102 protein-coding genes (1 of these 102 running past the window's edge) are annotated in these 115,343 nt (G+C 45.6%); 57 read left to right on the top strand and 45 right to left on the bottom strand.

The genetic code is table 11. The features are described from left to right. Nucleotides 1-254 carry the 3' portion of a hypothetical protein gene (locus QZW82_RS07910; protein WP_293146800.1) on the top strand. 61 nt of this gene lie to the left of the window's left edge, so 254 of the gene's 315 nt are visible here — the last part of the coding sequence; its start codon lies off the left edge, out of view; it ends in the stop codon at nucleotides 252-254. A gap of 222 nt (nucleotides 255-476) precedes the next feature. Here the strand turns inward: QZW82_RS07910 and menB are convergent, their stop codons facing one another. From menB to QZW82_RS07895, 3 genes are all read right to left on the bottom strand, one after another. Then, nucleotides 477-1,310, bottom strand: coding sequence for a 1,4-dihydroxy-2-naphthoyl-CoA synthase (gene menB / locus QZW82_RS07905; protein WP_293146799.1), 834 nt, complete (start codon nucleotides 1,308-1,310; stop codon nucleotides 477-479). A gap of 311 nt (nucleotides 1,311-1,621) precedes the next feature. Further along, nucleotides 1,622-1,786 carry a hypothetical protein gene (locus tag QZW82_RS07900; protein ID WP_293146798.1) on the bottom strand — a complete coding sequence of 55 codons (165 nt, stop codon included), beginning with the start codon at nucleotides 1,784-1,786 and terminating at the stop codon, nucleotides 1,622-1,624. A 62-nt stretch (nucleotides 1,787-1,848) separates the two neighbouring features. Then, nucleotides 1,849-2,445, bottom strand: coding sequence for a TerB family tellurite resistance protein (locus QZW82_RS07895; RefSeq protein ID WP_293146797.1), 597 nt, complete (start codon nucleotides 2,443-2,445; stop codon nucleotides 1,849-1,851). A gap of 247 nt (nucleotides 2,446-2,692) precedes the next feature. On the opposite strand from QZW82_RS07895, the gene QZW82_RS07890 reads away from it, so the two are divergent. Both QZW82_RS07890 and QZW82_RS07885 read left to right on the top strand, forming a co-directional pair. Beyond that, on the top strand, nucleotides 2,693-3,130 hold the full coding sequence (locus tag QZW82_RS07890) for a nucleoside deaminase (RefSeq protein ID WP_293146874.1): 438 nt from the start codon (nucleotides 2,693-2,695) through the stop codon (nucleotides 3,128-3,130). Nucleotides 3,131-3,537: 407 nt separating this feature from the next. Then, entirely contained in the window at nucleotides 3,538-4,266 is a 729-nt protein-coding gene (locus QZW82_RS07885) for a lysophospholipid acyltransferase family protein (RefSeq protein WP_293146796.1), read from the top strand. On the opposite strand, the gene QZW82_RS07880 is transcribed toward QZW82_RS07885, so the two are convergent. Then, nucleotides 4,263-4,445, bottom strand: coding sequence for a hypothetical protein (locus QZW82_RS07880; protein ID WP_293146795.1), 183 nt, complete (start codon nucleotides 4,443-4,445; stop codon nucleotides 4,263-4,265). The two genes, QZW82_RS07885 and QZW82_RS07880, sit on opposite strands and share 4 nt — an antisense overlap. A gap of 52 nt (nucleotides 4,446-4,497) precedes the next feature. Between QZW82_RS07880 and QZW82_RS07875 the strand changes: the two genes are divergently transcribed. Continuing rightward, nucleotides 4,498-4,866: a hypothetical protein gene (locus tag QZW82_RS07875; protein ID WP_293146794.1), complete on the top strand. Its 369-nt coding sequence runs from the start codon at nucleotides 4,498-4,500 to the stop codon at nucleotides 4,864-4,866. A 159-nt stretch (nucleotides 4,867-5,025) separates the two neighbouring features. On the opposite strand, the gene QZW82_RS07870 is transcribed toward QZW82_RS07875, so the two are convergent. Both QZW82_RS07870 and QZW82_RS07865 read right to left on the bottom strand, forming a co-directional pair. Beyond that, on the bottom strand, nucleotides 5,026-5,790 hold the full coding sequence (locus QZW82_RS07870) for an ABC transporter ATP-binding protein (protein ID WP_293146793.1): 765 nt from the start codon (nucleotides 5,788-5,790) through the stop codon (nucleotides 5,026-5,028). An 830-nt stretch (nucleotides 5,791-6,620) separates the two neighbouring features. After that, the gene (locus tag QZW82_RS07865; protein ID WP_293146792.1) at nucleotides 6,621-9,935 is read right to left on the bottom strand and encodes a HEAT repeat domain-containing protein; all 3,315 of its coding nucleotides are present in this window, start codon (nucleotides 9,933-9,935) and stop codon (nucleotides 6,621-6,623) included. A 676-nt stretch (nucleotides 9,936-10,611) separates the two neighbouring features. On the opposite strand from QZW82_RS07865, the gene gor reads away from it, so the two are divergent. The 8 genes from gor to QZW82_RS07825 all read left to right on the top strand — a co-directional run bounded on the left by gor (nucleotide 10,612) and on the right by QZW82_RS07825 (nucleotide 17,459). Beyond that, nucleotides 10,612-11,955, top strand: coding sequence for a glutathione-disulfide reductase (gene gor, locus QZW82_RS07860; RefSeq protein WP_293146791.1), 1,344 nt, complete (start codon nucleotides 10,612-10,614; stop codon nucleotides 11,953-11,955). A gap of 217 nt (nucleotides 11,956-12,172) precedes the next feature. Next, nucleotides 12,173-12,787 (top strand): sigma-70 family RNA polymerase sigma factor, encoded by a 615-nt coding sequence (locus QZW82_RS07855; RefSeq protein WP_293146872.1) that lies wholly within the window; start codon nucleotides 12,173-12,175, stop codon nucleotides 12,785-12,787. Further along, nucleotides 12,784-13,218: a hypothetical protein gene (locus tag QZW82_RS07850; protein WP_293146790.1), complete on the top strand. Its 435-nt coding sequence runs from the start codon at nucleotides 12,784-12,786 to the stop codon at nucleotides 13,216-13,218. Before QZW82_RS07855 ends, QZW82_RS07850 begins: the two co-directional genes overlap by 4 nt. Before the next feature lie 20 nt (nucleotides 13,219-13,238). Further along, nucleotides 13,239-13,727 carry a Spy/CpxP family protein refolding chaperone gene (locus tag QZW82_RS07845; protein ID WP_293146789.1) on the top strand — a complete coding sequence of 163 codons (489 nt, stop codon included), beginning with the start codon at nucleotides 13,239-13,241 and terminating at the stop codon, nucleotides 13,725-13,727. A 254-nt stretch (nucleotides 13,728-13,981) separates the two neighbouring features. After that, the gene (locus QZW82_RS07840) at nucleotides 13,982-14,671 is read left to right on the top strand and encodes a YqiA/YcfP family alpha/beta fold hydrolase (RefSeq protein WP_293146788.1); all 690 of its coding nucleotides are present in this window, start codon (nucleotides 13,982-13,984) and stop codon (nucleotides 14,669-14,671) included. Between the two features lie 163 nt (nucleotides 14,672-14,834). Next, complete coding sequence (locus QZW82_RS07835; protein ID WP_293146786.1) at nucleotides 14,835-15,542, top strand: ROK family protein; 708 nt, start codon at nucleotides 14,835-14,837, stop codon at nucleotides 15,540-15,542. A gap of 160 nt (nucleotides 15,543-15,702) precedes the next feature. Beyond that, nucleotides 15,703-17,010, top strand: coding sequence for a histidinol-phosphate transaminase (locus QZW82_RS07830; protein ID WP_293146784.1), 1,308 nt, complete (start codon nucleotides 15,703-15,705; stop codon nucleotides 17,008-17,010). Between the two features lie 53 nt (nucleotides 17,011-17,063). Continuing rightward, on the top strand, nucleotides 17,064-17,459 hold the full coding sequence (locus tag QZW82_RS07825; protein ID WP_293146782.1) for a VOC family protein: 396 nt from the start codon (nucleotides 17,064-17,066) through the stop codon (nucleotides 17,457-17,459). A 34-nt stretch (nucleotides 17,460-17,493) separates the two neighbouring features. Here QZW82_RS07825 and QZW82_RS07820 read toward each other — a convergent pair whose 3' ends face one another. Then, on the bottom strand, nucleotides 17,494-18,051 hold the full coding sequence (locus tag QZW82_RS07820; protein WP_293146780.1) for a hypothetical protein: 558 nt from the start codon (nucleotides 18,049-18,051) through the stop codon (nucleotides 17,494-17,496). Nucleotides 18,052-18,108: 57 nt separating this feature from the next. Between QZW82_RS07820 and QZW82_RS07815 the strand changes: the two genes are divergently transcribed. Then, complete coding sequence (locus QZW82_RS07815; RefSeq protein ID WP_293146870.1) at nucleotides 18,109-18,534, top strand: DUF2358 domain-containing protein; 426 nt, start codon at nucleotides 18,109-18,111, stop codon at nucleotides 18,532-18,534. A 554-nt stretch (nucleotides 18,535-19,088) separates the two neighbouring features. On the opposite strand, the gene QZW82_RS07810 is transcribed toward QZW82_RS07815, so the two are convergent. Beyond that, nucleotides 19,089-20,555: an alpha-amylase family glycosyl hydrolase gene (locus QZW82_RS07810; RefSeq protein WP_293146778.1), complete on the bottom strand. Its 1,467-nt coding sequence runs from the start codon at nucleotides 20,553-20,555 to the stop codon at nucleotides 19,089-19,091. Nucleotides 20,556-20,930: 375 nt separating this feature from the next. On the opposite strand from QZW82_RS07810, the gene pabB reads away from it, so the two are divergent. The 5 genes from pabB (at nucleotide 20,931) to QZW82_RS07785 (ending at nucleotide 26,908) form a co-directional block, all read left to right on the top strand. Beyond that, complete coding sequence (gene pabB / locus QZW82_RS07805; protein ID WP_293146776.1) at nucleotides 20,931-23,048, top strand: aminodeoxychorismate synthase component I; 2,118 nt, start codon at nucleotides 20,931-20,933, stop codon at nucleotides 23,046-23,048. Nucleotides 23,049-23,160: 112 nt separating this feature from the next. Continuing rightward, nucleotides 23,161-23,439 carry a chorismate mutase gene (locus QZW82_RS07800; RefSeq protein ID WP_293146775.1) on the top strand — a complete coding sequence of 93 codons (279 nt, stop codon included), beginning with the start codon at nucleotides 23,161-23,163 and terminating at the stop codon, nucleotides 23,437-23,439. A 20-nt stretch (nucleotides 23,440-23,459) separates the two neighbouring features. Continuing rightward, a complete protein-coding gene (locus QZW82_RS07795; protein ID WP_293146773.1) occupies nucleotides 23,460-24,257 on the top strand; it encodes a methyltransferase domain-containing protein in 798 nt (265 codons plus the stop codon). Nucleotides 24,258-24,283: 26 nt separating this feature from the next. Then, the gene (locus QZW82_RS07790) at nucleotides 24,284-25,159 is read left to right on the top strand and encodes a phytanoyl-CoA dioxygenase family protein (protein ID WP_293146772.1); all 876 of its coding nucleotides are present in this window, start codon (nucleotides 24,284-24,286) and stop codon (nucleotides 25,157-25,159) included. A 459-nt stretch (nucleotides 25,160-25,618) separates the two neighbouring features. Further along, nucleotides 25,619-26,908 (top strand): glucose-1-phosphate adenylyltransferase, encoded by a 1,290-nt coding sequence (locus QZW82_RS07785; RefSeq protein WP_293146770.1) that lies wholly within the window; start codon nucleotides 25,619-25,621, stop codon nucleotides 26,906-26,908. Between the two features lie 54 nt (nucleotides 26,909-26,962). On the opposite strand, the gene QZW82_RS07780 is transcribed toward QZW82_RS07785, so the two are convergent. Together QZW82_RS07780 and QZW82_RS07775 are read right to left on the bottom strand one after the other, a co-directional pair. Beyond that, on the bottom strand, nucleotides 26,963-27,238 hold the full coding sequence (locus QZW82_RS07780; RefSeq protein ID WP_293146768.1) for a hypothetical protein: 276 nt from the start codon (nucleotides 27,236-27,238) through the stop codon (nucleotides 26,963-26,965). Between the two features lie 389 nt (nucleotides 27,239-27,627). Continuing rightward, nucleotides 27,628-27,807 carry a hypothetical protein gene (locus QZW82_RS07775; protein ID WP_293146766.1) on the bottom strand — a complete coding sequence of 60 codons (180 nt, stop codon included), beginning with the start codon at nucleotides 27,805-27,807 and terminating at the stop codon, nucleotides 27,628-27,630. 369 nt (nucleotides 27,808-28,176) lie between these two features. On the opposite strand from QZW82_RS07775, the gene QZW82_RS07770 reads away from it, so the two are divergent. After that, complete coding sequence (locus tag QZW82_RS07770; RefSeq protein WP_293146765.1) at nucleotides 28,177-29,193, top strand: J domain-containing protein; 1,017 nt, start codon at nucleotides 28,177-28,179, stop codon at nucleotides 29,191-29,193. A 503-nt stretch (nucleotides 29,194-29,696) separates the two neighbouring features. Here QZW82_RS07770 and QZW82_RS07765 read toward each other — a convergent pair. The 7 genes from QZW82_RS07765 to QZW82_RS07735 all read right to left on the bottom strand — a co-directional run bounded on the left by QZW82_RS07765 (nucleotide 29,697) and on the right by QZW82_RS07735 (nucleotide 35,532). Then, nucleotides 29,697-29,969 carry a DUF1816 domain-containing protein gene (locus tag QZW82_RS07765; RefSeq protein ID WP_293146764.1) on the bottom strand — a complete coding sequence of 91 codons (273 nt, stop codon included), beginning with the start codon at nucleotides 29,967-29,969 and terminating at the stop codon, nucleotides 29,697-29,699. Between the two features lie 794 nt (nucleotides 29,970-30,763). Then, nucleotides 30,764-31,054: a DUF1816 domain-containing protein gene (locus QZW82_RS07760; RefSeq protein ID WP_293146762.1), complete on the bottom strand. Its 291-nt coding sequence runs from the start codon at nucleotides 31,052-31,054 to the stop codon at nucleotides 30,764-30,766. Nucleotides 31,055-31,335: 281 nt separating this feature from the next. Continuing rightward, nucleotides 31,336-31,488, bottom strand: a complete 153-nt coding sequence (locus QZW82_RS07755; protein WP_293146760.1) for a hypothetical protein — start codon at nucleotides 31,486-31,488, stop codon at nucleotides 31,336-31,338. 218 nt (nucleotides 31,489-31,706) lie between these two features. Beyond that, nucleotides 31,707-32,462: a DUF2993 domain-containing protein gene (locus QZW82_RS07750; RefSeq protein ID WP_293146758.1), complete on the bottom strand. Its 756-nt coding sequence runs from the start codon at nucleotides 32,460-32,462 to the stop codon at nucleotides 31,707-31,709. Nucleotides 32,463-32,589: 127 nt separating this feature from the next. Continuing rightward, nucleotides 32,590-33,183 carry a pentapeptide repeat-containing protein gene (locus QZW82_RS07745; RefSeq protein ID WP_293146756.1) on the bottom strand — a complete coding sequence of 198 codons (594 nt, stop codon included), beginning with the start codon at nucleotides 33,181-33,183 and terminating at the stop codon, nucleotides 32,590-32,592. Nucleotides 33,184-33,275: 92 nt separating this feature from the next. Then, nucleotides 33,276-34,688, bottom strand: coding sequence for an HD domain-containing phosphohydrolase (locus tag QZW82_RS07740; RefSeq protein ID WP_293146754.1), 1,413 nt, complete (start codon nucleotides 34,686-34,688; stop codon nucleotides 33,276-33,278). Nucleotides 34,689-35,337: 649 nt separating this feature from the next. After that, a complete protein-coding gene (locus QZW82_RS07735; RefSeq protein ID WP_293146752.1) occupies nucleotides 35,338-35,532 on the bottom strand; it encodes a hypothetical protein in 195 nt (64 codons plus the stop codon). A gap of 135 nt (nucleotides 35,533-35,667) precedes the next feature. Here QZW82_RS07735 and QZW82_RS07730 point away from each other — a divergent pair, with 135 nt between their 5' ends. Beyond that, nucleotides 35,668-38,784, top strand: coding sequence for a glycerol-3-phosphate acyltransferase (locus tag QZW82_RS07730; RefSeq protein WP_293146868.1), 3,117 nt, complete (start codon nucleotides 35,668-35,670; stop codon nucleotides 38,782-38,784). A 258-nt stretch (nucleotides 38,785-39,042) separates the two neighbouring features. On the opposite strand, the gene QZW82_RS07725 is transcribed toward QZW82_RS07730, so the two are convergent. From QZW82_RS07725 to QZW82_RS07705, 5 genes are all read right to left on the bottom strand, one after another. Next, entirely contained in the window at nucleotides 39,043-40,773 is a 1,731-nt protein-coding gene (locus QZW82_RS07725; RefSeq protein ID WP_293146749.1) for a phosphatase PAP2 family protein, read from the bottom strand. A gap of 326 nt (nucleotides 40,774-41,099) precedes the next feature. Continuing rightward, nucleotides 41,100-42,320: an ABC transporter permease gene (locus QZW82_RS07720; protein WP_293146748.1), complete on the bottom strand. Its 1,221-nt coding sequence runs from the start codon at nucleotides 42,318-42,320 to the stop codon at nucleotides 41,100-41,102. 101 nt (nucleotides 42,321-42,421) lie between these two features. Further along, nucleotides 42,422-43,639: an ABC transporter permease gene (locus tag QZW82_RS07715; RefSeq protein WP_293146747.1), complete on the bottom strand. Its 1,218-nt coding sequence runs from the start codon at nucleotides 43,637-43,639 to the stop codon at nucleotides 42,422-42,424. A 249-nt stretch (nucleotides 43,640-43,888) separates the two neighbouring features. Then, entirely contained in the window at nucleotides 43,889-45,757 is a 1,869-nt protein-coding gene (locus tag QZW82_RS07710) for an efflux RND transporter periplasmic adaptor subunit (RefSeq protein ID WP_293146746.1), read from the bottom strand. Nucleotides 45,758-45,918: 161 nt separating this feature from the next. Continuing rightward, a complete protein-coding gene (locus QZW82_RS07705) occupies nucleotides 45,919-46,095 on the bottom strand; it encodes a hypothetical protein (RefSeq protein WP_293146745.1) in 177 nt (58 codons plus the stop codon). A gap of 109 nt (nucleotides 46,096-46,204) precedes the next feature. Between QZW82_RS07705 and QZW82_RS07700 the strand changes: the two genes are divergently transcribed. Further along, nucleotides 46,205-46,615 carry a hypothetical protein gene (locus QZW82_RS07700; RefSeq protein ID WP_293146744.1) on the top strand — a complete coding sequence of 137 codons (411 nt, stop codon included), beginning with the start codon at nucleotides 46,205-46,207 and terminating at the stop codon, nucleotides 46,613-46,615. 86 nt (nucleotides 46,616-46,701) lie between these two features. Here the strand turns inward: QZW82_RS07700 and QZW82_RS07695 are convergent, their stop codons facing one another. The 9 genes from QZW82_RS07695 to QZW82_RS07655 all read right to left on the bottom strand — a co-directional run bounded on the left by QZW82_RS07695 (nucleotide 46,702) and on the right by QZW82_RS07655 (nucleotide 57,829). After that, nucleotides 46,702-47,712, bottom strand: a complete 1,011-nt coding sequence (locus QZW82_RS07695) for an ABC transporter permease (protein WP_293146742.1) — start codon at nucleotides 47,710-47,712, stop codon at nucleotides 46,702-46,704. 293 nt (nucleotides 47,713-48,005) lie between these two features. Beyond that, on the bottom strand, nucleotides 48,006-48,392 hold the full coding sequence (locus QZW82_RS07690) for a transcriptional regulator (protein WP_293146740.1): 387 nt from the start codon (nucleotides 48,390-48,392) through the stop codon (nucleotides 48,006-48,008). Next, on the bottom strand, nucleotides 48,364-48,687 hold the full coding sequence (locus QZW82_RS07685) for a type II toxin-antitoxin system RelE/ParE family toxin (RefSeq protein ID WP_293146866.1): 324 nt from the start codon (nucleotides 48,685-48,687) through the stop codon (nucleotides 48,364-48,366). The genes QZW82_RS07690 and QZW82_RS07685 overlap by 29 nt, the downstream gene beginning before the upstream one ends. 95 nt (nucleotides 48,688-48,782) lie before the next feature. Beyond that, entirely contained in the window at nucleotides 48,783-50,438 is a 1,656-nt protein-coding gene (locus QZW82_RS07680; protein WP_293146738.1) for an ABC transporter substrate-binding protein, read from the bottom strand. Nucleotides 50,439-50,785: 347 nt separating this feature from the next. Continuing rightward, nucleotides 50,786-51,400, bottom strand: coding sequence for a hypothetical protein (locus QZW82_RS07675; protein WP_293146736.1), 615 nt, complete (start codon nucleotides 51,398-51,400; stop codon nucleotides 50,786-50,788). A 397-nt stretch (nucleotides 51,401-51,797) separates the two neighbouring features. Continuing rightward, nucleotides 51,798-52,925 carry a type II secretion system F family protein gene (locus QZW82_RS07670; RefSeq protein WP_293146734.1) on the bottom strand — a complete coding sequence of 376 codons (1,128 nt, stop codon included), beginning with the start codon at nucleotides 52,923-52,925 and terminating at the stop codon, nucleotides 51,798-51,800. A 248-nt stretch (nucleotides 52,926-53,173) separates the two neighbouring features. Beyond that, nucleotides 53,174-54,271, bottom strand: coding sequence for a type IV pilus twitching motility protein PilT (locus QZW82_RS07665; protein ID WP_293146732.1), 1,098 nt, complete (start codon nucleotides 54,269-54,271; stop codon nucleotides 53,174-53,176). Between the two features lie 117 nt (nucleotides 54,272-54,388). Next, nucleotides 54,389-56,398, bottom strand: a complete 2,010-nt coding sequence (locus QZW82_RS07660) for a GspE/PulE family protein (protein WP_293146730.1) — start codon at nucleotides 56,396-56,398, stop codon at nucleotides 54,389-54,391. 102 nt (nucleotides 56,399-56,500) lie between these two features. Beyond that, nucleotides 56,501-57,829 (bottom strand): transposase, encoded by a 1,329-nt coding sequence (locus QZW82_RS07655; protein ID WP_293146728.1) that lies wholly within the window; start codon nucleotides 57,827-57,829, stop codon nucleotides 56,501-56,503. A gap of 308 nt (nucleotides 57,830-58,137) precedes the next feature. On the opposite strand from QZW82_RS07655, the gene grpE reads away from it, so the two are divergent. The 10 genes from grpE to QZW82_RS07605 all read left to right on the top strand — a co-directional run bounded on the left by grpE (nucleotide 58,138) and on the right by QZW82_RS07605 (nucleotide 69,628). Beyond that, nucleotides 58,138-58,929: a nucleotide exchange factor GrpE gene (grpE, locus tag QZW82_RS07650; RefSeq protein WP_293146726.1), complete on the top strand. Its 792-nt coding sequence runs from the start codon at nucleotides 58,138-58,140 to the stop codon at nucleotides 58,927-58,929. A 290-nt stretch (nucleotides 58,930-59,219) separates the two neighbouring features. Next, nucleotides 59,220-61,328 carry a molecular chaperone DnaK gene (gene dnaK, locus QZW82_RS07645; RefSeq protein ID WP_293146724.1) on the top strand — a complete coding sequence of 703 codons (2,109 nt, stop codon included), beginning with the start codon at nucleotides 59,220-59,222 and terminating at the stop codon, nucleotides 61,326-61,328. A gap of 125 nt (nucleotides 61,329-61,453) precedes the next feature. Then, the gene (gene dnaJ / locus QZW82_RS07640) at nucleotides 61,454-62,584 is read left to right on the top strand and encodes a molecular chaperone DnaJ (RefSeq protein ID WP_293146722.1); all 1,131 of its coding nucleotides are present in this window, start codon (nucleotides 61,454-61,456) and stop codon (nucleotides 62,582-62,584) included. Between the two features lie 629 nt (nucleotides 62,585-63,213). Continuing rightward, nucleotides 63,214-63,504: a sulfurtransferase TusA family protein gene (locus tag QZW82_RS07635; protein ID WP_293146720.1), complete on the top strand. Its 291-nt coding sequence runs from the start codon at nucleotides 63,214-63,216 to the stop codon at nucleotides 63,502-63,504. Next, complete coding sequence (gene rsgA, locus QZW82_RS07630; protein ID WP_293146718.1) at nucleotides 63,501-64,751, top strand: ribosome small subunit-dependent GTPase A; 1,251 nt, start codon at nucleotides 63,501-63,503, stop codon at nucleotides 64,749-64,751. The genes QZW82_RS07635 and rsgA overlap by 4 nt, the downstream gene beginning before the upstream one ends. Further along, nucleotides 64,724-64,897: a hypothetical protein gene (locus QZW82_RS07625; protein WP_293146716.1), complete on the top strand. Its 174-nt coding sequence runs from the start codon at nucleotides 64,724-64,726 to the stop codon at nucleotides 64,895-64,897. The genes rsgA and QZW82_RS07625 overlap by 28 nt, the downstream gene beginning before the upstream one ends. Before the next feature lie 100 nt (nucleotides 64,898-64,997). After that, nucleotides 64,998-65,786 carry a MotA/TolQ/ExbB proton channel family protein gene (locus QZW82_RS07620; RefSeq protein WP_293146714.1) on the top strand — a complete coding sequence of 263 codons (789 nt, stop codon included), beginning with the start codon at nucleotides 64,998-65,000 and terminating at the stop codon, nucleotides 65,784-65,786. A 15-nt stretch (nucleotides 65,787-65,801) separates the two neighbouring features. After that, the gene (locus QZW82_RS07615; protein ID WP_293146712.1) at nucleotides 65,802-66,533 is read left to right on the top strand and encodes a biopolymer transporter ExbD; all 732 of its coding nucleotides are present in this window, start codon (nucleotides 65,802-65,804) and stop codon (nucleotides 66,531-66,533) included. A gap of 531 nt (nucleotides 66,534-67,064) precedes the next feature. Beyond that, nucleotides 67,065-67,262, top strand: a complete 198-nt coding sequence (locus QZW82_RS07610) for an NblA/ycf18 family protein (protein WP_293146710.1) — start codon at nucleotides 67,065-67,067, stop codon at nucleotides 67,260-67,262. Between the two features lie 950 nt (nucleotides 67,263-68,212). After that, on the top strand, nucleotides 68,213-69,628 hold the full coding sequence (locus QZW82_RS07605; RefSeq protein ID WP_293146708.1) for a transposase: 1,416 nt from the start codon (nucleotides 68,213-68,215) through the stop codon (nucleotides 69,626-69,628). 29 nt (nucleotides 69,629-69,657) lie between these two features. Here the strand turns inward: QZW82_RS07605 and QZW82_RS07600 are convergent, their stop codons facing one another. From QZW82_RS07600 to QZW82_RS07550, 11 genes are all read right to left on the bottom strand, one after another. Continuing rightward, on the bottom strand, nucleotides 69,658-70,107 hold the full coding sequence (locus tag QZW82_RS07600; protein ID WP_293146706.1) for a hypothetical protein: 450 nt from the start codon (nucleotides 70,105-70,107) through the stop codon (nucleotides 69,658-69,660). An 80-nt stretch (nucleotides 70,108-70,187) separates the two neighbouring features. After that, complete coding sequence (locus tag QZW82_RS07595) at nucleotides 70,188-71,408, bottom strand: anhydro-N-acetylmuramic acid kinase (RefSeq protein ID WP_293146704.1); 1,221 nt, start codon at nucleotides 71,406-71,408, stop codon at nucleotides 70,188-70,190. 70 nt (nucleotides 71,409-71,478) lie between these two features. Further along, nucleotides 71,479-72,210 carry a PP2C family serine/threonine-protein phosphatase gene (locus QZW82_RS07590; protein ID WP_293146702.1) on the bottom strand — a complete coding sequence of 244 codons (732 nt, stop codon included), beginning with the start codon at nucleotides 72,208-72,210 and terminating at the stop codon, nucleotides 71,479-71,481. Nucleotides 72,211-72,580: 370 nt separating this feature from the next. Beyond that, nucleotides 72,581-73,798, bottom strand: coding sequence for an RNA-guided endonuclease TnpB family protein (locus QZW82_RS07585; protein WP_293146700.1), 1,218 nt, complete (start codon nucleotides 73,796-73,798; stop codon nucleotides 72,581-72,583). Between the two features lie 247 nt (nucleotides 73,799-74,045). Next, a complete protein-coding gene (locus QZW82_RS07580; protein WP_293146698.1) occupies nucleotides 74,046-75,812 on the bottom strand; it encodes an AarF/ABC1/UbiB kinase family protein in 1,767 nt (588 codons plus the stop codon). Nucleotides 75,813-75,872: 60 nt separating this feature from the next. Continuing rightward, on the bottom strand, nucleotides 75,873-77,087 hold the full coding sequence (locus QZW82_RS07575; RefSeq protein ID WP_293146696.1) for a transposase: 1,215 nt from the start codon (nucleotides 77,085-77,087) through the stop codon (nucleotides 75,873-75,875). Between the two features lie 212 nt (nucleotides 77,088-77,299). Beyond that, nucleotides 77,300-77,641: a DUF6825 family protein gene (locus QZW82_RS07570; protein ID WP_293146694.1), complete on the bottom strand. Its 342-nt coding sequence runs from the start codon at nucleotides 77,639-77,641 to the stop codon at nucleotides 77,300-77,302. 40 nt (nucleotides 77,642-77,681) lie between these two features. Next, nucleotides 77,682-77,930, bottom strand: coding sequence for a hypothetical protein (locus QZW82_RS07565; protein WP_293146692.1), 249 nt, complete (start codon nucleotides 77,928-77,930; stop codon nucleotides 77,682-77,684). Between the two features lie 225 nt (nucleotides 77,931-78,155). After that, the gene (locus QZW82_RS07560) at nucleotides 78,156-79,727 is read right to left on the bottom strand and encodes a serine/threonine protein kinase (RefSeq protein WP_293146690.1); all 1,572 of its coding nucleotides are present in this window, start codon (nucleotides 79,725-79,727) and stop codon (nucleotides 78,156-78,158) included. Between the two features lie 749 nt (nucleotides 79,728-80,476). Beyond that, complete coding sequence (locus tag QZW82_RS07555; protein ID WP_293146688.1) at nucleotides 80,477-80,932, bottom strand: DUF2127 domain-containing protein; 456 nt, start codon at nucleotides 80,930-80,932, stop codon at nucleotides 80,477-80,479. Nucleotides 80,933-81,239: 307 nt separating this feature from the next. After that, a complete protein-coding gene (locus QZW82_RS07550) occupies nucleotides 81,240-84,116 on the bottom strand; it encodes a CBS domain-containing protein (protein ID WP_293146864.1) in 2,877 nt (958 codons plus the stop codon). A gap of 538 nt (nucleotides 84,117-84,654) precedes the next feature. Between QZW82_RS07550 and psbZ the strand changes: the two genes are divergently transcribed. The 13 genes from psbZ (at nucleotide 84,655) to QZW82_RS07495 (ending at nucleotide 97,030) form a co-directional block, all read left to right on the top strand. Then, nucleotides 84,655-84,846, top strand: coding sequence for a photosystem II reaction center protein PsbZ (gene psbZ / locus QZW82_RS07545; protein ID WP_293146686.1), 192 nt, complete (start codon nucleotides 84,655-84,657; stop codon nucleotides 84,844-84,846). 228 nt (nucleotides 84,847-85,074) lie between these two features. Next, on the top strand, nucleotides 85,075-85,623 hold the full coding sequence (ribH, locus tag QZW82_RS07540) for a 6,7-dimethyl-8-ribityllumazine synthase (protein WP_293146685.1): 549 nt from the start codon (nucleotides 85,075-85,077) through the stop codon (nucleotides 85,621-85,623). Nucleotides 85,624-85,729: 106 nt separating this feature from the next. Next, nucleotides 85,730-85,858, top strand: coding sequence for a hypothetical protein (locus QZW82_RS32215; protein ID WP_366664985.1), 129 nt, complete (start codon nucleotides 85,730-85,732; stop codon nucleotides 85,856-85,858). Continuing rightward, nucleotides 85,842-86,174, top strand: a complete 333-nt coding sequence (locus QZW82_RS32210) for a Uma2 family endonuclease (protein ID WP_366664986.1) — start codon at nucleotides 85,842-85,844, stop codon at nucleotides 86,172-86,174. The genes QZW82_RS32215 and QZW82_RS32210 overlap by 17 nt, the downstream gene beginning before the upstream one ends. A gap of 53 nt (nucleotides 86,175-86,227) precedes the next feature. After that, nucleotides 86,228-86,413, top strand: coding sequence for a hypothetical protein (locus tag QZW82_RS32205; RefSeq protein ID WP_366664984.1), 186 nt, complete (start codon nucleotides 86,228-86,230; stop codon nucleotides 86,411-86,413). A 485-nt stretch (nucleotides 86,414-86,898) separates the two neighbouring features. Further along, a complete protein-coding gene (locus tag QZW82_RS07530; RefSeq protein ID WP_293146684.1) occupies nucleotides 86,899-88,137 on the top strand; it encodes a sedoheptulose 7-phosphate cyclase in 1,239 nt (412 codons plus the stop codon). Between the two features lie 2 nt (nucleotides 88,138-88,139). After that, entirely contained in the window at nucleotides 88,140-88,943 is an 804-nt protein-coding gene (locus QZW82_RS07525) for a class I SAM-dependent methyltransferase (RefSeq protein ID WP_293146682.1), read from the top strand. Between the two features lie 190 nt (nucleotides 88,944-89,133). Beyond that, nucleotides 89,134-90,525 (top strand): ATP-grasp domain-containing protein, encoded by a 1,392-nt coding sequence (locus tag QZW82_RS07520; RefSeq protein ID WP_366664983.1) that lies wholly within the window; start codon nucleotides 89,134-89,136, stop codon nucleotides 90,523-90,525. 2 nt (nucleotides 90,526-90,527) lie between these two features. Further along, nucleotides 90,528-91,553, top strand: coding sequence for an ATP-grasp domain-containing protein (locus QZW82_RS07515; protein WP_293146680.1), 1,026 nt, complete (start codon nucleotides 90,528-90,530; stop codon nucleotides 91,551-91,553). A gap of 355 nt (nucleotides 91,554-91,908) precedes the next feature. After that, the gene (locus QZW82_RS07510) at nucleotides 91,909-92,532 is read left to right on the top strand and encodes a Uma2 family endonuclease (RefSeq protein ID WP_293146678.1); all 624 of its coding nucleotides are present in this window, start codon (nucleotides 91,909-91,911) and stop codon (nucleotides 92,530-92,532) included. A 245-nt stretch (nucleotides 92,533-92,777) separates the two neighbouring features. Then, entirely contained in the window at nucleotides 92,778-93,017 is a 240-nt protein-coding gene (locus QZW82_RS07505) for a hypothetical protein (protein WP_293146676.1), read from the top strand. Nucleotides 93,018-93,185: 168 nt separating this feature from the next. After that, a complete protein-coding gene (gene rimO, locus QZW82_RS07500) occupies nucleotides 93,186-94,508 on the top strand; it encodes a 30S ribosomal protein S12 methylthiotransferase RimO (protein WP_293146674.1) in 1,323 nt (440 codons plus the stop codon). A 1,049-nt stretch (nucleotides 94,509-95,557) separates the two neighbouring features. After that, the gene (locus tag QZW82_RS07495) at nucleotides 95,558-97,030 is read left to right on the top strand and encodes a DEAD/DEAH box helicase (RefSeq protein ID WP_293146672.1); all 1,473 of its coding nucleotides are present in this window, start codon (nucleotides 95,558-95,560) and stop codon (nucleotides 97,028-97,030) included. Between the two features lie 384 nt (nucleotides 97,031-97,414). Here the strand turns inward: QZW82_RS07495 and QZW82_RS07490 are convergent, their stop codons facing one another. Next, nucleotides 97,415-97,975, bottom strand: a complete 561-nt coding sequence (locus QZW82_RS07490; protein WP_293146670.1) for a hypothetical protein — start codon at nucleotides 97,973-97,975, stop codon at nucleotides 97,415-97,417. 319 nt (nucleotides 97,976-98,294) lie between these two features. Between QZW82_RS07490 and QZW82_RS07485 the strand changes: the two genes are divergently transcribed. Both QZW82_RS07485 and QZW82_RS07480 read left to right on the top strand, forming a co-directional pair. Continuing rightward, nucleotides 98,295-99,494 carry a Coenzyme F420 hydrogenase/dehydrogenase, beta subunit C-terminal domain gene (locus QZW82_RS07485; protein ID WP_293146668.1) on the top strand — a complete coding sequence of 400 codons (1,200 nt, stop codon included), beginning with the start codon at nucleotides 98,295-98,297 and terminating at the stop codon, nucleotides 99,492-99,494. Between the two features lie 92 nt (nucleotides 99,495-99,586). Further along, entirely contained in the window at nucleotides 99,587-100,270 is a 684-nt protein-coding gene (locus QZW82_RS07480; RefSeq protein WP_293146666.1) for a leucine-rich repeat domain-containing protein, read from the top strand. Nucleotides 100,271-100,383: 113 nt separating this feature from the next. Here QZW82_RS07480 and QZW82_RS07475 read toward each other — a convergent pair whose 3' ends face one another. Together QZW82_RS07475 and QZW82_RS07470 are read right to left on the bottom strand one after the other, a co-directional pair. Then, nucleotides 100,384-100,755 carry a DUF2237 domain-containing protein gene (locus tag QZW82_RS07475; RefSeq protein ID WP_293146664.1) on the bottom strand — a complete coding sequence of 124 codons (372 nt, stop codon included), beginning with the start codon at nucleotides 100,753-100,755 and terminating at the stop codon, nucleotides 100,384-100,386. Between the two features lie 51 nt (nucleotides 100,756-100,806). Beyond that, a complete protein-coding gene (locus tag QZW82_RS07470; RefSeq protein WP_293146662.1) occupies nucleotides 100,807-101,268 on the bottom strand; it encodes a GNAT family N-acetyltransferase in 462 nt (153 codons plus the stop codon). A gap of 393 nt (nucleotides 101,269-101,661) precedes the next feature. Here QZW82_RS07470 and QZW82_RS07465 point away from each other — a divergent pair, with 393 nt between their 5' ends. From QZW82_RS07465 to QZW82_RS07415, 11 genes are all read left to right on the top strand, one after another. After that, nucleotides 101,662-102,246, top strand: coding sequence for a TetR/AcrR family transcriptional regulator (locus QZW82_RS07465; protein ID WP_293146660.1), 585 nt, complete (start codon nucleotides 101,662-101,664; stop codon nucleotides 102,244-102,246). Between the two features lie 7 nt (nucleotides 102,247-102,253). Beyond that, on the top strand, nucleotides 102,254-103,756 hold the full coding sequence (locus QZW82_RS07460) for an efflux RND transporter periplasmic adaptor subunit (RefSeq protein ID WP_293146658.1): 1,503 nt from the start codon (nucleotides 102,254-102,256) through the stop codon (nucleotides 103,754-103,756). A gap of 14 nt (nucleotides 103,757-103,770) precedes the next feature. Next, nucleotides 103,771-104,403, top strand: a complete 633-nt coding sequence (locus QZW82_RS07455) for a CatB-related O-acetyltransferase (protein ID WP_293146656.1) — start codon at nucleotides 103,771-103,773, stop codon at nucleotides 104,401-104,403. A gap of 46 nt (nucleotides 104,404-104,449) precedes the next feature. Beyond that, nucleotides 104,450-104,785 (top strand): DUF2834 domain-containing protein, encoded by a 336-nt coding sequence (locus tag QZW82_RS07450; protein WP_293146654.1) that lies wholly within the window; start codon nucleotides 104,450-104,452, stop codon nucleotides 104,783-104,785. Nucleotides 104,786-105,230: 445 nt separating this feature from the next. Beyond that, nucleotides 105,231-106,385: an ABC transporter permease DevC gene (gene devC, locus QZW82_RS07445; protein WP_293146652.1), complete on the top strand. Its 1,155-nt coding sequence runs from the start codon at nucleotides 105,231-105,233 to the stop codon at nucleotides 106,383-106,385. A gap of 181 nt (nucleotides 106,386-106,566) precedes the next feature. Beyond that, entirely contained in the window at nucleotides 106,567-107,307 is a 741-nt protein-coding gene (locus QZW82_RS07440) for a DevA family ABC transporter ATP-binding protein (RefSeq protein ID WP_293146650.1), read from the top strand. Between the two features lie 185 nt (nucleotides 107,308-107,492). Further along, the gene (locus QZW82_RS07435; protein ID WP_293146648.1) at nucleotides 107,493-108,089 is read left to right on the top strand and encodes a hypothetical protein; all 597 of its coding nucleotides are present in this window, start codon (nucleotides 107,493-107,495) and stop codon (nucleotides 108,087-108,089) included. A 155-nt stretch (nucleotides 108,090-108,244) separates the two neighbouring features. Then, a complete protein-coding gene (locus tag QZW82_RS07430) occupies nucleotides 108,245-109,393 on the top strand; it encodes a VWA domain-containing protein (RefSeq protein WP_293146646.1) in 1,149 nt (382 codons plus the stop codon). A 14-nt stretch (nucleotides 109,394-109,407) separates the two neighbouring features. Then, entirely contained in the window at nucleotides 109,408-112,659 is a 3,252-nt protein-coding gene (locus QZW82_RS07425; RefSeq protein ID WP_293146644.1) for a tubulin-like doman-containing protein, read from the top strand. Nucleotides 112,660-112,737: 78 nt separating this feature from the next. Continuing rightward, nucleotides 112,738-114,378, top strand: a complete 1,641-nt coding sequence (locus QZW82_RS07420; protein WP_293146642.1) for a hypothetical protein — start codon at nucleotides 112,738-112,740, stop codon at nucleotides 114,376-114,378. Between the two features lie 58 nt (nucleotides 114,379-114,436). Beyond that, complete coding sequence (locus QZW82_RS07415; protein ID WP_293146640.1) at nucleotides 114,437-115,222, top strand: hypothetical protein; 786 nt, start codon at nucleotides 114,437-114,439, stop codon at nucleotides 115,220-115,222. Nucleotides 115,223-115,343: the final 121 nt, after the last annotated feature.

The raw sequence follows: 115,343 nt of genomic DNA, 5'->3' as shown, positions 1-115,343 counted from the left end.
GCCGCCACTATACCCCTGAGGGGAGACGCGGAGGAATTTGCGCTCTGTTGAGCGCGCCGGTGCAAAGTCAGTGGAAAGCTTGTTCTTTGGCGGTTTCGCCTTTTGGGGCATCTTGGGAAAACATCGCAGAAATTGAACTGTGGCAAGAACAGACTGCGACTCCGCATGAGACCGCTGTTACTGTTTCTGAACGTAATGCCTGCCAGTTGACGGGCACAACATTAACCGAAAAATCAGCAGCAGTCTCGGTTTAGTCCGTCCGCAACAGGACAGATTGTATCATTTTCGATTGGCGATTGGGAAATCACTGATAACTATTATGATTTGGATCTGGCAAAGCAGTTTCATTCTTTTTGCGAATTGGTATCGATACTGATACTTTTGGACGATCGACTAAACTCGGTCATTCAACTCACAGCAATCAATAGTATCTGTAACTTGAATGAGGGAATCCCAAAACTCATTTCTCGATCGAGCTACGGCAGCCAAGGATATTGACTAAAATCGGGTTCCCGTTTTTCCAAAAAGGCTTGTTTGCCTTCGGCACCTTCCTGGGTCATATAATACAGCAAAGTGGCATTTCCAGCCAGTTCTTGGAGACCGGCTTGACCGTCACAGTCGGCATTAAAAGCGGATTTTAAACAGCGGATCGCGATCGGACTTTTTTCGAGAATTTCCTCAGCCCACTGCATTCCTTCGAGTTCGAGTTGTTCGACGGGTACGACGCAGTTGACTAAACCCATTTCTAGAGCTTGCTGGGCGCTGTACTGACGACACAAAAACCAAATTTCTCGGGCTTTTTTCTGGCCGACAACTCTGGCGAGATAGCTGGCCCCGAAACCGCCGTCGAAACTGCCGACTTTGGGCCCGGTTTGCCCGAAAATAGCATTGTCAGCAGCGATCGTCAAGTCGCAAATTAAGTGTAAAACGTGACCGCCGCCGATCGCATATCCTGCAACTAAAGCAATCACAACTTTGGGCATCGATCGAATCAACTTCTGCAAGTCGAGCACGTTCAACCGGGGTATGCCACCTTCATCTACATATCCCGCAGAACCTCGCACGCTTTGGTCGCCGCCGGCACAAAAAGCGTATTTGCCGTCTGTATGAGGCCCCGCACCGGTGAACAGGACAACGCCGATTTTTGTGTCTTCACGGGCATCAGTAAAGGCATCGCACAATTCCTGCACGGTTTTGGGACGGAAAGCGTTCCGTTTGTGAGGTCGATTGATGGTAATTTTGGCGGTGCCGCCACTTTTTTGATACAGAATGTCTTCGTAGGTTTTGGCGGTTTGCCATTCAATTTGCATAATCAATCAGTCGATTTTAGATTTTAGATTTTAGATTTTATAGCCTTTCTTAGTAACATCAGATACTCATAGGGCATTGGGCATTGGGCATTGGGCATTGGGCATTGGACTGAAGAACATACCTCACTTATTGGAGAACCGCTATAGATTTTAGATTTACTCGGCAATTGAATTACCTGAGTAGGAACTTTAGTCTCAATTTGGGGGAGCATCCACTCACTCAACAGCGTCGGGGGCTTGTACCCGTTGATTCGGGGTTAAGTTGAGATTAAAGAGGGAGCTGGGGCGATCGAGGCCGGAATAATTCGCTTTTAGATTTTAGACGTATTCGGTTCAATGGGATACAAAGGTCGATCGACTTTTGGGAAAAAAATTAAGCGGGACTCGCGGCCCAAACCGACTTGTTCGCCCAAATAAACTGTAAAGCGCTCTTGTTGCCGGTTAAACAACCCGGTTTTCACTACAAGAGCGCGCAATTCCCCTCTCCCGTGCTAACAGTCTCAAATTTTGAAGCAGCAAATAATTTATATGCGTTGCATTATTTGCGCGTTAACAGAGACAGCAGGTGTTTTGCTGCTTTGGCAAATACCGGATCCCGGGATTCAAATTCGCTGGGAGCTAGTAAAGCTTTAACTTCGGCAAAGTCTTCTTGGTTGAGAGTTCCTTCTTTGGTAAATAAAGTGTCTACGACTGCAATGTGTCTGGAGTCGAGGCCGAGCCGATTGCCGATCGACTGTAAGTACATTTGCTCCCTCAGGTCGATGTGTCCGTCTACCGCTGACATTTCGTAGCCGGAACCGATGAGCAACAGCTTTTCTGATTCTGAGAAGAAAGCTGTCAGAGTTAGCAGTTCTGTGGGGTTGAAGTAAACCTGCTGTTTGGAGATTCCTTTGACAAGGCGCTGAATTAGTTCTATCCGATGGGGGTCGCCACTAGCAAAGGCTTTGAGAGTCTTTTGCAGCCGTTCTTCTTCTTCAACTGCGATCGTCCTGTCGATAATCATCACTCCGCGCAGGATGGAAATCAGAGCAGTTAGAAAGACTACCAAAGGAGTGATATCTTGCTCGCGGAGCTTTTGGCGGCTAATCCGGGACAACAGCTCAACAACTTCAGTGCTAATCAGGGTGGTGTCCATAATTCAAAATTACTCTGGATGGGCTGTAGTGTAACTTTATTTCTCGATCTTAAGTGTTTTCAGCTAGGCAAGTATGCCATGAATTCGGTAAAAAACTTGTTTTCTTAGCGATCGCACTTATTTTCTCCACAGCAACTAGATAAATAAGACTATATAAAGTGTTTTCAGTTACCTAGATATTATCGTGAATTTGCGAACAGAGCCGTTGTCTATTACTGATTCTAATTATGCTATTCACCAACACTGGATGAGTAGGGCTGTGGAATTGGCACGAGCCGCTGGGGATGCGGGCGAAGTGCCAGTAGGTGCTGCAATTGTTGACGGTGCTGGCCAATTGATTGCCGAAGCGCAAAATCGGCGAGAGCGAGACTGCGATCCGACTGCTCATGCTGAAGTCTTGGCGCTGCGGGCGGCGGGCAAGGTTTTGCAAGACTGGCATCTCAATCAATGCACGCTTTACGTGACCCTGGAGCCGTGCCCGATGTGCGCTGGTGCGATCGTACAAGCTCGGCTCGGTTTGCTGGTATACGGAGCAGATGACCCGAAAACTGGCACAATTCGCACGGTGGCCAATCTTCCAGATAGCGCGCCTTCGTGTCATCGCTTACAGGTACTCGGCGGTATTATGGAGTCTGTTTGTCGAGAGCAGTTGCTTGCTTGGTTTGAAGCCCGCCGCCAAAATTAACAGGTAAACTTTTTTACTCTCCCATAGCAAATGTTTAATCGAATTTGACTCTTTAACTGAAATAATAGGAATTGCCCGATCGAGCTTTTTCGGCGGTTGACCCCGTCTAAAAACGGATACTTGCTTGCCGGCACTCGTCGCGGTGCACTCAAGATTTTAGACTTTTGCTCAAACTCCCAGATTCATCTGTGGCATAAATCTCAAATCTAAAATCTAAAATCCCTTGACGGCTGTGCGGTAGTGGTGTCGGCTGGGATCCTGTTTTACCTGCTTACAGATTATCTGTTTTGGGTGCGATCGCTTGCGGAGGCAAAGGCCAATAGCAAAAGTGTCCCCATCGAAAGACTAAAGATTTGCCAAGCAACATATCTTTAGACTCTATATATCGATATAGCAGGGTAATTGCCATGCGTCATACTGCCGCGATCGCCATTGAGTCCAGTAAATCATCTCTAGTGAAGCCAATGCCTGCCAAGGTAGCATCTAATACCTCTCGCGTTTCTCCTTGGTTAACCTCCTTGTTTTATCCGCTAGGTCACTATATTGTCCTACCGTTTTATTTTGGCAAGATTAGGATAACCGGACAGGAACACTTGCCAAAAGACGGGCCTGTAATCTTAGCCCCAACGCATCGTTCCCGGTGGGATGCGCTGATGATGCCCTATTCAACGGGACAGAAGGTGACTCGACGCGATTTGCGGTTTATGGTAACTGCTGATGAAGTCAAAGGAGTGCAAGGTTGGTTTATCAGACATTTGGGAGGCTTTCCTGTCGATATCAAGCATCCAGCAGTTAGCAGTCTTCGTTACGGCGTGGAGTTGCTTCTCGACAAGCAAATGTTGGTGATTTTTCCTGAAGGTGGCATTTTTCAAGATGGTGAAGTTCACCCTCTCAAGGCTGGATTAGCTCGTTTAGCCCTGCAAGCGGAGTTGAGCACCCCTGGCTTGGGGGTGAAGATTGTACCGATGAGTATTCGCTATCGCCCGCGCATTCCTCGATGGCGTTCTGAAGTCAAAATTGCGATCGGTGCTCCGATTTCTGTGGCAGATTATGCTAATGGTGGTAGTGGTAAAAAAGAAGCAAAATTGTTGACGGCCCAACTCGAAATGGCTCTTAAAACTCTTGATGACAGTTAACAGTTGACAGTTGACAGTTGACAGTTGACAGTTGACAGTTGACAGTTGACAGTTGACAGTTGACAGGAAAGCAGTTGATGGTTGGCAGGAAAGCAGTTGATGGTTGACCGAAGGAAGAAGGAAGAGAGAAGAATTAATTGTGATATAATATTTTTTGGTGCTGTTGAGAGTTGCGGCACTTATTTTGCTTGGTTGTGTCTGTATTAAGAGTCAGCATTAATGGATTGTGGTTTGAACTTTAAGCCTGGTCAAATTGTTAGTTTGGAATGTGGAGATGCGTGCCTGCATTCAGAGGTAATTCAAGTAGTTGAAGCACGTCAAATTTGTTGGGTGCGCCCTTTGATGTTGGTTGGATTCGTTTCGGGGAAGGATTTCCCCCAAAGCTGGCCGGAAGAATACACTTTATCGGATTTGCGAGATGGTTCTGATTTGCTGTGGCCGCTGAGTTTGTTTCGGGCGGCGCTGGATACGGAGGTGATTTCGCTGTTGACCCAGTTGCAGTCTCTGGACTCCGATCGCAAGGATAGCACGATCGCCTCTCGGCAACTTAGAGATTTTGTCGATCGAGTTTGGGCAACTTTTCCCACCGCTTTTAATTAGTTAGTTGTTATTGGTTATTAGTTATTAGTTATTGGTAGCACAGGACTAATCCCAAAAAAAGATGTTTGTAGTGAGTACTTTAGTCCGCAGAATATCTCAGGACTAAAGTCCTCACTACAAACCAATTTTATAACGAATAACAACTAACAAAAAATTAATTTAAAATACCGCGTGAGAAAGTTCTGCCGGATCCAGATTATCATGAATAACTTTACCGTCGCGGAACCAGACAACCCGGCGAGTTTGACGCGCTACATCCGGTTCGTGAGTTACCATCACAACAGTCATGCCCGCTTCATTAAATTCTGTGAAAATATCCATTACTTCTTGAGTAGTTTTCGTATCCAATGCACCAGTCGGTTCATCTGCAAGCAACAACACGGGACGGTTAACAATAGCCCTGGCGATGGCTACCCGCTGCTGCTGTCCTCCTGATAGTTGATTTGGTTTGTTTTTCAGGCGACTTTCTAGACCAACTTTGGTTAAAGCTTCCTCTGCGCGTTCGCGTCTTTCTGATGAGGGAATGCCTGCATAAACCATGGGTAACATGACATTTTCTAATGCTGTTAGTTGAGCTAGCAGGTGAAATTGTTGGAAGACAAAACCTAATTTTAAATTGCGAATTCCGGCTAATTCTGATTCGGGCATTTGGGCGACATCTACGCCGTCTAGGTAGTAACTGCCGCTCGTAGGTCGATCGAGACAGCCGATAATATTCATAGCTGTAGATTTGCCTGAACCGGATGCGCCCATAATTGAGCAATACTCTCCTTGCGTTACCGTCAAGCTGATCCCGTTGAGGGCGCGCACTTCTAAGTCGCCGATGCCGTAGACTTTGGTTACGTCTTTGAGACCGAGGATGACGGGTTTTGAGGTGGCTTGCAGGTCGAGGTGTTGGTGGGTCTCGGTTTGTAGTTCAGGCATTTGTTTTTATGTGCGATCGACACAACTTACTACTAACTTAACACTTCTGAACGGTTTTCGGGAAATTAAATAAACAAATTGTGGCTTAAATGCGATCGCAATCGATGTTCAATTCGCGCATTTTGGCCCCTAAACAAGACTTATTCGTGGGGGCGAGAAACCGGGTTTCTACGAGTCTTGTGTTGGGTAACGAGAAATCTCCGAAGAAACCCGGTTTCTGAAATCTGCGACAAGGGCGAGAAACCGGGTTTCTACGAGTCTTGCATTTGGTAACGAGAAATCTCCGAAGAAACCCGGTTTCTGGAATATGCGACGTGGGCGAGAAACCTTCAACGTGGGCGAGAAACCGGGTTTCTACGAGTCTTGCATTTGGTAACGAGAAGTTTCCGAAGAAACCCGGTTTCTGAAATCTGCGACGTGGGCGAGAAACCGGGTTTCTACGAGTCTTGCATTTACTAACGAGAAATCTCCGAAGAAACCCGGTTTCTGAAATCTGCGACAAGGGCGAGAAACCGGGTTTCTACGAGTCTTGCATTTGGTAACGAGAAATCTACAAAGAAACCCGGTTTCTGAAATCTTCAACAAGGGCGAGAAACCGGGTTTCTACGAGTCTTGCATTTGGTAACGAGAAATCTACAAAGAAACCCGGTTTCTGAAATCTGCGACGTGGGCGAGAAACCGGGTTTCTACGAGTCTTGCATTTGGTAACGAGAAGTTTCCGAAGAAACCCGGTTTCTGAAATCTTCGACAACACATAAAAAAAACTTACTTTTTGACGATGTGTTTGCGAGCGACTGCTTTGATGAGCATTTCTCCTTTTTTTGTTTATATCACAGCTTGTCTAGTTTTGCCAATTGTTTCTCGGCAAAGTTGCGGACTTGTTCATCTGGATCGTTGACAAATCGATCGCGAAGTATTTCTAATGTTTTTGGGCGATCGGGATATTGCTCGACCATGATTTCAAGAGCTATTTGTCGGGGATTATTTTGCGAGAAGAAGTAGCGTTCAAAAGGATAGTTAATAGCAGTAGCACACAATAATTCAAATATATCTGGGTCATATTTCCAGCTATATGCTAGTTCTGTAAGCGCTAAAAATCGCACCCTAAAATCATCATCATATTGAGCGCTTTGTTTAAGAATATGTAAGGTTTCTGGGTCATTTTGCCAGCCACGTGCTAATTCTAGGAATGCGGCAATCCGCACATCTGAATCACGATCGTATTGAGCAAGTTGTTTGAGGATAGGTAAGATTTCCAAGTCGTCTTGCCATCCACGCGCTAATTTTTGGAGTGCTATTTCTCGGACATCGGACTCATCGTCATATCGAGCGCGTTGTTTGAGAATAGCTAAGGTTTCTGGAGCATCTTGCCACTCCCGTGCTAATTCTTTCATTGCTGATTCTCGGACATCTGAATTATCATCATATTGAGCTAGTTGTTGGAGGATAGGAAATGTTTCTGAGTGATTTTTCCAATGTCGTACTAATTCCTGGACTGCTGCACTTTGTACACCCCAACTACCACCAGATTGAGCCGCTTGTTTAATAATAGGTAAAGTTTCAGGATCGTCTTTCCATCCATATGCTAATTCTTGAACTGCTAAACGCTTCGCAAAAGAAGCATCATCAGATTGAGCTATTAGTTTGATAATGAGTAAAGTTTCCGCGTCATTTTTCCAACCTCGGACTAATTCTTGAACAGCAGCTTGTCGCACTGCCCAATTTTCATCATCAGATCTAGCCAGTTGTCTGAGCAAATGTAAGATTTCGGAGTTATCTTTCCATCCCCATGCTAATTCTTGGATGGCAGCATATCGCACACCACAATTATCATATTTAGATTGAGCAAGTTGTTTGAGCCAAAGTAAGATTTTAGGATCGTCTTTCCAAGTAAATGCAATCACACTTACTGCTTGAGTATGAATTTCCCTAATAAGTTCAATTTCTTTTCCATTTACACTAAGACCTATGCTATGCTCGTTGCTGGCGTACTTTGTTAACTCTTTTAAACGTTCAAGCAATTGATTATCAATCCCAGCAAGTGCTTTTCTGTCTCTCACCTCGTTCAAACACTTCGCAGCCAAAAATAGACTCTGAAAATATTCAACTTCATAAATCAAAAACTCAATCAATTCTTCCGTAAATCTCTCGGCAATTAATCCCGCAATCAAGCACAACACTTCCTGCCAAGATTCATCATCCCAGTGGTTTCCAAAAACTTCTGTTTTCAACTCCTCCAGCGAAAGTTCTTTCGTTCTCTGAAACCTTTCCACCACCTCCGACGCACAGAAATATTCCAAAAAAGTCCGGTGTACGAATCCGTAAGTATCCGCACCCAAATAACATAAAATAAAGTTGCGGGTTCGCAGTTGGTGAATTATCAATCTTGCCCGCTCAGTCGATCGATCGAAATCTTTCTGTTTCAGATAAGCTGCAATAATATTCTCCAAATCTTCCGCACTAATAATATTGCCAGCCAACCCTTCAGGTGCTGCTTGCATTTTCCAAGCAATTCGCCGCAGCATTTCTTGCTTGTCTTTCGCATCAATGGTTTTTGGATCGAGCCTGCTATCCTCTACTAATGACCTTTCCACATCCCATTGATACAGCAATACCCGCGAAGCTTGATCGTACAATTCGGCCCTGTCTCTGGGCAATTCTTGACTGCGGTTCAAAATCGCCATAATTGTCAGCAATAAAGGATTTCCAGCTAAATCCTTAAGCGTTGATGAATGAGACAAAGCTCTTTTCATCCGATCGCAAATTCGCACTTTTTCCCTAGCATCCGTAAAAGTCAACTCATGCCAGCGGTGCACAAAATCCTGAATCTGTGCGGGATTCAAGTCTTGGATGATAAAGTGATGGAACTGGGCATCTTGCAACCGTTGAGGTTTGTAACCGATAATCCGAGACGTGACAATCACCCGCACGCGCGGATACTCGTTGGTAAACCGATGAATCGCGGTAATTACATCTTCTCGTTTCCCGGAATCGAAAATTTCATCTAATCCGTCGAACATCACCACAGCGTCGCCGGCTTTAAGTTGTTCGTGCAATTGATGCTGATTCAAGTCACAAATAAAACCCGAGTTTTTATGGCAAAATTCCAGGAAATTCTTGCAATGTCCTGATTCCAGGTTGCGAATGTAAATCCGCAATTCTATTAACAGCGGCACCGGCAGAGATGTGACGCTATTTAAAGGCGATCGCGCCCAGGTTAATGCTAAATATTGTAACAGAGTAGATTTGCCCGCACCCGGATCGCCTAAAATCACGATGTAGGGATAATTTGACTTGTCATTGATGACATCTCGCACCGATACGATCGCCTGAGAAAAATAACCGCGTCGATATTTCTCTAGATTCTCAAGTGCGATCGCCTCTAATCGATCGCTATCTTCCAACCGCCGTTGATGTTCTTTGGGAATTTCGTAAGCTTGGGGCAGAAATGACTCGTAAATTAAGCGCACATCTTGGAAAATAAAGATTTGCCAAACTTTCAGCTTTTCGCGATAATCGTAGGTATTGCTATCGACGCTGCTTAAATCCAGATTGCTGTAACGTTCGCACAAAGCCTCTTGATATTGCCTCAAATCAAAATCTGGGATTATCCCAGCAATTTCTTGAGTGTTTTTCTGAATGCTGTCCAGATTTTGAGCATTCAAGATATCCCGCAAGTCTTTTGAGTCAAAGAGAATTTCTTGAACTTCGGCGAGATACTGATTGGCGATGGTTTGCCACTTAAATCTGGCGGGTAAAGCTGCTAAATCTAGTTGAGTCCAGGTTTGTTCGAGAAGTTCTGCATCGAGGGATTCGCGATCGCTCTCAAAGGCTTTACCCAAAATTTCCTTAACTGACTTGTTGCCGATAAACTTTTTAACATCTTTAATATACAGCTTAATCTGTTCTGGGGAAAGTCCGCTGATTTTTAACTGCTGTTGCACTAACTCCAAAAACTTTTTTAGCGCTTTCCCCCCTGCGACTTGTCGCGGATCTTTTTCGCCAAATAAGACGTTTTTTAGGGAATCTTTGAAAAAATCTTTTACTAAATCCTTCGCGCCGTCTACTGCCAAATCTTCTAAGATGGGTTGGACGATAATGCCGACTCCTTGCGTTACTCCCCAGACCACAAGCCAATCAATCATAAAAGTAGCTGGAAAATTAATGTATGTTTATAATATAGCAATTATCAATGATTTGTGAAGCTCAAAAAACTGTACGGGCAATCCCCGTCTTTTCCCCGATAGGTTAGGATAGTATCAGTTTTCTGTCGCTACGATTAGGCCAGATCCTACCTTAGCTTGCCCCCTACTCCCCCTTGAAAAAGGGGGGGACAAGATTCTTCTCAAAGTCCCTCTTCTTAAGGGGGATTTAGGGGGATCGAGACTCAGCTACAACCAGCAATTCCCTCATCAGCAGCCGCCCAAAAATAGTATCGATTTTGTGTCGCTACGATTAGGCCAGATCCCCCCTAGCCCCCCTTGAAAAAGGGGGGGACAAGATTCTTCTCAAAGTTCCCCTTCTTAAGGGGGATTTAGGGGGATCGAGACTTCAGCTACAACCCACAATTCCCTCATCAGTGGCCGCCAAAAAATAGTTATATTTTTATATTTTTTTTACCATTTGCTTGTGCTATACTCTAATAATGGGAGTGTGAGCAATTTTAAGTCTTAATGCACATATTTCCATTATTAAATGATATCATGTAAACTGCAATAAGTAAAGCAATCTCCCTCTAAAAAACGAAATTTTTTTTGAGATATCATTAAAAAAAGTAAAGCGCAAAATGGCTAAAATTAAGACAGGAAACTAGCGACAATTATGACATACGATTACGACTTGTTTGTGATAGGTGCAGGCTCTGGCGGATTGGCAAGTTCTAAGCGGGCAGCATCCTACGGGGCGAAGGTGGCGATCGCCGAAAATGACTTAGTAGGCGGCACCTGCGTCATTCGCGGCTGTGTACCCAAAAAACTCATGGTGTACGCTTCAACATTTTCGCATTTGTACGAAGATGCGATCGGCTACGGTTGGAGCCCTGTAGAAACCAGCTTCAACTGGGAAAAACTCGTCACCACTGTAGATACAGAAGTGCGACGACTCAGCAAACTCCACATCAGCTTCCTCGAAAAAGCCGGAGTTGAATTAATCTCAGGATACGCCAAATTTATCGACCCCCACACTGTCGAAGTTGGTGACAAAAAATACACCGCTGCTAAAATCTTAATTGCTGTCGGCGGCGAAGCTCACAGAATCGATATTCCCGGCATCGAACACGCGATCACTTCCCGCGAAATCTTCTTGTTAAAAGAGCAGCCGAAACGGTTGGCAATTTTGGGCGGCGGCTACATCGGTGTTGAATTTGCTTGCATTATGAACGGCTTGGGAAGTGAGGTGACTCAAATCATCCGGCGCGATCGCATTTTGCACTACTTTGACGAAGAACTTCGCGCCAATGTCCAAGAAGGAATGGTTAAGCACGGCATCAATTTTGTCACAGGAAGCTCGATCGAGTGGATCGAGAAAACTCCTGAAGGCTTAAAGTTAAAATTGTGGGGAGAATCCCAAGAAACCTTGACAGTAGACGCGGTTTTGTGCGCTACCGGACGATCGCCCAATTTGGAAAAACTGGGTTTGGAGAATGCGGGAGTTGAAACCGAGAAAGGTGCGATCGCAGTTACCAAAGACAGCCGCACCAATCAACCGCACATTTTTGCTGTCGGAGATTGCACCAACCGGATCAATTTAACGCCAATTGCGATCGCCGAAGGACGCGCTTTTGCAGATACCGAATTTGGCAACAATCCGAGAGCAATCAGTCACGAAAATGTCGCATCAGCGGTATTTTCCCAGCCGGAAGCTGCTACAGTCGGCTTAACAGAAGAGCAGGCTAGAGCCAAATTTCCCGACTCAATTAAGTGCTACACAGCCAAGTTTAGGCCGATGTTTCACGCTTTGACAGGTGCAGATGAAAAGACTTTTGTCAAGTTAGTTGTTGAAACTAATACTGACAAAGTTTTGGGCGTGCACATGGTTGGGAAAGACGCGGGCGAGATTATTCAAGGAATGGCGATCGCCGTTAATATGGGAGCTACCAAGAAAGATTTCGATTCGACGATCGGCATTCACCCCTCGACTGCTGAAGAGTTTGTGACTCTGCGATAAATCTTAAATCGGGAAACGGCATTGCCGTTTCCCTCCCTCTTCAACCCGCACTAGCGCCGTTATATTTAGGTATGTAGTTGCGCTTCAGCGCTCTTCGCGCTTTGCGCTGAAGCGCAACTACGTACCTTTGCCAAAGAATTTTAAATCCTTTGAACCTTTTTTGAACTTGTCCTGTCTAAACGCTTCAGATAACGAACAGGTGAGGGATACTTCACAGGTGTTAGGTGTGTCAGCCAATGTTTTAATCGATGATTGTTCCGACTCCTACTTAGTCGATCGGTGTTTAAAGGGCGATTCCCTACGGGATAGCTTCGCTTCACGTACTTGCTTTCGTCACCTTTACCAACGCTACCAACACAAAGTCAGGTCAACCCTTTACCAACTCTGCGGTTCATCACTTCTAGACGACTTAACCCAAGAAGTATTTCTGCGAGTCTGGAAAGGATTACCCAAACTCAAACAACAGGAAAACTTTTCAACTTGGCTCTATCGCATTACTTGGAATGTGGCATCTGACCAAAGAAAAGCATTTGCCAAACAGCATTCTTTTGACTCCCAACTCAAAAATCAAGAAACAATGGATAGTGTTATTCCCAATAATAACACATCCGGCTTGATGCAGTTGCACTATCAAGATTTAGTGCAACGAGGACTGGAGCAATTGAGCTTTGAACACCGCACTGTTTTGGTGCTGCACGACTTAGAAGACATCCCGCAAAAAGAAGTAGCCCAAATCCTGGGACTACCAGCGGGAACTGTTAAATCTCGCGTGTTTTATGCCCGAAATGCCATGCGACAATTTTTGCAAAAACAGGGGGTAGACGAACTGTGAACGATGAAAATAGCGACAAAAAATTAGTGAATTTCTTGAAGCAAAATAGCCCAAAAGTTCCGGACGCTGCCCCCGATTTTGAGCAAAGAGTTTTAGCAGCAATAGATAGGAATGACAGGGCGAGAGAGCTAAATCGTCTCGGGTATTCGCGATTTAGAGAGTCTAGTAAAAGCTCAAAATTCCTCCGTTTTCCCAAGTGGGGTTTTCCCGCTGCGATCGTCGCTAGCTTGCTAGTTTTTGGTTCGGGCTATCGCGTCCTAGTTACCGCACAATTACAGGCGGATGAAGCAGCTCACTTGGAAGCATTTCTGGTAAATAATTGGGAGGGTGTATTGAACGATTCTCGCACGGCAACTATGAGCGATCGCCCGCAAACAGATTTATTTGATTTCCCTGTTACTGCTGACACCGAACCCCAACAAATTAACTAATCTTAAAGAGGTAATTTTTCATGTCAATGCGCCAATTTTCTGCTATCGCAGTTTTACTGTTAACTCTCGGTACTACAGCCGCTGCAACAGCAGCTCCCAGCCCCGCTCAACCGGAAACAATTGCCCAAAACCAGCTTCCCAATCGAGTTGGTGGTAAAGAGAACCGGCTGTTTGAGAAACTAAATTTAACCGCCGAGCAAAAGCAGAAAATGCAGGCTGTTCGCGATCGCTACAAAGACCAAGTTTCCCAGCGAATGCAAGCAATCCGCCAAGCCAGACAAGAATTGGAAACGATGATGTCTGGTACGACAGCAAACGTCGGCCAAATGCGCGACAAACACCGCCAAATCATGGGATTGAGGCAGCAGTTAGAAGAGGTACAATTTGAAAGTACATTAGCCATGCGAGAAGTGCTGACACCCGAACAGCGCAGCCAGTTCTCCCAAATGATGCAGCAGCGCAGGGAAGCTGCTAAAACCCGGAGACAAAACAGCCAAAAATCCCAATAATAGATCTCTTGCAAAAATACAACGCACCCCACCCCAACCCTCCCCGAAGTCGCGGGGAGGGGGTAAGATTATTCTTGTTTCCCCCCTTAATAAGGGGGGACTTGCGGGGGGTAAATTTGACGAGAGCAAGAGTTCTAATCTACACTGCTACCGACTGCACACCCTACTAAAAAATAAACTTGTCGGGCGTGCAGTCGCCAGTTCGCTCATTTAAGTTAAAATAATTAGTTGGTAAATCTCATCAAATTTTCTGGATGAATCTACAAAACGATTCTAGTTACATTTATTTACACGGATTTGCTTCAAGTCCAGATTCAACTAAGGCTAAATATTTCCGCGATCGCTTTTTTTCCCTAGGAATTGACCTCAAAACTCCCGATCTCAATTACAATGATTTTTCGCGCCTCACTCTCACGCGCCAATTAGACCAAATAGAAACAGAATTTCTGCAAGTCCAATCCTCCGAATCTGTAGAAAATCTAAAAAATTTAGGGGAAGTTACCATCATTGGGTCTAGTTTTGGCGGGCTGACAGCGGCTTGGCTGGCCCAGCGACAATTATCAATAAAACAAATAGTTTTGTTAGCACCGGCTTTTCAATTTCTCTCCCATTGGCTGCCACAGTTGGGACAGCAACAGTTAGAAAAGTGGCAGTCTGAGAAATATTTGCCAGTTTATCACTACGGCGAACAGCGCTATTTGCCGTTGAATTATGAGTTTGTGACAGATATGGCTCAATACCCTGAAGAAAAATTAATGCGATCTGTTCCGACGTTAATTCTGCACGGCAAGCATGATACGATCGTACCGATTCAAGCTAGCAGAAGTTTTTCAGATAATCGTCCCTGGGTGAAATTAATCGAACTAGAGGACGATCATTCTTTGGGAAATGTCCTAGCGGAAATTTGGGAAGCGATGCAAAAGTTTTGCCAATTCAAAAATTAAAATTTGACAATGCCCAAAAATGGATACAATCTTCCGACTTAAGTCGTGAGAAACAAAAATTTTAGACAACGTTTAAACTCCAAGATTCCTGTGTGGAGTAAATCTAAAATCTCAAGTCTAAAATCTCAAATCTACTCACCAACTTGCTAGTTTCAAAAATCAAATGACTGAACAAGATAAATCGACTCGCACCTTAGCCGTTGACATTGGCGGAAGTGGCATCAAAGTTATGGTTTTGGACGCTGAAGGTGAACCCCAAACGGAACGCAGCCGTTTAGAAACGCCTCAACCCCCGAAGCCGGAACCGATACTGGAAACCATAGCCTCTTTGGCCAGCGGACAAGGCGAATTTGACCGAGTATCCGTCGGTTTTCCCGGCGTCGTATCTCGCGGTATCATCAAAACCGCAGTCAATTTAGATCCATCTTGGATTGATTTTGACCTAGCAACTACCCTCAAAGATCGATTGGGAAAACCTGTGCGAGTGGCTAACGATGCCGACATTCAAGGATTGGGAGCAATTGCTGGAACGGGAGTAGAATTAGTAATTACTCTCGGCACCGGTTTCGGTTCGGGTTTGTTTGTCGATGGTATCTTGGTACCAAATCTAGAATTAGGACATCACCCGTTTCGTAAAGGGGAAACTTACGAACAGCAATTAGGGCGAGCCGCCTTAGATACAGTCGGCCCCAAAAGATGGAACCGCCGTCTGGAAAAAGCCCTCGTCTACCTGCAAAATCTCTTTAACTGCGATCGCCTTTACATCGGCGGCGGCAATACCAAAAAAATTGTTTTTGAGTTACCGCCACAAGTTAAAATAGTACCGAATGTCAGCGGTTTGTTGGGCGGAATTGCTTTGTGGCGCGATTAAAATAGTCATTAGTCATTGGTCATTAGTCATTAGTTTATTAGTTATTGATGACAATCAAGGATTTATACGCTAGACATCATAAACTAATGACTAATTATCCTAATAGTGACCAACCAAATCGTAATTATAAAATCTACAATCTCAGACCAAAAATCATACCATGCTTCCCTTTATCCGCAAAGACTTAGCCGAACTTACCGCATACACTCCTCATCCGGGCGGCGCCTCAGGAGAATCAGCGCACTCGGAAATTGTACTCGATCGCCTAGACACCAACGAATGCCCTTACGATCTGCCAGAGGAATTAAAACAAAAGCTAGCTTGGACTTACCAGCAGTTAATTGAGACAAATCGCTATCCCGACGGAGGCCACGCAGCACTCAAAGAGGCGATCGCCCAATACGTCAACGAATCCCTAAATGCCCCCGGGCTAGGGGCTGAATCTATTCCTTTTCCCCCCCTTAACAAGGGCGGGCTAGGATCTGAATCTATTCCTGTCCCCCCCCTTAACAAGGCGGGACTAGGGGCTGAATCTATTCCTGTCCCCCCCCTTACCAAGGGGGGGCTAGGGGGGGTTCCACAGCCAAAAACTGTCATTACAGCCGACAATATCTCAGTCGGCAACGGTTCCGACGAACTAATTCGATCGCTCTTAATCGCTACTTGCTTGGGCGGCGCAGGCTCAATTTTCGTCGCCAATCCCACCTTTTCGATGTACGGAATTACCGCCACCACCCTGGGGATTCCCGTTGTTAGTGTCGGGCGAAACCCCGAGACTTTTGAAATCGACATCAATGCAGCTCAAAGGGCGATAGACCAAAATCAAAATCCCCCCGTCCGCATCGTCTTTGTCGTCCATCCCAACTCCCCCACAGCCAATGCTTTAACAATCAATGAAATAGAATGGCTGTCAAGTTTGCCCGAAAATATCTTAGTAGTAATTGACGAAGCCTATTTTGAATTCAGCCAAAATACCTTAGCCGACAGATTGCACCAACATCCGAATTGGATAATTTTGCGAACATTTTCCAAAGCATTTCGCCTAGCGTCAATGAGAGTCGGATATGCGATCGCCCATCCCGAACTCACAGCCACCTTAGAAAAAATCCGCCTCCCCTACAACCTTCCCAGTTTCTCGCAAACAGCGGCAGAGTTTGCCCTCGCCCAGCGGCAATTATTGCTAGCAGTAATTCCTGAAATTATCTCAGAAAGAGCCAAATTAATTGCAGCGCTAACTCAGCATCAAAAACTGCAAGTTTGGCCGAGTGCAGCTAACTTCGTTTACCTGCGGGTGACAACTGCTGAGGGCGAATCGCCCGAACACAAACACCAACAAATCATGCAGCAGCTAAAAGCTCAAGGTACTTTAATTCGCCACACAGGCGGAGGTTTGCGAATTACCGTGGGTACTCCCGACGAAAATGTGCGAACTTGCGATCGAATAGGAGAAATTTTTGACAAGTCATAATATTCGGTATCCAGTTTCTGCTTAACACAAAAATAAATTTGGAGGAGATATATATGCTTCAAGGAAAGGTTTTACGGGTTGCTCGTCCAACGGATTGCCTCGATCGAGTTGTTCATTTCTACACAGAGGGTTTAGGGCTGCAAATCCTCGATAGTTTTGAAAACCATGAAGATTTTGACGGAGTAATGGTTGGGATGCCAGGAGAAAGCCACCACTTTGAATTCATCCATCAACGGGGACATATTGTAGGTGGCGCTCCAACTAAAGACAATCTTATCGTCTTTTACCTTCCTAACCAACAAGAATGGCAGCAAGCTGTTGAGCGAATGAAAGCAATGGGATTTGAGCCTGTAAACTCCTACAATCCCTACTGGGACAAAGATGGAGTGACCTTTGAAGACCCAGATGGCTATCGAGTTGTTTTGCAGAATGCCGAGTGGAGCTTGTAGCAGCGCGATCGCAGCATAAGCTATCTACACCAATTTATAACCGATCGTTTCCTTGTCGCGCCGCGCGAATAGTTTGTGGAAATACGCCGACTAAAAGTGCCAAAGCTCGATCGGGAATTTGTGCCACTGTTTCCGAATCAAAATATTGTTCAAACTGAGTTAAAATCATTTGTGCGCGTTCCGCAGCTACAGACTTTGCCGTTAACTGTTCCGTTAACCGCACCCAATGCCGCCTAATTCCGAAAGCTTTCTGTCTTTCTGCGGGAGATAGAGGGCAAACAAAACAAAAATCTCCCACAGGAATCGCCTGCTGCGAATCAGCATCAAAAGCACCTCCAACGGCAGCACCAGGCCCGGCAAACTCCGCATGGAAGCCTTTAATCAAAATTAGACCGTTTCGGCGACGGCTATCTACCATCAACAGCTTGCCGCCGTTGATTTCTGCGAGAATGTCAGATGAGTGGGGGTGTTCAATCAAATCTGTGCCAAGGTTTCGATGTCCCAAGTCCCGATCGGCCCAAAGGCGAGATCGGACAATATAATTAGATGTATCAAGTTTTGGATGCTCTTGCTGTCGATCGAGATTATCCATTTAAACTTACACACAATAGTGTCACAAGGTGGTAGCTTGAGCGCGATCGAATATCAAATGCAGGTAGAACAAACAGTAGACATCCTCAAAGCAGATCTCCCGACGCTTTTTGAGAAAGACATTTCCTACCACATTTATACAAAAGATGTTTTTTTTCAAGACCCAGTTAACAAATTTAAAGGAAAAATCAACTATCGCATTATCTTTTGGACTTTGCGATTTCACGGGCAGCTATTTTTCACCGAGATTTACTTCGACCTGCACGACGTAAGTCAGACAACCCCTGATACTATTGTGGCAACTTGGACTGTTCGCGGGACACTGCGCGTACCCTGGAAAGCTCGGATCTTCTTCAACGGCTATTCTACATACAAGCTGGATCCAGAGGGCTTAATTTACCAACATATCGATACCTGGGACAGAGATCCCGGAGAGATTCTCCAGCAGTTTTTGGGCAAAGGCGAGGATGTCACCCCAGGATAAGCCAAAAAGGTCGATCGCACTCAACCATCCGCACCAGCAATTAGAGTAACCTATAGTTCGTCAAACAATCATCAGCCTTCCGATCAATTTTCTGCTATTTTTAAATACCTAAAATGATCGTCGCCCCAGATTAATTTTCTGCTATTTCCACTCCAGAAAAACATCATGGCTGATATTATCGAGACTGCCACCAATGCCGATTCTTTCAGAACACTCGTGACTGTTATTGAAGCAGCCGATTTGTTAAATTTATTGTAAAGTCCCGGCCCCTACACCGTCTTATACCAATTTTAAACGAAATAACAGTATTCTTGTCCCCCCCCTTGGCAAGGGGGGGCTAGGGGGGGTCTTCGAGTGTTGCACGATTTTAGAAAATTGGTATTACCACCCACTGACGAGCCCTTTACCAAAATTCCTAATCCTATTGCCTCTTGGATGGAAAACATACCCAAACTCAACAAAATTCTTACCTATCACATTCTGTCGGTTTGTAGTGAGGACTTTAGTCCGCAATCAGAGGACTAAAGTCCTCACTACAAACCTATGTTCTTAAACTAATTGTGCGAACCTAAAATTAAGCCCGATCGCGCCGGCAGCATCAATTCTAACTGCCGAGTTTTCCCTTCACCTTTCCAAACAAACTCGCCTTTACCAAACAGCAATTTCTCGTGAGGAGATTTCAAAGTAGCTGCTTCAAAACTAATATTTGCCTCTTCAGTCGCGACATTGACAGCAACAACTATTTCCTCATCCCCCAAAATTCGGGCAAAAACGTAAACCGTTCCCTCAGCAAATAGAATTTGGTAGTCTCCGGTGCGGAGGGCAGCGTATTTATGCCGCAAAGCTATCAACTGCTTGTGGTAATCTAAAACCTCAAGTTCCCAGTTAGCTTCTAAGGGAAAACCGCGGCGGGAATCAGGATCTAGAGCACCGGGCAAACCAACTTCATCGCCGTAGTAAATGCTGGGAGCTCCGGGAAAAGTTAACAGCAGCAAATTAGCCAGTTCTACGCTAGCTTTATCGCCTCCAGCAATTGAGATCAACCGGGCTGTATCGTGACTCGCCAACAAATTAAGTTGAGTTAGCTGTATCGGCCACGGGTACAGTTCCAAAACGTGCTGGATTTTGTCCCCATACTCTTTAGCAAACAGCGGCGGATAGGGATGGTAAGAACGACCTTCAATTTGAGCTAAATCTACTCTGTCGCCCGCTGCAAAAGCAATAGTCGGCGCCGCAAACAGATAATTCATCACTCCGTCAAATTGACTGCCGTCGAGCCATTCTCTCGCATCTTCCCAAACTTCGCCGACAATGTAAGCTTCGGGATTAATTGCTTTGACTCGCTCTCGAAATTCTTGCCAAAATCCGGGAGTTTTAATTTCAAAAGGAACATCTAGCCGCCAGCCATCAATGCCGAATTTAATCCAGTATTCGGCAATTTCCATGATGTATTCTCGTACTTCTGGATTGTCGTGATTGAATTCCGGCAAGGCTCGATTGCCATCCCAACCTGCGTAATTAGCAGGAAAATTACCGTCGTAGGCAGATAGCGGCCAGCCTTCTATTTTAAACCAATCTACCCAAGGAGAATGGGGGCCGTTTTCGAGGATATCGTGGAAGAAGAAAAAGCCGCGGCTGGCGTGGTTGAATACGCCGTCGAGGACGATTTTGATGTTGCGATCGTGGGCGGCGTCTAGAAGCTCTTTAAACGCTGGATTGCCACCCAACATCGGATCGACTTGATAGTAGTCGTGGGTGTGGTAGCGGTGATTGCAGGCAGACTGAAATATCGGGGTGAAATAAATTGCGTTTATGCCTAAGTCTTGCAGGTAGTCTAGCTCTTCCATCACGCCCCACAAGTCGCCGCCTTTGTACCCTTGGAGGGTGGGGATTTCGTGCCATTCTTCCCACATGAAGTTTTGCAGCAGGCGTTTGCGCGGCTGTTTGCTTTTAGCGAAGCGATCGGGGAATATTTGGTAGAATACCGCGTGTTTAACCCAGTCCGGCGTTTGGATTTGCATACAATTTTCCTGTCTTTTACGGCTTAGGCTACATTAGCAGATGTTTCTAGGAGATCTAGCTTTTGGTAGAGAATATACACTCGATCGAGTTTTGTCGATCAAAAAATCGTAAAATATAGCCTTTCTCAGATAGATGATGTATCATGTAACTGACAAAAACGGAGTGAGCAATATAGAACCCAAAAGGTAATGCAGCTCTAATTAAAGGTCGCGCTCGCAGCAGCCGATCGAGTGAAAGCGACGATCGACCCCGACTCAGCCGCAGCAGCCGATCAAGTGAAAGCGACGATCGACCCTGACTCAGCCTCTCGACTCACAACTATTAATGATCGACTCACAACTATAATTGTACCTCCTCTTTTTGAGAAAGGCTAGATGCGAACCTTAATTATTGACAACTATGACTCTTATACCTTTAATCTGTACCAGATGATTGCTGAGGTAAATGGGGAGCTGCCTCTGGTAATTCGTAACGATCGGCTTAACTGGGATGAAGTCAAAGAAATTGCATTCGACAATATTGTAATTTCTCCAGGTCCCGGTCGTCCAGAAAGGTCAGAAGATTTTGGAGTCTGCCGACAGATAATTGAGAAAGTGGATGTGCCCTTGCTGGGAGTTTGTCTGGGGCATCAAGGACTTGGCTACCTACATGGTGGAAAAGTGATTCATGCACCGGAAGTTCGACACGGTAGACTCAGTAAAATTTATCACAATGATTCGGAATTATTCCAAGGCATTCCCAGTCAATTTTCTGTGGTGCGCTATAACTCCCTGTTAGTTGCTGATGAACTACCTGAGTGCCTAGAAAAAATTGCTTGGACTGAAGAAGGACTGGTGATGGGATTGCGTCATCGGCATCTACCTTTTTGGGGGGTGCAGTTTCACCCAGAGTCTATCTGTACAGAATATGGACAAAGATTAATAGAAAACTTTAGAGAGATTACGCTGCAATTTACTGAGAAGTCATCAAGAAGTTCAGTAAAACAGTATTGGACAGGATATGGATCTGTTGCTCCTGCTATAGATGACTCCTACCAAGAAGAGTCTCAGCAGTTTGAATTGTATACGCGGAAGTTGGATATTTGCCCAAATACAGAACAAATATTTGTACAGTTGTTTGAGGATGCACCGAACGCTTTTTGGCTAGATAGCAGCCGTGTGGAACTTGGTCTATCTCGCTTCTCGTTTATGGGTGACGGAAGCGGGGTAAACAGTCTATTGGTGCGATACCATACTCTAACCCAAGAACTTATTATCACACAGTCAGATCGGGTGACCCATCGCAGAGAAAGTATTTTCGAGTATCTCAAACGAGAAATTGACCTCCGAAGTTGCCAAGCTGATGGTTTACCGTTTGATTTTAATTGTGGATTTGTTGGCTATTTTGGCTATGAACTCAAGGCAGAGTCGGGATCGTCATTGGTGCATTCTTCACCATTACCTGATGCAATTTTCTTACTTGCCGATCGCATCATTGCCATCGATCACCAAGAACAGTGTCTTTATTTGCTCCAATTAATCAAAAAAGGACAAACAGAACAGGTAGAAACTTGGTTTGATACTATCCAACAACAACTCGAAACCCTTGCGCCTCTGGCAACCCTTGTACCCCAGGGAAATTCTCAGCCAGTCAAGTTCCGTTTGAGTCGCACTTACCAAAATTACATCCAAGATATCCACCAGTGCTTGGACGAAATTCACGAAGGGGAAACCTATCAAGTTTGCCTGACGAATCAGCTTCACACCGATGCGATCCCCGACCCATTGACGTTCTATCGGACATTACGTAAAATCAATCCTGCTCCTTACTCTGCATTTTTGCGCTTTGGTGAGATAGCGATCGCCTGTTCATCTCCAGAACGGTTTTTGCGGATCGATCGCCAAGGTTGGGTAGAAACTAAGCCCATTAAGGGAACGCTACACCGAGGAGAAACCCCTGAAGCAGATTTTATCCTCCGAGAGCAGCTACGCAACAGCGAAAAAGACCGGGCTGAAAATCTGATGATTGTGGATCTGTTACGCAATGATTTGGGACGAGTCTGTGAAGTGGGTAGCGTTCAGGTACCGAAGTTAATGGATGTGGAAACCTATGCAACAGTACATCAGTTGGTGACAACGATACGCGGGCGGTTACGTTCAAATCTACAAGCGGTGGATTGCGTGCGGGCTTCATTTCCGGGAGGATCGATGACTGGTGCCCCCAAAATCCGCACTATGCAAATTATCGATCGCCTGGAACAAGAGGCGCGGGGAGTTTATTCCGGGGCGATCGGCTTTTTGGGCTTGAATGGTTCAGCCGATTTGAATATTGTGATTCGGACTGCTGTTTTGACACCCGATCGAACCTCGATTGGTATCGGTGGCGGAATTATAGCGCTTTCCGATCCTGAGATGGAGTTTCAGGAAACGCTGCTTAAAGCCAAAGCCTTAATCGACGCTCTGGTTCTGACAATGCACGGAACATCTGAACCAGACACATATCACATTCTGTGATTAGAAACAACAACTACGGATGGTTATGAAAAATTAACTGAGTAAATCAGGGGCTTAAAAAAGGATGGAGATTTGTCTGGTATAGTTTGTGTATTAGAGGTAAAATTCAGCCATGAATCAGCTCGAACAGTTTAGACAAGAAATTGATGCCTTAGATGCTCAGATTATTGAAGTGTTAGGTAAACGATTTGAAGTGTGTAGACAGGTTGCTCATTTCAAAAAAGCAGAGGGGATTCCCATGATGCAACCGGGACGAGTAGAAGAAGTGAAGAAGCGCCGTCAGGAGCTAGGTATAGAACAGGGGATTACCCCTGATTTCATGCTTCATTTGTACAGTTTAATCATTCAAGAAAGCTGTCGGATGGAAGATGAAATTATTGAAAAAAATTGATTCAAGGAGATTAAAATTTTATGGTTCTGGATGCTAGAAATCACGACCCTGCTCAAGAGATTGCCGCCGAGAAAGTTTTGCTCGATCGGTTGGATACATACTACTCAGATATTATCAGTTGGTTTTTTCAAACAATCCTGAAAGATTCAACACCAACCAAAATTCTGGATGTGGGTTGTGGAACAGGTCATCTCTTAGAGGTTTGCGATCGCACATTGAAGGCGATCGTCACCCCATCTTTTTATGGAGTCGATCTCAATCAGTATTTGATTACCAATGCCAGCCAGCGGTTTCCATCCTATCAATTTGAGGCGGCAGATGCGACTCACCTGCCTTATCCAGATGAAACTTTCGATCTCGTTTATGTTGCGGCTGTGCTTGCTCATGTACCAAGGGCGGCAGACATCTTAAAAGAAATGGTGCGAGTCACTAAGATAGGTGGAACGATCGCAGTTTTAGATCAAGATTTTGAAACGGCGGTGCTTTATCCCGGTGACAAGCAACTCACCCGCAGTGTTCTCAATGCTGCCGCCGATTACTGGAGCGATGGTTGGATGGGTCGAAAATTACCCAGTATGTTTAAGCATTTAGGACTGACTGACATCACAGTTGATGCCCGTGTTCGCATCGATCGCGACTTTGACAAACCTTTCTTTGAGCGAATTCGCAACTGGATTGTGGAAGCAGGGTTTCCCTCTGATCGAGCAGAACGATGGTTTTCAGAGCTTTGTCAACAAGCAAGTGTCGATGAGTTCTTATTTACTCGTAACTGGTACGCAGTTGCCGGAATCAAACAGTTCAAGAGTCTCAACGAATAATTCAGTTATGCCCAGATATTAGGTCAATGAATACTATTTACTTTGATTCTAGCGTTAAAGACGATGTAAGACGGCAGCGTCTTTATAATGGTCAACTTTTTGTCTTTTCTGCTTGTCCAAGTGTGATCGCACTCCACCAATTGGTCTGCGATCTGCTCGAAGCAACTTTCGGTTCACCGATACCTTCAGTAATAGAGGACGGTTTGCCAGTTGAGAAATTTTTGGCTGCTGAATCTTCCCTCAAACACCAGATTATGAATCACCCTCAAACCAAGCAACTGGTTCAGTCGCTGCTGCAAGAGTTTGAGTGTGACTTAAGCAAGACTTATTTTGATTTACCACAGTTACGAATCGTACCTGCCCGAGGCTATTTGCCGAACAATGAAGGAATGTTTCACGATCCGCATCGAGATACTTGGTATGCTGCACCTCAGTGCTTAATCAACTGGTGGATACCCATCTCCGAATTTGAATCTGAAAGTGCATTGGCATTCCATCCCTTGTACTGGAAGCAGCCAGTCAACAATGACTCTCGTAGCTTTAATCAAGAACAAGATTATAAAAACAACTTTCGGGAGGCTGAATTTCCGCATCCAGAACAACAGATCGAAATTGAGCCGGAAATTCGGATCGTCTGTCCGGCAGGGGGAGTAATTCTCTTTTCAGGGGCACAGATGCACTCTGCTGTTCCGAATACATCGGGGTCAACGCGCTTCAGTCTTGACTTTAGAACCGTGCATTACGACGACATTCTCACAAACAATGGTGCAGCCAATATCGATTCTTACTCAACAGTTGCCCTATTGACCGATTTCATGCGAGGTACAGACCTGGCCAAGTTTTCTGAAGAGGTGATTGCCAGCGCTTCTAAAAACCTACTCAAACCTACCCCTCTTCTGTGACTATCCGGATTGAAAAAGTAAGAAATAAGCCCAGATTAATCAGAAGAATAAAAGTTTAAATAATTGAAAAATTAATGGGAAAGTTATATTTTCATATATTCCATACGCATTAACTGAAACTATTCCACGATCTACTTTACCTATTTCTGGTACGGTAAATACCGAGCGACTAACTCATCAGATATGTTTGCTCTTCATTCATTGGCAATACCACCAAAAATTACCGTCAATCGATTTGAGATTTGAAAAATTGAAGAATTGAAGAAAGCGAACCCGCGGATGGCGAAACCAGCTTTAGGGGTAGTTTACCTCCCCATAATTTATTCCTGGGTATTTTAACTCATAACTCGATCGCTCAAAACTCAAAACTCAAAACTTCCTCGCTCCCCCCCTTGTCAAGAAGCCCTCACCATCCGACACTGGACTTGGAGAGTTAATCGACCCTAGGGAGAAAGTTCCTTGAAAAAAGTCTTAGCCATCATCCTCGGTGGCGGTGTAGGCACCCGCCTTTACCCCCTAACCAAACTGCGAGCCAAACCCGCAGTTCCCCTCGCAGGTAAATATCGCCTCATCGATATTCCTGTGAGCAACTGCATCAACTCGCAAATAGTCAAAATTTACGTCCTCACCCAATTCAACTCGGCATCCCTCAACCGCCACATCTCTCGCACTTACCAGTTTTCTGGCTTCACCGAGGGATTTGTCGAGGTACTCGCCGCCCAGCAAACTCAGGAAAACCCCAACTGGTTTCAAGGGACAGCGGATGCAGTTCGCCAATATCTTTCGCTGCTAGAACAGTGGGACGTTGACGAATACTTGATTCTGTCAGGCGACCACCTCTACCGCATGGACTACCAGAAGTTTGTCGATAGACACCGCGAAACCAATGCCGATATCACCCTCTCCGTTTTGCCGATGGACGAGAAGCGGGCCTCGGATTTTGGTTTGATGAAAATCGACGACAACGGCCGCATTATTTCTTTCAGCGAAAAGCCAAAAGGCGATGCGCTCAAACAAATGCAGGTGGATACTACTAAACTGGGACTGACACCGCAGCAGGCTCAGGAAAGTCCTTACATTGCTTCGATGGGGATTTACGTCTTCAAAAAAGAAGTTCTGATTAAACTCCTGAAAGAATCTCCCAACCAAACTGATTTTGGTAAAGAGATTATTCCGAATTCTTCAAAAGACCACAACGTTCAAGCTTATTTGTTTGACGATTATTGGGAAGATATCGGAACCATTGAGGCTTTTTATGATGCTAACTTGGCGCTGACAAAACAGCCTAAGCCTCCTTTCAGTTTCTACGATGAAAATGCGCCGATTTATACTCGCCCGCGTTTCTTGCCGCCGACTAAGCTTTTAGATACTCACGTGACGGAATCAATTATTGCTGAAGGCTGCATTCTCAAACAGTGCCGCATTGACCATTCTGTGTTGGGAGTTCGAGCGCGCATTGAAGCTGGATGTACGATTCAAGATAGCCTGCTTATGGGTGCTGACTTCTACGAACCCGACGCGGAACGGCATTCGAGTTTAGACCACGGTGGTGTCGCCCTCGGTATCGGTGCAGATACTACAATTCGCCGCGCGATTGTGGACAAAAATGCCCGCATCGGCCGGAACGTTCAAATCATTAATAAAGACCGAGTGGAAGAAGCCAACCGCGAAAACCAAGGTTTTTACATCCGCAGCGGCATTGTCGTAGTCCTGAAAAACGCCACGATTCCTGATGGAACTATCATTTAGTTATTAGTCATTAGTCATTAGTCGTCAGTCATTAGTTTTTTAAGTTAAAATCAGTTATCTGTCAGCCAGTGACTGATGATAAATAAATAAATTAGTGACAGATAACCAATGACTGATGACTGATGACTGATGACTGATGATTTTTTTTACTTCATTATTAATTGCAACTGTTGGTGCAAGGCTGTCGAAATATTTGGCTTCATTCAAACTCAGGCGCATTAATAAGGAACAGTCTCTGTTACGGTCTGCGGTGATACGCGTATGTTCGATCGCCTGCGTCTGGCGGATTGCTTCTGATTCTTGTATTTGCGCTCGTAGCACGACTGACAAATGCGCTGCCCGTTTCTTAGCATCACACAACTTTCGGAACTATCTTTCCAATCGTCGCAGCAGCCGCAAGGCCAACTTAGCAAATAATTCATGATGTTATCACCCTCGTAACGTTAATAAGTTATTGAGTTACCATCTTATCTTAATTTTTTTTGAAGTGTGTGCTCTAGTTAACAGACAGCAGATATATTTTGTTATATTTTATGACTTAAAGGTATAGATGTGGTGTTAAAATAAAAAAGTATAGCACCAGTAGTGTCAGAAAAAAATATATCCAAAGGCTGTTGAATTAATGTACGCTTGATGGTAGAATTGAGTCAGAATTAAGGTAGCAGATTTGGACGGGAGTTGCTGATGAGAACCTGCTAGGATTTGCATTGAGCGAAAAGCTAAAGAAAGAAAAGTTCGTAGGCGTAAGCTAAGGAAGTAGCCATCGCACCGCGCACGGTAAAAAAAGATCGATCGCCAGTGGCAGTCAACCCAACGGGCGATCGCGCCCACAACCGCAGCAGCTTTCCCGGGTTCGCCTCAGCTATCGCAGCCACACCAAAATCGCGAAGACGTAGCACTCCTCAAAATCTCCAACAGCAGCGGGGTGCGGAAATTGCGATGTCCCGCAAGCAACAACCGAACTCGATCGAGTCCAAAACTTTGATAACCTATAATTTGAAGAAGGAAGAAGGAAGAGGGCCCTTGGACTTCGCGAGCGGGTAAACAGAAGGAAGAAGGAAGAAGGAAAAAGGAAGAAGGAAGAAGGAAGAAGGAAGAAGGAAGAGGTGCAACGCGAGAACGTCCTCACCGTCGGGCGCGGTTGCTATAATTCGCCATCCTGCTAATGTGGGATTTATTCTTTCTAACAAGTAACAACTAACAAGTAACAACTAACAACTAACAAGTAACAACTAACAACTAATAACTAATAAAGAGAGGATTACTTAATGGCTGCAACAGATTTTAAAGACTATTACGCTATTTTGGGACTCAACAAAACCGCCAGCTCTGACGAAATTAAAAAAACTTTTCGCAAACTAGCCCGGAAATATCACCCGGATATGAATCCCGGGAACAAAGAAGCCGAAGCTCGTTTTAAAGAAGTAAACGAAGCTTACGAAGTGCTTTCAGATCCAGAAAAACGCAAAAAATACGACCAATACGGTCAATACTGGAAGCAAGCGGCGGCAACTCCCAGCGGATGGCCGGGCTCAGGCGCTACGAATGTAGACTTTGGTGGCGTTGACTTCAGCCAGTACGGCAGTTTTGACGAATTTATTAATGCCTTGCTGGGGCGCGCAGCTAGCAGTGGAGGTAGTAGTAGCAGCCGCAGCAGCAAGTGGAATTACAGCAGCCAGCGCACCGGCACCGGCGGGCCTACTGGTTTTGGCGGATTTGAAGATTTCGCTGGCTACGATAACCGCAGCGCCGGAGGTACTCGCGACACTGAGGTGACAATTTCGCTGACTCTGGGGGAAGCATTTCGGGGAACTTCCAAGCGAGTCGCTACTGGTGAAGTTTCAATACCTGCGGGAGTGAAAACCGGCAGCAAAATTCGAGTCAAAGGCAAAGGTCAAATTGACCCGTACACGAAGCAGCAGGGAGATTTGTACCTAAAGTTAGAAGTTTTGCCTCACCCTTTCTTTCAGTTTGAGGGAGATAATTTGGTCTGCGAAGTGCCGATAACTCCAGATGAAGCGGTTTTGGGAGCTTCTATTGAAGTGCTCGCGCCTGAAGGTATGATAACTGTAAAATTTCCCGCAGGAATGCGATCGGGTCAGTCTTTGCGGTTGCGCGGGAAGGGATGGCCGAAACCGAAGAAAGACGAACGCACGGATTTGTTGGTCAAAATTGCGATCGTCCCGCCGAAAGAACTGAGTGCTGTAGAACGCGAATGCTACGAAAAAATCAAGGCCGATCGCACTTTTAATCCCCGCAGCACTTTAAACCAGATGGCACTTTAATCTTAATTCTCAGAAGCAACCACTGGTGCGATCGGCTAATACCGTTTAGAAAAAAGGTTGCTACAAGAAATTTGTTGGGTTTGTTTCGTTCACCCAATGTGTAAGGTGCGTCGCTATTAGATTCTAGATGAAATGCCAAAGATTTAAGAATGGCGGCGCACTCTACGAATTGACCCGTGACACCTAACTCTATATTAGACCGTTAGAAAATAGGTTGCTATAAGAAAATTGTTGGGCAGACTGAAAATCCGGGTTGTTTAGTCCACCCAATGTGTAAAGTGCGTCGCTATTAGATTGTAGTTGAAATGCCAGAGATTGAAGAAGGGAGCCACACCCGCTCGATTACGGCGTTGCACGATTTTGAAAAAATGATATAGCAATCCTTGCATCATTTTTATAATTCTTGTAGGGGTTCTTTAAGAGCCAGGTTGCCCCGATAGATAGGGGGTAGGCACGGGGACACTACCCCTACAAATATTGATGAATCATTTAGGATTGCTATATTACTCATCAGTAGCTGTTAGCTGACTGGGTTGGCGACCTTGCTTGATGTTAATGCTAATTTTTTTAGCTCCTTTCTTCTCCAAATCTTTGATGTAGCCGTTGGTACTATTAGAAGCTTCATCCTTGCTTTCGTAAGGGCCAAAGTAATAGGTGCGTTTGGGTGAATCTGTGTCAACTTCTACCCACCACTCGCGACTTCTACTGCCACCAATCGGTTGAGTGAGTATCCAGAAAGCAGCGACGTACATACCGAATATATAAAGTCCAAACATAGTAGGTGTCCCCGCAGTCAAGTAGTTTTTACTGTCCTTAAGTTAGCAGGACGAATAGCTCGATCGACTCATCCTCAGTGCTGATTTAACGGCCGTAATTGTTGAGAGTTCATGCTGGTCAGCATCAGCATTTTGGTGGAGAAAAGGCTGAGTTTTAATGACATCTACCAAAAAATCCGCAAAGCAACAACTAGAATAAAATGATGCTTATTTTTATTGTTGAGGCTTGAGTTATGGCAGCCACGCCCGACGATGAGAAAGTTTTTAATTGCTGAAACCGTTGTGGAAGATTTCGCCTTCCTTCTTCCGATTTATATTTCTCTTTTTGGATAATTGAAAACTCAAACTGAACGGATATCTGTACAGTTTTGTTCGTAGCGCGGACTTGAGTCCGCTCTCTGGCTGCGGACTTAAGTCCGCACTACGAACCGTTTTTGTTATAGTTTTGTTCGTAGCGCCGACTTGAGTCGGCTCTCTGGCTGCGGACTTAAGTCCGCACTACGAACCGTTTTTGTTATAGTTTTGTTCGTAGCGCCGACTTGAGTCGGCTCTCTGGCTGCGGACTTAAGTCCGCACTACGAACCGCAGTTTTGTTCGTAGCGCGGACTTGAGTCCGCTCTCTAGTTGCGGACTTAAGTCCGCACTACAAACCGTTTTTGTTATCGTCATCTATCGGATTTGATAGGACGAACTATTGACGCGCAGAAACCGGGGTTTTTAACCGATACTTCTCACGATAGAGGGAGTATTTAAGTCAAAAAACCCGGTTTCGGCAGTCTGAACTATCAAAATTATTAAGCAGCAATACCCTCTGAGAATTCACTTTCGCAGATGGTGAGATCCGAAGGATGGCATCGTTTGATGCGGATGCTAAGTCTTTTGGCTCCCTCGCTTTCCAAGTCTTCGATGTAGCCTGGAGTATTGCTGGAGGCTTCTTTGTCGGTGTCGAAGGGGCCAAAATAGTAGGTACAGTAGGGGAAATCTGTGATGATTTCTACCCACCATTTCTCCTGGCTGCGGCGGCTGGGCCCGGCAAATACGGACAAGACTGCGAGGTAGAGACCAAATAAATAAAATCCAAGCATTTTTCCTCTTTATGGGTTATTTATTTTTTAATAGGACTTGCGTCGTTGTGACTCTCATTTACCGGGTTCTTCGATCTTCGCGATCGCCCCTCACCAGATAATTTTGTCCCTTAAACCCGGTTTCTGTCTCCAAGATACTCTAACTTTATCAAGACTATTTGGGCGATCGCCTCAACCTGAGTGCTGATTTTGAGGCGAGAGTTAGAATCCCAGGGAATAAGCGACTTTGCACAGGTACTTTATTGCACTTAAATTGAAGCTTGATGGCGCGCTATCAATTCTCACTCAAAAGTATTTAAGTCAGCAATTGCTGACAAATTAAATCCCTTAAAGCTTAGTTCTGGAAATACGCCGGAATACAGAGAGACTTTACCAGAAATAATTGGTTGAAAGCCTCGCTTGTTTGGCGTAGAAATTAAAATCAGACGGTTCATTACTTCCATCCTCGGACTTGAGGGTAGAGGTTGCCCTCAAGCGGTCAACTATCAACTGTCAACTGTCAACTGTCAACTGTCAACTGAATGAAGCTAGCAACACCAGAGCTGAAAAACTGTGGCTAAAATAGCAAAACCCGCCGGGGCGGGTAGTTTTGCTAAGCTATAAAATTTTTCCAGCTAATCTGATTTGTCGGCCAAGCTCAGCACGCTGAGGCTTAGCGCTTTCCTTTGGGAAACTGTTCGATGCCAGCCCAACCGTAAAAAACCAGTTCGTCGTTTTGAACTCGACAGCGATCTACTCGCAGTTGAGTGCCCTCTAAGGCAAATTTGTCTAAGTCTAGCAAGTTATTTACGTGGGCAATTATAGCTTGAGCCAAGTCTACTGCTTGCCCGTCACCGCCGTAAGTAACGCTGACAAATTGGATTTTGCGCCGGTCTTCTACTTGCAATTGAGCTGTAATATCTATTTTGACTGGTTCGCTGTTCTGGCCGATCGTAATGTCGGACTGAAGCCGAATTGATTTGTCTGTTCCGAAGCTGACTTCAGTGTTTTGAAAGTACAGAGATTGCTCTTGGTATTTCAGCTTTTGGAGTTTTTCAACTACAAAAGGTGTATTGAATGAGGTGGTTAAATCCGATCGGCTTAATACTACTCGCATATTTGCCTGGGTAGGCTGCCGCAATTTGACTTGACCTGCAAAAATCGCCCCAAAATCAATGGAGAGTGCTTGCAAGTAGAGTTCCATCACTTCTATGCGGAGGCCGTTATACATCAACATACCTTTGCCAACGAAGTCGAAACCGTCGATGCTTCCCTGCAAGAGTTTGGCCACAGGTTCGACTCGGATGTTGGCTTCTGCCTTTTCAGAACGTTTGAATAAGGCTGCGATCGCAGCTCCTGCTACTTTGCTGACAAGGCGATCGCCACTTTGACCTTGAAAGGATGTACCGCTAAACAAAGCTGCTACCATTTATTCGTTTGCTCATCTACAGTAGCTATTATAACCTCTCATTAAGAAATGTTAAAATAGCTTGTGCTTATTCACTTTATAAGCAGAAGTTGTTTTTTGTCTGCCTTGAAAGTAACATTTTGGAAATTTAAGGACTCAGGGGCGTGCCTTGGAGACAAGCGCGATCGAGCAAAGCTCCATCCCAGACGGTATGTTCGATCGCCGCACAGAGCAAATTAGCCCCCGTCAGGTTAGCACCGCGCAGTACGGCTCCATTCAGGATAGCTTCTTCTAAATCAGCTCCCGACAAGTCTGCGCCGGACAAATTGGCATTGCTCAAATCTGCCTGCTGCAAGATGGCGCGAGCCAAATTAGCACCCCGCAAATCGGCTCCCCGCAAATCGACACCGGTCAAATCCAAATTGCCGATCGAGGCCGCCGTCAAAAAAGCACCCCCAAAACTTGCATCGCGCACCAAAGCATTAGCAAAGGAAGCACCGCGCAAGTCAGCATTCCGAAAATCTGCCCCGCGCAAGTCAGCACCGCTCAAGTCTGCGCCGCGGAGGTTTGCTCGCAGCACCGCCCGCTGCAAGTTAGCACCGGCGAGGTTAGCTCCTGTTAAGTTGGCTTGAGATAAGTCGGCACCGGCGAGATCGGCTCCCGCTAAGTTTGCGCCGGCTAAATCTATGCCGGCCAATATATGAATTTTGCCTTGGCGTATGGCTTCGAGGTCGTTAGTCATTGGTCATTAGTTAAATGAAGGAAGAAGGATGAAGGAAGAAGGATGAAGCTACCAATGCCCTATGCCCCATGCCCTATGCCCTGTTTGGCCGATTACAATGCCGGAGTTGCCGCGATCGTGCGATCGCCCAAATCCTCCAACCAGATATTAGGCAGTTGGGTGGGGCGGGTGGGTAACTCCATCAAACCCATATCTGCGAGTCTGACGACATTCCCGAGAGTTTCCACCAAAGCCGGATCGAACCGAGTGCCCGACAGTTCCCGGCACCTTTCCAAAGCTTCTGTCAAGCTCAAAGCCGGACGATCGCCCCGCGGTTGAGTCAAATCTTGAAAACAAGCGACTAACCCCACAATCCGCGAAGCAATTGGTATATCTTCGCCTCGCAAACCCTCAGGCCTGCCGCTGCCGTCCCAATTTTCGAGTTTGTGCTTGACAATTTCGGCGACTGGTGATAGTTCCGGCATTGCTTGCAGGAGTTGGGAACCGATGAAACTGCGATCGCGCCAGAATGACAGAGTTCCTTCGTCGAATTTATCGGAAGTGCGATCGAATACCTCATTCGGGGCGGAAACTAAGCCGACTCGAAACAGCAATCCCGCCAGCCGCAGCCTTCGCAGTTGCAAAGCCGGCAAATCCAACAATTGACCCAAAGTTTCCGACAAAGCCGCCACCTGCAAAGACGCTGTGGGATTTGAGGTGTCGCGTTCGTCTACGCGCTGGGCCATCCGCAGAAAAGCTTGCAGTTTGTTGGCGTTCAAATTGCGGCTGACGCGCAAAGCTTGACCTTCGAGTTCCCACAAATCGCGGGTTTGGCGGTTAATTGCCACCATTTGCTGCTGAGAACTTTGCAGGTAAGTAACGATGCGGGATACTACGCCGCTAATGTCTGCTAGGGGCGGGCCTTTGGTGGCAAGAATTTCGTGATGAATTTCTAGCAAACTGTCGGCTAGGGAGGAATTATAATGTCGTGTTTGTTCTATAAAAATTTCTGCTGACGCTGACACTAATGATTGGTCAAAAGACCACAAACCGTAGAATTTTCGCTCTGTATCGACTTCTGGCTTGCCCTCTGGCAAGTATTCCTGGGCCGTAAGTTCGCGACAAAGCACCATTGCTTTGTATGTGGGGGCGAGGATGATTAAATTCCATTCTTGAATTATCGGGTCGAGCTCATCGAGTTCTATTAAAGATACATTTTCTAGTTGACCGGTTTTGTGGGTAGCGAAACCGCTGTCGGCTACTGCACCGATGACAACTTGTCGAGAAGCCTTAGCAATATCGAAGTAGCGATCGGCTTCTTGCAAATACCATTTTCCCTGCTGAAACGTCACCAAAACCAGCGGTTTGAGTGCGAGATCGTCCCCGCTGCTGGTTTGCAAGATGTGGTCTTCTAGGGCGTGACACAGGGCTACTAGGGTGTTTTTGAAGTATACCCCGTAGCTAGAAGGCAGTTTTCCGTCGGGAAGTGTAGCTTGTAGTCTGGCGAGAGTTGATTCTGGATTCATTGCAAAAGGCGGTGCCGGCTCTTAACATATTGTAACGTGCGATCGACCTTCTCGAAAATACTTTTGACAAAAATCCGATTTTTTGATGACTTCCGGCTCCACAACCTATAAAAACGGCGATGTAATGGCGATCGATCCGCCTTTTTCAATTGAGATCGAGCCCAACCGCACCGACAGCGATTTCTTGCTCTTCAAAAAAAACGACCTTGCTTATATTAGGACATGAAAATGAATCACTTGAAAATTCAGCTATATTGACTGGCTTGTTTCATTTTTTCACCGAATAGAAGGGGTTTGAAGCCCTTACTCAGGTCGGCAGATTGTGATAAGAGCGGAGTTTAAATCTCCGTTCTTATCACTTCGCTGTCACAGGTCAACTGTCACAGGTCAACTGTTTAAATTGAGTCTTTCATGCCGTAGATCGGCAACGCCGCATTCGCTAATATATTTTTTTTGCTTGTTGTTGTTCTACCAGAGAGGATATCAGAATTTTTATTAATATGTTCTTCATTACAATATAAATACAGGACTTGTGCAAAAAATGGAAAACCCAGCCCTTAAAATTGCAGCGTTCTGGGTGCAACGACAAAGTTTTCTCATTAATTCACAAGTCCTATCTCAGTTTTTCTTCGTCTCAATAAACTTTTTATTATTTACCTTTGGACTCAGAAACATCTGCAATCAAATCATCTTTATCAACTTTTGGAACAAAATCAGGCCGTTCTTTGGATTCCCAACCCGGGGGGCGCTTGGAATTATACCACGCAATGGAGCCGATACTAACCGCAGCGACAAATCCAACACCAAGAACTGCGATCGGAATCATTAGGTTGTTCTCTACCATTTGGTTCAAATCCTTATTTACTGTACTTCTCTAGTATTTTATGTGCTATTGGCGATCGTGCAATATATCCGAAGACTGAAAATTTGAGTGAATTGCAGCCATAATACTTAGAGATTGAAATTAGAAATCCCCTTTATGCCGCTGTTGTCGATCGCACTTCTGTTAACCGCCAGTTTCGCCCTCGGCGCTTTGCCACTTACTCGCTGGGCGGTGCGGCTGCTGGGCGGTAAAGATTTGAGGCGGTTGGGCACGGGGAATGTGGGGGTGTCGGCTGCTTTTATTCACGGGGGGAAGTTGGCGGGAATTGCTGCGGTGTTGGCGGAAATTGCCAGGGGTATTCTACCAGTTTTGGCGGGGAGATTTTGGTTTCCTGATTCACCTGCGATCGCCCTGTTAATTCCTCTGGTTGCGGCCAGATATGCGATCGCCCGAGGTGGAGGTGTGACTAACGCTGTTTGGGGTCTTTTGGTATTTTCGCCTCCGGTGGCTGTCTCATCGGGCATTTGGGGGCTGCTGGTGTGGGGTTTGGCACGGCGGTGGTGGCAAAAGGGCGATCGGGCGAGACTCTTTGCTTCCCGCTGCGGCTGTTTGTGCACGCCCATCTGGGTTTGGGTGTGGCGTCAATCTTTGCCGGAATTCTTAGCAGCAGCAGGATTGGGAGTTTTATTAGCTGCAATTAATCTCAGTCAGGGTGATGATATGGCTTTATCTAAATCGGAACAATTGTTTTCTCTGGATGACTCGTTGGATGCTGCAATCTGCGGCGATAAGGCTACTAGGTTGTCCCAGCTAAAACGAGCTAATTTTAACGTACCTTCGGGTTGGATATTGTTGAATGAATCGGGCATTGGGCATCGGGCATCGGGCATCGGGGATGGAGGAAATGCTGAGGAGTTGTTGAATAAATCGGGCATCGGGCATCGGGCATCGGGCATCGGGGATGGAGGAAATGCTGAGGAATTATTAATTTCTAATGCTTTCATCCAAAATATCAAATCTAAAATCCAAAATCCGATGATTGTACGCTCTTCTGCTGCGGGAGAAGACGGGGATTTTAGTTCCGCCGCCGGACAATATGAAACTATCGGGCCTGTTTCTACTGAAGCAGAATTGCTTGATGCAATTAACCGCTGCCGCCAGTCTTATTGGACTTCCCAAGCAGTCGCTTATCGCAGACAGCGACAACTGCCCGATACCCAAATGGCTGTTTTGATTCAGCCTTATATTGATGGCAAAGTTGCGGGAGTTATGTTCACCCGCAATCCTTTAGATGGCGGTTCCGAGGTAATTGTTGAAGCTTTACCGGGAGGAGCGGAATCGGTTGTCGGCGGGCAATTTACTCCGGTTCATTTAGAAATAGATTTTAGCACTACTGAATCTTTAGAATCAAGTTTAAATAAAATTGAAACGAATTCAATTATAGATAAATCTCTTGTCGCAGAGTTGGTGAAAGTAGCCCAAGCTATCGAAGCTTTTTTTCACGGCATCCCGCAGGATATTGAGTGGAGTTGGGACGGGGAAAAAGTTTGGATTTTGCAAAGCCGTCCGATTACTAATTTGCAGCCGTTTTGGACTCGCACTATTGCCGCTGAAGTGATTCCTGGTGCAATTCGCCCGCTAACTTGGTCGATTAATCGGCCGCTCACTTGCGGGGTTTGGGGAGAGATTTTTCGGGTGGTTTTGGGCGAGAAAGCTGCTCATCTAAATTTCAACGAAACGGCGACTTTGCTGGGTTCTCACGCTTATTTCAATGCGACTTTGTTGGGCGAAATCTTTCGGATGATGGGATTGCCGGAGCAGGGTTTAGAATTTTTGCTCAGAGGGCAGAAGATGGGTAAGCCGCCTTTGGGGAAGATTTTGCCTTCTTTGCCGGGTTTGTGGCGTCTGGTGCGGCGGGAACGGGCGCTGAATGCAGAATTTAAGGGCGATCGTACTTCTATTTTTTTACCAGCAATCGAAAGTCTGGAGAAGTCAGAGAAGGAAGAAGGAAGAAGGAAGAGGGAAGAAGGAAGAGGGAAGAATGAAGAAGGAATATTAATTCCCAATGCCCAATTCCCAATGCCCAATGCCCAATTCCCAATTCCCCATGCCCAATGCCCAATTCCCCATGCCCAATTCCCCATGCCCAATTACCAAGATTTAAGGAAGTTGTTGGATAAATCTGAGCAAATTCAGGAGTGGCTGAAGCCGATTACTTACTACAATATTCTAGGGCCGATCGGGCTGGCAATTCGCAAAGCAATTTTTCGGGTTCCCGATGAATGGCTTGACAATGAAAATGCTCCTGAAATTGCTTCGGTACGAGCTTTGCAGCAGTTGGCTGACAAGTTGCGAGAAGCTGCAATTTCGGAATCTGAGGAAACTATTTCAACTGCACAATTAACACGGGTATTTGCCGAAAGTTCGGGTTTGCAAGCAGAGTTTGCACAGTGGCTGGATAGTTACGGATATTTGAGCGAGGTGGGGACGGATATTGCTGTTGCTACTTGGCGCGAACAACCGGAAGTTTACCAAAAACTGTTAGTGAATATGGCTCTTAAATCTGCTGTAACTAATTCAGCATTCAAGCGTGAATTAAGCTTGACTTTTTGGCAGAAGTGGCGTTTAGATAAGTGTCGGGAAAGAGCGATAGTCAAAAATGAAATTAGCGAAATTTACGCGCGGTTGTTGGCTCATTTGCGCTGGACTTTTTTGGCAATTGAAGCAGGCGGCTTGGCAATGGGTGTATTTGAGGAAGCAGGGGATATCTTTTATTTGGAATTTGCGGAAGTTCAGGGGTGGATTCGTAAAGGTGCGAGTGTTTCGTTTCAGGATACAATTAGGGAAAGACGCGCACAGTTGAAAGCCGATCGCGATCGCCCGATTCCCCCTGTAGTCTACGGCAATCTGCTGCCGAATTCTCAGAAAAGGTCGATCGAACTTGCAGAATCCGCAACTAATATCATGCAGGGAATTCCGGCAAGTATCGGCTGCGTCGAAGGCTTTGTCAAAATTTGCCGCACCGCGAACACAGATTTAGGCGAAAGTGCGATCGCCGTTGTGCCATACACTGATGCAGGTTGGGCACCGCTGCTATTAGGCGCAACAGCAATTATCGCCGAAGTTGGCGGGCAACTATCTCACGGAGCAATTATCGCCCGCGAGTACAAAATTCCCGCAGTCATGAATATTGCTGAAGCGACAACTCGGCTGCGAGACGGTCAAAAAGTCCGAGTTGATGGCTATCTCGGCACCGTAGAATTGCTCGAATAAACAGGTTTGTAGTAAGGACTTTAGTCCTTATTGACTAAAAACTTAAGAGAGGACTGAAGTCCTCACTACAAACCTTCAGAGAGGACTGAAGTCCTTACTACAAACCTTCAGAGAGGACTGAAGTCCTCGCTACAAACCTTCAGAGAGGACTGAAGTCCTCGCTACAAACCTTCAGAGAGGACTGAAGTCCTCACTACAAACCTTCAGAGAGGACTGCTAATTTCTTACTACAAACCTTCAGAGAGGACTGCTAATTTCTTACGCTTTCAAGAAATTCTCGACAACATAGTTGCCCACCTTTCTACCAGAACTCAAACCATCTACGTTAGCAGTCATGAAATGGATGCCTCCGTAAATGCGACTCATCCCCGATTCATCAGCAGCTTGGGCAAAGTTTTCATAAGTTCGCAAACTGTTGACAGTTTTATCTCCCTTATCCGCAAAGCCAAAATCCGAACCGAATACAGCATTCATAACAGGCTCTGCCGCACCGCTAAAGGTACTGTGGCCCGACGTGTACTCGGGGAAAGGCGGAGTCGTTATCAGTGGAGCCCACAGGGGGTCTGCCGTCGTGTTGGGGTTGTTGTCTGTCTCAGCTTGGCGGATAGCTGTCACGGGCCGCCACAAGTTGTACTGGTACTTGGCATCCCAGGAGGTAATCGCTGCATCGGCTTGGGCCATATTCAGCAGCGCGAACAACCGGGCGTTATCCTCCAGAGAGTTACCCGCTAGGGCTGCTGCTTCTTGGGCGATTTGGTTCCAGTGGCCCGGAGGTGTAAAAGTACCGGCGCCGTTGGCCCAGAATTTGGCGATCGCAGTTTGATCTGGCGTGCGCGTTAAGCTGTCACTTTTGCCGATTTCTTTGACTTCGTTAAATTCCGCTGCGTACTTGGCGCTATCCAGGGCGGGCGGGCCCGACGGGCGGAACTGAGAACCGCTAGTCATCGCAAACGGAGTCACATCCGGCCACTGTGGCGCCAGGGCCGCAGCTAGGGCGGGGGGAGTGGACACCCAACTGCCGAGGTCTGTTTTGGCCGTGTACGGCACGACTTTGCTGGCGCCATCTGTACTCCGCAAAGCGATAATTCGATCGGCAACCTGTTGTCCGAGGGCGATACCGTCGTTTTTAGCTTTACCGTCGGGGATTTTGGCTAGAGACGATGCGTATGTTTCATTGAATTTGACTGCTTGGGCTGGATAGAGACTGAGTAAAACGCGGTGGGCGGAGGCTGCGGTGGCGGCTTCTGGTGACGCGCCCGCTGGTGCATCGATGCTGACTTTGTAAGGGGTATATTTTTTGGTGATTGAGTTAACAGAGTCGTAAACGGCTGCCTGAACCATTGCCATGTTGCGGGAGGCCAAAGGAGGCGCGGTGCTGGCTGTCCGCACGGCGTCGAGTAAGGCGCCGTTCCAGTCTGTGACGGCGTTTCCCGATATAAAGGTTGTGAAGTTGCTGCTGCTGATGCTGCTGCTGTTGACTCCTTGCAATACTGCTAAATATTCCCCGGTAAGTTTGTCTTGAATTACGGCGCTGTTGCTGTTGCTGCCCGTCCCTTGCTGGATATTTAAATCGTTAAAAGTCAGGCCGTCTAGCAATCGAATTTTGTCATTTCCGTTGCCGAAATCGGCGATAAAGTCGGCTGTGGCTACAGTTGAACCGCCGCTGCCTTTACTGATGGCAAATATATCGTCGCCTTCGCCGCCGGTCATGCTATCGCTGCCTGCGCCGCCGTAAATGGTGTCGTTGCCGGATTCGCCCGAAATTAGGTCGTTGCCTTTTCCTCCCCAGAGGATGTCATTGTCTGCGCCGCCGAAAATGGTGTCGTTCCCTTGATCGCCGCAGATTTTGTCTTTCCCTGCATCGCCTGCGAGAAGGTCGTCTCCGCTGTTGGCGTAAAGTATGTCGTTGCCATCCAAGCCTTTAAGTGTGTCGCTTTGGGTGGTTCCTTCGAGGTAGTCAAATTTAACACTTGGGGTTAGGGATGCCATGATTATTTATTGGATATTAAGATTAAACTTGCTGAATTTGTATTGTCGGTAGATGCTTGGGTCTGTTTGTTGTTGGTTTAAGCTTAATCAACTTTATGGCTCGACTGTAAACACCCTAACGGAACTTTATTAAATCTTTAAAATATAACTGGTTCTTTATGAAGTTTTGCACAATTGAACTAGGTAATAACACAAGCATTAAAACTGCATTAAAACTATCTTTTTGTTAATTCTTTACAAAATGAGTATAGTTTTTAAAGTTTAGATAAAGATGTTTGTGAAATCATAAAAGCAACAAATTGTATAGTTACGTAAGTAAATATTTATTAAGCACTTCTCAAAGCTGCGATCGGATCGAGTTTGGCCGCCTGACGCGCCGGGATCACGCCGAAGAAGAGACCGACGCCACCGGAGACACTGACAGCAAGGGCGATCGCCACGGGCGAAATTCCAGCTTTTAGAGGAGTAAAATTACCTACAAGCAAGATACCTCCGACTCCTACACAAGTCCCAACGAGCCCTCCGGCGGCAGATAAAATTACAGCTTCGATAATGAATTGAAACAAGATATCGTGTTGGGAAGCCCCGATCGCCTTTCTGAGCCCAATTTCCTGAGTGCGTTCGCTGACGGAAACCAGCATGATGTTCATAATCCCAATGCCGCCGACTAATAGGGAAATGCTAGCAACAGCAGTTAACATCAGAGTCAGGGCCCCGGAAATCGATCCCATTGTCGCCATTAAATCTTTCTGATTTCTGACAGTAAAGTCATCTTCTGTGGTAATCTTGTGCCGCAATCTCAGCAAGTTTTCCACCTGAAATTGAGCGGCATCCATTTTCGACTCATCTTGAATCGAAATAAACAGCGAAGTGACAGCTAAACCGTAGGGAGACTTGCGCCCGACAATGCGGTTGGCCATTGTGGCGATCGGCACAACCGCCGAGTTATCATAATTCGTACCAAAAGATGTCCCTTTTGATGCAAATACTCCAATTACTTTCATGCTGACATTTTTGATTCGCACTTGTTCGCCGAGGGGATTGGTATTGGCAAACAGTTTCTGGGCCAATTCTGAACCGAGAATCACAACTTGATTGTTTTGTTTGACATCGAGTTCGGTCAAAAATCGCCCTTTAGCCATTTCAAAATTTCTAACTGTCAGAAATTCTGGAATTGTGCCAAAAATCAGAGACGAGACATTTTTATTGCTGTAGCGCACAATCTCCGAACTGTTGAGTTCTGCGGAGACACCTTGCACCGACGGGACTTGAGTTGCGATCGCCTTACCATCTTCTACTATCAGCGTTTGGGGTGCATTTCTAATCGAACTTCGGCTAGCATTAGGCACTCCAGGTCTCACAATCAATACATTTGTACCCAGAGATTGAACTTGTCCTGCTACAAATTTTTGCGCGCCTTCTCCAATGCCAATCATCGCAATTACCGAGGCATTTCCGACAATCATCCCAATCATTGTCAAGCTGCTGCGAGTTTTGTTTGCTAGCAGTGTTTGACCGGCCATTTTAACACTTTCAATAAAATTCATAATAGGGGAATAGGGAATTGGTTCGTAGTGAGGACTTTAGTCCTTCAATTGTAAGGACTAAAGTCCTCACTACGAACCAGTGAGTAATGATTAATGACTAATTAAGCGCTTCTGAGTGCAACAATCGGGTCGAGTTTCGCAGCTTGTTTGGCCGGTACAACGCCGAAGAATAAGCCGATACCGCCGGAAACACCAACTGCAAGGGCGATCGCCACTGGAGACACACTAGCTTGCAGAGGAGTAAAAGCAGACACTAACAAAACGCCACCAATACCAAATCCAGTACCGATCGCACCACCAGCAGCCGACAAAATCACAGCCTCAATCATAAACTGAATCAGAATATCCTGAGGAGAAGCACCGATCGCCTTTCGCAGTCCAATTTCCTTAGTACGTTCGGTAACAGAAACCAGCATGATATTCATAATTCCGATGCCGCCCACAAACAGCGAAATCGCCGCCACAAAAGCCAACATCAGAGTCAAAGCACCAGTAATGCTGCCCAAAGTCTTCATTAAATCCTTCTGATTTCGGACAGTAAAATCATCTTCCTTAGTAATATTGTGACGCAAACGCAGCAAATTTTCAATTTGAAATTGCGCCGCACTCATTAACTTCTCATCTTTCACAGAAACCGAAATAAATGTTACCTTAGTACCGTAGGGAGACGAGCGACCGACAATGCGGTTAGCCATCGTTGTTAGCGGCAAATAAACATTCATATCTTGATTGTCACCAAAACTCGAACCCTTAGCCTGCATCACTCCAATCACTTGAAAAGTTGCGTTTTTGATGCGAACATATTGACCGACAGGCTGAGTATTGCCAAACAATTGTTCAGCAGCTTCTGAACCTAAAGCAACTACATTTTCTTGTCTTTCTAAATCTAGCTTGTTTAAAAAACGACCTTGACCAACATCAAAGCTTCTCACCGGCAGAAACTCAGGAGTAGTTCCGACAATCGAAGACGAAACATTTTTATTGCGGAAAGTAACGATTTGACTGTCATTGAGAGTTGGTGCGACTGCTTCGACAGAAGGGACTTGAGAGGCGATCGCCTCTGCATCATCCAAAACCAAAGTTTGAGGAGGAATCACCGGGCGACTTTGGGCATCAGGACTTCCGGGAATGATAAACAGCAAATTTGAACCCAGAGAGTTAACCTGTCCCGCAATATAGGTTTGAGCTCCTTCGCCAATACCAATCATCGAAATTACGGAAGCATTACCGATGATAATTCCTAACATCGTCAAGCTGCTGCGTAACTTGTTGGCTGTCAAAGTTGTGACAGCCATTTTGACGCTTTCAATAATATCCATGAGTCTATTTTAGATTGTAGATTTTGGATTTGCGATTTTTGGTAATTGGGAATCAGTAATTTAAATCCGTTACATCCCAGGACTTATGAAACTGGCACAAAATACAAGTTAACTCTTAGGTATGTAGTTGCGCTTGAGCGCTCTTTCATATATCTGTAAAGAGCGCTCAAGCGCAACAACGTACCTTTATTTAATATGAGAGTTGTGCCCAGGAATAACATCCCGTACATTGCTCGTTCCCAACTTCCTCTACTTCTGATTCTTAATAATATCCTCCAACTTTTTACCAGCAGGAAGTTCAGTAAAAACCCGATCGCCCGCCTTAGCACCCTCTAAAATCTGAATCTTGTTACCAATAGTCGATCCAACCGTCACAGCCTTAAACTTCGGCTGCTGTTTCTCATCGGGAACCAGCACACCCGTTTGCCCTTTATTAGTTACAATCGCCACAGTTGGAACAACCAAAGCATTGCTCAATTTTTGACCGACAAATTTCAAATCAACATTCATCCCAGACTGCAAGAAATCCTTACCAGTGTCAATGGCGACGCGGACTTGAAACAAAGTCACATCCCGTTCTTTCACAGCTTCCGGCGCAATCAATTTAACCTTGCCTTTAAACACTTTATCGGGATAAGCATCAGCCACAATTTCCACCACTTGACCGGGTTTTATTTGACTGATATCTGCTTCTGGCACTTTCGCTAAAACTTCCACATCTCTAGCGAGAGCCACAATCGATGTTGAAGTTGCCGAAGTCGCTTCCGAAGCCGAAGTTGCCGGAGTTACAAAAGCTCCTTGAATCGCGTATCTTTGGGTAATAACTCCTGCAAAAGGAGCGCGAACTTTTGTATCTTCTAACTGCACTTCTTGGAAGCGGACTTGAGCCTGAGCTTCAGCTAAATCAGCTTTAGCCGAAGCTATTTCTTCCGGGCGAGCACCGTTTTCTTGTACGGCTAATTGGCTTTTTGCTTCAGCAACTGCTGCTTCGGCTTTGGCGATTTCTTCTGGACGGTTGCCGTTTTCTGTTTGTGCTAATTTACTTCTAGTTTCAGCAACTTCTGCCTCGGCTTTGGTAATTTCTTCCGATCGCGTGCCGTTTTGCAACTGCTTCAATGCTTGCTGTTCGACTTCCACAGCAGCTTGCAGTTGCTGGATTTGCGACTCCCGACTTTCTTGCAATTGTTGGAGGCGTTTTTGGGCTTCTGTTACCTTAGCTTTGGCAGTGCGATTTTCCTTGATCAGTTCATCGAGTTTATCTTGAGCAAGAGCACCTTCTTGGACTAACGGGCGGTTGCGTTCCACCCGCTGAGCTGTTAATTCGGCTTGAGCTTTACTCGATTCAATTTGCGTTTGTGCTTGGGCAATTTCTTGTTTGACACTGCCAGTTTGAGCGTCTGCTAAACGAGCTTGAGCTTGGGCTAAACGAGCTCGCCCTTGGCTGACTTCTTCCACGCGACTGCCGGCTTTGAGTTGCTGCAAGCGGGCTTGAGTTTGCTCTAAGCGGGCTCTGGCTCCTGCAACTTCTTCGACGCGGCTGCCGGCTTGGAGTTGCGCCAGAGTAGCCTGGGCTTGCTCTAAGCGCGCTTGAGCGCTGGCGATGTCTTCCGATCGATTTCCGGCTTCAATTTTGGCAAGTTTCGCTCGAATGCTGGCTTCGCGGGCCTTGGCTTGAGCGAGTTGAGCTTCCACATCGCGGCTTTCCATGCGGGCGACGATTTGTCCTGCTTCGACGCGATCGCCCTGTTCGACAAATAACTCTGCGATCCGGCCGGAGCCTTTGGGGCTGAGATTCACGCGCTGTACGGGTTGTACCGTCCCGCTCGACGTGATCCGCACCGTCAGGTTTTGTGCTTCCACCGGCACTGTCATCGCTGCGATCGCATCTACTTTCGGCTGCGATCGACTTTTTGATATATATATGGTAGTCGGTACAGCTAGCAACCCGGCTGCAAGCAAACCGAGGGCCCACCGCGGCATCTTCCGCGCGGCTTTTTTCGGGGATTGCTTTTGGGCGGTTTTTTTATCTGCAATTTTAGTCTCTGGGGCCTTGGTGTCTGCAATCTGAGTATCTTCCACCTTGACCTGAGCAGTTTCCTTTTTGGGGCTAACGATCATACCGACTCACCTAATTAAATCTCAGGATTACCTTAAGGGTAAAATTTTTTCTGATGCGCGGCATCGTCTTTCAGACTCATCCGATCGGGTGATTTAAAAAAAGTTCCCCAACCAGCACCTGTAAACAATTATAGCTAATCTTTGCAACTTATTAAATAATGTTAAGTTTTTTCAGTCTCAAGAGGCGAGCTCAAACTTCGATCGCGCTCAACTGACTTTCTGCGGGGGCGGGCTCTGCCGCGTGGGCGATCGGCTTCCAGTAAGTCGTGGGTTGTCTTGTAGGGCGATCGCACAGTGCGCGCCCGGTAACTACACAGTATGAAGACGCTGACTATCATAAATCCATTTGTCGATCGTACCCTGTCCAAGTCCTGAATATCTATGTGCCCTGTGCGCGCAACAGGTTAAAATATTTTGCAAATCCGTTGAAAATGGAAAAGCTTCAACATGAATCGTCCTCAAAGCGTTACAGTTCTGGCAATCTTACAGTTAATTAGTGGCATCTTCAGTCTGCTTGACGGCTTGTTCATCTTACTTTTTGCAGGCGTTTTAGGCGGTCTCGGCGCGGTTGGATTCGGTGCAAAAGTTGGCACTGTCATCGGCGGCTTCATTGCAATTTTTTCGGCGATCGCGATAATTATCGGAATTATTTCCCTAGTCTTAGCATGGGGTTTGCTTCAACTAAAAAAATGGGCTTGGACTGGAACATTAATTATCCATGTCATCGCCGTCGTCGCGCAAATTGCCAAAATGTTGGGTAGTGCAGGTGCAGCAGTCAATTTTCTATCTCTGGGTTTTGCAGCAGCTAGCATTTACTACCTGTTACAGCCGGATGTTAAACAAGCATTTTCTGTTTAATAATCTATACCTGACTCTTTCAGTCCGCGCAGGCGGACTTTGTTTGTGTAGATGCGATTTCAATCGCCGAATCCGATCTATTCTAATTAACGGTACTGAATTCTCGGGTCAAAAAAAGCATAGGAAATATCAACCGCCAGATTGATCAGTACAAAAGTCACAGCCACAAATATTACTCCTCCTTGCACAATTGGGTAATCCCGCGTCAGGATACCGCTGTAAACCCAGGAACCAATTCCCGGCCACGAGAAAATTGTTTCAGTCAAAATTGCCCCGCCCAAAAGCGTGCCGAACTGCAAACCTATAGTTGTGACGATCGGCAAAAACGCATTTTTCAAAGCGTGTCTCAAAACCACCCAAAATTCCGGCAATCCCTTAGCCCGCGCCGTGCGGATGTAATCTTGCGCCAGCACTTCCAGCATCGCAGCACGAGTAATTCGAGCGATAATCGCCAAGGGGATTGTTCCTAAAGTTAAGGCTGGGAGTACGAGATGGGCGATCGCATCTCCCAAAGCCACCAAATCCCACCTCAGCAAAGCATCCAAAACATAAATACCCGTAATTGGCTGAAAACCAAACCCCAAATCAACACTAATTCGCCCGCTAGGAGGCAGCCATTTCAGATAAACAGCAAACAAATAAATCAACATCAATCCCAACCAATAGACTGGTAAAGATACGCCAATCAAAGAACCGCTCATCGTCAGATTATCCAGCCAGCTATTTTTCCGAACAGCAGCCAAAATCCCCGCCGGAATTCCGATTATAAGTGCCACCAACATCGCCGCCACCGACAGTTCCAAAGTAGCAGGCCAGCGACTTCTAATTTCATCAACAATCGGAATACCGCTAATAATACTATTTCCCAAATCGAATCGAATCAAACTACTTAAAAAAGCCAAATACTGCAAAGGTAAAGGCTGATTCAAGCCCAATCTCGCCTTTAATATTTCTACCTGTTCGGGAGTTCCGCGTTCTCCCAAAAGCACAGTCGCCGGATCTCCCGGTATCAAATGCAAAAACGCAAATACCAGCACTGTAATTCCCAAAAGAACGGGTAATATTCCCAGCAAACGTTTAACAATATATTGGAACATCAGTTTATTTTAAATGCGATCTCATTATAAGGAATGAAAATTCAATAATTTCAGCATCTTTACGCCCGCTAGCTTTGCAGGCAAGGATTGAAAGTTCGAGATTGCTTAAGTTATTAAATTGCCATTCCTAAGTTCGTAGTGCGGACTTCAGTCCGCTTTTTGGCTGCGGACTGAAGTCCGCACTACGAACCTTCTTTATCGATCGAAGCAAATTCGGAATCTAACCTTGAATATTCTTGCGTTTCCCTAAAAGCGGTTGCGAATGTGCGATCGCCATAAAAAGCTGCGATCGGCTATAAATTAGCTGGTTCCGGGGCTCGTTCTGATTCCCCAATCTTCGTTGATTCCGAGTCAGCGGGCAACTCACTATTTTCGACAGTAATTGCTAGTTTAAATCCTAACGCTTCGAGCAATTCTACAAAACAGTAAATTTCCGAACCTCCACTTGCTGTCAACATTTTGTCAAGCTTTTCATGATGCTGTTTCGCAGAAGCAGAAAGAGCATTCATCCTAATTCGAGCCTCAATCACCTTTCTAATTGCATTTCTAAACAGTTCCCGTTCAGGTTCTTTTTCTTCCAAGATAGCCTCAATATAACCAGCAGCTTCTTCCGGCTCTTTGAGAGATTCAATTAGGTAATCGCGGTAGCTATCACTCGCAGGCATTTTCACGTTTTTCATAGTCTATCCAGTATTCTATAGCTTTTTGAATGTCTTGTTGTTGGGTACTTTTGTCCCCAGCTATGAGGATTACCACAATTGTCAAATCAAATTGTCCAAAGTAGACGCGGTAGCCTGGGCCATAATTAATTTTGAGTTCAAAAACTCCTTGTCCCACTGACTTAAAATCTCCGAGATTACCTTGCTCAACTCGGTCAAGCCTAGCCTTGATTCTAACTCTAACATTCCGATCGCGGAGAGCATCAAGCCACTCGGTGAATGGTCTTCTACCTTCTGCTGTAGTGTAACGTCGAATTTCACTCTCGTTGTACTTCCATCAGTGTATCACTCTCGATCGGCAATTTCTATAGTAGAGCGATCGGCAGTACATTCAGCATGAAAATCACTTTTTTAAGACTTACTAACTTCCTCAAAAGACTCCGAACCTAAAGGACTCGGAATCCAACCTTGAATATTCTTGCGTTTCCCTAAAAGCGGCTGCGAATGGACGATCGGCAAACGCACCGCCTCCCCATGCAAAATCTCGCTAACTTCCGCATAAATTTTCGCCCGGGCTGCTTTATCCCCACTCGCCCTCCCCTTATCTAAAAGTTCCAAAACCTTCGGATTTTTCCAATTTCCCAAATCCGCAGTCGAACCAGGGCCGAAGTGAGGATAATAAAAATTGTCAGGATCGCCATAATCTCCAGTCCAACCCATCATAAAAGCTTGAAAGCCTGGAGGTTTTAGCCGATCGGCTAAATAAGCAGACCAATCCTTTGTCAGCAACTTTACCCGAATCCCGATCGCGCTTAAATCCGCAGCAAAAGCCTCAGCGATCGGCTTCGGCGTGGGAAAATAGGGACGGCTGACTGGCATATACCACAAATCCAAATCAAAACCGTTTGGATAACCAGCCTTCGCCAGCATTGCTTTAGCTTGCTGCGGGTTAAATTCGTAATCTTTAACTTTGTCCGACGCCGCCCAATTCAGCGCAGGCGGGATAAATTGTGAATCATATTTGCCAAGTTCTCCCCAGAAAGCCTTGACGATGGCTTGCTTGTTGATTGTTTGGGCGATCGCCCGTCTTACCTCTGATTTCGCCAAAGGCGCGTAACCTGGATTTAACGCCAAATAACCCACATTAAAAGAAGGGCGCAAAACAGTTTCCAAATTAGCATCCGCTTGCACCTCTTTCAATTGATCCGGCGTTAAATCCACAGTAAAATCAAGTTGACCAGCCCTCAATTGAGCGAGTCTTGCCGCCGGATCGTCCACAAAACGAATTACCAATTGATTGACTTTCGGCGTTCCAGCTTTCCAATAATTCGGATTTTTTTCTAAGATAATGCGATCGCCCGAGATCCATTCCTTAAACACAAAAGGCCCCGTACCCACCGCCAGCGACCCCGGAGTGCCGTATTTAGCACCCGCTTTCTTCACCGCCGCCGGACTCGCAATCCCAAAATAACCAGACCCAATCGCCGAAGGAAAGGCAGCAAAAGGCCGATTTAACACGAACCTAATCGTAGACTTATCAACAACGGTCACATCCTTGACCAGGGAATCTTTATCGCCCTTAAACCCAGCAAAAAAGTTTTTCCAAATCTGATAAGTTTTGCCAGAATCTCGATACCCGTTAGGATTTTTGGCATCCCACCAGCGATCGACATTAAACTTAACAGCATCCGCATCAAAATCCGTCCCGTCGTGAAACTTCACCCCGGATCGCAACTTAAAAGTCCAAGTTTTGCCATCTGTCGAACTCGACCATTCAGTCGCCAGACTCGGTTCCAATTCCACGGTTCCGGGTTTAAAATCAGTTAAACGATTGTAGATTTGGTCGATCGCAATCACCGAATTACCATCAGTAACATTTCCCGGTTCCAGATTCACCGGCGGCCCGCCCGCACCGTAGACTAAAGCCCCTGGTGGAACAGCCGCAGGAGCGATCGGAGTTGGAGAATTATTAGTAATATTTGCAGGAGTACCACAATTTGATAGAACTACAGCCATCCCAAAAACTAGAGCTAATAAAACTAAACGCCAGGATTTTAACAACCTCATTTCAATAGCTCCTATTTAATAAAATTATATTCCTATCAAGAAAATTCTAATTTCCTCATTCTCTCCCCTCTGCGTTCTCTGCGTCCTCTGTGGTTAACCTCTTAATTCTTATCTTACATAAAATTTAATCAACAAAATATAACACACTGATTACCAATTACCCTTTATCATTACAAAAAAGAATTGGCTTAAAGCCCCAAGCGCGATCGGAAGAAATTAAAATCAGACTATTAATTACTGCAATCCCCGGACTTCCCAGTACAGATGGCTGTCACAGACAACTAAGAGGGCAGGCACGGGGGCACTACCCCTACAATTGTCAACTTAATTATCGATCGCACCACCGCCTACAACTCATAACTCTCCTCACCCATACTCCCCAATTCTGGGCTACCGACAAACTCTTCATCCTCCAATTCCTCAATCCCCGAGTCAAAACTTTCAACAACAAACGGCAACCCCGCCGCCATCAAACCGCGTTGAATGCGATCGCTAGTTTCCTCAAACAAAACAAATAGCGGATGAACAGCCTCAGCCTCATCGCTAAAAATATGTCTGTAGCGGTACGGCATCACCCACTCGTAAGTTTTATCCAACCAAACCTGACACTGCCGCCAGCGGCCCAACAAATCAGAAAAATCTTCACCAGGGCGGTGAATAAAAACCAAAATTTCCACCCCAATTTTAACTTTCCACTCTGGATCGCACATCAAAATCACCAAATCGCAGGGCAAACAAACTGCCTGTCCCGGCGCTATGCAAGTGCCTCCGCTTCCAGCATAGGAAACCCCCTCCCGCAAGCGCGCAATGGGCAATGGAATGGTAATTAAGCTTTCGTTAGCGCGGCGGATACTCGGAATCATCTCCATGTACAGCCGATATTTTTTCAGCAGGGCGATCGCTGCCGAAAATTCGCTGTACTGTGCTAGTAAAGCCTCGTAATGTGACTGTTTTACAGACATTTTAAATTAATTAATTAGTCATTAGTCATTAGTCATTAGTCATTGGTCATTAGTCATTAGTCATGGGGCATGGGGCATGGGGCATGGGGCATAGGGCATAGGGCATAGGGCAAACAGGGCATTGGTCATTAGTCAATTGTCATTGGCAATTTGTAATTGGTAATTTGCAATTGGTTATTCATTAGTTCGCAACAATTGGTCATTGGTTCTTCAAAGATTAGCCAAGACCATATCACTGACTGAACAGTATTAACAACTCAAACAAAGCCAATGACAACTGTCAACTGACAACTGTCAACTGTCAACTGTCAACTGACAACTGTCAACTGTCAACTGTCAACTGTCAACTGTCAACTGACAACTGTCAACTGTCAACTGACAACTGACAACTGACTTTTTACAGCTTCTGAAACACTGAGAACATCGGCAGATACATCGACAGCAAAATCGAACCTACGATACCACCGACCACAACAATCATCAGAGGTTCCAGCATACTGGTAAGTCCCTTGACTGCTTCTTCGACTTCCGTTTCGTAGAAAGCGCCAACTTTCATCAACATTTTGTCAAGTTCCCCAGTCTCCTCGCCAATTGCCATCATTTGAATTGCCAAGGACGGAAAAACAGCTTGTTCTTGCAAAGCAATACTGATCATGCCACCGCTTTGAATTTCCTGTCTCGCATATTCGATCGCATTTGAGATCGCCTGATTCCCCGCCACATCTCGCACAATTTCCAAAGAGTTCAGAATCGGCACACCCGATCGCGTCAGCGAGCCAAAGATGACGCAAAACCTCGCCACCGCCGATTTTTCAATCAAATCTCCAAAAATTGGCAACTTCATCGCAATTCTATCGATTTGGAGGTGACCTACTGGAGTTTTGTAGTACATATCGAAGGCAAATTTTAGCGCTATAATTACCCCAATAACTGTCAGTTGTTGGATCGGAGGCCAAGCCGTACAAAATGCGCTAATCCCCAACATAAACACCGTAAAAGCAGGCAAGTCTGCACCAATATCCTTAAAGATTTTTGCGAAAGTTGGTAGCAAAAAAATCGTCATTGCGAAAAAAATCACAATCGCGATGAAAAACACAGTCTTCGGATAAGACATCGCAGATTTAATTTCAGCCTCCGTCTTGTGATTTTTTTCCATCATCACCGCCAGACGGTCGAGGGTTTCATCTAGCACACCGCCGACCTCTCCCGCCGCCACCATACTGATAAACAGTTGGTCAAAAACATCAGGAAACTTAGCCATCGCCTCTGCCAAGTTTATCCCTTCTTGCACGTCAGCATTCATGCTCCTGAGCGCTCGTTTCAACTTAGCATTAGAGCACTGTTCGTGCAGCACGGAAAGGCATCTCACGATCGCCACCCCGGCATTAAACATAGCCGCAAACTGACGGGCAAAAATCGCCATATCCTTAACAGTAAGACTGCTAAGGTTATACTCAAATTGCTCCTGAATCCTACTGAGATCGAAGCCTGTTTTTGGTTTTGGATTAATAACATTTGTAGCCATAGATTGCCTCTGGAAAATTATTTAAAGTCATTAGTCATTGGCAATCAGTCATTAGTCATTAGTGATTGGTCATTTCTGCGGACTGCTGACCAATAACTGATTGCTTAGCCCCAAAACAGGTACAAGTCCCAACACTTATGAGAGTCGATCCCCAAATTTTAGATTGTAATTCAAGCTCCCAGATTCACTGCGCTGCAATTAAATCTAAAATCTAAAATCTAAAATCTAAAATGGACTGACTGACTCAATTAATGAGCCCCTACCTTGCCTGTACCAACAGGTGCCGGGCCGATCAAGCGTTCGAGTTCATCAGCCTTAGAAGCCTTGGCCATTGCCGATTCCCAAGTGATTTTACCGCCCTTGTAAAGTTCAGCGAGGGCCATTTCCATCGTCCTCATGCCCAATTTTGCCCCCATTTGGATTTGGGAGTAAATCATAGGAGTTTTGCCCTCCCGGATCAAGTTAGCCATAGCTGGAGTATTCACCATGATTTCCATAGCGCAGCAGCGGCCGCCCCCAACTTTCACAACCAAATTTTGGCTGCAAATTCCGACTAAAGAGTTAGACACTTGGGCGCGAACTTGGGGTTGTTGAATGGGCGGGAACACGTCCAAAATCCGATCGATCGTAGCAGCAGCCGAATTAGTGTGCAGCGTTCCCATCACCATGTGACCCGTTTCTGCCGCCGAAATTGCCAGACCGATCGTTTCCAAGTCCCGCATTTCCCCCACCAGAATCACGTCCGGATCTTCGCGCAGGGCTGCTTTCAGCGCATTAGCAAAGCTCTTAGTATCTTCGCCCTTTTGGCGTTGGTGAAACAAACTCTTGACATTCGGAAACACATATTCGATCGGGTCTTCAACCGTCAGAATGTGTTCAGCCCGCGTCCGGTTGACCAGATCCAACAAAGCCGCCATCGTAGTAGTTTTCCCGGAACCTGTCTGTCCCGTTACCAACAGCATACCCCTGGGTCTTTCCGTCAGATCCCGCAAAATCTGCGGCACGCCTAAAGCATCTGCGTTAGGAATCTTAGAAGCCAGAGCCCGCATACAAGCAGCCCAAGCACCCCGCTCACGGTACACATTCACCCGGAACCGAGCCAATCCCTTCACCCCGTAAGCGCAGTCGAGTTCCCACTCCATTTCCAACTGCTTGCGCTGCATATTGTTGAGCATTTGGAAGATCAGGATCTGCACTTCCTCAGCAGACAAAATGTCGCCGTATTGGGACTGAGGAGTTAGTTTTCCGTGGACGCGGAAGAAGATAGGCGCGCCTGCTTGGATGTGTATGTCCGAACCCCCTTGCTCTACCAGGGACTCCAATACGTCTTCAATCATCAGACCCATAGATACCTCTCCTCGATCTAGTTGATAGTTATTGACCAATCTAGCTCAGTTAACAGTTAACAGTTAACAGTTAACAGTCAACAGTCAACAGTCAACAGTCAACAGTTAACTGCTGAATCAATCCAAAAAGCGTGGCGTCAAGCAGTACGGACAATCCAGCATCTCCGGCTTCAATTCCGCCCGACAAGTTTTGCAGGTAAGTCCCTGCTTGCGTTTGGCTTTCAGTTCTGCCTCCAACCCGGAGTCAGTAAAGGTCACCCGCTCGACTTCTTCAAAGGTAGTCGCGCCTTCCCGCACCAACTGCAAGCTGTAAGCCAACAACGTTTTCATCCCTTCTTCTACCGCTGCTTCCTTAAGTTGCTCTGTGGGAGCCCCTTGAGTGATCAGAGTTTGCAGCCGCTCAGTATTTTTCAGGAACTCGTAAACGCCTACCCGTCCTTTGTAGCCTAGGCCGCTGCACTTCCGACAAAGTTGATCGCGTTCTGCGAGTCCTTTCCTTTCCTCTACCGGTATGGTGTTGGCTTTGTTAACAGTCAGATCGATTTCTTGAGAAGCCGACAGACCGTAGCGACCGAGTTCGGCCGCAGTAGGCTGGTAAGGAATGCAGCATTTGTCGCAAACGCGCCGCATCAGACGCTGAGCCAACACGCCCAACAGAGCGGCTGAAACCATGAACGGTTCTACGCCCATTTCGTCCAAACGCGCGATCGCCCCTGCCGCGTCGTTAGTGTGCAGTGTGGTCAGCACTAAGTGTCCCGTCAAAGCAGCTTCCAGAGCAGTTTTCGCCGTTTCTCTGTCCCGCGTTTCCCCCACCAGAATCACGTCAGGGTCTTGCCGCAAAAACGCCCGCAGCAGGTTGGAAAAAGTCAAGTCTTTTTCCCGAATGACTTGACATTGGGTAATTCCCGGCAAAGCATATTCGATCGGGTCTTCCGCCGTACTGATATTAACCCCCGGATCGTTGCGTTCCGCCAGAATCGAGTACAGAGAAGTTGACTTACCCGAACCCGTCGGCCCCGTCACCAAAATCAGTCCGAACGGACGGCTAGCAGTCTCTCGCACCAAAGCCAGAGTTTCTTGATCCGAGATCAACAAACCCAAACCCAACTGAGTGCTGGAACTGTCCAAAATCCGCAGCACGATTTTTTCGCCGTACCGGGAAGGCAAGCTATTCACCCGGAAATCTACCGTGCGTCCCTCAAACACCCGGCGAATACGACCATCTTGAGCTTGTCGGCGTTCGGCAATGTCCAAGTTGGCAATAATCTTGAAACGAGCCGTAATCGATTGCACAACCTGTTTCGGAAACCGGAAATACTCTTGCAGCACCCCATCTTTCCGCATCCGTATCCGCATAAACTCTTCTTGAGGTTCTACGTGGATGTCAGACACCTTTTCCGACAAAGCTTTAGCCAAAATGATGTTGACAGCCTTAATTACCGGAGCCGCCTCAGCATCGTCTATGGTGTTGGCTAAGTCTTCTTGGTCAGAACTCTCCTCTTCTAATGAGAGTTCGCCAAAATCTCCTTCGCCTAACTCCAGTTTTCTCTGCTTTTCGGCTTCTGCTATTTTGGCGGCTACCTTAACTTGGTCGTCTTGATAGGACGAAGTGATGTCCTGGTAGTCGTCTGGCGTAATCACCCGTCGCTGCAAAGCCAATCCGTGAGGCTGTAAAATCCGCCGCAAATCTTCTATGGCGTTGAGGTTGTCGGGATCTACCATTGCCACTAAAACAGCCTGAGGCTCGGTTTCAGTCTTCGCTACTGGTAAAAAGCGACCTTGGTGACAAATGTCGATCGAAATTTTCAACCCATCGAGCATAATTCCGAGTTGCTCGTTCGACATTTCGCTCATCTCCGGGTCATACGCTTCAACCCCGTAGACAATCTTCCGTTCAAACATCTGCTGCTTCTTGTAAAGCCGCAGCAATTCAGGAGGCAACGGCTGCCCGGTAAGTGCTTCTAATACCTCCGTCAACCGCTTACCCGACTTCCGGCTTTCAAGTTGAGCTTGTTTCACTTGGTCGCCGTTGACGTAACCCGACTGAATCATCTTGTTGAGAGCCGGAGGCAAAACGCTGATAGCAACTATCGATGTGCGAGAAGACCCCTGGGATGTGTTAGTCATAAAAAACACTCATGATTGTGGGAAACTCAGTCACAGAGAGTGCTGAGAGGAAAACCAACGCGGGGTTTTAACCCCCGTATCTTTTGCTTGTGGTTGACACTCTCAGAGCTGAAGCCACTGAGATTCTGCGGACAAAGTAGATTTAGGTAATACCCAAAGTCTAACTCTCGCTACGGTCGTCAAAGACCGTCTACCCAGTTGGTTTAAGCTTACACCTAACTTACTGGCTACTTTTCTGAGAATATTGGCAGCACCATTTAAGTCTGCATTCACAATCGAAGCATTAGCTGACCGATACAAGCCACGTTTAATCCGTTTTCCAGATGCTTTCCACCCAGATGGCTTTTCACCATATTTGGGTAGGGAGTCACCATCTAAAAAACTAGCTTTCGATGTATATGCTTCTTCTGTTTCGACAAACCTGATACCGTGCAAATCGCACAGTTCTTTTAACCTATTTTTGAGTTTACCTAAAGGCATTTGAACAAATTTTTGATTGTTCACTTTGCCGAGATTAGTGTGAGACTTAAAACCTTCATTCCACCCAACTATCAGTGTACCAATTCCAGATTTCAGGCAATGGTTAGCAATCAACTTGGCAGCCTTGTTGATACCATCACGCATTTGGTGATTGCGTTTTCGGGTAACACGGTCTAACCAATTATCCCAATAACCTTCTGGCTTTCCTTCTTGTCTAGTTGCTACTTTCTTGTTCCACAATTGATTCATCGCTTTCATTGCACGAGAATCAATCAAAAAAGAATTTCCTAATGTATCGACACAAGCTGCTAAATTATCAGCAGTTCCCAAGTCAATTGATAATGCTTGACAAATGTCCAGATTATGTTGTTGTTTTTCAACCTCGTAGGATATTTCCAGATAAAAAGCACCATTGTTAGGGAGAATCGTAAACTCTTTCACTTTGGAAAAATCCAAATTCGATGGCATAGGTAAAAAGAATTCAGAAACTCCAAACCATCGGCTTACTGTTAAACCCAAGGCAAATCTTAACTGATTGCCAACAAGTTTCGGTCTTAACCCTCCCGAATTTGGATAAGCCACTTTGAACAATTTAGAACCTGTCAGGTATCCCGGTGGCTTGGGCTTGAAATGCAATTGACCTTTGATGTACAAATCTCTTACTTCTTTAAAAGATTTGAAAGCTTCTGTGACTGACATCAATGTTTGCTGCATTGGTGTTGATGGCAACGACTTAGCAACCATTGATTTTGCAACTGACGATTCAAAAGATAAGTCGAATTTTCCCGTCAACAGTTTTCCGGTCTTAAAAAAAGTTTGACGAGCCAAATAAACACCACTGTTGTACAGTTTACCTGATTGTTGGCAGAGATACTCCAACAATGCTTTAACTTCTTTGGTTGGAGACAGTAATACTTGCTGAACTCCCATTGTTTTTTGGGTTTTAGTCACCTCTATTTTCCTGAATATTGGTTGACTTGTCTACTTTCAGTTATCATACTAGATATCTCAAGGTCAATCAACAAAATATTTAAAAAGAAAGAAAGAAAGAAAGAAAGAAAGAAAGAAAGAAAGAAAGAAGACGGGGACTAAAGTCCCTCGTGCCGCTTCCCTAGGAAGGACTAAAGTCTCGCTCGTTTCCCGCATCCCGTATTCTTTTTATGAATCTGATAGTGCCAGACACAGTAAATTATAGTTCTATACATATACCATGTTAAGTGTATCTGCTAGAATTGATAGGGTTCTGTCGCGCAGCTATTATGATTGACGAGGAAAAACAGCAAGATCTAGATCCTAACTCAACTGGGGAAACCCCAGAGGGTTCACCAATGGCAAGCGAAACTCCGTCGGCACCAGCAAACTCGAACGAAGCAGCCGATTGGGAGCTTGAACTTGCTCAAGCTTATCAAAGCGCCGAGGGCGATCGCAAGGGAGCAAACGCATCCGGGGATCCTGTCACCGGCAATTCCACCAACAGCCCGACAGCAGACGCGGCTGAATCATGGAAGAGGGAACTCGCCTCCGTAAGAGATGAAAAAGAGGCTTTAAAAACTCAGTTGCAAGCCACATCGGCTCAACTAGAAGACCTAAAAAATCAAAATCTCCGCCTAGCAGCAGATTTTGAAAACTTCCGCAGGCGCACCCAAAAGGAAAAAGAAGAGTTAGATTTACAGGCAAGGTGTCTCACGATCAAGCCGCTGTTGCCGGTAATCGACAATTTCGAGCGCGCTCGATCGCACATTAAGCCGCAAAACGACGGCGAAATGAACATTCACAAAAGCTACCAAAGCGTTTACAAGCAAATGGTAGATGGTCTCAAGCAAATTGGGGTTTCTCCGATGCGCCCTGAAGGTGAACAGTTTGACCCCAACCTCCATGAAGCTCTCCTCAGCGAGCCCACAGACGAACACGAGGAAGGAACAATCATCCAAGAACTAGAACGCGGCTACATTCTGGGCGATCGTGTCTTGCGCCACGCCAAAGTGAAAGTTGCGGCGCCTGGGATATCTGTGGTAGCCTCAGATGAAAATCCCGATAGTTCGGAAAGTTAATCGGGACAGAAGCTACTGCATTCCTCGAAGTCACTGACCCCCGAAGAGAATTCGGGGGTACGAAGGTGGCAGACTCACCAACTTCTTAATTCAGGACTAAAAGCAGGTCAGCGCTTTCTCAACAAATTCTGAACAATTTTTTAACGAGTCTGCGATCTTGCATTAAAATATCAAGTTTGTTTCCTACAAATCGAGTCAGGTGATGCTTGTTAAAACAAGCTTAGTCGTTTTTTATACCCCAACTTGTAGTTGGAAGTTTCCAAACATCCCACAAAGTTTTATGAGGCGCTATGGGAAAAATTATTGGAATTGACCTCGGCACGACCAACAGTTGCGTAGCTGTATTGGAGGGCGGTAAACCAGTCGTGATCGCCAATTCTGAGGGCGGCCGCACAACTCCGAGCATCGTAGGATTTGGCAAGGCGGGCGATCGCTTAGTCGGTCAACTAGCCAAGCGGCAAGCTGTAACTAATGCTGTAAATACTGTTTACAGCATCAAACGATTTATCGGGCGCAGGTGGGACGACACGGAAGAAGAACGATCCCGCACTCCCTATACCTGCATCAAAGGCAAAGACGACACTGTTAACGTCCAAATTCGGAACAAAGTTCACACCCCCCAAGAAATCTCGGCAATGGTACTCCAAAAGCTCAAGCAAGATGCTGAAGCTTATTTGGGACAAACTGTTACCCAAGCCGTGATTACTGTGCCGGCATACTTTACAGACGCCCAGCGCCAAGCTACTAAAGACGCCGGTACGATCGCAGGTTTAGAAGTCCTGCGGATAGTCAACGAACCGACGGCGGCCGCCCTTTCCTACGGGCTCGACAAGCAAAATATCGAACAGAAAATCTTGGTCTTTGACCTCGGCGGCGGTACTTTCGACGTTTCGATCCTGCAATTGGGAGACGGAATTTTTGAAGTCAACGCCACCGCAGGTAACAACCATCTCGGAGGAGATGACTTTGATGACTGCATAGTTCAGTGGCTGGTAGAAGCTTTCCGAACTCAAGAAGGTAGCGACCTCTCAACAGACAAAATGGCTTTGCAGCGCCTCCGAGAAGCTGCGGAAAAGGCGAAAATTGAACTCTCTCTCTCGCAATCCACATCCATTAATTTGCCGTTCATCTCCTCTGATGCTAAAGGGCCCAAGCATTTGGAAATGGATCTCTCGAAGGCTCAGTTTGAAAAACTGGTGGCTCATTTGGTGCAGGCGACGATCGATCCGGTGACTCAAGCCCTCAAAGACGCAAGTCTTACCCCGAAAAATATAGACAGGATTATTTTAGTCGGAGGCTCAACCCGAATTCCGGCAGTTCAAGAGGCAATTAGTAAGTATTTTGGGGGCGCGTCTCCCGATAAATCGGTGAATCCCGACGAAGCTGTAGCCGTAGGCGCGGCAATTCAAGCCGGGGTGTTGGGCGGTGAAGTCAAAGATTTGCTGTTGCTAGACGTGACGCCACTTTCCCTGGGACTCGAAACCTTGGGCGGTGTGTTTACCAAAGTAATCGATCGCAATACAACCATCCCCACCAGTCGATCGCAAATGTACAGCACGGCTGCTGACGGACAAACCTCCGTAGAAATTCACGTGCTCCAAGGCGAGCGCGCATTGGTAAAAGACAACAAAAGTCTCGGCAAATTCCTCCTCAAAGGCATTCCCGCAGCCCCCCGCGGCGTACCTCAAATCGAAGTTACCTTTGAAATCGATGCCAATGGCATTCTCAAAGTTGCCGCAGAAGACAAGGGAACCGGCAAAGAACAAAGCATCCAAATTTCTAATACAGGAGGCTTGAGCGAAACGGAAGTCGAGCGGATGCGGCAAGAAGCCGAACTTTACGCCGACGAGGACATCAAGCGCGCTCAAGTAGTAGAACTCAAAAATCAAGCCGACACCCTGGTCTATAATTGTGGTGTCACTTTGAAAACCAACGCGCAATTGCTGAGCGACGACCTCAAAGTCGCAGCCGAATCAGCAGCAACAGCTTTGAAGGCCGCGATGGCTAACCCCGACATCACTGTTGAGGAACTCACCGAGCAAATCGAAGCTTTCAAGCAACTGCTATACTCCCTCGGGACAGCAGTCTACGAGCAAGCCCGCAGCGGGGTAGCCCACTCCTCGCCAGAGGTTGAAAGCGAGATGATGTCAGAACTAGAAGAGGTTGCAGCTACCGACGACAGCCTTTTCCTGGCAGAAGAGCTGCTGGTGGCGCCACAACCGGAACCACAACCGGAACCACAACCGGAACCCAAACCGGAACGACAGTCCAAGCGACAGCCGGAACCACCACCGAAACCCAAACCGGAACGACAGTCCAAGCGACAGCCGGAACCACCCCCAGAACTCAAACCGAAGGTTCCCGAACCGGAAGTTGATGAGATGAATCCTTTCCTTTAGAACTGAAAAGCTAAAAATTAAAAATTAAAAATTCTTATTGTTAATTTTTAATTGGTAATTTCAGGAAAGGTCGCCCGTTTCTTTTTCGTACACTTTTTGTTATTTACCTCCAGGCAAGCAGCTTTATGGCCGGTGATTACTATGAAATATTAGGCGTTTCTCGTAGCGCAGACAAAGAAGAAATTAAGCGTGCTTACCGCCGCCTAGCTCGCAAATACCATCCAGATGTCAACAAAGAATCTGGTGCTGAGGAGCGGTTTAAAGAAATTAACCGTGCCTACGAGGTACTCTCAGAACCCGAAACCCGCGCCCGTTTTGACCGTTTCGGCGAAGCAGGCGTAAGCGGTGCGGCGGCGGGGCCTGGTTTCCAAGACTTTGGCGACAGCTTTGCCGATATTTTTGAAAGCTTCTTTCAGGGTTTTCAAGGAGGGGCGGGCGCCCAACAGCAAGGTCGCAGACGCAGCGGCCCCGTGCGCGGAGACGATTTGCGACTGGATTTGCGCCTGGATTTCCGCGAAGCAGTTTTTGGTGGGGAAAAAGAACTCCGCATCAAGCACCTAGAAACCTGCGAAACTTGCACCGGAACTGGCGCCAAGCCGGGAACCAGACCTCAAACCTGTTCGACTTGTACCGGCAGCGGTCAAGTCCGACGCGCTACCCGCACGCCTTTCGGCAGCTTTACTCAAGTTTCTGTTTGCCCCACCTGCAACGGCACCGGGCAAGTTATTGAGGACAAGTGCGAAACTTGTGGCGGCCGCGGTCAGAAAGAAGTGATGAAAAAGCTGAAAATCACTATTCCGGCCGGGGTAGACAACGGTACTCGCTTGCGCGTTTCCAATGAAGGAGATGCTGGCAAGTTGGGCGGCCCACCAGGAGATCTTTACGTGTTTTTGGCTGTGAATGAAGACCCGCTATTTAAGCGGGACGGCATTAATGTTAATTCGGAAGTGAAGATTAGTTACTTGCAAGCAATTTTGGGCTGCCGGTTGGAAGTGGAAACTGTAGATGGGCCGACGGAATTGTTGATTCCTACTGGGACTCAGCCTGATACGGTTCTGACTCTGGAGAAAAAAGGAGTGCCTAAGTTGGGCAATCCAGTCAGTCGCGGCGACCATTTGATTGCGGTGTCTATTGATATTCCGACTAAGGTGACTGCTGAGGAACGGGAGTTGCTGATGCAGCTTGCTAAGCTGAAGGGCGATCGTACTGGTAAAGGTGGCTTGGAAGGATTTTTGGGCAATTTGTTTCAGAAATAAGCAATTTTTTGACACCCATGGGTGTCAAATTTTCCTGTTTGATGATTCCGTGGCAATTTTAAAAATTATCTCTCCAAAAAATGAGCGCAATTGCGCTCATTTTGTACAGGTAGAATAATTGTTGGCATTTTGTTTAATTCTCTGTCAAAAAAGTGAGCGCAATTGCGCTCATTTTGTACAGGTAGAATAATTGTTGGCATTTTGTTTAATTCTCTGTCAAAAAAGTGAGCGCAATTGCGCTCATTTTGTACAGGTAGAATAATTGTTGGGCAATTTGTGGGAATAGTCCTTCACAAAATGAGACCCATGGGTCTCAAGAATCGGTCGTAGAATAATTGTTGGGCAATTTGTGGGAATAGTCCTCGAAAAATGAGACCCATGGGTCTCAAAAATCGGTTGTAGAATAATTGTTCGGCAATTTGTGGGAATAGTCCTCCCAAAAATGAGACCAATTGGTCTCAAAAATCGGTCGTAGAATAATTGTTGGGCAATTTGTGGGAATAGTCCTCCCAAAAATGAGACCAATTGGTCTCAAAAATCGGTTGTAGAATAATTGTTGGGCAATTGGTTCACGATAAAATAAGGCTTTTAGGATTTGAAATGGGAAATTTGAAAAGAAAAGGCAGACTATGAATTCAACATCCAAAATTGAAAATCCCAAATCTCCCGATGCCAAAATCGACCTGCGGGGGACTCCGTGTCCTCTGAATTTTGTCCGCACTAAATTGCGACTGGAACAAATGCCACCGGGTGCTGTTTTGGAAGTGTGGCTGGATGCGGGGGAGCCGATCGAACAAGTGCCTGATAGTCTGAAAATGGAAGGCTATCAAATTCTCGAAACGCAATTTGTTGCGGATGAGTCGGAGTCCGGCTTTTTTGCCATGAAAGTGCAGCGCCCAGAACTCCAGGAAGCAGGATGAGCCTGAATTTGTCCTCCCTCGTCGGTACAGTAGTGGCAGTTCAGGCTAACTTCTACCGAGTCAGGCTAGATCAAGCAGCCGGGATTCACGAGAATATAGCCCTGGCGGATGCTCCCACTCTCCTGTGCACTCGTCGCACTCGACTCAAAAAAATTGGTCAACAGGTGATGGTGGGCGATCGCGTGGTGGTAGACGAACCAGACTGGACTGACCGCCGGGGTGCAATTTCAGAAGTCTTCCCCCGCCGCACAGAACTCAACCGCCCGCCTGTCGCTAATGCCGATCGCATTCTCCTGGTTTTTGCCCTAGCCGAACCCGATTTAGACCCCGCCTCATTAACTCGGTTTTTAGTCAAGGCAGAATCTACAGGTTTAGAGGTGAGTTTGTGCCTGAACAAATGCGATTTGGTAAGGGCCGAGGAGTTGGAACAGTGGCGCGATCGGCTTTCACGTTGGGGCTACGAACCAATGTTTATTAGCGTTCGCAGCGGTTTAGGAGTGCAGGAAGTTGCCACAAATTTTCAAAATAAAGTTTATGTCGAAAAAGTAACTTCCCAGCATTTATCGGACAAAATAGATGGTTCTCTGTTGCCTTCTGAGGAGAACCCCCTACTAGCAAATTCGGCTCATCCGTTAGCTCCGTTAAATTCCGTACAAAATCCCTTGCCGAACTTTCTCCACAGCCACACCCAAGACAAAATAACGATAATTTGTGGGCCTTCTGGCGTCGGCAAGTCCAGCTTGATCAACCAACTGGTTCCCGCCCTCAACCTGCGAGTCAACGCTGTTTCGGGCAAACTCGGCCGCGGGCGCCACACGACTCGCCACGTCGAACTATTTGAACTCCCCGACGGCGGGCTTTTGGCTGATACTCCGGGCTTTAATCAGCCGGCTCTCGAATCCGATCCGTCCGAGTTAGCTCAATATTTCCCAGAAGCTCGTCAGAGGCTGGCTTTGGGTAGCTGCCAGTTTAGCGACTGTTCGCACCGCGATGAGCCTAACTGTGTGGTGCGGGGCGATTGGGAGCGCTACCAGTATTATTTGAATTTTATGGAAGAGGCGATCGTCCGCCAGCAAACTCTGCAAAACTCCAGCAGCGCCGAATCCAGCTTGAAGCAGCAAACCAAGTCCGACGGTACACAGCAGTATGAACCGAAACTGCAAACTAAAAAATATCGTCGCTCTTCCCGCCGCCTGCAACACCAGTCGCTGCAAGATATGTGTCAAGAAGACTTAGAAGAATTCTGAGCAAGTCGCCACCGCCGATCGCCCGCCCCGAGTCTGAAAATATTACCAAGACTTACCCAGGAACCGGATTTGATGGAGTAAGATACTTCTTTGCAGCCCGAGGCCTCGGACTGCAAGACCCGGTTTCTTTAGTGGCGAGTGCGTAAGTCCTGAGTACATTAATCGCTAAAATTAAATGGCCTTAGATTTGTAAAAAAAAGTAGAACAGAAGCAAAAGTTAGCGGGTAATGCAGGAGCAAAAATATTGTGAATATTCAAGAACTGTTTCAAAAAGGCGGCCCAGCGATGTGGCCCCTGTTAGTGTTATCGATTCTCTCTGTAAGCACAATTATCGAGCGTTTGTGGTTCTGGGCGAGTCTCTTGAGCAAAGAGAAGCAGATTGTTAACCGGATTCTCGACGCGGCGCGCAGCGATTGGGGGGCGGCTAGCGAGATTGCCAGACAGGCCAACCGACAGCCGATCGGGCGATTTCTTTCTGCACCCCTGCGCCTGTACAATCCCGAACCAGATTTATTTCGACTCGCCCTCGAAGCAGCCGCCGATGAAGAGTTGGCTTCGATGCGCCGCGGGGACAAAATTTTAGAAGCGACGATCGCTCTCGCCCCTTTGCTGGGCTTGCTGGGAACAGTTTTGGGCTTGATTAACTCCCTCAGTTCCATCCGTCTGGGCGACATCGGTACGGCGGCAACCACTGGCGTGACTTTGGGGATTAGCGAGGCGCTGATCACGACTGCGAGTGGGATGGTAGTAGCAATTTTTACCTTGGCGTTTTATCGGATATTTCAAGCTTTTTTGTTCAACCAAGCCAAAATATTTCGCAAAGCTGGAAATGAAATGGAATTGCTCTACAGACAATATTGGCCGACTGCTAATGCTAAAGGTCGATCGCCCGGTACAGAGCACAACAATTCTTCCTTTGGTTCCGATGGTTTGAACAGGCGTTCTCTCAATTCTCAAGAATCATCGGGAGAACGTCTCAGGGAGCCGAAATTGAAAGGTTCCGATCCGGCTGAAGATTCACCTTCTAATAATTAGAACAAAGAACAACTGATGAAGATTCACTTAGATACTCCTGCTGAAGAGGCTCGGATTGAACTGGTGCCTTTAATTGACGTGATCTTTTGCATTCTGACGTTTTTTTTGGTGGCGGCTTTGCAACTGACTCGCCAGCAAGCGATTAATGTCGATTTGCCGAAGGCGAAGACTGGACAAACGCAGATGCGAGAGATGCTGATTGTCAGCATTGACGATTTCGGGCAAACTTATATCGACCAATTGCCTGTTAATTACCAGCAGCTCGATCGAGTTTTAAAGAGTTTCCACAGCACAAATCCTGCCGGCTTGACGGTGTTGTACGCTCCTCAAAATGCTAAATACGCCAAAGTTGTGGAGGTTTTAGACAAATTGCGAGAGGTAGGGGGCGATAGAGTAGCTCTAGCAACTCTTCCTAGTTCAGCTCCCTCTGCCCAGCCGAATAATCCGTCGCTTCCCAATTCGGGGATTCCTGCGGCACCTTCGGGCAATTACCCTCAACCTCTGCCGTCTCCCGTAGATCCTGGGCAACAGCAGCTCAATCCAAATCGGTTTCAATCTCCTCTCCCGGCTCCGGGGCAGCAGCAGTTCAATCCCAATCAGTTTCAATCTCCTCTTCCAGCACCGGGACAGCAGCCGAGCAACTCTGGGGGAAATCTAGGAATTCCTCCCGTTTCGCCCGCACCCATTGCCCCCAATTCCAGGCCCGGAGCTGCTACTCCACAGCCGAATGTCCCTCCCTCCAATTAGCAGGAACGCTTCTAAGTTCGGAAGCAGTGTGCGGGATTTAACAGGTGTAGCCGATTTAACGAATGGATGTTGAGGGTTGAACTCCGAAGCCAGCAAATGATTTGATAACCGATACAAGGAAGAAGGTAAGGGAGAAGAGAGAAATATAAATTCTCCCACTCTCCCGATCTCCCCTCACCCGCTCTCCCCCTTACTCAGAGAGAATTTCCGCACGAGTTGGTATAAATCGCTGCAATTATTTTGGTTCATACTGAGCCTTTTTTCTTTTGACAAGTAGATAGAGTGGTATAAGTCTGCGGAAGGAACTTTTGCGGACATCCTGCCATCTCTAAGATCGAGTTATTTCTTGGGGAGGATGGTAATTTTGTCAAATTATTGTTACCTTTTGTAATATACTAAAGCGAGATAGGCTTGCGGGACATCCTGAAACCAAGAGCCGATCGCTGAAGCAACTTACAGAAACAACTTACAAATCTGGTTAATCCAGGTTTCACTGTCAAGTCACTTTTACTTACTACAGGAGTCAAAGTCATGAGCCAACCAGCAGAATTGTCTTTGGAGCAGCAATTTAGCCTGTGTTCCTTCAAAACACAGGTAAGTGGCATGAGCCGCGAGCAAGCTCAGGAGTTTTTGGTCAAGCTTTACGAGCAAATGATGTTGCGCGAAACCATGTACCGCCATTTTCTCAAACACCATTGGGGTCTAGAGCCCAATCCAGGCGTTGAGTAGCCTAGAGTCGCAGTCGGCGACCTCCGTCTCTTACTCTCTTCCCTCAGGCGGAAAGGAGTTGGGGGTGATGGGGCGTCACTCGAAGATACAAGGCAAGAATATCCTCAGAACCCGACACTGATATACGGATGAATTTATCAGGTTAGAGGCATTTGGTAGAAACAATTTTTAGCGACCTATCGAGAACTCATCCTCGGGTCTAGACAAACTCCCACTTTATTGTCTTTTGATTCTACTAAAAGTTGGGATCGATTCTCCGTAATAGTCCGATCGACGATCGCAGCACAAAGCAACAAGAATTTATCGCTCCGCCTCTTAAACATTATAAATTTTTCGACAATATCTATATTTCTTATACAATAAATTAAACCCATAAATTCTGAAATTGGGTAGAATAAATTAATAAATCTAATTTCCAGAAATGCAAATTGTTTGATATAGCTTTTCTCAAAAATATGAGGTATGTCTGGCAATTGGTAAGCGATATGTATTACAAGCTTTCTGAGGTTTCTCTCCGGTAAATATGGTCTTCGTGTGTGCACTCTCCCTGATTATCGCAGCATAATTTGATATACCTCATCTTTCTGAGAACCGCTAGATCGCGAGCTTAACACTTCAACTAAAGCTTTTAATCTGCAATAAAGTTAGATTTGCACGGCGCTAGCCCTCTCAAGTTGCAGCGGATGGCTTTGAGCAAGAATTGAGCAAGTCGAACATCAAAAGGCGATCTCCGACAAGCAAAACCTTTAATTTTCTACTCAAGTTCTGGATCGTGCCACTTGTAACTCTAAAAAGAGTTGTAAAAAACATTCGGCAAGCGGAAAACTCTGAGTCTTTAGACCTGAGATGCAAGCAGCACGGGCGGTTTCAACCGCCGTAAATTTTTCTTGAATCTTAATATTTAAAACCAAAAAAAGACGTTAAAATACAAGCTAAGGAGGTGAACCAGATTGCTAACAAATTATGTTTATAAGTTGCGACCCAATCAAACACAGTCATCAAAAATGTCGGCTTGGATAGATATGCTGCGAAGCCAGTATAATTGGTGCTTAAATGACAGAATATGTCAGTACAATCAGCAGTTTATCCAAGGCAATTACAGTGACATTAGAACGAAAGTCGAAGCTTCACCATTGACCTGCTTCGTAAGTAAAAATGGCGCAACCGGAAATCCTTGGAAAGATTCTAAGTCAGACTTTGAAGGTAAAACTAGAAATCCGCGTCGAAATGCTGGTGACATTCAGATTACAGCATTACCTGAGTTAAAAATGGCTAGACCTTGGTACAACGCCATAGATTCAACAGTTTTACAACAGAATGTTAAACGCTTAGATATTGCCTACAAAAACTTCTTTGAGGGTAGGGGATTTCCTAAATTTAAAAACCGCAGCAACTTCACATCTTTTACTTTCGTAATGGGAGTAAAAATTAAGGGTAATAAAATTTACCTACCTAAACTGGGTTGGATGCGGTTTTACAACTCTCGCTCAATCCCAAATGGTTTTACCATCAAGGCTTGCACAGTTAGAAAACGACAGAATGATTGGTATGTTTCCGTGAGAATAGAAGATAAGTCTGTACCTGAATACAGCCCCAAAGCTCTCGGTAACAATCCCAAAGTAATCGGTTGCGACTTAGGACTCACTAAACTGGTTCATCTTTCTGATGGCTACCAAATTGAGAACCCTAGGTTTTCGACCAATAAAAAAGCTAAACGTACTCTAAAAATTAGACAGAGACGGGTTAACCGCAAAACAAAAGGCAGTAAAAACCGCAAAAAAGCAGCTATCAGAGTTAGCAGATTCCATCAAAAGATTGGCAATAAACGCCAAGCGCATCAATGGAAAACTGCGAATAAGATTGTATCTAGAAGCGTTGATGTAATTGCCATAGAAGATTTGAATATCCCTGGGATGATGCGCCGATGCAAGGTAAAAAGTGATGAGAAAACTGGGAGGTTTCTGAAGAACGGGCAATCCAGGAAAAAGGGATTGAATCGTGCTATCTCTGATGCGGGCTGGGGCGATTTGGGATTAAAGATTGAGTATCTAGCTGTGAAGCAAGGAAAAATCGTAATTAAAGTTAATCCCAAACACTCTAGCACTGAATGCAGAAATTGTGGACACATCGATAAATCCAACAGGAATGGAGAGAAATTCATCTGTGTGGAATGTGGATATCACGAACACGCCGATATTGGTGCTGCAAAAACGATTAGAGACCGAGCCTTGAGAATGGTACGCGGGGACTCCGCGAAACCTGGTATTCAACACCTAAACGCCCAAAAAATATTACCACGCTCGCAGAGCAAACGTGGTGAGTTTGGGAACCTGAGCAATCAGGATATTAAGACCGCAATGTCTTAAGAATCTCAGTCGCTTTAGCGCTGAGAGTGTCAATCCGACTGACGTTCCAGAGTTGCCTCCATCGTACTCGTCAAGTAATGACCAGACATGATGCCACTAGATTGGTAGTAGCGATTTTCATCAACGCGGTGGAGGGTATCAAAACCCGTCCGCCGCTGGCGTTCATCTCCGAGTACCCAGTAACGTTGGACGATCGACTGGGGAGCAATCCAACCTTCGCCCTCGACTCGGCCGAGTTCGCTGTGTTGGAGTACAAAAGTATACTGCCGCTCATCGTTGTTGAGGTGTCCTCGGTACTGCAAAATAATCTCTTCGCGATCGCCTCCTGGAAACACGAGCTTCGTCACCATACTGAACCAATCTGTTCGGTTCCAGCTCACTAAAGTTTTGCCTTTTACCGTAATTGGCACGCCATTGCGCTCAATCCAACTTCCTTCGAGCGTCCATTGGCCAGATTCCATTAAAAACGTGTGAGCCACAGTGCTGTTCCTATGCTTTTCCTGCTGGCTACAATGCTGGTGCAACAACGCACAGCCGTTGTCCCTCAGACTCTATGCTATCATGCCCAACTGTGCCAACAAGAGTTAATTTCTCCTAACAGAACCGGCGCGCAAGCACCAGTAACTTGAGGCAGATTGCCGGGAATACCCCGAACCCGCCAGACGGCTAAAACCGCGAAAGCGATCGCCTCTTTAAAATCTACACTCAAGCCTGCCTCAGAAGTAGTCAACACTTGCACTGGATGCAATTGTGCTTGCAATCGGCGTTTTAAGTAGAGATTGTGGCTGCCGCCCCCGCACAATAAAACTCGATCGGGCATCTGCGGCAAAAAAGTTTGGTAACTGTGAACGATCGAAGCAACTGTCAGTTCCGTCAAAGTAGCCAGCACATCAGCAGGACTGAGGTTGTAACCTTGAGCCTCGACCAAACAACGGTTAAAATAGTCTACACCAAATAACTCTCGCCCTGTAGATTTGGGCGGTGCTTGGATGAAAAAATCTTGCTGTAGCCAATTCTCTACTAAAGCTTGACAGGGAGTGCCGCTTGCCGCCCAAGCTCCACCTTCATCACAAGTTTTTGTTCCGTCACAGAAGTGCTGCACTGCCAAGTCTAACAGCGAATTTGCCGGCCCGGTATCCCAACCCAAGATACCCTCGCCCAGAGGAGAAACCGCAGACTTCTGGGCCAATTCTCGATCTTTCGTAGCAGGAAGATAAGTAAAATTGCCAATTCCGCCGAGATTTTGGATGCAGAGATTGCGGTTGGGTTCGGCAAGCAGGCAGGCGTCAACTATTGGGACTAAGGGTGCTCCCTGACCTCCTGCTGCAATGTCTGCCGATCGAAAATTGCTCACAGTCGTAATGCCTGTCAATTGCGCGATGAGCGCGCCCCGCCCGAGTTGCAAGCTGTAACCCATGTCTGAGCCGGGGCTAGGTGCAGCAGAAAAACTGCTCTTTTCCGTATTCCCTGGGGGTCGGTGGTAGACCGTTTGACCGTGAGAGCCGATTAATTCTGCCTTATCATATTCTGTTTGAATTGTCAATGCTGCCTTGGCAAATTCTTGGGCGATCGCATCATCTAATTCAGCGAACTCAGCCATGGACAACGCGGAACCACTGCAAACTGAGAGAATTTGCGATCGCAAAGTAGCAGGATAAGGGAAAGTCTTGCCGGCCACCAACTGCACTTTTAAGTCTGCTTGGGAACCGACCACATCCACTAAAGCAGCATCAATGCCATCTACCGACGTGCCACTCATCAAACCGATAACGCGAACCATTCGATTTTAGATTTTAGATTTTTTGATTGGGGGATTGGGAGATTTTTAGGTGTGCGAGGGCGCGAGGATATTATTTGAGGTCGATCGTCACGATCACCACAGTAATATTGTCCCGTCCCCCTTTATCCTTGGCGGCTTCAATCAAAGCAGTTGCAGCGCCCTCGCAGGCGCGAATCGACTTCAGAGGCGAAGCAATCAAAGGATCGGAAAGTTCCTCAGTCAAGCCGTCGCTGCACAGCAACAAGCGATCCCCGGGCTTTACGTCCACCGGCAGAATATCTATTTCCTGCAAATCATCGCGGCCCAAACACTGGGACAAAACGTGACGCCAAGGATGACTGCGAGCCTGATCCGGAGTCAGGGCCTTTCTTTTGACAGCCTGAGCCACCCAAGTCTGGTCTTCAGTAATCTGATCCAAATGAGATCCGTGCAGCCGATACAAGCGAGAGTCCCCGATATTAGCGCACCAAGGTCTGCCCTCATCCCTAAAGATCAGAACCACAGCCGTAGTACCCATATCAGCACGCTCGGGATGTTCGAGCTGATCGGTCAAAATTGCTTGATTGGCAATTAACAAAGCCTTTTCCAACAACAGGGGAGAATCTTCAGGCCCTTCCCAATGTTCGAGCAAATAAGATTGAATCGCCTGAGTCGCAATCCGACTGGCTTCTTGACCTCCCGCGTGTCCTCCCATGCCGTCGGCTACTATGAAAAATCGCCCGTCAGGGTCTATGTAGTACGAATCCTGATTTACGGAACGAACTAGCCCTGTGTCTGTCTTACCTGCGAAAGAGCGTTTCATAGATTGCTGATGGGACTCATCGAACTTAAAAGCTTGATTTAACGGGTGCAATTTTTGATTACAAAACTTAAAATTCCGAACGGTACTGGAAATTTCTGCCGATCGCTAGTCTTGGAAAAATTGCACTTCATTAGCCTTACATTGTAGATCGTCTGATGCTCATTCCGTCTGAAAAGTTTCGTGAATCAAGCTGCATTCAGCAGCACCTGCCCAAAAAAAACGATTTCTAGCTTCAAAATAAGACATTTGGCTGGGGAGAAATCTATGCAGCAACCGGGGTTTTAGTGTCCCTAGCAAGTAATAGCTGTCAAGTTGAGAAACTTGTTGTCAGCCTGCGAAAACTTAACAGTGAACTACCCCGCCCTACTTCCTACGCGCCCTGAGCGCTTCGGTCGTTGAGGGCGGAGCTTCCAACTTCGACGGGTAGTGCCTTAGAAACGGATGACTTACGCCTTCCAGACTTTGGACTTACCTTCCCTCCCTTGGCAGTAGCGCTAGTTCCTAACGCTAAAATACGGAGTCCTTCATCTCGAATATTGACCGCTGCGTTGACATCCCGGTCATGCTTTGTTTCACAGCTTTGACACTGCCATGACCGCACATTCAACGGCAAATTACCAACTCGATTGAGACAGACTGAGCAAGTCTTTGAGGATGGGAAAAAACGGTCTACTTCGACGTAGCACTTCCCCTCCTCTTTTGCTTTATATTCAAGCATTCGGGTGAATTCACTCCAGCTAGCATCACTGATTGCTTTAGCTAGGTTGTGATTTTTCACCATATTCTTCACTGCCAAATTCTCAACGCAGATGACTTGGTTCTCGTTCACCATTTTGCGTGAGAGCTTATGCAGGAAGTCTTTTCGGGTGTTAGCAATCCGCTCGTGGACTCTCGCCACAATGCGTTTCGCCTTCAGGCGCGTATTTGAGCCTTTAACTTTACGCGATAGCTTTTTTTGCTTGCGCTTCAGGTTCTTGGCCCGCTTTTTCAACACCCTTGGATTGTCAAACTTTGATCCATCTGACGTGATGGCAAAGTGAGTCAAACCCAAATCAATCCCTACCGCCTTCCCGTCACTGGATTTAGCCAGTTCTGGCACCCCGTCATCAAACAGCAATGAGGCAAAATACTTGCCTGATGGTGTCATCGAGACGGTCACGGTTTTGAGTTGACCATCAAGAACGCGGTGAATTTTGGCGGGAATCACACCCAACTTAGGCAGTTTTAAGCCTTCATCGGTAATCTTGACGTTTTGGGGATACTGAATCGATTGCTTGTCGAACTTAGATTTGAAGTTAGGGAATTTTGCCCGACCTTCAAAGAAGTTGATAAAAGCCCTCGACAGGTTCAATGAGACCGATTGAAGCACCTGGCTATAAGCTTGGGCCAACCATTCAAACTCTTTTTTTAGCCCTGGTAGGCGGTCATTCATTCCTTGCTGAGATAAGCCTTTCCCAGTTTCTTTATAGAGCCGATTGGTCTGGGTCAGTGAATTATTCCAAAACCAACGAGCACAGCCAAACGCTTTTGACAGCGCTTTTTTCTGCTCGTCGGATGGATAAATTCTGACCTTGACTGCTTTCATCATTCCAGTATCTTACTACAAAAATAGAAAAGTAGTAAATAAATCTTCTGTTCGTTGCTTTCTCGGTAGTTTGTGGACTCCGCTGCGCTACATCCACCTGCCTTTCATCCCCACCCTTCTTCGTTGCGGAAGACGCTACGCTGTTCCTACACTACGAGAGGATGGGGAATTCCCGGCGAACTCGTTAAATGTTAAGTTTTTGCAGGCGACAAATCGCAAGTCAGAAATTCTCGATCGTCAATTGGCCGCATTATGACATTCTGTCTAATCGATCGATCCGTTTGAACAAACGCAACAGAGCAAACCCAGCACCCGCAGCCAGCAAAGCCACAGCGACAGCGGGCCATACTTGATTGCTGACAAACAAAATTGTCGCCGACAAAGTAAAAGCACTCATCATCAAAGTATAATTAGTGCCCATTTGAACGTTGCTCATGCGGCGCATCAATCGCTCAGCTTCGGAAGAACGGACTCGAATCCGCAAATCTCCCTGTTCGAGTTTATCAATAGTCTCCTCAATCCGGCGGGGCAAACCCAAAGCAGTCGAACTCACCTGAGCCGCCTGACGGCCTAGTTCGTTAAAAATGCTGCTCGTTGCATCCGGCCCATTTCCATTAGTCATAAGCTGCATGGCAAAAGGTTGTGCCACCTCCATAAAGTTAAACTCGGGATCTAAACCCCTGCCCACACCTTCAATCGTCGAAAAAGCTCGCATTACAAAAGTAAAGGTAGCTGGGAAGCGAAAAGGTTGATCGTAGGCTATATCGTAAAGATCGTCGGTAATGGCGCTCACGGACTGCTCTTCAAAAGGCTTGTCCATGAAGTTATCGAGCATATACTGGATGCTGCGGCGCACCGGACTCATATCGCCTGTAGGAACCAAAGCGCCCAAGTTGATCAGAGAATCCATAATCCGCTGTCCATCCTTGGAAGCAATGCCGTAGAGAGTCTCCATCAGTCCTTCGCGGACGTTGGACTGAATTTGACCCATCATGCCGAAATCGTAGAAAATCAGAGATCCGTCAGCACTAACAGCGATATTGCCGGGGTGTGGATCTGCGTGGAAAAAGCCATCGTTGAGCAACTGTCGCAAATAAGCTTTCGCACCTAACTGAGCAATTAATTTGCGATCGATCCCGGCTGCTTCGAGAGCTTCGTAATGGCTGATTTTAATCCCTGGTAGGTATTCCAAAGTCAGCACTCGCGGAGCCGCGTAGCGCCAATAAACTCGCGGCACCCGCACCCAGTCGCAGTTGCTAAAATTGCGGCGAAAAGTATCAGCATTCCGGCCTTCATTGAGATAGTCTATTTCCAGCCACAGAATGCGACAACATTCCTCATAAATCCCCATCCAATCTCGGCCGCGGCCCCACTTAGGATGGTTTTGAAAATAGCGAGCAATTCCCTTGAGAATTTGCAAATCTATTTCAAACAGCTTTCGCAGTCCAGGGCGTTGCACTTTAACTACAACTTCCGGGCCCGAGTGCAGTTGAGCTTTGTGTACCTGACCCAAACTGGCAGCGGCCAGGGGCACAGGATCGAAGCTGCGGTAGAGTTCCTCAACAGTCTTGCCCAAATCTTGCTCGACAATTACCTCTAACTGTTCGTAGCTGAAAGCAGGCACTTTATCTTGCAACTTAGAAAGTTCCTCGACAAACTCTGCGGGGAACAAGTCGGCGCGGGTGGAAAATAATTGTCCAACTTTAATGAAAGTCGGGCCTAAATCCAATAGTGTTTCTCGAACCCAGATAGCTTGAAAGCGGCGTCTGGCAACTTTCTTTTCTTCAGTTACACCTCCCCAGTAGCTCCAGTTTTTGCTGTCGAACCACAGCGAAGCCAGCCAGAGCAAGACAAAGGCCCAAATGTCGAAGAAGCGTCGCTGCCGGGAATATTTTTCGCGATTCCAGCGATAAGCTTTACTTTTGTAGGATTTACCAGCAGTTTTTGGCTCATCGGCGTCGCTAGTACGCTTGGGGGAGCGCTGGCGATTAACAGAGTCATCAAGGAGAGCAGACACTTGGGTTCCCAAATTGCTTATTTTATGTTGTTGCTTTGATTGCAGTTGACACTCTCCGCTCTAAAGAGACGGGGATTCTTTCATCACAGGGAGCCTAGTAGCTTTACCCTCTGAAAGCATCTTGACGGTATGCCCTACCGCTGCAAGCCCACGCTGGACTACTACCTGCGCTGCTGCTACATCTCTATCTGCTTCATATCCACACTCAGGACATTGATGAATTCTTAAGCTCAAAGGCTTCTTTCCTGTATGAGTCTGGCACTGAGGGCAGGTTTGAGATGTACCATTTTTATCTACCTTTAAGAAAAATACATCTTTCTTGAAACAAACATATTCCAGAATAGATAGAAATTGTCCAAATCCCCCATCTAGAGTGTGCTTGCAGAGCATCCCTTTTGCCATTGCTTTGACATTCAAATCTTCAGCAAATATCATTCCTGCTTGATTACAGAGATGATGGGCGGTTTTGAAATGGAAATCCTTCCTACTGTCACTGATATGTTGATGGTATCTTGCTACTTTTTTTTGAGCTTTTTGCCAGTTTTTTGACCCGATTCTTTTGCGACTGACTACTTTTTGCAGCGATTTCAGCTTGCGTTGAGCATCCACAAAGAATTTAGGTCTGGCAACTAGTTCATTATCGGAGGTAGCGAGAAATTTCTCTAAACCTAGATCGATTCCTAGGGCATAGCCATGAGGCATGGTAGTAGGGATACTTACATCTAGAGCTAAAGCTAACATGGCAAAGTATCCAGAGGCTCTTTTAACTATTCTGATTTGCTTGACTACAAAACCATCAGGGATAGGTCTAGAATCTCTGAACTTAACTAAGCCAATACTGGGTAGGTTAATCCTATTCCCGATTACTACAGTTTTATTAGGAGTAGGGAACAGGAAACTTCTCATTCTGCCTTTCTTCTTAAACCTCGGAAAGCCAAAACCTGATTCCCACATAGAAGTAAAGGCTTTCTCTAATTGCTTGAGAACTTGCTGCAATACTTGGGAGTGGACAGTTTTTAGCTCTGAATTACTTTGTCTAGCGGTGGTCAAAGATTTGCACTGCACGGCAAAGTTTGGTCTAGGGCTATCAGCGGGAATAATGTATTCGGATTTTAGGCTACAGGCGTTGATTCCACATGACCTTGAGTTGTACCAGTCTTTCCGCTCTCTAAGAGCATAATTCCACACCTTGCGACAGACTTCTAACCAGTGGTCAAAGGTCTGAGATTGGGATGAAGTGGGTTCTAGTTTGTACTCGTAGGTCATGTTTAGCATATCTCTATGATAGCTTATCTATGGCTAAGATGGTAGATAGAAATGGAATAGTGCAATAATTAAAAAATTAAAGCCGTCCTAGAAGGACGGGGCTTTAGACCCAATTTCTTGGTAAGAAGGAGCGCAGGAGCGCAAAGCAATGCGCTCTTGTAACAATCAGTAGTTGTTGCGATCGTCACTTCGGAGCTATCGTCCGCTGGAATCGCCCTTTGTTAAGGCAAACTGCTGCGGTAGCGCTGCAATTCCGATCGCACGAGAGCGACTTCGGCGCGCAGTTCGTCGATCGTTACTTGCAAGTCTGCGGGATGGATGTCTTGAATGTCAGTAGTAGTGCTGGTGGTTCCAGTACCAGTTCTGGTCTGCATCGCCTCATCGGCAGCTCGATTAGCCCGTTCTACAACTCGATCTGTGAACTGGCGCAGGCGTTCTCTTTGTTCGGCGTCAAATTTGCCGAGTTCGGAGAAAGCGTTGGTTGCTGCGCTTTCTAATTGCTCGTACAGTGCTTCGGCAACTGCTCTGCCTACAAAAAAGGCATGAACTGGGGGTTTACTCATAAAAAATCTCTGTACGCTTCCGCAACAAATTATAACTTGCTTATCCTCGATGGCGCTTGTTCCCCAAGAAAGGAACTTTGCCCGAATCGATCGACCACCCTGGCTTGCACCGAAAAAAACAACTGTTTGCACCGATCGCGATCGCACATAGGGCGCCACCACCGCAACTCACGGCATTTTCAGGTTGGGTCTTACTGAAACCTTTCTCAAGCTTAGTAGGTTTGGCAGAACTAATGGGCGACCTCGCACAACCCAGCCGTCCGGTCTCAATATTAACATAATTTACCACAAAATATCAAATATTTATAAATTTTGGGGTTTCCATTCTGATTAGTTAGGTGATAGAAAATATTCGATAATTTTCGGCAATGGCTATTGATATTTTCTGAGTCGATCGCAGGTTGTGCGAAATTGTCTGTGGTTCGGAATGGCGTTATTCGCTCCACAATCGATGGATATTTAGTCAATCCTCAAACAAAGGATTAGTTCGCCCTTTTAAGCAAAAAAAAGAATACTAATTTGTCACAGGTTCAGGATAAGGCACTGTCGGTTCTGGCACGGGGGGCTGCGAGTAAGGTGCGATCGAAGTATCGGAATTGCTGCCGTTTTGGCTTGGTATTGGCGGATCGATCGATCCTAGGGCCGGTGACGGCACTGTCGGTGCGGATTCTTGCTGTGGGAATGTTTCAGAACTATTGGCAGCAGACGGGGCGGGTGCGGGTACGGGAGGGGAGGATCTGCGGGATTCCGGTGGCAGGGGCGGAACTTCTGGTACAGGTGCGGATGCTGCTTCGGGTGCTGGCTGGGTTTCAGTTTTAGCTTCTGGAATGGGGTACTCAGAGATCTGCGCTTCGGGATCGGGAGTTGGGGATGCTGAAGGTTCAGGATCGGGGGCGGGAGTCTCCGGGCTTGGGGAGGCAGAAGGTTGGGTGCTAGCTGTTGAGTTGTCGATCGGTTCTGGTATGCTGCTGTCTGACGTGGGTTTGGGGCGCTTGTTGAGTTGGAGTGGAACCAGAGGGCTGCTTTCGACAGACGGCTGCCCAAACATCGGCCCTGAAAGATCGCGGGATTTGAGCAAATCTTCCAAAGATGGGAAGGATTGAGTTGTGGATCTGTTGTTGCTGGCATTGATGCTGTTGTAGCGCCAGGCCAAGTCAAAACCCATCCAGCCAGCAATTGCAGCCGTGACGACAAACGCCAGCAAGGTCAACGGCAGGGGGGGAGGTGCTGGCAATCGCAAACTTTGCTTGCCGGTTCTCTGTGCGGGTACTCGCTCTGTTTCTTGCAGCATAGTAAGCCAATTTTCCACTGTCTGGGGGCGTTTCTGGGGGTCTGTTTCGAGTCCCTGAAGGATTGCTCGCTCAATACCGGGGCTGAGGTTGGGCTGAAATTGCCGCAAAGAAGCCAGGGGAATGCGATCGCGCAGGGGTGCTGCTACGGGTGCTACGCCGGAGAGCAAGTAGTAGAGGGTGGCGGCGATCGCGTAAACATCTGTGGCCGGTGTACATTTACCGTCATAGAGGTATTGTTCGATCGGCGCGTATCCTGGGGAAAGCAAGTTAGTGTGAGTTTGCTTCGTCCCGGCGGTAAAGTCGCGAGCAATACCGAAGTCTATCAACATTACTAGATGAGAATCGGCTCGCCGGATCGTATTTTCTGGATTGATGTCTCCGTGTAGCAATCCGCAGTGGTGAACCGTACTTACCGCTGAGGCTATTTGCCGAATGTAGTGCAGGGCCTGGGCTTCTGGTAAAGGTCGATCGGTTTCGACTATTTGGGCGAGAGTTTGGCCTGGAATGTAGTCCATCGCGATAAAAGACTGTCCGGCTTCTTCAAAAAAGTCAATTACCCTGACGATGTTTGAATGCTGGCATCGAGACAGGCGCTGGGCTTCGGCAATAAACTGCTGCTGAAACTGGGCAGAGGCTGGGTGTTGGCGCAGACTTTCGTTGAGAGTTTTCAGTACGACGGTTTGGTTTAATTGGGTGTGGGTAGCTCGGTAAGTGATGCCGAACCCTCCTCTGCCTAAAGTCGCGTTAATTGTGTATTTGCCCTTTTGCAGGACTGTTGCTGGCGCTAAGTTCATCTTTAGTTGATGCCGGTTCCCAAACTATGCTACCGCCTTTGGGTTGTTTAGCTTTCTTTAGGCTGGATGTTCGATCGACGATCGGCGCCCTAGTTATCGGTTTTGCTCTGCCAGGTCATCTTTGCCTCTGGCAGTTATTTTATCTGTAGCCGTTGTCTCAAAACTTAACACAATTTTTTGCCAATAAAAATCCCGCTCTTGTGGAACGGGAAAGCCATCAGGGTGCATCTATATCAATAACTATAACTCATGGGGGGTATAACCCCTCTTTTCTTTATCAAGTCTTTACCACTGGCAGGCTTGTGTAAAGATTTAGGTTTTTATTTGACTTATGGTCGTTATTATGATATAGATTCTCAAAAGAATGAAGTATTGACGAATCAATCCGTCAATCCCCAATCTCAAATCGAAAAATGGAAAATCTCAACTTGTACCCGATCTTGCTGAGAAAGGCTATGGAAGGGGATTCTATTTATACCATTTATCAAAAGTAGTGTACAAAACAAGTGTTTGGCTTGTGCGATCGACTCTGTAGGTAAGATTCGTTGCCGCAAGATTGTCGATTAATTTTAGGGATTGTTGATGTATCCGCACCTTACGAATAATGTTGCAAGAGTTTTGAAAATTCATATTACAAACATGGTTGTTTTGTGAAAGCACAATGGCACAGGTGCGTCGCTACTCGAAAAGTCATTTTTTTTGAGTAATTTTTAATGGCGGTGCACCTTAGGACTCAAGCGTATTGAACTTTAATCTTCCTTACCGTGCTTCGGCAAATGGTGCAGCAAATACCAAAACACCGCTATATTTGCGATAAAAACCACCAGCTTAAGTACGGTAAAACCATGAAATAACTCATATATTTCGGGCGGGATACTGATACCTACCAGCGCTAAAACCAAAATAGTCGCCCACCCTTTTTCGTACCACAAACCAACTGCTTCAAGAGCAGTTAAAGCGGCATAAAGTCCGGCTGCTAGTCCGCTAAATAGTAATGTTTTAGGCTTTACACTTAGAACTTTATCTAGTAAAAGCTCAATTATTTTTAATTTACTTTCTAAGAAGTACGATTCCGAAAAATCCTCCAAGGCTTGATGATTCTTCAGCGCTAAAAGCAAAGCGACGGAAGTTACTGTCAAGAGGGCTGCTACAAAACTTTTGTAAACTACAATTGCGATTAAACCAGGAGGGCGCTGTTTTTTCACGTAAATTCTCAAAATATCAATAATGTGCGACGATCGGCTTGTGAATAAAGAAGGAATAAGTTCGGCAACGAATTCGCTTGCGCGAGATTTAACGGATAGAAGATGGCATTCAACAGTTGACAGTTGACAGTTGACAGTTGACAGTTGGAAAGCGACCTCTAACTATAAGTCCGATGATTGAAACAGTGAATAATTTTGTTTTATTTCCCCCTCGAAGGAGGAGGGTTTAAACCCATTCTTCTTGGTAAAATTTAGCAAGTATTAGCTCATCAATTGACAAAAAATAAGGTGCTGCTGACATAGCAGACTAAGATTGAGGATAACGTTGTGCTAAGAAAGAGAGCGCGCTAGCCCGATCGCCCAAATCGCCATCCAACGCAGCCGCCAACAAATCATCCAACATTACCTTAAACCCAGGCCCGGGCTTGTAACCCAAATCCTTCAAGTCATTGCCGTTTAAAGGCGGCTCAACATTCGCCAACCGGGTGAGGTATTGCCAAATCTGGCGGCGGGCGCTGCGGGGGCTTTGCAGGGCGATCGCAATTAACAGCGGCAACTCATAATTCCTCAACAGAAACACTAATTGACTGGGTAAATTACACTTCAGTAAACCCTTTGCTAATTCCTGATTTCCAGCTTCCAAAACTTCCAGCCGCTTAATACTGTCAGCAGGTAACTGAAGATTTCCCGCCACCTTAACCCGATATTCCGGTGCTAAATAAGCGATCAAAACTTCCAGCCGCATCAGCCAATCAGGAATATTGATAACAGGGAATTGGTAATTGGTAATTGGTAACTGGGAATTGGCAATAGTTGCCTCTTTCAACATCAATCCGTTAAATCCGTTACGAAATCCGTTGCCGAACTTCCTTCCATTCAAACATCGATCGAGCAAACGCAACCGCCGCCATAACTCCCGATCCAACTCCAGAGTAGGATGAATGCAGCGCAAAGCCTGCAAATCTCCCAGCATTTTCAAAGCCACCTTCCAATAATGAGCTTGCAAAATGTACTTCAATTCACTTTTCAGCCGAGTTTCCAAAGCCGGAGCTCTGCCGTTTTCTCCCTGAATTCGGTAATAAATCCCGCTTTCCAAAGCGTGGCGGATGTATCCTTCAGTTTGCGATTCAATTGCAAATCCCAGCCGTACCGCAAACCGCACAGCCCGATAAATCCGCGTCGGATCTTCGATAAAACTGTTAGCGTGCAAAACTCGAATTTGCCGCGATTCTAAATCTAGCAAACCGCCAAAAAAATCCAACAATTCGCCGCTGCTCTTAACACCCAACCGCACAGCCAGCGCATTAATAGTAAAATCCCTGCGGTACAAATCTTGGCGGATCGAACTCGCTTCAACTTCAGGATTTGCAGCCGGATAGGGATAAAATTCAGTACGAGCCGTTGCGATATCCAGCCAGAGGGAGCCGAAAGCAGAGTCTTTGTGCCACAACAGGGCGGCGGTTTGAAATTGACCGTGAACGTCCAAACGCGACTCTGGGTAAAGCTTTTGCAGGGCTGAGGCTAATTCGACTCCGGCACCGGAATCGTTGGTACCGCAGTTGCCATCCACTACCAAATCAATGTCTGTGAGGGCGAGTTTATCGTCCTTTGCTAATAGTAAATCGCGGACTGCTCCACCGACAATATAAAGTTGCCAGCCCCGCTGTTGGGCAATGTTGGCTGCGATCGACAATAATTGCCATAATTCGCTACTAATGCCCGATCGCAACAACTGCTCAACCGACTCAGATACAGGATAATTGGACAATTGAGAATTACTGCCCCTATCGCGCGCTTTTTGCTGGTGCAATTCCCGCAACACGTCAGTGCGAGTCACAATTCCCACCAGTTGGCCGTTTTCCAATACTGGCAAACGCCCGATATCGTATGTCACCATTAAAGCTTCAATTTCTGGCAGCAAGGTATCCGGGGCGATCGTTTTTAGCTGCGGAGTCATGTAACCCTTCACCGGGGCGTGACTGAAACCGTGGTGTAAGGCAATATCAATGTCGCGGCGCGAGATAATGCCTGCCAGCCGTAGCTTGCGGGGCGGGACGCCATCGCCTGCATCCACCACTGACAAACCAGAATGCCCGTAGCGCAGGAGGATACGGTGAGCCTCTCCCACGGAGGTTTCCGGGCGAATGCTCCGGACTGGCGAGGACATTAACTCGCGGGCGGTGGGAGGGTGCGGGATTTGAGCTTTGAGTTCGTCTGCTAATTGATTTAAAGTTAGTAGCGGATCGACATCTCGGGTGGCGAGGGATGCGGCGCGGGCGTGGCCTCCGCCGCCGAAAGGTTTGAACAATTCGCTGAGGTTTGTGCCTTCGATGCGCGATCGACCGATAATAGCTAAGCGGTTGGAAACTGGCGATTGGGCGATGTTGCGGTTGTCGTTTTCGCTAAATTTATAAACATTGCCTAAAAGTAGAGCATCGGTTTCAGTTAAATCCAACAAGCGAGAAGCTAGCGCCGAAAGTCCGGGTACGTAAGATTCAGTCGATAGCAATACCCAAGCTACTGTATAACCGTGCAAGGTTTGCGATCGCAAATTCTCCAACCCTTCTCTCAGCAAATCCTGCAATTGCGGAGACAAACCGGGTTCTACATATTCAGAGATTACCCGCAAACTTGCTCCCTGTTCCATCAACCACGCCAAAGCCATTGCATCTCGCGCGGTGGCCCCCTCGAAGGTGAGGGAACCCGTATCGACGTGGATACCGAGGGCCATGACTGTGGCTTCTGAAGGTAAAAGCTGGGATGTTGTATCGCCGTTTTCTGCTGAATTTTTGAGCTTTTCCCGGAGTTTTTCGACAATTAATGTGGTGGTTGCGCCGACAGCTTCGATTTGGGTAACAGTCGCGGGGATGTCCAAATCGGCTTGCAGGTGGTGGTCAAAAACCGCTATTTCGTTGAGGTGTGGCAAATCCAGCCATTCGGCGGCTTTTCCCAAACGATCGCGCCCCGAAGCATCTACTATACTAATCGATCGAATTTGTTGCGGATTGACCGATCGGCGTTCGATCAGCGGGTACTCGTCGCGGTGCAGCGCCAAAAAATCCCGCACCGTCGGGTGACAGCCCCCAGTCAGCACAATTCTGCTACCGGGGCGCAGCACGCAAAGTCCCACCGCTGCGCCTAAGGCGTCAAAATCTGCTGTTGTGTGGCACAAAACTAAGTCCATAGCCGAAAATCCCGCATCTCTCACCCTCACATTAGCAATTTCTGGGGCTTTGATACCGGGCGATCGCACTATAGTCAATGCTTAAAGCTTAGCCCGAAAGACCGCCAGGAGTTAAAACCCTTGTCGGACAGTTGGACTGATGGTTTGATTTTAAGTTGACACGACTGTGGACTATAACTTAAGCTTTCCAGTTTTCTGTGCAGTAGCGAACAATGATAAAATTGATGCAAATCTCAAGAGCCACTGGCGCCTGTTCGCGCAACGCCCGAATTTGCACAGTCTCTTTCGTATCAATCAACCGACAATTTCTGGATTGCGATCGCAATCGAGTCAGTCGATTTTAAATTTTAGATTTTAGATTTACTCCACAGATCGATCTGGGAGATGCAACTTTGGTCTAAAATCTTGAAATCTCCACGACGTAAGTCGGGGAAGCCAACCCGTTTTTGAGCGGGTCAAAAACTATAATCTGGAATTTTCATCCAGATTACCACAAACTATTTCTAGTCAACGCACGGCTATATCGAAAGGAGAAAAAATGTTATCAATTGTGTTTCAAGTTGTTTTACTGGCTCTGGTACTGCTGTCTTTTGTGATGGTAGTTGGCGTGCCTGTGGCTTATGCCTCTCCCCAAAACTGGAATCAGTCTAAAACCTTGATTTTTGCAGGTTCAGGCCTGTGGTTTTTGCTGGTTATTGCAGTGGCTGTATTAAACTTTTTGGTGGTTTAAGCTCGCCCATCGCTATCGAATAAAGAAGGTAAAAGATAGAAGGCTGAAGGCATCAACCAGAATTTTGAAGGTATTCGGTATTCGGTACCCACTAAAAATTTTTCAACCCGCGCGATCCTGTATGTTTGTGCACTCCAGATTAAAATCAGATGTTTCTGCTTTCTAACTTTTGCCTTCTTGCAAACAAAAATCTAAAATCTAAAACCTAAAATCTAAAATTAGAGCACTATGGCAGTTTTCGAGGGAAATTTTACTAAAACAGAATCTTTGCGATTCGCGATAGTCATCGGTCGTTTTAACGATTTGATTGTCAACAAACTTTTGGAAGGATGCCAAGATTGTTTGAAACGCCACGGAGTTGATATCAATCCTCATGGAAATCAAGTTGATTTTTATTGGGTTCCCGGATGTTTTGAAATTCCTTTGGTTGCCCGCAAAGCTGCTCAGTCTGGCCGCTACGATGCGGTAATCTGTCTGGGTGCGGTAATTCGCGGTCAAACTCCGCATTTCGATTTTGTAGCTGGTGAGGTTTCTAAGGGAATTGCTGCGGCTGCGTTTCAAACAGGAGTACCGGTGATATTTGGGGTGGTGACGACTGACACGATGCAGCAAGCTTTGGAAAGGGCGGGAATTAAGAGCAATTTGGGCTGGAATTATGGGATGAGTGCTTTGGAAATGGGCACTTTGATGCGTCAAGTTAATGGTTTGGGTGGAAGTTCTTACGATCGATTACCGGAGGCTGCTGCTGTTCAAGTGCTCCCGGGCGATCGGGCTTAATACATATCATTATGTCATGCCAACTGGTTCCCCGGCTCTGCCTGGGAATCGAGATCCAGAGGATCCGCCTCGCTCATCGCTTGTAGAATACTAGGTAAGCAAAGCTATGACTACTGTAACTGCAAAACGATTCTCGATCGCAGAATATCACCGTTTAGGAGAACTGGGATTTTTCAGTCCTGATGAGCGAGTTGAATTGATTCGCGGAGAACTTACTTATTATCAAGGCTGCTAAAACTACGTTTCACTCTGTTTGTAACACTCTTTTACTTCAGGAATTAGTCATTTTAATCGCAAGAATTGCTCATCTGCGCGCACAAGAGCCGATTATTTTGTCTACTACAGATAGCGAACCAGAACCTGATGTGGTTATCGCCCGCAATCGCGATGATAATTATTTAGCTTCTCACCCAGAATCGGCGGATATCTTGTTGGTAATTGAGGTTTCTGATTCTACTTTAAAGTACGATCAAAGAACTAAGTTATCTCTCTATGCTGAAGCTGGGATTACTAATTATTGGATATTTAATTTAGGAATGAAAATTCAATAATTTCAGCATCTTTACGCCCGCTAGCTTTGCAGGCAAGGATTGAAAGATCGAGATTGCTTAAGTTATTAAATTGCCATTCCTTAGTCGGTAGTCAACTGGAAATGCACAGCGAACCTTATCAAGAAAGACAAGGGGATTTCAATTATCGATCCAAACGAGTCGCTCTGCAAAATGAGGCTGTTGTAATTCCGGGTTTTCCCGATTTGTCTCTGGATTTGTCTTTGGTGTTTCCAGCCTAAGCTGAATTGACTTTAAAACACTCCCTGAATTTTCAGTATCATTTTATACATTTATTGTCAATCGCGATCGCTCTTCGACTTACTGAGTATTCTATAATACATTAATTTCCTTAAATACTGATTTATCTGTAAATTTTTTAACTAAAAATCGCCCATTATCTAATATTCCTCAACAGTTTTATGAGATTTATCTAAATTTGGTTGCACAAATATGAGAAATTCGTTATGTTAAGTTTTGTGTAAGCATTGAGGCCGTCTCAACTCGATCCTAGGATGGCTTTCAGCATAAATGCTGTACAAACAGTATTTAACGTATTCTTAACAAACAGGTCTGAAAGTAAATTTTCAGGTCAATTGTTAACGTAATATTAAATAATAAATTTGTCCAGTTAATACCTAGGAAGCTTACCAACAAAGGGATTGATAAGTTTGAGGTTCGCCCGGATACTTACCGTTACTTACCAACACGAAAGTGAAAAAAATTTATGGGTGACATTCAAGCTACATTTACAGCCACCGATCGCGCTTTTCACATTGAAGGGTACGAAAAAATTGATTTCAGTCTACTATATGTAGATGGCGCTTTCAAACTCGAAAATCCAGAGATTGCCGATAGCTATCGGCAATTTGGTCGCTGTCTAATGGTTGTAGACCAGACAGTGTATGGTTTGTACGGCAAGCAGATGCACGCTTACTTCCAGTATCACGAGATAGATTTAACAGTCTTTCCAGTGAGTATCAAGGAACCGGATAAGACCTTAACAACTTTTGAAAGCATCATAGATGCCTTCGTTGATTTCGGACTGGTGCGGAAAGAACCTGTATTGGTGGTTGGTGGTGGATTGACTACTGACGTAACAGGTTTTGCCTGCTCCTCCTATCGCCGTCGGACTAACTACATTCGCGTACCAACAACCCTGATTGGGCTGATTGATGCGAGTGTGGCGATCAAGGTAGCTGTGAATCACGGTAAACTGAAAAACCGCCTTGGTGCTTACCACGCTTCGCAGAAAGTAATTTTAGATTTCTCCTTCCTGAAAACTCTGCCGATCGACCAAATACGCAACGGCATGGCAGAGTTAATTAAGATCGCAGTTGTTGGCAACACAGAAATCTTTGAGTTGTTGGAAAACTACGGCGAAGCATTGCTGCACAGCCATTTTGGGTATCTAGATGGCACATCGGAACTGCGAGAAGTGGCACATCGCTTAACGTATAATGCGATTCAGTCAATGCTGGCATTAGAAGTACCAAACCTACATGAGCTAGATTTGGATCGAGTGATTGCCTATGGTCACACCTGGAGCCCGACGTTGGAACTAACACCGGAAATTCCGATGTTCCACGGCCACAGTGTCGCTATCGATATGGCTTTTTCGGCGACGATTGCTCAACAACGGGGCTACATTTCGATCGCCGATCGCGATCGCATCTTAGGATTAATGAGTCGCCTCGGACTAGCAATTGATAGCCCTCATCTCACATCAGAATTGCTCTGGAAAGCCACAACATCCATCGCCCGTACCCGTGACGGCCTTCAACGTGCGGCAGCACCCCGCCCCATTGGTGAATGCTTTTTCATGAACGATTTGACTCGCACTGAGTTGGATGAATCCTTAGCGGTGCATCAAAAAATCTGTCATGGCTATCCGCGCAATGGTGATGGCGAGAATATGTACGTGGTATTGGACAAAGTTGGGACTCTTTCCACAGCCGGGGTATAAAGATGAGACCTGTTACCCCAGTCGGGATTTTAGCAGCTAAACTGGAAAGTCTTGTCCAGCAGGTAGAGTCAATTGATGCGATCGATCGAGCTTTCAAGGCAGAATTACAACAAGCCTACGAATTAGCAAATGGTCTCGATCCTTACCTGAACCTTTGTACCACAGCGGAATCTCCCGCTTTAGCCACCTTAGTCAAGCGCACCCAATCAGAAGATTGGAGTAAGCGATTCTCCGACGGCGAGACAGTGCGCCACTTGGAACAAGAGATGCTTTCGGGCCATGTGGAAGGGCAAATGCTGAAATTTCTCGTCCATCTGACGAAGGCACAGCGCGTGCTGGAAATCGGGATGTTTACTGGTTACTCAGCACTAGCGATGGCTGAAGCCCTTCCTGTTGATGGAGAAGTGGTAGCCTGCGAAGTAGATGCTTATGTAGCTGAATTTGCCCAAAAGTGTTTCAACGAATCGACTGCTGGCCACAAAATCTCAGTGAAGGTGGCACCGGCTTTAGAAACAATGAAACAATTAGCTGCTGCTGGAGAAGTGTTCGATTTGGTGTTTATCGATGCTGATAAAGCTGGATATACAGACTATCTCGATTTACTGCTCACCACAAGTTTGTTGGCACCCAATGGCTTGATTTGTGCGGATAATACTCTGATGCAGGGACAGCCCTATGTATCAGGTACTGCTACTGCTAATGGAATTGCGATCGGCCAATTCAATCAAGCTCTAGTTGACGATCCGCGCGTAGAGCAGGTTTTAGTGCCACTGAGGGATGGGATTACCTTGATTCGGCGCGTTTAGATAAAAGTCGCGATCGATCGTTTTTAGGGGCTATTTTCTAGCCACAGATTAGATCCCCCTTAATAAGGGGGGGACAAGAGCAATTCTCAAAGTCCCCCTTATTAAGGGGGATTTAGGGGGATCTAATCTGTGGCGATAGTCCGTTGATTTAGTATTAGGAAAATTTTTACTGTCATACTAGAAAATTATTATGAAAACAATTTCAGTTGCAGCGATGCCATCTGAACAGAAAATAAATGCGGGAAATCGGCGCTTTCAAATAGCACTTAAAACCCTAGCAACTTTGACTTTATTGCTATTAGTAATGCCTCTGAATCTCGGTTTGACAATTATAGCCTTACTCAGAGCCATACTCACTAAACCGTTCCAGTCGCGATCGCACCTAGCCACTCCCCAAACGATTTTAATCAGTGGCGGCAAGATGACTAAGGCATTACAGCTAGCGCGATCGTTCCACAGGGCCGGTCATCGGGTAATTTTGATAGAAACCGAGAAATACTGGCTCACCGGCCATCGCTACTCTTGGGCAGTCGATCGCTTTTACACAGTACCAAATCCCCAGACAGAGGAATACCCCCAAGCACTCTTGAAAATCGTCCAACAAGAGAAAGTTAATGTCTATGTACCAGTCTGTAGCCCCGTCGCCAGTTACTACGATGCCGCAGTCCAAAGCGTACTTTCTCCCCACTGTATGGTAATGCACGTCGATGTGGAAACGCTGCAACGATTGGATGATAAATATACATTTGCTACCGCTGCGGAAGCCTTGGGGCTGCGAGTTCCCAAGTCCTACCTGATTACCAATCCCCAACAAGTAATCGATTTTGACTTCACTGGTGCACGGCGCAAATACATTATCAAAAGTATTCCCTACGATTCTATTCGCAGGTTAAACTTAACTAAATTACCCTGCGAAACTCCAGCCGAAACAGCCACTTTTGTCAAGTCTTTACCAATTTCTGAGAGTAAACCTTGGATTATGCAAGAGTATATTCCGGGACAAGAGTTTTGTACTCACAGTACCATCCGTAATGGTCACGTTCAATTGCACTGTTGCTGTGAATCATCGGCATTTCAGGTAAACTATGAAAATGTCGATCGCCCGGATATCGAAAATTGGATCCGTCAATTTGTCAAAAGCCTCAATTTGACTGGACAAGTTTCCTTTGATTTCATGCAGGCGGCGGATGATGGAGAGATTTATGCGATCGAATGCAATCCTCGCACCCATTCAGCCATCACGATGTTTTACAACCATCCCGATGTCGCTAAGGCTTATTTAGATCCGAATCCGCTACCAGAAACTGTGCAGCCCTTAGCATCTAGCCGCCCGACTTACTGGATTTACCACGAAATTTGGCGATTGGTGACTAATTTGTCGTCACCAAAGCTAGTTTCTGAGCGGTTACAAATTATTGCCCAAGGTAAAGATGCCATCTTCGATTGGAACGATCCATTACCATTTTTGATGGTGCATCATTGGCAAATTCCCTTGTTATTGTGGGGAAATTTGCAGAAGCCGAAAGAGTGGATTCGGATTGATTTTAATATTGGCAAACTTGTGGAAATAGGAGGAGATTGAGGATGTCAGTATTAAGAGTTTTGCATTTAGTTGGATCGGCAGTCAGTGATTTTTACTGCGATTTGTCGCGACTTTACGCCCAAGATTGTTTGGAGAATACGGCTAATTCAGCACTGTATGAATTTCATATTGCCTATGTTTCTCCCGATCGCACTTGGCGTTTTCCGACATCTCTGGATAAAAGTGCGATCGAGGCGGCTAATCCCATGTCCTTAGCGGGGGCTGTGCAGGTGCTGAGCGACCTCAAAATTGACGTAACGATCCCCCAGATGTTTTGCATTCCAGGCATGACTCAATACCGCAGTTTGTTCGATCTGCTGAGTATTCCCTATGTGGGTAATCCCGCAGAGTTGATGGCGCTGGTGGCGGATAAAGCGAAGGCTAAAGCAGTAGTAGCAGCCGCTGGGGTGAGTGTACCGTTGGGAGAAATTGTCCGTAGGGGCGATCGAACTGCGATCGATTTCCCAGCCGTACTTAAGCCAGTGAATAGTGATAATTCCATTGGAGTGGCTTTCGTGAAAAATGCTGCTGACTATGATGCAGCTTTGCAGACAGCATTAACTCATTCAGATGAAGTGCTAGTAGAAAAATTCATTGAATTGGGTAGAGAAGTTCGCTGTGGAATTATCGTCAAAGCAGGCGAGTTAGTCTGTTTGCCACTGGAAGAGTATGCTCTAGATCCTGATACGAAGCCGATTAGGAGTTATGCTGATAAGCTCAAACAAAATGACGATGGCCACTTGAGCTTGACCTCTAAGAATATTACCAAGTCGTGGATTGTTGACAAGAGCGATCCGATTACGGAGAGAGTTTGGGATATGGCGAGAAAATCCCATATTGCTTTGGGATGTCGAGATTATAGTCTATTTGATTTTCGCATCGATCCGCAGGGAAAACCTTGGTTTTTGGAAGCCGGATTATATTGTTCTTTTGCTCAGAAAAGTGTGCTTTCTGCGATGACGAAAGCATCGGGAACTTCTCTCGATAGTTTTTTTGACAGTATGTTGCAAAATGCTTTGCAGAGATGACTCAGGCTGAGTTTGCGATCGGAGTAGCTAAAACATCACAAAATTTGTGAAATAATGATCGTATCAAGACCTTATAGCGGATCGAGTGAAAGATTAGGTACGTTGTTGGGCTTCAGCCCTCTTAGTTTAAGTGGTTATGTAAGCTGTCAGTCATACCTCATCTTTTTGAGAAAGGCTATATGTGGATACTTTTAGATTCAGTCGATCGGCGCGATCGGTATTTTTAGAGTGTGGGCGTTAAATTTTAGCAAACTCCAGTTATTATGTCAATACTTTTCCGCAAAATGCGGAAAAGTATTGTGTCATCTTCTAGCTTTCCGCATACTAATCACCAGACAACAGAGGAAACCGCAACATGATCCAAACCATATCGAAAACAATCACGTTTGATGAGTTCGTTGCTTGGTATCCAGAAAACTCTGTTCATAAGTACGAACTACACAATGGAGTAATTGTCGAAATGCCTTTAGGAACCGGCGACCATTCGGAAGTTACGGGTTTTATAAACTCAAAACTAGCAGTTGAAATTGACCGTCGTGAATTACCATACTCAATTCCAGGTGACTGTTTACTCAAGCTTTCCCGTGACGAAGCAGGTTATCAGCCAGACGTAATAGTCCTAGACAGAACCGCACTTGCAAATGAACCACGCTGGAAAAAAGAATCCGTCATCACGATGGGCTCTTCGGTGCGATTGGCTGTAGAGGTTGTCAGCACGAACTGGCGGGATGATTATTTTTTCAAGGCCTCTGACTACGAAGAAATGGGGATTCCCGAATACTGGATTGTAGACTATCTCGGTTTGGGTGGTCGCAAGTTTATCGGCAATCCCAAACAGCCCACACTTTCGGTTTATCAATTAGTAGATGGAGAGTATCAGGTCAAACAATTTAGGGGAAGCGAGAGGATTGAGTCGCTGGCTTTTCCAGAATTGAAACTAACAGCAGAGCAGATTTTTCGGGCTGGCTTGCCGAACTAGCTAAAGCTGGTAAGCTGTTCGACATCTAAATTGCATTTTTTGTGCGGGCTTTCTGGCCGACCCCACAAGAACTTTATCAAATTTTGACTGTGCAGTTTAAATACAGAACAGCTTATTCCTATTTATGAATTTAGTTTCTTTAAATCGTTCGGAGTTCAATCCGATGTATCGAGTCGCTTGAGGAAAATTTGTCTTCAATACGAGTTATAATAGTTGGGTAACGTTGAGGTAAGTAAAAAACTAACATGAATCAAACTTCTACAGTTACGATCGCAAATACATCTTATACAATCCTCGCAGAACTCTCCGCAAACTCTGGAAAATCAATCCAAGCAGTTCTCGAACAAGCCATCGAACAATACCGAAGACAACAGTTTCTAGAAACAGCCAACCAAGCTTACATCGCTCTACGCAATAACCCCGAAGCTTGGCAAGAAGAACTTGAAGAACGATCGCTCTGGGATATCACTTTAGTTGACAGTTGACAGCCTTTATTTCTTAGTCCGCGGAGGCGGACTTTGTTTGTATAGTAGCGGTTTCAACCGCCGAATCATCTGAATTCCCCGATCGCATCCACCGACACATTGCAATTTATCAAATTGTGTGATACCATAAAACGTTCTCGAAAATAGCGCAACAGCAAATATTACTGCATGGCAACGAAGCCAACGATCGCATTTACACACCTCGGCTGCGAAAAAAATCGCATTGATACCGAACACATGATTGGCTTGCTGGCCCAAGCAGGCTATGAAGTCGATTCTAATGAAGAATTAGCCGATTATGTCGTCGTCAATACTTGCAGTTTTATCCAAGCTGCGCGAGAAGAATCAGTCCGCACCTTGGTAGAACTAGCCGAAGCTAATAAAAAAGTAGTCATCACTGGCTGCATGGCACAACACTTTCAGCAGCAATTGCTCGACGAATTGCCGGAAGCCGTCGCCATTGTCGGCACCGGCGACTATCATAAAATCGTCGATGTAATGCAAAGGGTCGAAAAGGGCGATCGCGTTTCTCTCGTCTCTGCCGAACCAACTTACATCGCTGATGAAACTACTCCCCGCTACCGCACAACATCGGAAGGTGTTGCTTATCTGCGAATAGCCGAAGGCTGTGACTACCGTTGCGCTTTTTGCATTATCCCGCACTTGCGCGGAAATCAACGATCGCGCACCATAGAATCTATTGTCGCCGAAGCTAAGCAATTAGCCTCCGAAGGGGTAAAGGAAATTATCTTAATTTCTCAAATTACCACCAACTACGGCAAAGATATTTATGGCGAACCGAAACTAGCCGAATTACTCCGGGCTTTGGGTGAAGTAGATGTGCCTTGGATTCGGATGCACTACGCCTATCCTACAGGTTTGACTCCCCAAGTTGTGGCGGCAATCTGCGAAACTCACAACGTTTTGCCATATTTGGATTTACCCCTGCAACATTCCCATCCCGAAATTCTGCGGGCGATGAATCGACCTTTTCAAGCTGGGATCAATGATGCTATAGTCGATCGGCTGAAAGCATCAATTCCCAACGCCGTCATGCGGACAACTTTCATAGTTGGCTTCCCCGGCGAAACCGACGAACACGCAGCACACTTGCTAGAATTTGTCAAGCGCCACGAATTCGATCACGTCGGAGTATTCACATTTTCCGCCGAAGAAGGCACGCCAGCCTACAGTTTGCCAAATCAACTGCCACCAGAAACAATGGAAACTTGGCGCAATGCAGTAATGGCGGCACAACAACCTATATCATTGAAAAAGAATCAAGCATCTGTCGGTCAGGTAGTTGATGTCCTGATAGAACAAGAACAACCAGAGACAGGCGAGTTGATTGGTAGATCCGCCCGATTCTCCCCAGAAGTAGATGGACTCGTCTATGTGACAGGAGAAGCACGGCTGGGATCGATCGTACCTGTGAAAATTACGAGTTCAGATATCTACGACCTCTACGGTCAAGTCGCTTTTGGATTTTAGATTTGGGATTTTAGATTAAAGAATTGATTTGCAGGGCAGTGAATCTGCGAGCTTGAATTTTAAGTCTAAAACTTTGCGATCGACTCTGACGCTCGTGTCGGAAAGCAAGTATCCGTCTGTAGGCGGGTCAAACTCTAAGTGTTGCTGGAATTGTCGCCTCAGACGGTGTGGCGAAAAAAACCGGACACCAGCCAAAACGATTAGCGGATTGTTCAGGAAAAGTAACCATTAGTGCAAGATTGTGCAAAGATATGTAGAAAAGGGGCTGTAAACTTTTTTACCCCCTCTCTGGCAATCGACCCGCCCCGTCGGGGTGCGGTTATCTCTACAGAACGATCGGAGAATTTTAACGAATTTAATGTTTTGTTTCTGAATGTAAAGAGTTATGATGATAACAAGCCAGAAATAAGCGGGGAAAATTTGAGATTGCTTCGCCGTCCGCCCTACACCACAACGGTATCCCGAAAGAGTGTTGAGATGGATAGGCGGTAACGGTAGTCCAAAAACGGATAGAAGCCGCCGACGCCAGGAGTAGAGAGGTTAAAATTTTAGACGCTAGTTCAAGCTGCCAGATTCATCTGTGGAGTAAATCTAAAATCTAAAATCTAAAATCTAAAATCGACTGACGGTCGCTACATTCCCTGTTGAATCCCGCAGGCGACGGATTGCGGGATAGCGCCTGAACCAACAAAACTGTAACTACTATATATGTAGTAAAGTGGGGCTGGTCATCATCCTCACTATAAAATGCCCTAGAGAGAAAGCTTGCAAGTACCTCAAAGGAAGTCCAATGTACTGTTTAAAGAATGTTGGAAGCCGATAACCCCACCGCTGGCGGTTGGTATCGGTGATGTCAGAAAATCAAAGACGGCTGTCGAATCGGTAAATTAGTCACCATCGACGGAGCTGCCCTATACTCGATTGCTATTTGAAAAGGTGCGCGCAGGCGCAGCACCATACAGAACTCACAATGAGTTCCTGCCCTAGAGCAGAAATCCGCATCCGAGTTGGGCAACTTAGAAGGCTAAGACTCGTTATTAGGAGAATTAATGAATTTATTGTTTGAAGGTTTGGGTCTTTCCGAAGAACTCGTTCTCCATCTGGAAACACTCGGCTTTACAGAACCTACTCCCATCCAAGTACAAGCAATTCCGCACCTGCTAGCAGGCCGCGACGTTGTGGGTCAAGCTCAAACTGGAACGGGCAAAACGGCAGCATTCTCGTTGCCCATCTTGGAGCGGATTGATTTAGATGTAACAGCGGTACAAGCATTGGTGCTGACACCGACTCGTGAATTGGCGATGCAGGTAACTGAAGCTATCCGCGATTTGAGCGGTATCAGCAGCGAGGGCCCGGTAAAACTCGGTCGCTCTCTGCAAGTTCTGACAGTGTACGGCGGTCAATCGATCGATCGCCAAATGCAGCGTTTGAAGCGCGGCGTTCACATTGTTGTCGGTACACCCGGACGCATATTGGATATGCTCAGCCGCGGCAGCCTGAAACTCGACAAGGTACAGTGGCTGGTTTTGGATGAAGCTGACGAAATGCTGAGCATGGGCTTTATCCAAGATGTGGAAAGAATCTTGGATGCTGCACCAAAAGACCGTCAAACGGCATTTTTCTCGGCGACGATGGAAGCTTCTATTCGGAAATTGGTAGCGCGGCATTTGCGCAACCCAGTCAACGTCACCGTAGAACAACCAAAAGCAACGCCGAAACGCATCAGCCAAGGCGTGTACATGGTTCCCCGCGGCTGGTCTAAGGCAAAAGCTTTGCAGCCAATCCTAGAAATGGAAGACCCGGAATCGGCGCTGATTTTTGTGCGGACTCGGCAGTCGGCGGCGGAACTTACCAGCCAACTGCAAGCCGCAGGCCACAGTGTTGATGAATATCACGGTAATTTGAACCAAGCACAGCGGGAACGTTTGCTGCATCGGTTCCGCCAATGTCAAGTCCGCTGGGTAGTGGCGACTGATATTGCGGCCCGCGGTTTGGATGTGGATCACTTGACTCACGTAATTAACTACGATTTGCCAGATAGCGTAGAAAGCTACGTTCACCGGATCGGACGCACGGGCCGGGCTGGCCGCGAAGGAACTGCGATCACGCTGATTCAACCAGTGGATCGCCGCAAATTGCGCTTGATTGAACGCCACGTGCGATCGAGCTTGACTGTACGAAACATTCCGACACGGGCTCAAATAGAAGCTCGTCAGTTGGAAAAGATGCAGGGTAAGGTTCGCGAAGCTTTGGCCGGCGAACGGATGGCATCTTTCTTACCTCTGGTGTCTCAGTTGTCTGAGGAATACGACTCCCATGCGATCGCCGCAGCAGCTTTGCAAATGGCCTTCGATCAAAGCCGTCCGGCTTGGATGGGCGCCGATTACGCTCAACAAGAAGATCCCCCTATTGGTGGAGAAAACAGCGTCAAGCCAATCTTGATCAAGAAGCGGGCTAAGACTGGCGCGCCGACTAATTCAGTCGGTTCGAGCGTTCCTGCTCCCGTTCCCCAGAACAGCTAATTAGTAGGGTGCGCGCTGCGCGCCTTATTTTCTAACTGGTAGGGTGCGAAATTCGCACCTTATTTTTTTATGTGTGGAATTAATCCATAGGTACGTAGTTGCGCTTCAGCGCTCTTTCATATATAGCCTTTCTCAAAAAGATGAGGTATGACTCATAGCTTATATAACCAGTTCCACTAAGAGGGCCCAAGCCCAACAACGTCCGCGAATCTTTCTGAGAACCGCTATATATATAAAGAGCGCTCAAGCGCAACTACGTACCTAGACTGCCCGTGATGCTCAATACTTGTTGTGAGCAAACCTGAAAATCCTCGGAAGCTAGAAGGACTGAAGTCCGAACGATCGAACCTCTAGATAAGGATTTTTGGAGGGTTGTGCAATATTTTAGTTGAGTTGCGTGCCGACAATAATCTTTTGCACGCGATCGCCCTTAAGTTCCAAAACCAAATTAGAGGCCTTTTGGTCGTTGCTGTAAGTCAACCGACTCACTCCACCCTGCACCGATTGCGAGCTGTAACCGTAAGTTTTAAGGACTTTTTGACTTTTATCTCCTACCTTAATACTACTCGTTGTTACGTACTTGGGATTCGTAGTAGAAATTAAATAAACTTTGCCATTCCAGGCTGCTACCGTCAATTTCGAGTAGGTTAGCGTGCGAATCTTGCCACCCATAGCCTTGCTACCCGGTTTCGTTTCATCCCGCTGGGGTTTGCCCAACTTGCGTTTAGCCTCTTCTACAGACATCCCCAAACGCACACCGCCAATCCCCAAACGCGAATAATCGATCGCCGCCGGCTTTTGTGTGGCGTTCAACATACTTTCTAGAGCGACAGCAGTTTGATTCATACCCACAACAGGGCGAATTAAAGCAGCAAATCCGAAGCTCGAAATTGCGATATTGAGCATGATGCCAGCAACGGCTGTTGTCACAAACAATCTTACCATTTTTTTATACCTTTATTTTGCAGTTTATTCCTGCAATACCCTGTTATATCCGGATAAATACTAATGATTGCGGGCGAATACAATTCGCTCCTAAACAGCCAAAGTCCGCCTGCGAGGACTAAAGGAGTAAGGATATTCATCCCCAAAAATATAACATAGAGAAATCCGGTTTTAGTAGGGGGCGTACCCCCGTGCTCGTCTTTATTCGGGGTTTCTGAATACCAACACCATTTTACGTTTAATTAGCGCGAATACTTCATCACCGGAATGGGTGTGATATCCTAACAAAAGCCCTTTCTCCATAAAATTTGCAATTTAGATGACCGCCATAGATTCCACTAAACACCAGAAATCTAAAGCCCTGAAACCGGGCAGCCGCCGCCCCGCTAAAGAACTTTGCAGCGAGTGCGGTTTGTGCGATACATATTATATCCATTATGTCAAGGAAGCTTGCGCTTTCTTAACTCAGCATATCGCAGAACTGGAAGAGGAGATTCACGGGCGATCGCGCAATCTCGACAATCCCGACGATTGGTACTTCGGCGTCAGTCAAAATATGATGGCGGCCAAGAAAAAAGAACCAATAGAAGGCGCTCAGTGGACGGGAATTGTCAGCACAATTGCGATCGAAATGCTAGAAAAAGGCATCGTTGAAGGCGTTGTCTGCGTCCAAAATACCAAAGAAGACCGCTTTCAACCGATGCCGATAATTGCGAGAAATCGCGAAGAAATTTTGGCAGCAAAAGTCAACAAGCCAACTCTATCTCCCAACCTTTCAGTGTTGGAACAAATCGAAAAGTCGGGAATGAAGCGGTTGTTAGTTATTGGCGTTGGCTGTCAAATTCAAGCATTGCGAACAGTCGAGAAACAACTCGGTTTAGAAAAGCTCTACGTTCTCGGAACTCCCTGTGTAGATAATGTCAGCCGCGCGGGATTACAAAAATTCCTAGACACGACTAGCCGTTCTCCTGAAACGGTGGTGTCTTACGAGTTTATGCAAGACTTTAACGTTCATTTCAAACACGAAGATGGTTCGGAGGAAAAAGTGCCATTTTTTGGATTGAATACGAAGGAATTGAAAGATGTTTTTGCTCCTTCTTGTTTGAGCTGTTTTGATTATGTGAATTCCTTGGCAGATTTAGTTGTGGGCTACATGGGTGCACCTTTTGGCTGGCAGTGGATTGTGGTACGAAATGATACTGGGCAAGAAATGTTAGATTTGGTAGCGGATCAGCTAAACACTCAGCCGGTGATGTCTCGGGGAAACAGAAAAGAAGCGGTTCAGCAGAGCATTCCGGCTTATGAAAAAGGAGTGACATTGCCGATGTGGGCGGCGAAGTTAATGGGAGTTTTTATTGAGAGAATTGGGCCGAAGGGTTTGGAATATGCTCGGTTTTCAATTGATTCTCATTTCACTCGCAATTATCTGTATGTGAAGCGGAATTATCCCGAAAAATTGGAGGCTCACGTGCCAGAATATGCGAAGCGGATTGTCGGGCAGTATAAGTTGCCAGAGTGATTTGATTAGGAGAGTTTATAATTGATGTTTTGTCGGGACATGGCAATGCGGTGTCCTTGTATGCAGTTGCTGAAAATTAGAGGTACAAGATTATGACACTTACGGTTGCACAAAAACACATGAATTTACCAAAGTCGATCGCACTTGCTTGTTGTGTACTCCTCGCATCATGTGAAAATAAACCTTCGGAGTCAGCCTCCGAGACGAAACCGGGAAACAGTCAAGGAACATTTGCTCAACTGTGTCGCGAGAAAGCTTCTTTGAGTGCTGAAGCCAAAAATACTGTTGAGGTGTTGTTGAAGACAGCAGGAACTACTGAGTGCGAGGTGGCTAATCAAAAACTGTCGAGTATCACCGAACTCGATCTCAAAAACAATAAAATCAGCGATATCACACCCTTGAAATATTTTACTCAACTGACGAGTCTAAACCTTGGGGGTAATAACATCAGTGACATCAAACCGCTGGAATCTTTGACTAATCTGAGTTGGCTCTATCTTGGGTTTAATAAAATCAGCGATATCACGCCTTTGCCATCTTTGACTAAGCTAAATTGGCTATACCTCAACAACAATAAAATCAGCGATGTCAAATCCTTGCAATCTTTGACTAAAGTCAGTGAACTCAATCTCAGCGACAATCAAATTAGTGACATCAACTCCTTAAAATCTTTGACTAAACTGACTGCGCTTTCCCTCAGCGGAAATCCGGCTCCCAAAACTTGCCCTCTCAAGCCAGAGTCTATTTGTAAGTGGGGAGCGCCAACTAAATCATAAAACTTTATAATGACATCGATCGCCTTTAAATACTTCAGTCGCAAATGATGATAAATTTGGTATTTATCGGAAAAGTGCGATCGCCCTTATCGACTAAAAGCGATCGCACATTCCTACAAATCAGCAGCGTGTTCCTTCAACTCGTCCAAAGAAACGTATTCCAAAGTTAAGACATGAGTCGCCGACAAAACCACAAGCGGCGCACATCCAGCATCCATTGCTTCCTTCCAACGAGGGGCACACAAACACCAACAATCCCCTGGTTTCAATCCCGGAAATTTAAAGTCTGGAACCGGGGTACTCAAATCGTTTCCCATTCTTTTGGTGTACTTCAAAAACTCTTCTGTTACTTTTGCACAAACGGTGTGAGCCCCTAAGTCTCCGCCACCCGTATTGCATTTTCCGTCCCGATAATAGCCTGTCATGGGCGATGTGCAGCAAGTTTCTAATTTTGTGCCCAGTACATTTGTCGCTTCCGTAACCATCGCAGCTCCTCCACACAACTCTGCGATCTAATTTTACACAAAAGGTGGTTTTTATATATTTTTTTCCATTGCAAAGTTAATAAATTTTTGTCCTCTCCGCTCTACTTCTTGCTTTCGGATCATCATAAATCCCTGGGTTTCAAAAAAAGGTCTAGCTGTAATGCTGGCTTCGGTAAATAACTTTCTAAGTCCTAATTCTTTGGCTTTTGACTCAATTTGTGTTAAAATTAGCGTCCCAACTCCTTGTCTTTGAAAGTTTTTGTGGCAGTAGAAGCGATCGATATGGCCGTTGATTTCTAATTCTCCAAAACCTGCGATTGTATCGCCCTCTTCTGCTACGAAGGTAAATTTACTGCTTAAACTTTGCATCCATGTTTGAATATCGGTATCTGCTGGCGCCCAAGCATCTACTTGGGCTGTTGTATAATCGCGGATATTTACTTCGTGCACGGTGTCGTAAAATAGTTTGACAATTTTTTCAGTGTCGCCGATTTCGTAGGTTCGTACTTTCATAATAATTAAGAGTTAAAAAAAAGAATGCTACTCTAGATCGGCTCAAAACCACGATCGCAATCTGTCATTTCCCATTCTAAAATCTAAAATCTAAAATCGACTGACTGACGCAGATTGATGGCGGGGTGTTTTGGATTTTAGGCTAAACTCGCCCCGACAAATCGACTCTAAAAATAATTAGACTCCACCCCTTGACAAGCTATGATAGTCTGTGCGACATTAATTATAACAACTGTTCGATATACTTATTTTTTTCCAAGCTCAGCCGTCAAAAGCTTTCTTTGTATTAGTTTATACTATATCGGATGTTCGATATAGGAATATTCGGTCGATCGCCCTTAAATCTCCGATAACCTAGGATCCAGAATCAAAAATCTTAAGATCGATCGACCTATGCCAAAAATAGTTGACCGCGAATTGTACCGCAAAGAATTACTGAACAAAAGTTTTGAGCTTTTTGCCGAAAAAGGCTATTCCTCCGTCACAATGCGAGAAATTGCCTCAGGAATTGGAGTTTCTACAGGAACCCTTTACCACTATTTCCCGAGTAAAGAAAGTTTGTTCGAGCAGTTAATTGTATATTTGAGCTATGAAGATACAAAAGAAGAAGCACTGGCTGAGTTAGGAAATCCACCAACTCTCGGAGAAAAAGTTGAACAACTGATGAATTATCTCAGCGGAATTGAAGATTATATGCTGAAGAATCTGTTAATCACCTTCGAGTTTTGCCACCAAAAGACTCGCAAAGAGATTGATAGCAATCAAGCACTCCAGCTAGCAGGAAAGCGTTATGAAGAGGCACTCATTTGCTACCTGGGGATCTCCGATCCAGCGCTCGCTAAATTTGTCATTTGTTATATTGACGGTTTGGTGGCAAGAAGATTTTATCAAGGCGAAAGGATATCTTTTACAGAACAAGCGAATGTATTAAAAAATATATTACTCGCTTATTTAGAAAAAAAACAACCGCAAATTTAGGAGGAATATGAATTTTCAATCTTTCATCAAGCCTAAAAATAAATTGGTAATGGGATTGGTAGTTGCTGGCGCTGCTATTAGCGTGGGTACAACTTTTTACGGCATTTCTCAGTTTGGATCTTTAGCTAAAAATGCTGAACCTTTACCCGTAGAAACACCTCCGCCCCGAAAAATCACGGCTTTGGGAAGATTGGAACCGCTGGGGGAAGTGATTCGGTTGGGGGTGTCGCAGGCGTTGGATGGCGATCGCGTGGCGAAGCTTTTAGTCAAAGAGGGCGATCGCGTCGAAGCAGGGCAATCGATCGCAATTTTGGATGCGGGCGATCGGCTAAAATCTGCTTTAGACGAAGCCAAAGAAAAAGTCAAAGTTGCTGAAGCCAATTTAGCCAAGGTAAAAGCGGGCGCCAAGTCGGGAGAACTTGCAGCACAATCTGCGACAATTGGCAAGCTAGAAGCCCAATTGCAAGGAAACCGGGAGGCGCAACAAGCAACTGTCGATCGGCTGCAAGCGCAATGGGAAGGAGAAAGGAAAGCACAGCAAGCAACTATCAGCAGAATAACTGCACAATGGCAAGGAGAAAGGAAAGTACAAACAGCCACAATTAGCCGTATAACTGCACAATGGCAAGGAGAAAAAATAGCACAAACTGCCACAATTAACAAGTTAAAAGCCGAGTCTACTAATGCTGAAACCGAATACCTGCGGCACAAAGAACTTGTTACCGAAGGCGCAATTTCTAACTCCGTCATGGACAGCAAACGACTGTCATTAGAAACAAGTCGCCAGGAACTTAAAGAAGCCGAAGCAAATCTCAGTCGCATCAACAGTACGGCCAAACAGCAGCTTAAAGAAGGCGAAGCAAATCTCACCCGAATTAACAGTACAGCAATCCAGCAACTAAACGAAGCCGAAGCAAATCTTGCCCGAATTAACAGTACAGCAATCCAGCAGTTAGTAGAAGCTGAAGCAACACTTAAGCGCATCAAAAACAGTGGCAGTGAAGAACTAAAAGAAGCCCAAGCAACTCTCGACAAGATAGGCGAAGTACGCCCCGTAGATTTGCAAGCAGCCCAAACCGAAATCAACAGCGCCATCGCCCAAGTCAATCGCGCTCAAACCGAATTAAATCAAGCTTACATCCGCACTCCCCATGCCGGAAAAATCCTCAAAATTCACACCCGTGCCGGAGAGAAAATAAGCGATAACGGCATTGCAGACGTGGGAAAAACTCAGCAAATGGTAGTTGTTGCCGAAGTTTACCAAACCGACATCAGCAAAATCAAGGTAGGGCAAAAAGCAGGTGTTACCAGCCAAGCATTTTCAGGAGAATTGCCGGGAACTGTTAAAGAAATCGGGTTAAAAGTCAGCAAGCAAAACGTGTTTAGCAACCAGCCGGGAGAAAACTTAGACAGCCGAGTTGTGGAAGTAAAAATTCACCTGAATCCTGACGCTAGCAAACAAGTTGCGGGATTGACAAATTTGCAGGTACAAGTAGCAATTAAAAATTAAGGAGATTGAGAAACATGAGAGAATTTGGACTAGAACCAAAGCGACCTTATCCGATGGTAGACCAGCGCCGGGTTTGCTTTATCAAAAACTTTGTTAAATCGCCCAATATTATTGTCGGCGATTACTCTTACTACGACGATCCGATTGACCCAGAAAACTTTGAGAAAAATGTACTTTACAATTATGGCAGTGAGAAATTAATTATTGGTAAATTTTGTGCGATCGCCACCAATGTCAAATTCATCATGAACGGTGCAAACCACAAACTCGATGGCATTTCAACTTATCCTTTTCCTATCTTTGGCAACGGTTGGGAAACAGCCATGAATCTATTAATCGAACTGCCAAGCAAAGGCAATACCGTAATTGGCAATGATGTTTGGATCGGCTATGAATCCGTCATTATGCCCGGAGTCAAAATCAGCGACGGTGCAATTATTGCTGCCAAATACGTTGTAGTAAAAGACATTCCCGCTTACACAGTTGTCGGAGGAAATCCCGCAGGTTTAATCAAACAGCGTTTCAGCGATGCTGAAGTTGCACAACTATTACAAATTCGGTGGTGGGATTGGGAAATTGATAAGATTTCGCGCAATATTAACTTAATTATGCAATCCGATATTAAAGCACTCAGTAATACTGAGTAAACTCGCCCATACATGGATTTAAAATTAACAAAGTGGAGGTTTCCCAATGCTTCAAATTGCCTACTTAGTTCTCTGTATTCTAGGAACAGCTTTGCCCTATTCCCAGTTTATCCCGTTTCTATTAGAAAAAGGGTTGAATGTCAACGAGTTCTTTGGACAATTATTTGCGAATCAGATTTCCGGTTTTTTCGGCATGGATGTCATCGTGTCTTCCGTGGTTTTGTGGATTTTTGTTTTTAGCGAAGGTTCGCGTCTGAAAATGAAAAATTTGTGGATTTATATTGCCAGTAATTTACTGGTTGGTGTTTCCCTAGGTTTACCTTTATTCCTCCTAATGCGCCAACGTCAACTTGAACAAGCAGCTTTAAGCGATCGACAATAAATAACTAATCACCAATTCCCAGTTTTCAATTCTCAATGCCAATGCTTCGATTTTGCTCCTATGCCAAAATACGGTTCAGCTAACACTGTTAATTCCCCGGATATCCCCCTAAATTTCCCTTAAGAAGGGGGAGACTTCGTAGCACCTTCTTGTTCCCCCCTTTTTAAGCTACGGTGTACACACAAGTCCGATATCTGTGAACACAAGTCCTAAAACCCTTATCTAGCATGAATCTCATCAATCCCGTTCATTCTCACTAATTTTAAGCTATTGATTCGGCAAAACGAGAAATCAAGGTTCTAGGAAACAGGATTTGTACAATATGGGTCAGCGGTAGACTTGTGTGTACACGGTAGCCTTTTTAAGGGGGGCTAGGGGGATCTGTATTATCTGAACCGTATTGCCCAATTCCCAATTCCCAATTCCCGATTTCCAAACAAAACTTATGTTTCGCAAAACACCCCTTGCTTGGTTGCAAGTAACTAGAGAAAAAACTCGCCTTGCTGTTGCTATCGCAGGAATTGCCTTTGCAGATATTTTGATATTCGTGCAACTGGGATTTCAAGATGCACTCTTCGACTCTGCCGTTAAGCCGCACCAAAGTTTACAGACAGATTTAGTTTTAATCAATCCTCAAGTTGAAACTTTTGCAGCGGTAAAACAGTTCAATAGAGAACGACTTTACCAAGCGAAAGGAGTGGAAGGAGTCAAGTTCGTGACTTCATTATATATTGGTACGGGAGAGTGGCGAAATCCTACAAACCGCACTACTAGAAGGATTTTGATTTTTGGTATAGATCCCGGAAATATCACATTTAATTTGCCCGAGGTCAATCAAAATTTGCATCAGCTTCAAATGTTTAATCGCGTGTTGTTTGACCAAGCTTCTCGACCTGAGTACGGCGAAATTGCCAATATTTTCAACAAAGAATCTACGCTAGAAACTGAATTAAACAAACGCAACATTCAAGTGGGAGGAGTCTTTACTCTCGGTGCTTCCTTTGTCGCCGATGGCAATGTCATTGCTAGCGATTCTACATTCATGAACTTATTTCCCGATCGCAAACCTGACGAAATTGATGTCGGCTTAATCAACCTAAAACCCGGTTCTGATATCAAAAAAGTCCAGTCAATGCTCAAAAATATATTGCCAGATGATGTCAAAGTTTTGACTTTGGCAGAATTTGCGGAAATCGAAAAAGCTTATTGGGGAAATGCTACTCCCATCGGCTTTATTTTCGGATTCGGTACAATTATCGGGTTCATTGTTGGTTTGATTATTGTTTACCAAATTCTTTACTCGGACGTTTCAGATCACTTAGCCGAATACGCGACTTTAAAAGCAATGGGATATAGCGATCGCTATTTGGTCGGAGTCTTGGTTCAAGAAGCTCTGCTATTAGCTGTATTAGGCTTTATGCCGGGAATTGTTTTAGCCAACGGACTATATTCCCTAGCACAATCTGCCACTTTACTGCCAATTGCGATGACAGCAAATCGAGCGACTGTGGTATTGACTTTAACGATTGTAATGTGTACTGGTTCCGGCGCCCTCGCCCTCCGCAAACTCCAATCAGCAGATCCCGCAGACATCTTCTAATCTGCGTTTATCAGCGTCAATCTGCCATCAAACTGATATGTTGCACCATTCTCAAGAACAGGCTTTCCGGCCTGTTCCACAACCTAACTGATGTTTTATTGTGGGGTGGGCTTTGAGCAGCGCCCATAAAAAGCTTTTTGATGCAATATGTCATGTCAAAAAAAACTCTTCTGAAATCATCATGCAAACTCTAAATTCACCCGCCAACCCAATCACCGCAATCGAAGCAGTAATTTCAGTCCAAAACCTCAACCATTACTTCGGTCAAGGCTCTCTCAAAAAACAAGCCTTATTTGACATTAATCTCGATATCAACCCAGGAGAAATAGTAATTATGACGGGGCCATCGGGTTCGGGAAAAACAACTTTGCTGACGATGTTAGGCGGGCTGCGATCGGCTCAAGAAGGCAGTCTGAAAATCTTGGGACAAGAAATACGCGGCGCTGGGAAAAATCAGTTAACCAAACTCAGAAAGCAAATTGGCTATATTTTTCAAGCACATAACTTGATGACATTTTTAACAGCTAAGCAAAACGTGCGAATGTCTTTGGAATTGCACAAAGAAATGCTAAATCAGAATATCGATGCTTTGTCAATAAAAATGTTAGAAGCAGTGGGTTTGGGAGAACGGGCTAATTATTATCCCGAAAATTTGTCGGGAGGGCAAAAACAAAGGGTGGCGATCGCCCGGGCGTTAGTCAGTCACCCTAAAATAGTATTAGCGGATGAACCGACCGCCGCACTTGATAAAAAATCCGGGCGAGATGTCGTAGAAATTATGCAAAGACTAGCAAAAGAACAAAGTTGCACGATTTTGCTAGTCACGCACGACAACCGCATTCTCGATATTGCCGATCGCATTATCTACATGGAAGACGGCCGTTTAGTGACAAATTTAGCCGATCGGGCAATTAGTCATTAGTCAGTAGGGGCGGTGCCCCCGTGCCCGCCCTCTTAGTCGTAGAGTGCGTCGCCACAAAGAATATCTCAAAAAATAAACAATCGATGAGTGACGCACCAAACCAAGAATCATTAGTCATTTGTACAAGATGTGAGTTAAAATTAATGGTGAATACTCCCTATAATAAATAGTACAAAGTAACCGCAATGGTTTACAGCGAATTTAATTTAGAAAGGGTCAAAAAAGACTTTAACCTAACTACTTTGGAAAGGTTAAATATTTTTGCGGACGCACCTGAAGTAGAAAGCAGTCAATGGCTGAAAGATACTTTGCAATACTATCAGCCGATCGTCCGCGGCAGCAACAGTGAGAAAGCGCGATCGGAACTCATCATAGCTCCAATTTTGGTAGAATTGAAAAGACAAAAGAATGAGTCAGTAAATTTATTCTCTGGAGTTGATTTCACCGTTGACGAAGCTAAAGGGTTAAAAGGAATTTGTGATTTTATTGTTACCAAATCCCCAGAAGTTTTTATAATTACTGCCCCAGTAATTACGATTGTCGAAGCCAAAAAAGAAAATATTAATGCAGGTTTGGGGCAGTGCGCTGCTGAAATGGTTGCTGCTAGAATATTTAACGAGCGATCTGGTAATGAAGTTGAGGCAATTTACGGAGTTGTCACAACGGGAAGTATTTGGCAATTCCTGAAACTGCAAGGGCAAGAAATAGAAATAGATTTAAGCGAGTATTATCTCAAAGACGTGAATAAAATTTTAGGCATTTTGGCGATCGGCATAACTTGATCGAGATGATGTAGGTTAATTGGATTTTGTAAACTGTGACACATTTCAATTGTAGATATTATTTTCCCTATTGCCTATTCTCTTGTGTGGAGTGTCACCATATTTATATGCACAACAGGTTATAATACTCTGAATAACTTTAGGGTTGTACTTCCTTGGCTGATTATTGTCCGACAGTTACTCCCGGGCAACCTCTTGCCCCTTTACAAAAAACTGGTCTAGAATTGGTTGCTCTTTTGCACGGAGGTCGCGATGTAGTTTTAGCAATTGATTTGACGGAGAGTGTTGGCCTTAACGATGAAGGTCGCATCCGTTTGCGTCAGATTGTTGAGGATAGTTTGCAACCAGGAGATACGGTTTATATTGTTCCTTTTGCAACAACAGTAAATCCACTGCCGCCCAGTGTCAACCCTCTACTACCAGAAAGCTCTATTAAATTTAATAGCAAAAAGGATATTGACCTAATTTTGCAGCGTATACCTTTTCAGCCAAATCTAAGTCTTCAAAATACCGATATTCAGCAGGCTGAACTTACCATTTATCAAGGTCTTGCGAATCTTAATCAGTGCCGTTTGGGGCAGAATCAACCAATTAAACCTCAGTCTGTAGTTTGGACTACTGATGCCCCACTATCTACTAAGTCGCCAGCGAGTTCGGATGACTGGGTAGAAACACCCGCAGATAGTCCGTTTCGGCAGGGGAACTCTCAAGCAAGTCAACAGCGTCAAGCTTGGTTTCAGGTATTGCCTTTGCGGAAGAGATCGTATACAATTACGACCAAGGATAATAAAGGATACGAATTAAGTGTTGTTGATATTTCTCCTAATGTACAGGAGTTTTGTACACCGGCACCGGGAGGGCGAGAAACTTGTCTAGTTTCTGCTTATTTATTTAATCAGTTATGGTTGCCGCTATCAATTTCGGGAATTGTCCTCGCTGCTGCTATAGCTACTACTATCAAGTTCTGGCGCCTGCAAAGGAAATGGAAGCTGGCTGTAGATTTGAGAGCTACTGCGAAAGAGGATGACCAAGTATGCTATCTGGGAAATAATCAAAGAATTGCGATCGGCGAGTACGAATCAAGCTGCGCTGATTCGATCGATACTCCAGGGCCAGAAGTCAGAGCTTATTTAGTAAGAAAGGGAGAAAAACTTTATTTAGAGCCAACTGGGGAAGCTACTATTTTTTTGAATGCAAAAGAAGTCATTAAGCCGACTTTGATAACTAATACTAGTCGAATTAGGCTCAATTGTCCTATTTCTAACAAGCAAGATTACGAAATTGTAATTCAAGTCAAAAAATAAACAATCAGAGAGATATGACTCAATCTACAAGCAGCGATCGCCAAGTGCGGGGTATAAACAGGACGGTTTGCATTGGTTTAGGCGGTACAGGAAGAGATGTATTAATGCGAATTCGCCGCTTAATCGTAGATCGCTATGGAGATTTAAGTCAGTTGCCGATTGTGAGTTTTGTTCACATCGATACCGACAAGGCCGCAACACAAGTATCGGGTTTGCGAACTGGTAGTACCTATCACGGTGTTGACCTGAGTTTTCGCGACTCTGAAAAAGTAGGCGCGACAATGACATCCGCAGAAGTAACTAACTTTGTGCAGGGATTAGAACGGCGTTCTAACTACGATCGCCAAGGGCCTTACGACCATATAGCCCGTTGGTTTCCGCCCCAATTACTGCGAAATATTAAAGCAGTAGAAGAAGGAGCAAAAGGAATTAGACCTGTAGGCAGATTGGCTTTTTTCCATAACTATCAAAAGATTAAAACAGCGGTAGAAACCGCAGAACGGCGGACGCGAGGACACGAGGCAATTTTACTAAAATCTGGCTTAAGAATTGAACCGGGATTGAATATTTTTGTCGTGGGTTCTCTATGCGGTGGCACTGGTAGCGGAATGTTTTTAGATGTTGCTTATAGTCTCAGACAAGCTTACGGCGATGCAGGAGCTCAAATTGTCGGATATTTGGTGATTAGTCCGCAGTTATACGGCAATACTTCTAATATGAGTGCCAATACTTATGCTGCACTTAAAGAACTGAATTACTATACTACTCCTGGTACTAAATTTGAGGCTTGTTATGATATGCAAAACTTAGTTTTAGTGCAGGAATCGCGACCGCCTTTTGACTATGCTTATTTAGTTTCCAATCAAACTGCGGGCGAGTATTCGATTCTAGAACAGCGCAAATTATGCAATGTTATTGCTCATAAAATAGCACTGGATTTTTCGGGAGAATTAGCGCCTGTAGTTAAGGGGATGCGGGATAATTTCTTGCAGCATTTGATTCAGTGGGATGACCATCCGCGACCGAATATCCAGCGGTATTTAACTTTCGGACTGGCGGCGATTTATTTTCCCCGCGACATTATTGTCCAAATTGCATTAACTCGAATTAGTTTAAAATTGGTAACATTCTGGTTAAATGGAGAGGGACAAAGCCCAGATCCACAGTCGTCACTCGATCAATTTTTAATTCAGTATCGGTGGCATAGCGATTTGGCTAATAAGGATGGTTTTACTCTCAAATTAGCAGCAGCAGTGCAAGAATCCAATAAGACTTTTGCTAGTACGCTCAATACTTGGAGAAATGCCAAGTTAGAGAGAGTAATTAATGATTGCAAAAGTAAGGACGATCGCATCGGAATCAGGCAAACTTTACCGCGAGAGTTTCGCGATCAGTTTCGCAAAACTCAGCCAGGGGAAACTGAGACTACAAGGGGAATTTGGCTGACAAGATTGTTACAAATTCGTCCGACGATTACGGAACAGCTTAAACATGATATCGATGAGTTTTTAGCTGGTTTGTTGACTCCGGGAAATGTGAAATTTTCGATTAAAAGCAGTCGCGATTGGTTAGATGCTTTGCAAACTGATTTGAATCGTTATCAGCTTCAGTTGGAGGAAGAGATTGCTAAATTTGGGGGGACTCGCAAGCTGGAAGATTTGGAGAAAAAATGGCGAGATGCGGAAGAGATTATTGAGGAGATTGAGCAAAAATTTGACTTCCCAATTTTGGGAAGCAAGAATCGGCAAGTGCAAGCTGAAGCTAAAAGAGTTGTGCGGGAAGTCTGCGATTTAATTAAGCACAACTTTGATTTAGTGGTAACTCAGGAAGTGCTGCAAATTGTCGGAGATTTGCAGAAGCACGTTTTAGAACGTTCAACTCAGGTGGCTGGTTTTAACCGCTTGGTAGGCAATCTGAAGAGTGACTATGAGAAGGAGGAAAGCGATTTAAGACAATTGAATTTTGATGAAATGAGCGGCGAGGCAATTTTTGATAATAAAGATATTGATGGATGCTATAAAACCTTGCTACCGGAGCAAGATTTTCGCTCTCAGTTGGTGTTGGTGAGTAAGGAGATTACAAAAGTTTCGGGAGTTGGAGATTCGATTGCTTATTTGATCGATCGCACGGCTCAATTACAAGTACAAAACGAAATTGATTTGACAGTTGACAGGTTATTTGGTTCTCGCAGCACTCAGATTGTTCAATCTGTGATTAAGCGTTTTATCCAAAATTATTCGATTCAGGATCGTTCAACTCGTTTGGGACAAATTAGACAGGAATCTGAGCCACTGCTACGCTTAAACTTGAGCGATCCCTACTTCCGTAATAGTCCTGCGAAAAAAAGTGAGTTAGTAGGTTTTAAGGATACTGACGAGTCGGAAGTTCAGCAGTTTAAACTTACTTTGGGACGGGATTTAGGCATTGGAGAAAGTGTTCTGAAACCTACTCAAGCTGAGGATGAAATTTTAATTGTGACTGAGTATGCGGGGTTTCCTCTGAGACTGATTAGCGGTTTGGAACAGATGCGAAATCCCTACATTCGCGAACTAAATTCTGAGAGTTCTTTTCTACACAATGACTACCGAACTCGGTTTACTGATATTATTCCGCCTGATGCTCTTATTATGGAGGAATTAGAGGATATTTTTTATCCTTGTTTGGCTTTCGATCTGATTGGTAAAAATGCAAATACCCAGCAGTTGGAGTTTTCGTATTATGACGAATTGCGGGACTGTAATTCTAATGCTGGGATTAGTTCAGTCTGGAATCAAGCACTCGAAGAATTGGCGAATCGGCGGGATATGACTGATGCTTTGAAGGGGTTGTTGGACGTAGCGATCGCTCGGATTGATAAAAATCCTAATCTTTGGGAAGATGACTATTTACCGAAGCTACGGAATTTTGTAGATTTGGTAGATAAGTTGCCGGAGAATCATCCTAATTATCCTTACAAAGCTACGGTGGTAGGGGTTCCTGGAACTACTGAAATGCCTGCTAAGGAGGGGATTATCAATCGTTTTCGTAAGAAAATGGCTGAAAGATTTAAAGGTTTACAAATTTCTAAAACTTCGCCTCCGGGAATCGGTGCTTTTCAGGAAGTCATTCAGGCAGAAATAGTTGATGAGCCTACTGATTCTGTTGATAATCGTGCTAAGAGACGGCAAGAATTGGAGCTGTTAAAACAGGATGTGAATGGTGGTATTATTACCGATCAGGAGTATGAAAAGGAGCGGCAAAAGATTTTAAATAAGTATCCGATTTGATGAAATTGTGGCTGGCGGGTTTACCCCGCCTTTTGCAAGACAGGGATCTAGCATTGTTCATTCTGGAGTTGATCGATTATGCCTTACTTTTTTGACTTGTTAAAATCATTGCCAATATACTTGCGTATTCTGACTATACTGCTGGTGATTTTACCTGCTTTATTTGCTGCACTCCAACGAATTAGTCTTTATGGCAATTTAGTGCAAAAGACAAAAGAAGTAAGATTGCTACTGAAGGATAACAAAGCAGGCTCGAAACCGAGAATTGTTGAAGACTTGGAAAGTAGATTTAAAGCTGCTAGTGATTATCTAGAAGAAGTGAATTCAGCCGCTTTGATTGATGGAATTTATGGTGAACAGAAGATTCCATTTTTGGGGATTCCGTTTGTTGGTTACGATTGGATAGATTATTTCTGTCGCATCTTACCTAATCTGTTGCTATCTTTTGGTTTATTAGGTACTTTTTTAGGAATTACGCTGAATTTATCTAATCTGAGTCAAACAATTACTCAACTTCAGGGAAATACAGATATTAATCAGGATTTAGTATTTGCTGAATTGCAGAAGCCGTTGCAAGGGATGGGAATTGCTTTTATTACCAGTCTGATAGCAGTATTTTTTAGTTCTGTTTTGACGGTGGTCAATTTTATCTGGAATACGGGTTTAGCTAAGTCACAGTTAATTAGCTCTTTAGAAGATTATTTGGATAATGTTTATCAGCAAGAAATACAGGGACAAACTCGCCTTGATAAAGTAGTTAAAGGCATGGCCGATACATTTGACAACTTTTTAACTAGATTTGGTCAAACTGTCCGTGAGGGTGTGGAATCTGCTCTAAAAGAAAAGATTGAAGAAATCATTAAAGCTAATCTTAAGGCTGCTAGTTTAGCGGAAGAAGTTTACGGTCGTTTAGCAGAAGCTTCTGGTACAATTGCTAGTGGTGCTAAGGAATTTCAGGAAGCTGCGCGTAGATTTACAGAAGCGACTAACACATTGGAAAATAGCGATTTTCCAGAGAAATTATCAAGGGCTACAGCTAATTTAGCTACCACACAAAGTAATTTCTCTAATTCCGCTTCAAGTTTAGCTGATACTGTTGAATCTCTGGGAACTACCTTGAGTCAAATCCTGGATTTTAGCCAACAGTTAGTAAACGTGACAGAAGAAATCAGCCTGCTAAATCAGAGTTCAGTCCAAGTATTAGGGTTGCATCAAACTAATCAACAGTCACTAAGCCAAATTATTCCACAACTTCAGCAAGGCTCGCAGAGTTTTAAGTCTGCTGTCACAACGCTTGACAAACTACAGAACAGGATTGTAGTTAGAGTAGATAGTTTGGATAAAGTACAAGTTGAGTTGACAAAGTTAGTACAGACTATCAATAATTATACAAATCAGGTCAATCAAGGGATTGACTCTATGACTGGCGGGATTACTAAAACTATTAGCCATCAAACGGAGAATAACAATTTACAATCGCAAGCCATCGTTGCAAGTATTAACTCTTTTGCTGGCAGCATTGCAGAAACGATGAATAATCAAGCTGATAGTAACAGGCAGCAATCGGAAGCGATCGCCGAAAGTATTGAGCGATATGTCCATCACCTCAGTGACATAAAATCTGAGCTGGCTGAGTTGGTAGAGACTTTAAGAGAGAAGATAGAAAGTCCGGTTGTTGATAAACATCTCAGCGATCCAAATTCCTGGGGACAGCTATAAATTCCAGAGAATATGCCGAATGAGTGATTTTTTTAACCACAACTGAGAACTTTAAATTATGCGTCGCCGAGCCCGTCCCGCAGATTCCCATGAAGACCTCAATATCTGGCCAGCCTTCACAGATTTGATGTCTAACGCCTTTATGATTATAAATTTATTCCTGTTACTTGCCTTAGTGAAATCCGTATTCTTAAAATCAACATCAGAAAATACAAGCGACGAACTGGTTAATACTCAAAATAAAATTATCATGCTAGAAAAAAAATATGAAGATTTGCAGGGCGAACAGCGGGAAAAAAATAATCAAATTACAGAATTACAAGGACAAATAGAAAGCCTAAAATCACCACCTTTAATAATCATCAAAGATTCCGACAATTTCCAAGATCGCCCTCTAAAATTCGAGGCAGGAAGAGCCGATTTACCTGAAGGTCTGCGTTTATTTATTGACAATAAGGTAGTCAACCAACTTGAAGATTTTTCCAAGCAATATCCCGGTTATGTTGTAGAAATAATCGGTCATACTGACGGTCAAGAAACAGTAGAGCCTGTTAGCAATTTAGATCAAACCTTAGAAAATGTAGCTAGTGGTAATGAATCTGTCAGTAACTTAAAAGCAGGTTCTAATGCAGATTTAGGATTAATGCGGGCCTTAGCAGTAGTCAAAAATCTCCAAGATTTTCAACAAAAAACTGGTCGGTTACAAGGTTTAAAATTCCGTGCTTATTCAGCAGCACAACTATTCCTAATTTCTGGAGAATACGCCGGAACCAATCGTAGTCCCGATCCCACTAGGAGGCGGATAGAAATTCGTTTCACACCCGCAGCAGTGGAAAAATGTTAGTGTCATGAATTATTCGCGGGGGGTTCCACGGTCATGTTTGGCATGATCTCGCTCTACGACGAGGCAAAAAACTGTGAGACAACTGGTTTCATTGGGAAAGGCTCCAATCTCATCAGATTTG

It is taken from the genome of Microcoleus sp. bin48.metabat.b7b8b9.023, assembly GCF_013299185.1.
Taxonomy (GTDB): Bacteria; Cyanobacteriota; Cyanobacteriia; order Cyanobacteriales; family Microcoleaceae; genus Microcoleus.
Note: the sequence above shows the minus strand (reverse complement) of the source record. Positions and strands in the feature narration are given on the sequence as shown.

What these genes read in the sequence shown, in the direction of transcription:
- menB (WP_293146799.1), bottom strand. Translation starts at nt 1,310, where the DNA reads ATGCAAATTGAATGGCAAACCGCCAAAACCTACGAAGACATTCTGTAT.
- QZW82_RS07895 (WP_293146797.1), bottom strand. Translation starts at nt 2,445, where the DNA reads ATGGACACCACCCTGATTAGCACTGAAGTTGTTGAGCTGTTGTCCCGG.
- QZW82_RS07890 (WP_293146874.1), top strand. Translation starts at nt 2,693, where the DNA reads ATGAGTAGGGCTGTGGAATTGGCACGAGCCGCTGGGGATGCGGGCGAA.
- QZW82_RS07885 (WP_293146796.1), top strand. Translation starts at nt 3,538, where the DNA reads ATGCGTCATACTGCCGCGATCGCCATTGAGTCCAGTAAATCATCTCTA.
- QZW82_RS07870 (WP_293146793.1), bottom strand. Translation starts at nt 5,790, where the DNA reads ATGCCTGAACTACAAACCGAGACCCACCAACACCTCGACCTGCAAGCC.
- QZW82_RS07865 (WP_293146792.1), bottom strand. Translation starts at nt 9,935, where the DNA reads ATGATTGATTGGCTTGTGGTCTGGGGAGTAACGCAAGGAGTCGGCATT.
- gor (WP_293146791.1), top strand. Translation starts at nt 10,612, where the DNA reads ATGACATACGATTACGACTTGTTTGTGATAGGTGCAGGCTCTGGCGGA.
- QZW82_RS07845 (WP_293146789.1), top strand. Translation starts at nt 13,239, where the DNA reads ATGTCAATGCGCCAATTTTCTGCTATCGCAGTTTTACTGTTAACTCTC.
- QZW82_RS07840 (WP_293146788.1), top strand. Translation starts at nt 13,982, where the DNA reads ATGAATCTACAAAACGATTCTAGTTACATTTATTTACACGGATTTGCT.
- QZW82_RS07835 (WP_293146786.1), top strand. Translation starts at nt 14,835, where the DNA reads ATGACTGAACAAGATAAATCGACTCGCACCTTAGCCGTTGACATTGGC.
- QZW82_RS07830 (WP_293146784.1), top strand. Translation starts at nt 15,703, where the DNA reads ATGCTTCCCTTTATCCGCAAAGACTTAGCCGAACTTACCGCATACACT.
- QZW82_RS07825 (WP_293146782.1), top strand. Translation starts at nt 17,064, where the DNA reads ATGCTTCAAGGAAAGGTTTTACGGGTTGCTCGTCCAACGGATTGCCTC.
- QZW82_RS07820 (WP_293146780.1), bottom strand. Translation starts at nt 18,051, where the DNA reads ATGGATAATCTCGATCGACAGCAAGAGCATCCAAAACTTGATACATCT.
- QZW82_RS07815 (WP_293146870.1), top strand. Translation starts at nt 18,109, where the DNA reads ATGCAGGTAGAACAAACAGTAGACATCCTCAAAGCAGATCTCCCGACG.
- QZW82_RS07810 (WP_293146778.1), bottom strand. Translation starts at nt 20,555, where the DNA reads ATGCAAATCCAAACGCCGGACTGGGTTAAACACGCGGTATTCTACCAA.
- pabB (WP_293146776.1), top strand. Translation starts at nt 20,931, where the DNA reads ATGCGAACCTTAATTATTGACAACTATGACTCTTATACCTTTAATCTG.
- QZW82_RS07800 (WP_293146775.1), top strand. Translation starts at nt 23,161, where the DNA reads ATGAATCAGCTCGAACAGTTTAGACAAGAAATTGATGCCTTAGATGCT.
- QZW82_RS07795 (WP_293146773.1), top strand. Translation starts at nt 23,460, where the DNA reads ATGGTTCTGGATGCTAGAAATCACGACCCTGCTCAAGAGATTGCCGCC.
- QZW82_RS07790 (WP_293146772.1), top strand. Translation starts at nt 24,284, where the DNA reads ATGAATACTATTTACTTTGATTCTAGCGTTAAAGACGATGTAAGACGG.
- QZW82_RS07770 (WP_293146765.1), top strand. Translation starts at nt 28,177, where the DNA reads ATGGCTGCAACAGATTTTAAAGACTATTACGCTATTTTGGGACTCAAC.
- QZW82_RS07765 (WP_293146764.1), bottom strand. Translation starts at nt 29,969, where the DNA reads ATGTTTGGACTTTATATATTCGGTATGTACGTCGCTGCTTTCTGGATA.
- QZW82_RS07760 (WP_293146762.1), bottom strand. Translation starts at nt 31,054, where the DNA reads ATGCTTGGATTTTATTTATTTGGTCTCTACCTCGCAGTCTTGTCCGTA.
- QZW82_RS07755 (WP_293146760.1), bottom strand. Translation starts at nt 31,488, where the DNA reads ATGAACCGTCTGATTTTAATTTCTACGCCAAACAAGCGAGGCTTTCAA.
- QZW82_RS07750 (WP_293146758.1), bottom strand. Translation starts at nt 32,462, where the DNA reads ATGGTAGCAGCTTTGTTTAGCGGTACATCCTTTCAAGGTCAAAGTGGC.
- QZW82_RS07745 (WP_293146756.1), bottom strand. Translation starts at nt 33,183, where the DNA reads ATGACTAACGACCTCGAAGCCATACGCCAAGGCAAAATTCATATATTG.
- QZW82_RS07740 (WP_293146754.1), bottom strand. Translation starts at nt 34,688, where the DNA reads ATGAATCCAGAATCAACTCTCGCCAGACTACAAGCTACACTTCCCGAC.
- QZW82_RS07735 (WP_293146752.1), bottom strand. Translation starts at nt 35,532, where the DNA reads ATGGTAGAGAACAACCTAATGATTCCGATCGCAGTTCTTGGTGTTGGA.
- QZW82_RS07730 (WP_293146868.1), top strand. Translation starts at nt 35,668, where the DNA reads ATGCCGCTGTTGTCGATCGCACTTCTGTTAACCGCCAGTTTCGCCCTC.
- QZW82_RS07725 (WP_293146749.1), bottom strand. Translation starts at nt 40,773, where the DNA reads ATGGCATCCCTAACCCCAAGTGTTAAATTTGACTACCTCGAAGGAACC.
- QZW82_RS07720 (WP_293146748.1), bottom strand. Translation starts at nt 42,320, where the DNA reads ATGAATTTTATTGAAAGTGTTAAAATGGCCGGTCAAACACTGCTAGCA.
- QZW82_RS07715 (WP_293146747.1), bottom strand. Translation starts at nt 43,639, where the DNA reads ATGGATATTATTGAAAGCGTCAAAATGGCTGTCACAACTTTGACAGCC.
- QZW82_RS07710 (WP_293146746.1), bottom strand. Translation starts at nt 45,757, where the DNA reads ATGATCGTTAGCCCCAAAAAGGAAACTGCTCAGGTCAAGGTGGAAGAT.
- QZW82_RS07705 (WP_293146745.1), bottom strand. Translation starts at nt 46,095, where the DNA reads ATGATAGTCAGCGTCTTCATACTGTGTAGTTACCGGGCGCGCACTGTG.
- QZW82_RS07700 (WP_293146744.1), top strand. Translation starts at nt 46,205, where the DNA reads ATGAATCGTCCTCAAAGCGTTACAGTTCTGGCAATCTTACAGTTAATT.
- QZW82_RS07695 (WP_293146742.1), bottom strand. Translation starts at nt 47,712, where the DNA reads ATGTTCCAATATATTGTTAAACGTTTGCTGGGAATATTACCCGTTCTT.
- QZW82_RS07690 (WP_293146740.1), bottom strand. Translation starts at nt 48,392, where the DNA reads ATGAAAAACGTGAAAATGCCTGCGAGTGATAGCTACCGCGATTACCTA.
- QZW82_RS07680 (WP_293146738.1), bottom strand. Translation starts at nt 50,438, where the DNA reads ATGAGGTTGTTAAAATCCTGGCGTTTAGTTTTATTAGCTCTAGTTTTT.
- QZW82_RS07675 (WP_293146736.1), bottom strand. Translation starts at nt 51,400, where the DNA reads ATGTCTGTAAAACAGTCACATTACGAGGCTTTACTAGCACAGTACAGC.
- QZW82_RS07670 (WP_293146734.1), bottom strand. Translation starts at nt 52,925, where the DNA reads ATGGCTACAAATGTTATTAATCCAAAACCAAAAACAGGCTTCGATCTC.
- QZW82_RS07665 (WP_293146732.1), bottom strand. Translation starts at nt 54,271, where the DNA reads ATGGGTCTGATGATTGAAGACGTATTGGAGTCCCTGGTAGAGCAAGGG.
- QZW82_RS07660 (WP_293146730.1), bottom strand. Translation starts at nt 56,398, where the DNA reads ATGACTAACACATCCCAGGGGTCTTCTCGCACATCGATAGTTGCTATC.
- grpE (WP_293146726.1), top strand. Translation starts at nt 58,138, where the DNA reads ATGATTGACGAGGAAAAACAGCAAGATCTAGATCCTAACTCAACTGGG.
- dnaK (WP_293146724.1), top strand. Translation starts at nt 59,220, where the DNA reads ATGGGAAAAATTATTGGAATTGACCTCGGCACGACCAACAGTTGCGTA.
- dnaJ (WP_293146722.1), top strand. Translation starts at nt 61,454, where the DNA reads ATGGCCGGTGATTACTATGAAATATTAGGCGTTTCTCGTAGCGCAGAC.
- QZW82_RS07635 (WP_293146720.1), top strand. Translation starts at nt 63,214, where the DNA reads ATGAATTCAACATCCAAAATTGAAAATCCCAAATCTCCCGATGCCAAA.
- rsgA (WP_293146718.1), top strand. Translation starts at nt 63,501, where the DNA reads ATGAGCCTGAATTTGTCCTCCCTCGTCGGTACAGTAGTGGCAGTTCAG.
- QZW82_RS07615 (WP_293146712.1), top strand. Translation starts at nt 65,802, where the DNA reads ATGAAGATTCACTTAGATACTCCTGCTGAAGAGGCTCGGATTGAACTG.
- QZW82_RS07610 (WP_293146710.1), top strand. Translation starts at nt 67,065, where the DNA reads ATGAGCCAACCAGCAGAATTGTCTTTGGAGCAGCAATTTAGCCTGTGT.
- QZW82_RS07595 (WP_293146704.1), bottom strand. Translation starts at nt 71,408, where the DNA reads ATGGTTCGCGTTATCGGTTTGATGAGTGGCACGTCGGTAGATGGCATT.
- QZW82_RS07590 (WP_293146702.1), bottom strand. Translation starts at nt 72,210, where the DNA reads ATGAAACGCTCTTTCGCAGGTAAGACAGACACAGGGCTAGTTCGTTCC.
- QZW82_RS07585 (WP_293146700.1), bottom strand. Translation starts at nt 73,798, where the DNA reads ATGATGAAAGCAGTCAAGGTCAGAATTTATCCATCCGACGAGCAGAAA.
- QZW82_RS07575 (WP_293146696.1), bottom strand. Translation starts at nt 77,087, where the DNA reads ATGCTAAACATGACCTACGAGTACAAACTAGAACCCACTTCATCCCAA.
- QZW82_RS07570 (WP_293146694.1), bottom strand. Translation starts at nt 77,641, where the DNA reads ATGAGTAAACCCCCAGTTCATGCCTTTTTTGTAGGCAGAGCAGTTGCC.
- QZW82_RS07560 (WP_293146690.1), bottom strand. Translation starts at nt 79,727, where the DNA reads ATGAACTTAGCGCCAGCAACAGTCCTGCAAAAGGGCAAATACACAATT.
- QZW82_RS07550 (WP_293146864.1), bottom strand. Translation starts at nt 84,116, where the DNA reads ATGGACTTAGTTTTGTGCCACACAACAGCAGATTTTGACGCCTTAGGC.
- psbZ (WP_293146686.1), top strand. Translation starts at nt 84,655, where the DNA reads ATGTTATCAATTGTGTTTCAAGTTGTTTTACTGGCTCTGGTACTGCTG.
- ribH (WP_293146685.1), top strand. Translation starts at nt 85,075, where the DNA reads ATGGCAGTTTTCGAGGGAAATTTTACTAAAACAGAATCTTTGCGATTC.
- QZW82_RS32215 (WP_366664985.1), top strand. Translation starts at nt 85,730, where the DNA reads ATGACTACTGTAACTGCAAAACGATTCTCGATCGCAGAATATCACCGT.
- QZW82_RS07530 (WP_293146684.1), top strand. Translation starts at nt 86,899, where the DNA reads ATGGGTGACATTCAAGCTACATTTACAGCCACCGATCGCGCTTTTCAC.
- QZW82_RS07525 (WP_293146682.1), top strand. Translation starts at nt 88,140, where the DNA reads ATGAGACCTGTTACCCCAGTCGGGATTTTAGCAGCTAAACTGGAAAGT.
- QZW82_RS07520 (WP_366664983.1), top strand. Translation starts at nt 89,134, where the DNA reads ATGAAAACAATTTCAGTTGCAGCGATGCCATCTGAACAGAAAATAAAT.
- QZW82_RS07515 (WP_293146680.1), top strand. Translation starts at nt 90,528, where the DNA reads ATGTCAGTATTAAGAGTTTTGCATTTAGTTGGATCGGCAGTCAGTGAT.
- QZW82_RS07510 (WP_293146678.1), top strand. Translation starts at nt 91,909, where the DNA reads ATGATCCAAACCATATCGAAAACAATCACGTTTGATGAGTTCGTTGCT.
- QZW82_RS07505 (WP_293146676.1), top strand. Translation starts at nt 92,778, where the DNA reads ATGAATCAAACTTCTACAGTTACGATCGCAAATACATCTTATACAATC.
- rimO (WP_293146674.1), top strand. Translation starts at nt 93,186, where the DNA reads ATGGCAACGAAGCCAACGATCGCATTTACACACCTCGGCTGCGAAAAA.
- QZW82_RS07495 (WP_293146672.1), top strand. Translation starts at nt 95,558, where the DNA reads ATGAATTTATTGTTTGAAGGTTTGGGTCTTTCCGAAGAACTCGTTCTC.
- QZW82_RS07490 (WP_293146670.1), bottom strand. Translation starts at nt 97,975, where the DNA reads ATGGTAAGATTGTTTGTGACAACAGCCGTTGCTGGCATCATGCTCAAT.
- QZW82_RS07485 (WP_293146668.1), top strand. Translation starts at nt 98,295, where the DNA reads ATGACCGCCATAGATTCCACTAAACACCAGAAATCTAAAGCCCTGAAA.
- QZW82_RS07480 (WP_293146666.1), top strand. Translation starts at nt 99,587, where the DNA reads ATGACACTTACGGTTGCACAAAAACACATGAATTTACCAAAGTCGATC.
- QZW82_RS07475 (WP_293146664.1), bottom strand. Translation starts at nt 100,755, where the DNA reads ATGGTTACGGAAGCGACAAATGTACTGGGCACAAAATTAGAAACTTGC.
- QZW82_RS07470 (WP_293146662.1), bottom strand. Translation starts at nt 101,268, where the DNA reads ATGAAAGTACGAACCTACGAAATCGGCGACACTGAAAAAATTGTCAAA.
- QZW82_RS07465 (WP_293146660.1), top strand. Translation starts at nt 101,662, where the DNA reads ATGCCAAAAATAGTTGACCGCGAATTGTACCGCAAAGAATTACTGAAC.
- QZW82_RS07460 (WP_293146658.1), top strand. Translation starts at nt 102,254, where the DNA reads ATGAATTTTCAATCTTTCATCAAGCCTAAAAATAAATTGGTAATGGGA.
- QZW82_RS07455 (WP_293146656.1), top strand. Translation starts at nt 103,771, where the DNA reads ATGAGAGAATTTGGACTAGAACCAAAGCGACCTTATCCGATGGTAGAC.
- QZW82_RS07450 (WP_293146654.1), top strand. Translation starts at nt 104,450, where the DNA reads ATGCTTCAAATTGCCTACTTAGTTCTCTGTATTCTAGGAACAGCTTTG.
- devC (WP_293146652.1), top strand. Translation starts at nt 105,231, where the DNA reads ATGTTTCGCAAAACACCCCTTGCTTGGTTGCAAGTAACTAGAGAAAAA.
- QZW82_RS07440 (WP_293146650.1), top strand. Translation starts at nt 106,567, where the DNA reads ATGCAAACTCTAAATTCACCCGCCAACCCAATCACCGCAATCGAAGCA.
- QZW82_RS07435 (WP_293146648.1), top strand. Translation starts at nt 107,493, where the DNA reads ATGGTTTACAGCGAATTTAATTTAGAAAGGGTCAAAAAAGACTTTAAC.
- QZW82_RS07425 (WP_293146644.1), top strand. Translation starts at nt 109,408, where the DNA reads ATGACTCAATCTACAAGCAGCGATCGCCAAGTGCGGGGTATAAACAGG.
- QZW82_RS07420 (WP_293146642.1), top strand. Translation starts at nt 112,738, where the DNA reads ATGCCTTACTTTTTTGACTTGTTAAAATCATTGCCAATATACTTGCGT.
- QZW82_RS07415 (WP_293146640.1), top strand. Translation starts at nt 114,437, where the DNA reads ATGCGTCGCCGAGCCCGTCCCGCAGATTCCCATGAAGACCTCAATATC.